Origin of the sequence: Shewanella sediminis HAW-EB3 (assembly GCF_000018025.1) — a bacterium.
Lineage (GTDB): Bacteria > Pseudomonadota > Gammaproteobacteria > Enterobacterales > Shewanellaceae > Shewanella > Shewanella sediminis.
This window is the reverse complement of record NC_009831.1, coordinates 3,056,587-3,171,929: the sequence shown is the minus strand read 5'-3', so window position 1 is coordinate 3,171,929 and position 115,343 is coordinate 3,056,587. Positions and strand designations below refer to the sequence as shown.

The 115,343-nt window shown below is 45.7% G+C and carries 111 protein-coding genes and 1 pseudogene (2 of these 112 only partly in view); 56 read left to right on the top strand and 56 right to left on the bottom strand.

The window, feature by feature from the left end:
- Positions 1-670 carry the 5' portion of a cytidine deaminase gene (gene cdd / locus SSED_RS13740; RefSeq protein WP_012142957.1) on the bottom strand. The gene continues 221 nt to the left of window position 1, outside the view, so only the first 670 of its 891 coding nucleotides appear in the window; it begins with the start codon at positions 668-670; the stop codon falls past the left edge of the window.
- 96 nt (positions 671-766) lie between these two features.
- On the bottom strand, positions 767-2,179 hold the full coding sequence (sbcB, locus tag SSED_RS13735; protein ID WP_012142956.1) for an exodeoxyribonuclease I: 1,413 nt from the start codon (positions 2,177-2,179) through the stop codon (positions 767-769).
- Positions 2,180-2,490: 311 nt separating this feature from the next.
- Here sbcB and SSED_RS13730 point away from each other — a divergent pair, with 311 nt between their 5' ends.
- From SSED_RS13730 to SSED_RS13720, 3 genes are all read left to right on the top strand, one after another.
- Positions 2,491-3,312, top strand: coding sequence for a hypothetical protein (locus SSED_RS13730; protein WP_012142955.1), 822 nt, complete (start codon positions 2,491-2,493; stop codon positions 3,310-3,312).
- Between the two features lie 23 nt (positions 3,313-3,335).
- Positions 3,336-4,148, top strand: a complete 813-nt coding sequence (gene rlmA / locus SSED_RS13725; RefSeq protein WP_041421697.1) for a 23S rRNA (guanine(745)-N(1))-methyltransferase — start codon at positions 3,336-3,338, stop codon at positions 4,146-4,148.
- 300 nt (positions 4,149-4,448) lie between these two features.
- Entirely contained in the window at positions 4,449-4,655 is a 207-nt protein-coding gene (locus tag SSED_RS13720) for a cold-shock protein (protein WP_012142953.1), read from the top strand.
- A 429-nt stretch (positions 4,656-5,084) separates the two neighbouring features.
- On the opposite strand, the gene SSED_RS13715 is transcribed toward SSED_RS13720, so the two are convergent.
- The 4 genes from SSED_RS13715 to SSED_RS13700 all read right to left on the bottom strand — a co-directional run bounded on the left by SSED_RS13715 (position 5,085) and on the right by SSED_RS13700 (position 8,644).
- Positions 5,085-5,984 carry an ABC transporter ATP-binding protein gene (locus SSED_RS13715; protein ID WP_012142952.1) on the bottom strand — a complete coding sequence of 300 codons (900 nt, stop codon included), beginning with the start codon at positions 5,982-5,984 and terminating at the stop codon, positions 5,085-5,087.
- Positions 5,981-6,817, bottom strand: a complete 837-nt coding sequence (locus SSED_RS13710) for an ABC transporter permease (RefSeq protein ID WP_012142951.1) — start codon at positions 6,815-6,817, stop codon at positions 5,981-5,983. The genes SSED_RS13715 and SSED_RS13710 overlap by 4 nt, the downstream gene beginning before the upstream one ends.
- Before the next feature lie 187 nt (positions 6,818-7,004).
- Positions 7,005-7,670 carry a YceH family protein gene (locus SSED_RS13705; protein ID WP_012142950.1) on the bottom strand — a complete coding sequence of 222 codons (666 nt, stop codon included), beginning with the start codon at positions 7,668-7,670 and terminating at the stop codon, positions 7,005-7,007.
- Positions 7,671-7,810: 140 nt separating this feature from the next.
- Positions 7,811-8,644: a CvfB family protein gene (locus SSED_RS13700; protein WP_012142949.1), complete on the bottom strand. Its 834-nt coding sequence runs from the start codon at positions 8,642-8,644 to the stop codon at positions 7,811-7,813.
- A 431-nt stretch (positions 8,645-9,075) separates the two neighbouring features.
- Between SSED_RS13700 and speA the strand changes: the two genes are divergently transcribed.
- From speA to SSED_RS13660, 8 genes are all read left to right on the top strand, one after another.
- Positions 9,076-10,989 (top strand): biosynthetic arginine decarboxylase, encoded by a 1,914-nt coding sequence (gene speA, locus SSED_RS13695; RefSeq protein WP_012142948.1) that lies wholly within the window; start codon positions 9,076-9,078, stop codon positions 10,987-10,989.
- A gap of 50 nt (positions 10,990-11,039) precedes the next feature.
- Positions 11,040-11,969: an adenosylmethionine decarboxylase gene (locus SSED_RS13690; RefSeq protein ID WP_012142947.1), complete on the top strand. Its 930-nt coding sequence runs from the start codon at positions 11,040-11,042 to the stop codon at positions 11,967-11,969.
- A gap of 30 nt (positions 11,970-11,999) precedes the next feature.
- Positions 12,000-12,920, top strand: a complete 921-nt coding sequence (gene speB, locus SSED_RS13685; protein ID WP_012142946.1) for an agmatinase — start codon at positions 12,000-12,002, stop codon at positions 12,918-12,920.
- A 63-nt stretch (positions 12,921-12,983) separates the two neighbouring features.
- Positions 12,984-13,625, top strand: a complete 642-nt coding sequence (gene pdxH, locus SSED_RS13680; protein ID WP_012142945.1) for a pyridoxamine 5'-phosphate oxidase — start codon at positions 12,984-12,986, stop codon at positions 13,623-13,625.
- A 437-nt stretch (positions 13,626-14,062) separates the two neighbouring features.
- Entirely contained in the window at positions 14,063-14,638 is a 576-nt protein-coding gene (locus SSED_RS13675; RefSeq protein WP_012142944.1) for a YceI family protein, read from the top strand.
- Positions 14,639-14,768: 130 nt separating this feature from the next.
- A complete protein-coding gene (locus SSED_RS13670) occupies positions 14,769-15,125 on the top strand; it encodes a DUF3802 family protein (RefSeq protein ID WP_012142943.1) in 357 nt (118 codons plus the stop codon).
- Positions 15,126-15,537: 412 nt separating this feature from the next.
- The gene (locus SSED_RS13665; protein ID WP_012142941.1) at positions 15,538-15,921 is read left to right on the top strand and encodes a SpoIIAA family protein; all 384 of its coding nucleotides are present in this window, start codon (positions 15,538-15,540) and stop codon (positions 15,919-15,921) included.
- 267 nt (positions 15,922-16,188) lie between these two features.
- A complete protein-coding gene (locus SSED_RS13660; protein WP_012142940.1) occupies positions 16,189-17,058 on the top strand; it encodes a putative ATP-dependent zinc protease in 870 nt (289 codons plus the stop codon).
- Between the two features lie 324 nt (positions 17,059-17,382).
- Here the strand turns inward: SSED_RS13660 and SSED_RS13655 are convergent, their stop codons facing one another.
- Together SSED_RS13655 and SSED_RS13650 are read right to left on the bottom strand one after the other, a co-directional pair.
- Positions 17,383-19,995 carry a PAS domain-containing protein gene (locus tag SSED_RS13655; protein ID WP_012142939.1) on the bottom strand — a complete coding sequence of 871 codons (2,613 nt, stop codon included), beginning with the start codon at positions 19,993-19,995 and terminating at the stop codon, positions 17,383-17,385.
- A 171-nt stretch (positions 19,996-20,166) separates the two neighbouring features.
- Positions 20,167-21,672, bottom strand: a complete 1,506-nt coding sequence (locus SSED_RS13650; protein ID WP_012142938.1) for a methyl-accepting chemotaxis protein — start codon at positions 21,670-21,672, stop codon at positions 20,167-20,169.
- 403 nt (positions 21,673-22,075) lie between these two features.
- Here SSED_RS13650 and pheS point away from each other — a divergent pair, with 403 nt between their 5' ends.
- From pheS to lpxM, 4 genes are all read left to right on the top strand, one after another.
- A complete protein-coding gene (gene pheS / locus SSED_RS13645) occupies positions 22,076-23,059 on the top strand; it encodes a phenylalanine--tRNA ligase subunit alpha (protein WP_012142937.1) in 984 nt (327 codons plus the stop codon).
- A gap of 15 nt (positions 23,060-23,074) precedes the next feature.
- Positions 23,075-25,462: a phenylalanine--tRNA ligase subunit beta gene (gene pheT / locus SSED_RS13640; protein WP_012142936.1), complete on the top strand. Its 2,388-nt coding sequence runs from the start codon at positions 23,075-23,077 to the stop codon at positions 25,460-25,462.
- A 5-nt stretch (positions 25,463-25,467) separates the two neighbouring features.
- A complete protein-coding gene (gene ihfA, locus SSED_RS13635) occupies positions 25,468-25,764 on the top strand; it encodes an integration host factor subunit alpha (protein ID WP_012142935.1) in 297 nt (98 codons plus the stop codon).
- A gap of 234 nt (positions 25,765-25,998) precedes the next feature.
- Complete coding sequence (gene lpxM, locus SSED_RS13630) at positions 25,999-26,934, top strand: lauroyl-Kdo(2)-lipid IV(A) myristoyltransferase (protein ID WP_012142934.1); 936 nt, start codon at positions 25,999-26,001, stop codon at positions 26,932-26,934.
- A gap of 119 nt (positions 26,935-27,053) precedes the next feature.
- Here lpxM and SSED_RS13625 read toward each other — a convergent pair whose 3' ends face one another.
- Both SSED_RS13625 and SSED_RS13620 read right to left on the bottom strand, forming a co-directional pair.
- Positions 27,054-27,425 carry a hypothetical protein gene (locus SSED_RS13625; protein WP_012142933.1) on the bottom strand — a complete coding sequence of 124 codons (372 nt, stop codon included), beginning with the start codon at positions 27,423-27,425 and terminating at the stop codon, positions 27,054-27,056.
- Positions 27,426-27,435: 10 nt separating this feature from the next.
- The gene (locus SSED_RS13620; protein WP_012142932.1) at positions 27,436-27,759 is read right to left on the bottom strand and encodes a monooxygenase; all 324 of its coding nucleotides are present in this window, start codon (positions 27,757-27,759) and stop codon (positions 27,436-27,438) included.
- A 157-nt stretch (positions 27,760-27,916) separates the two neighbouring features.
- Between SSED_RS13620 and SSED_RS13615 the strand changes: the two genes are divergently transcribed.
- Both SSED_RS13615 and SSED_RS13610 read left to right on the top strand, forming a co-directional pair.
- On the top strand, positions 27,917-28,855 hold the full coding sequence (locus SSED_RS13615) for a LysR family transcriptional regulator (protein WP_012142931.1): 939 nt from the start codon (positions 27,917-27,919) through the stop codon (positions 28,853-28,855).
- A 181-nt stretch (positions 28,856-29,036) separates the two neighbouring features.
- Positions 29,037-30,005, top strand: a complete 969-nt coding sequence (locus SSED_RS13610) for a hypothetical protein (RefSeq protein ID WP_012142930.1) — start codon at positions 29,037-29,039, stop codon at positions 30,003-30,005.
- 78 nt (positions 30,006-30,083) lie between these two features.
- Here the strand turns inward: SSED_RS13610 and SSED_RS13605 are convergent, their stop codons facing one another.
- The 5 genes from SSED_RS13605 to SSED_RS13585 form a co-directional block, all read right to left on the bottom strand.
- Positions 30,084-30,776, bottom strand: coding sequence for a response regulator (locus SSED_RS13605; protein WP_012142929.1), 693 nt, complete (start codon positions 30,774-30,776; stop codon positions 30,084-30,086).
- 70 nt (positions 30,777-30,846) lie between these two features.
- A complete protein-coding gene (locus SSED_RS23670) occupies positions 30,847-32,346 on the bottom strand; it encodes an ATP-binding protein (RefSeq protein WP_012142928.1) in 1,500 nt (499 codons plus the stop codon).
- Between the two features lie 170 nt (positions 32,347-32,516).
- Positions 32,517-35,585 (bottom strand): Lcl domain-containing protein, encoded by a 3,069-nt coding sequence (locus tag SSED_RS24080; protein WP_012142927.1) that lies wholly within the window; start codon positions 35,583-35,585, stop codon positions 32,517-32,519.
- A 217-nt stretch (positions 35,586-35,802) separates the two neighbouring features.
- Positions 35,803-36,036 (bottom strand): GrpB family protein, encoded by a 234-nt coding sequence (locus SSED_RS13590; protein WP_012142926.1) that lies wholly within the window; start codon positions 36,034-36,036, stop codon positions 35,803-35,805.
- Positions 36,026-36,916 (bottom strand): LysR family transcriptional regulator, encoded by an 891-nt coding sequence (locus tag SSED_RS13585; RefSeq protein ID WP_012142925.1) that lies wholly within the window; start codon positions 36,914-36,916, stop codon positions 36,026-36,028. The genes SSED_RS13590 and SSED_RS13585 overlap by 11 nt, the downstream gene beginning before the upstream one ends.
- Before the next feature lie 152 nt (positions 36,917-37,068).
- Here SSED_RS13585 and SSED_RS13580 point away from each other — a divergent pair, with 152 nt between their 5' ends.
- Entirely contained in the window at positions 37,069-37,638 is a 570-nt protein-coding gene (locus SSED_RS13580) for an NAD(P)H-dependent oxidoreductase (protein ID WP_012142924.1), read from the top strand.
- A gap of 239 nt (positions 37,639-37,877) precedes the next feature.
- A complete protein-coding gene (locus SSED_RS13575) occupies positions 37,878-38,615 on the top strand; it encodes an SDR family NAD(P)-dependent oxidoreductase (protein ID WP_012142923.1) in 738 nt (245 codons plus the stop codon).
- 229 nt (positions 38,616-38,844) lie between these two features.
- On the opposite strand, the gene SSED_RS13570 is transcribed toward SSED_RS13575, so the two are convergent.
- The 14 genes from SSED_RS13570 to SSED_RS13510 all read right to left on the bottom strand — a co-directional run bounded on the left by SSED_RS13570 (position 38,845) and on the right by SSED_RS13510 (position 49,838).
- On the bottom strand, positions 38,845-39,132 hold the full coding sequence (locus tag SSED_RS13570) for a hypothetical protein (RefSeq protein WP_012142922.1): 288 nt from the start codon (positions 39,130-39,132) through the stop codon (positions 38,845-38,847).
- Between the two features lie 121 nt (positions 39,133-39,253).
- Positions 39,254-40,057 (bottom strand): hypothetical protein, encoded by an 804-nt coding sequence (locus tag SSED_RS13565; protein ID WP_012142921.1) that lies wholly within the window; start codon positions 40,055-40,057, stop codon positions 39,254-39,256.
- Positions 40,058-40,525: 468 nt separating this feature from the next.
- Positions 40,526-40,744, bottom strand: a complete 219-nt coding sequence (locus tag SSED_RS24985) for a gamma-glutamylcyclotransferase (protein WP_223296002.1) — start codon at positions 40,742-40,744, stop codon at positions 40,526-40,528.
- 12 nt (positions 40,745-40,756) lie between these two features.
- Positions 40,757-41,017, bottom strand: a complete 261-nt coding sequence (locus SSED_RS24980; protein WP_012142919.1) for a gamma-glutamylcyclotransferase family protein — start codon at positions 41,015-41,017, stop codon at positions 40,757-40,759.
- Positions 41,018-41,068: 51 nt separating this feature from the next.
- Positions 41,069-42,457, bottom strand: a complete 1,389-nt coding sequence (locus SSED_RS13555) for a hypothetical protein (RefSeq protein ID WP_012142918.1) — start codon at positions 42,455-42,457, stop codon at positions 41,069-41,071.
- Between the two features lie 243 nt (positions 42,458-42,700).
- Positions 42,701-42,886 carry a hypothetical protein gene (locus SSED_RS13550; protein WP_041421696.1) on the bottom strand — a complete coding sequence of 62 codons (186 nt, stop codon included), beginning with the start codon at positions 42,884-42,886 and terminating at the stop codon, positions 42,701-42,703.
- Between the two features lie 165 nt (positions 42,887-43,051).
- Positions 43,052-44,107 carry an alcohol dehydrogenase family protein gene (locus SSED_RS13545; protein ID WP_150104426.1) on the bottom strand — a complete coding sequence of 352 codons (1,056 nt, stop codon included), beginning with the start codon at positions 44,105-44,107 and terminating at the stop codon, positions 43,052-43,054.
- Entirely contained in the window at positions 44,107-44,625 is a 519-nt protein-coding gene (locus SSED_RS13540) for a TetR/AcrR family transcriptional regulator (RefSeq protein ID WP_012142916.1), read from the bottom strand. The genes SSED_RS13545 and SSED_RS13540 overlap by 1 nt, the downstream gene beginning before the upstream one ends.
- A gap of 348 nt (positions 44,626-44,973) precedes the next feature.
- Positions 44,974-45,708 (bottom strand): transglutaminase-like domain-containing protein, encoded by a 735-nt coding sequence (locus tag SSED_RS13535; RefSeq protein WP_012142915.1) that lies wholly within the window; start codon positions 45,706-45,708, stop codon positions 44,974-44,976.
- 69 nt (positions 45,709-45,777) lie between these two features.
- On the bottom strand, positions 45,778-46,521 hold the full coding sequence (locus SSED_RS13530; RefSeq protein ID WP_012142914.1) for a helix-turn-helix transcriptional regulator: 744 nt from the start codon (positions 46,519-46,521) through the stop codon (positions 45,778-45,780).
- Between the two features lie 192 nt (positions 46,522-46,713).
- Positions 46,714-47,154, bottom strand: coding sequence for a DUF2784 domain-containing protein (locus SSED_RS13525; RefSeq protein WP_041421695.1), 441 nt, complete (start codon positions 47,152-47,154; stop codon positions 46,714-46,716).
- A 119-nt stretch (positions 47,155-47,273) separates the two neighbouring features.
- Positions 47,274-47,723 (bottom strand): host attachment protein, encoded by a 450-nt coding sequence (locus tag SSED_RS13520; protein ID WP_012142912.1) that lies wholly within the window; start codon positions 47,721-47,723, stop codon positions 47,274-47,276.
- Positions 47,724-47,970: 247 nt separating this feature from the next.
- Positions 47,971-48,288 (bottom strand): HPF/RaiA family ribosome-associated protein, encoded by a 318-nt coding sequence (locus SSED_RS13515; protein ID WP_012142911.1) that lies wholly within the window; start codon positions 48,286-48,288, stop codon positions 47,971-47,973.
- A gap of 584 nt (positions 48,289-48,872) precedes the next feature.
- Positions 48,873-49,838, bottom strand: a complete 966-nt coding sequence (locus tag SSED_RS13510; RefSeq protein ID WP_012142910.1) for a substrate-binding domain-containing protein — start codon at positions 49,836-49,838, stop codon at positions 48,873-48,875.
- A gap of 616 nt (positions 49,839-50,454) precedes the next feature.
- On the opposite strand from SSED_RS13510, the gene SSED_RS13505 reads away from it, so the two are divergent.
- From SSED_RS13505 to SSED_RS13485, 5 genes are all read left to right on the top strand, one after another.
- Complete coding sequence (locus SSED_RS13505) at positions 50,455-51,342, top strand: cytochrome b/b6 domain-containing protein (protein WP_012142909.1); 888 nt, start codon at positions 50,455-50,457, stop codon at positions 51,340-51,342.
- Positions 51,339-52,025, top strand: a complete 687-nt coding sequence (locus SSED_RS13500) for a 4Fe-4S dicluster domain-containing protein (RefSeq protein ID WP_012142908.1) — start codon at positions 51,339-51,341, stop codon at positions 52,023-52,025. Before SSED_RS13505 ends, SSED_RS13500 begins: the two co-directional genes overlap by 4 nt.
- Positions 52,026-52,033: 8 nt before the next feature.
- On the top strand, positions 52,034-54,175 hold the full coding sequence (locus tag SSED_RS13495; RefSeq protein ID WP_012142907.1) for an aldehyde ferredoxin oxidoreductase N-terminal domain-containing protein: 2,142 nt from the start codon (positions 52,034-52,036) through the stop codon (positions 54,173-54,175).
- Between the two features lie 10 nt (positions 54,176-54,185).
- Positions 54,186-54,539, top strand: a complete 354-nt coding sequence (locus tag SSED_RS13490) for a hypothetical protein (protein ID WP_150104340.1) — start codon at positions 54,186-54,188, stop codon at positions 54,537-54,539.
- 404 nt (positions 54,540-54,943) lie between these two features.
- Positions 54,944-55,684, top strand: a complete 741-nt coding sequence (locus SSED_RS13485; protein WP_012142906.1) for a hypothetical protein — start codon at positions 54,944-54,946, stop codon at positions 55,682-55,684.
- 140 nt (positions 55,685-55,824) lie between these two features.
- On the opposite strand, the gene SSED_RS13480 is transcribed toward SSED_RS13485, so the two are convergent.
- Positions 55,825-56,718: a LysR family transcriptional regulator gene (locus SSED_RS13480; protein WP_012142905.1), complete on the bottom strand. Its 894-nt coding sequence runs from the start codon at positions 56,716-56,718 to the stop codon at positions 55,825-55,827.
- A gap of 158 nt (positions 56,719-56,876) precedes the next feature.
- Here SSED_RS13480 and SSED_RS13475 point away from each other — a divergent pair, with 158 nt between their 5' ends.
- The 4 genes from SSED_RS13475 (at position 56,877) to SSED_RS13460 (ending at position 60,950) form a co-directional block, all read left to right on the top strand.
- Positions 56,877-57,320, top strand: a complete 444-nt coding sequence (locus SSED_RS13475) for a DoxX family protein (protein ID WP_012142904.1) — start codon at positions 56,877-56,879, stop codon at positions 57,318-57,320.
- Positions 57,321-57,410: 90 nt separating this feature from the next.
- Positions 57,411-58,154, top strand: coding sequence for a pirin family protein (locus tag SSED_RS13470; RefSeq protein WP_012142903.1), 744 nt, complete (start codon positions 57,411-57,413; stop codon positions 58,152-58,154).
- A 449-nt stretch (positions 58,155-58,603) separates the two neighbouring features.
- The gene (locus tag SSED_RS13465; protein WP_012142902.1) at positions 58,604-60,091 is read left to right on the top strand and encodes a SulP family inorganic anion transporter; all 1,488 of its coding nucleotides are present in this window, start codon (positions 58,604-58,606) and stop codon (positions 60,089-60,091) included.
- A gap of 13 nt (positions 60,092-60,104) precedes the next feature.
- Entirely contained in the window at positions 60,105-60,950 is an 846-nt protein-coding gene (locus SSED_RS13460) for a universal stress protein (RefSeq protein ID WP_012142901.1), read from the top strand.
- Positions 60,951-61,225: 275 nt separating this feature from the next.
- Here SSED_RS13460 and ltrA read toward each other — a convergent pair whose 3' ends face one another.
- The 6 genes from ltrA to SSED_RS13430 all read right to left on the bottom strand — a co-directional run bounded on the left by ltrA (position 61,226) and on the right by SSED_RS13430 (position 65,423).
- Positions 61,226-62,698 carry a group II intron reverse transcriptase/maturase gene (gene ltrA, locus SSED_RS13455; protein WP_012141785.1) on the bottom strand — a complete coding sequence of 491 codons (1,473 nt, stop codon included), beginning with the start codon at positions 62,696-62,698 and terminating at the stop codon, positions 61,226-61,228.
- A 716-nt stretch (positions 62,699-63,414) separates the two neighbouring features.
- A complete protein-coding gene (locus tag SSED_RS13450; RefSeq protein ID WP_012142900.1) occupies positions 63,415-63,690 on the bottom strand; it encodes a hypothetical protein in 276 nt (91 codons plus the stop codon).
- Between the two features lie 120 nt (positions 63,691-63,810).
- A complete protein-coding gene (locus tag SSED_RS13445; RefSeq protein WP_150104339.1) occupies positions 63,811-64,242 on the bottom strand; it encodes a WapI family immunity protein in 432 nt (143 codons plus the stop codon).
- 10 nt (positions 64,243-64,252) lie between these two features.
- Positions 64,253-64,585 (bottom strand): immunity protein Imm33 domain-containing protein, encoded by a 333-nt coding sequence (locus SSED_RS13440; protein WP_012142898.1) that lies wholly within the window; start codon positions 64,583-64,585, stop codon positions 64,253-64,255.
- A gap of 118 nt (positions 64,586-64,703) precedes the next feature.
- A complete protein-coding gene (locus tag SSED_RS13435) occupies positions 64,704-65,078 on the bottom strand; it encodes a hypothetical protein (protein ID WP_041421693.1) in 375 nt (124 codons plus the stop codon).
- A 96-nt stretch (positions 65,079-65,174) separates the two neighbouring features.
- Positions 65,175-65,423, bottom strand: a complete 249-nt coding sequence (locus SSED_RS13430) for a hypothetical protein (protein WP_041421692.1) — start codon at positions 65,421-65,423, stop codon at positions 65,175-65,177.
- A gap of 750 nt (positions 65,424-66,173) precedes the next feature.
- Between SSED_RS13430 and SSED_RS13425 the strand changes: the two genes are divergently transcribed.
- Positions 66,174-67,382 carry a porin gene (locus tag SSED_RS13425; protein WP_012142897.1) on the top strand — a complete coding sequence of 403 codons (1,209 nt, stop codon included), beginning with the start codon at positions 66,174-66,176 and terminating at the stop codon, positions 67,380-67,382.
- Between the two features lie 468 nt (positions 67,383-67,850).
- Here the strand turns inward: SSED_RS13425 and SSED_RS13420 are convergent.
- Positions 67,851-68,102, bottom strand: a pseudogene (locus tag SSED_RS13420) (phosphoribosylaminoimidazolesuccinocarboxamide synthase); the annotation flags it as partial.
- A 134-nt stretch (positions 68,103-68,236) separates the two neighbouring features.
- Between SSED_RS13420 and SSED_RS13415 the strand changes: the two are divergent.
- From SSED_RS13415 to SSED_RS13405, 3 genes are read left to right on the top strand one after another with little or no spacing between them, the layout of a single operon-like run.
- Positions 68,237-69,832, top strand: a complete 1,596-nt coding sequence (locus tag SSED_RS13415; RefSeq protein WP_012142895.1) for a lipase family protein — start codon at positions 68,237-68,239, stop codon at positions 69,830-69,832.
- Positions 69,819-73,910 carry an Ig-like domain-containing protein gene (locus SSED_RS13410; RefSeq protein ID WP_012142894.1) on the top strand — a complete coding sequence of 1,364 codons (4,092 nt, stop codon included), beginning with the start codon at positions 69,819-69,821 and terminating at the stop codon, positions 73,908-73,910. The genes SSED_RS13415 and SSED_RS13410 overlap by 14 nt, the downstream gene beginning before the upstream one ends.
- Positions 73,903-74,472: a hypothetical protein gene (locus SSED_RS13405; protein WP_012142893.1), complete on the top strand. Its 570-nt coding sequence runs from the start codon at positions 73,903-73,905 to the stop codon at positions 74,470-74,472. The genes SSED_RS13410 and SSED_RS13405 overlap by 8 nt, the downstream gene beginning before the upstream one ends.
- Positions 74,473-74,577: 105 nt before the next feature.
- Here the strand turns inward: SSED_RS13405 and SSED_RS13400 are convergent, their stop codons facing one another.
- Complete coding sequence (locus SSED_RS13400) at positions 74,578-75,684, bottom strand: phosphoribosylaminoimidazolesuccinocarboxamide synthase (RefSeq protein ID WP_012142892.1); 1,107 nt, start codon at positions 75,682-75,684, stop codon at positions 74,578-74,580.
- A gap of 396 nt (positions 75,685-76,080) precedes the next feature.
- Here SSED_RS13400 and SSED_RS13395 point away from each other — a divergent pair, with 396 nt between their 5' ends.
- Entirely contained in the window at positions 76,081-76,824 is a 744-nt protein-coding gene (locus SSED_RS13395; RefSeq protein WP_223295917.1) for a substrate-binding periplasmic protein, read from the top strand.
- Between the two features lie 85 nt (positions 76,825-76,909).
- On the opposite strand, the gene SSED_RS13390 is transcribed toward SSED_RS13395, so the two are convergent.
- The 12 genes from SSED_RS13390 to SSED_RS13335 all read right to left on the bottom strand — a co-directional run bounded on the left by SSED_RS13390 (position 76,910) and on the right by SSED_RS13335 (position 87,190).
- Complete coding sequence (locus SSED_RS13390) at positions 76,910-77,122, bottom strand: hypothetical protein (protein ID WP_012142890.1); 213 nt, start codon at positions 77,120-77,122, stop codon at positions 76,910-76,912.
- Between the two features lie 149 nt (positions 77,123-77,271).
- The gene (locus SSED_RS13385) at positions 77,272-78,051 is read right to left on the bottom strand and encodes a substrate-binding periplasmic protein (RefSeq protein WP_012142889.1); all 780 of its coding nucleotides are present in this window, start codon (positions 78,049-78,051) and stop codon (positions 77,272-77,274) included.
- A gap of 274 nt (positions 78,052-78,325) precedes the next feature.
- Positions 78,326-78,955 (bottom strand): bifunctional phosphoribosyl-AMP cyclohydrolase/phosphoribosyl-ATP diphosphatase HisIE, encoded by a 630-nt coding sequence (gene hisIE, locus SSED_RS13380; RefSeq protein WP_012142888.1) that lies wholly within the window; start codon positions 78,953-78,955, stop codon positions 78,326-78,328.
- Between the two features lie 75 nt (positions 78,956-79,030).
- Entirely contained in the window at positions 79,031-79,804 is a 774-nt protein-coding gene (hisF, locus tag SSED_RS13375; protein WP_012142887.1) for an imidazole glycerol phosphate synthase subunit HisF, read from the bottom strand.
- A 67-nt stretch (positions 79,805-79,871) separates the two neighbouring features.
- The gene (hisA, locus tag SSED_RS13370; protein WP_012142886.1) at positions 79,872-80,612 is read right to left on the bottom strand and encodes a 1-(5-phosphoribosyl)-5-[(5-phosphoribosylamino)methylideneamino]imidazole-4-carboxamide isomerase; all 741 of its coding nucleotides are present in this window, start codon (positions 80,610-80,612) and stop codon (positions 79,872-79,874) included.
- Positions 80,609-81,265, bottom strand: a complete 657-nt coding sequence (hisH, locus tag SSED_RS13365; RefSeq protein ID WP_012142885.1) for an imidazole glycerol phosphate synthase subunit HisH — start codon at positions 81,263-81,265, stop codon at positions 80,609-80,611. The genes hisA and hisH overlap by 4 nt, the downstream gene beginning before the upstream one ends.
- Positions 81,262-82,329 (bottom strand): bifunctional histidinol-phosphatase/imidazoleglycerol-phosphate dehydratase HisB, encoded by a 1,068-nt coding sequence (gene hisB / locus SSED_RS13360; protein ID WP_012142884.1) that lies wholly within the window; start codon positions 82,327-82,329, stop codon positions 81,262-81,264. Before hisB ends, hisH begins: the two co-directional genes overlap by 4 nt.
- Positions 82,330-82,406: 77 nt before the next feature.
- On the bottom strand, positions 82,407-83,477 hold the full coding sequence (gene hisC, locus SSED_RS13355) for a histidinol-phosphate transaminase (protein WP_012142883.1): 1,071 nt from the start codon (positions 83,475-83,477) through the stop codon (positions 82,407-82,409).
- Between the two features lies 1 nt (position 83,478).
- Positions 83,479-84,798, bottom strand: coding sequence for a histidinol dehydrogenase (gene hisD, locus SSED_RS13350; RefSeq protein WP_012142882.1), 1,320 nt, complete (start codon positions 84,796-84,798; stop codon positions 83,479-83,481).
- 4 nt (positions 84,799-84,802) lie between these two features.
- Positions 84,803-85,702 carry an ATP phosphoribosyltransferase gene (gene hisG / locus SSED_RS13345; protein WP_012142881.1) on the bottom strand — a complete coding sequence of 300 codons (900 nt, stop codon included), beginning with the start codon at positions 85,700-85,702 and terminating at the stop codon, positions 84,803-84,805.
- A gap of 386 nt (positions 85,703-86,088) precedes the next feature.
- A complete protein-coding gene (locus SSED_RS13340; protein WP_012142880.1) occupies positions 86,089-86,433 on the bottom strand; it encodes an AzlD domain-containing protein in 345 nt (114 codons plus the stop codon).
- 4 nt (positions 86,434-86,437) lie between these two features.
- Positions 86,438-87,190 (bottom strand): AzlC family ABC transporter permease, encoded by a 753-nt coding sequence (locus SSED_RS13335; RefSeq protein WP_012142879.1) that lies wholly within the window; start codon positions 87,188-87,190, stop codon positions 86,438-86,440.
- 294 nt (positions 87,191-87,484) lie between these two features.
- Here SSED_RS13335 and SSED_RS13330 point away from each other — a divergent pair, with 294 nt between their 5' ends.
- The 18 genes from SSED_RS13330 (at position 87,485) to rnd (ending at position 106,201) form a co-directional block, all read left to right on the top strand.
- On the top strand, positions 87,485-87,865 hold the full coding sequence (locus SSED_RS13330; protein WP_012142878.1) for a RidA family protein: 381 nt from the start codon (positions 87,485-87,487) through the stop codon (positions 87,863-87,865).
- A 49-nt stretch (positions 87,866-87,914) separates the two neighbouring features.
- A complete protein-coding gene (locus SSED_RS13325) occupies positions 87,915-89,189 on the top strand; it encodes an L-cysteine desulfidase family protein (protein ID WP_012142877.1) in 1,275 nt (424 codons plus the stop codon).
- Between the two features lie 57 nt (positions 89,190-89,246).
- Positions 89,247-89,894: a helix-turn-helix transcriptional regulator gene (locus SSED_RS13320; protein ID WP_012142876.1), complete on the top strand. Its 648-nt coding sequence runs from the start codon at positions 89,247-89,249 to the stop codon at positions 89,892-89,894.
- A gap of 246 nt (positions 89,895-90,140) precedes the next feature.
- A complete protein-coding gene (gene yoaA / locus SSED_RS13315) occupies positions 90,141-92,078 on the top strand; it encodes a DNA repair helicase YoaA (RefSeq protein ID WP_012142875.1) in 1,938 nt (645 codons plus the stop codon).
- A 19-nt stretch (positions 92,079-92,097) separates the two neighbouring features.
- On the top strand, positions 92,098-92,979 hold the full coding sequence (locus SSED_RS13310) for an NAD-dependent epimerase/dehydratase family protein (protein WP_041421691.1): 882 nt from the start codon (positions 92,098-92,100) through the stop codon (positions 92,977-92,979).
- A 40-nt stretch (positions 92,980-93,019) separates the two neighbouring features.
- Positions 93,020-93,493 carry a nucleotidyltransferase gene (locus SSED_RS13305; RefSeq protein ID WP_012142873.1) on the top strand — a complete coding sequence of 158 codons (474 nt, stop codon included), beginning with the start codon at positions 93,020-93,022 and terminating at the stop codon, positions 93,491-93,493.
- The gene (locus tag SSED_RS25170) at positions 93,493-93,705 is read left to right on the top strand and encodes a DUF3955 domain-containing protein (RefSeq protein WP_041421689.1); all 213 of its coding nucleotides are present in this window, start codon (positions 93,493-93,495) and stop codon (positions 93,703-93,705) included. The genes SSED_RS13305 and SSED_RS25170 overlap by 1 nt, the downstream gene beginning before the upstream one ends.
- A 611-nt stretch (positions 93,706-94,316) precedes the next feature.
- Positions 94,317-95,684: a glutamine synthetase family protein gene (locus SSED_RS13295; protein WP_012142872.1), complete on the top strand. Its 1,368-nt coding sequence runs from the start codon at positions 94,317-94,319 to the stop codon at positions 95,682-95,684.
- 53 nt (positions 95,685-95,737) lie between these two features.
- Complete coding sequence (locus SSED_RS13290) at positions 95,738-97,216, top strand: aldehyde dehydrogenase family protein (RefSeq protein ID WP_012142871.1); 1,479 nt, start codon at positions 95,738-95,740, stop codon at positions 97,214-97,216.
- 45 nt (positions 97,217-97,261) lie between these two features.
- On the top strand, positions 97,262-98,428 hold the full coding sequence (locus SSED_RS13285) for an iron-containing alcohol dehydrogenase (protein WP_012142870.1): 1,167 nt from the start codon (positions 97,262-97,264) through the stop codon (positions 98,426-98,428).
- Positions 98,429-98,459: 31 nt separating this feature from the next.
- Complete coding sequence (locus SSED_RS13280) at positions 98,460-99,158, top strand: GMP synthase (protein ID WP_012142869.1); 699 nt, start codon at positions 98,460-98,462, stop codon at positions 99,156-99,158.
- A gap of 214 nt (positions 99,159-99,372) precedes the next feature.
- Complete coding sequence (gene tsaB, locus SSED_RS13275; protein ID WP_012142868.1) at positions 99,373-100,092, top strand: tRNA (adenosine(37)-N6)-threonylcarbamoyltransferase complex dimerization subunit type 1 TsaB; 720 nt, start codon at positions 99,373-99,375, stop codon at positions 100,090-100,092.
- 138 nt (positions 100,093-100,230) lie between these two features.
- Positions 100,231-100,599 (top strand): hypothetical protein, encoded by a 369-nt coding sequence (locus tag SSED_RS13270; protein ID WP_083758948.1) that lies wholly within the window; start codon positions 100,231-100,233, stop codon positions 100,597-100,599.
- Positions 100,592-101,302, top strand: coding sequence for a M50 family metallopeptidase (locus SSED_RS13265; protein WP_012142866.1), 711 nt, complete (start codon positions 100,592-100,594; stop codon positions 101,300-101,302). Before SSED_RS13270 ends, SSED_RS13265 begins: the two co-directional genes overlap by 8 nt.
- A 90-nt stretch (positions 101,303-101,392) precedes the next feature.
- The gene (locus SSED_RS13260) at positions 101,393-102,223 is read left to right on the top strand and encodes a class I SAM-dependent methyltransferase (protein ID WP_012142865.1); all 831 of its coding nucleotides are present in this window, start codon (positions 101,393-101,395) and stop codon (positions 102,221-102,223) included.
- Positions 102,224-102,244: 21 nt separating this feature from the next.
- Complete coding sequence (locus SSED_RS13255; RefSeq protein ID WP_012142864.1) at positions 102,245-103,141, top strand: alpha/beta fold hydrolase; 897 nt, start codon at positions 102,245-102,247, stop codon at positions 103,139-103,141.
- A 177-nt stretch (positions 103,142-103,318) separates the two neighbouring features.
- Positions 103,319-104,992: a long-chain-fatty-acid--CoA ligase FadD gene (gene fadD, locus SSED_RS13250; RefSeq protein ID WP_012142863.1), complete on the top strand. Its 1,674-nt coding sequence runs from the start codon at positions 103,319-103,321 to the stop codon at positions 104,990-104,992.
- A gap of 99 nt (positions 104,993-105,091) precedes the next feature.
- Positions 105,092-106,201, top strand: a complete 1,110-nt coding sequence (rnd, locus tag SSED_RS13245) for a ribonuclease D (RefSeq protein ID WP_012142862.1) — start codon at positions 105,092-105,094, stop codon at positions 106,199-106,201.
- A gap of 355 nt (positions 106,202-106,556) precedes the next feature.
- On the opposite strand, the gene minE is transcribed toward rnd, so the two are convergent.
- From minE to minC, 3 genes are read right to left on the bottom strand one after another with little or no spacing between them, the layout of a single operon-like run.
- Positions 106,557-106,817, bottom strand: coding sequence for a cell division topological specificity factor MinE (minE, locus tag SSED_RS13240; protein WP_012142861.1), 261 nt, complete (start codon positions 106,815-106,817; stop codon positions 106,557-106,559).
- A 2-nt stretch (positions 106,818-106,819) separates the two neighbouring features.
- Complete coding sequence (gene minD / locus SSED_RS13235; protein WP_012142860.1) at positions 106,820-107,629, bottom strand: septum site-determining protein MinD; 810 nt, start codon at positions 107,627-107,629, stop codon at positions 106,820-106,822.
- Between the two features lie 25 nt (positions 107,630-107,654).
- Entirely contained in the window at positions 107,655-108,320 is a 666-nt protein-coding gene (gene minC, locus SSED_RS13230) for a septum site-determining protein MinC (RefSeq protein ID WP_012142859.1), read from the bottom strand.
- 122 nt (positions 108,321-108,442) lie between these two features.
- Between minC and SSED_RS13225 the strand changes: the two genes are divergently transcribed.
- The 4 genes from SSED_RS13225 (at position 108,443) to SSED_RS23660 (ending at position 111,341) form a co-directional block, all read left to right on the top strand.
- The gene (locus tag SSED_RS13225; RefSeq protein ID WP_012142858.1) at positions 108,443-108,724 is read left to right on the top strand and encodes a YcgL domain-containing protein; all 282 of its coding nucleotides are present in this window, start codon (positions 108,443-108,445) and stop codon (positions 108,722-108,724) included.
- 38 nt (positions 108,725-108,762) lie between these two features.
- The gene (locus SSED_RS13220; RefSeq protein ID WP_012142857.1) at positions 108,763-109,764 is read left to right on the top strand and encodes a lytic murein transglycosylase; all 1,002 of its coding nucleotides are present in this window, start codon (positions 108,763-108,765) and stop codon (positions 109,762-109,764) included.
- Positions 109,765-109,808: 44 nt separating this feature from the next.
- Positions 109,809-110,249, top strand: coding sequence for a YcgN family cysteine cluster protein (locus SSED_RS13215; protein ID WP_012142856.1), 441 nt, complete (start codon positions 109,809-109,811; stop codon positions 110,247-110,249).
- Between the two features lie 213 nt (positions 110,250-110,462).
- Entirely contained in the window at positions 110,463-111,341 is an 879-nt protein-coding gene (locus SSED_RS23660; RefSeq protein ID WP_049772115.1) for a phosphatase PAP2 family protein, read from the top strand.
- Positions 111,342-111,475: 134 nt separating this feature from the next.
- Here SSED_RS23660 and dsbB read toward each other — a convergent pair whose 3' ends face one another.
- Positions 111,476-111,988, bottom strand: coding sequence for a disulfide bond formation protein DsbB (dsbB, locus tag SSED_RS13205; protein ID WP_086022467.1), 513 nt, complete (start codon positions 111,986-111,988; stop codon positions 111,476-111,478).
- Between the two features lie 120 nt (positions 111,989-112,108).
- Positions 112,109-113,692 (bottom strand): sodium/proton antiporter NhaB, encoded by a 1,584-nt coding sequence (gene nhaB / locus SSED_RS13200; protein WP_012142853.1) that lies wholly within the window; start codon positions 113,690-113,692, stop codon positions 112,109-112,111.
- Positions 113,693-114,004: 312 nt separating this feature from the next.
- On the opposite strand from nhaB, the gene fadR reads away from it, so the two are divergent.
- On the top strand, positions 114,005-114,754 hold the full coding sequence (gene fadR, locus SSED_RS13195; RefSeq protein ID WP_012142852.1) for a fatty acid metabolism transcriptional regulator FadR: 750 nt from the start codon (positions 114,005-114,007) through the stop codon (positions 114,752-114,754).
- A gap of 70 nt (positions 114,755-114,824) precedes the next feature.
- Here the strand turns inward: fadR and SSED_RS13190 are convergent, their stop codons facing one another.
- On the bottom strand, positions 114,825-115,343 hold the 3' end of the coding sequence (locus tag SSED_RS13190; protein ID WP_012142851.1) for a translocation/assembly module TamB domain-containing protein. Its footprint extends 3,441 nt past the window's final position; 519 of the gene's 3,960 nt are visible here — the last part of the coding sequence; the start codon falls outside the window, past its right edge; its stop codon occupies positions 114,825-114,827.

Here is a 115,343-nt window from a genome sequence, read left to right as displayed (position 1 = left end):
AATAGGTCGCACCATCTTGTGTCTCCAGGACAACAGCGGCATAGCTATTGGTATAAGGGGCGTAGCTTAAGCTTGCATGATCCAGAGCCTCGATGATCATAGGATCTGAGCTGTCCAGACTAAGCTCATGCTGCTGTTTCGTTAGCAGGGGCTCAGTGATGTTCAGATCGCTCGGGCCAAAGGCATAGGGCAGATAGTGTGACAGAGGTTGAGTTTGCTGCTCAGGAAGGTGGATTTTCACCTTCTGACCTTCGACCAGTTCGTTCATAAATTGGCGACAATGACCACATGGTGAGAAATTAACGATGACATCTTCAATTTGACGTTCACCGCTCAGCCATGCATGACTGATGGCACTCTGCTCTGCATGCACCGAATGGAATAGTGCCTCACCTGAGAGCTCCATATTTGCACCCATGTAGATATCACCACTCTTACCTTTGGCAATGGCACCGACATAAAACTCACTGATAGGCGGTCTGGCCAGTGCCGCGGCAACAGGAAGCAAAGCGATCAGAAGCTCGCTCTCTGCTAATCCACTCTTGGTGATAAGCGTGCTAAGTTGCTGGGCATCGATATGGCCGGCAAACTCGGCATTCAACATGGGTACCAATGCATCTGATAGTGGTTTGGGCAACTCTGCGATGCACTTTATAAATCTATCTTGCATGTTTGTGGTCCTATAATTGTTAAGATAATGAAGATCATTTTAGTAATCGTTTTACAATGATGATGAGATCCAGCTCCCATTTATCTCAGTAAAATCCTACAAATTGCTAAGGTAATGACATAAAGCCGTAAGTAATTTTTGTTTGTCTTCATTTTGTGCGGTTTCATTCATCAGGTTTTCTAACTTCAACATGTAATCGGGATCGTTGAGTCTCGCCTGACAAAATTCTCGCCACCTCATTGATTCCATCTCATCGAATGTCTCAGGGTAATTGCGGCCGCGGTACCTGAATAACATCTCCTTGAGTCTGGAGTCGTCGAACTCGAGCTCAAGTGCTGCAAGGTTCTGCGGTGAGGTATGACGAATAATTTCCATCTTCTCTTTATCTGCAGAACTGAAAAATCCACCGCTATATAGCTGTAGGTCGGGGTCCGTTGAACCAGACTCATATTCAACATCGAAGACGGCGACTAATTTTTCTCGCAGTTCCGGGTGTTGCTTCAATAGCTTAAACTGCTCTCTGGCAAATGCCTTATCGATATTGAGTCTCTCGGCATTTTCATCACTGAGTGTCTTAGCGGAAGCGATAAAGGGACATTTATTGATGTGTATCTGTTTAACGCTGATAGGAAGTTCATCCTCGGCAAGATCGGCTCTTCGCGTATACATACGCTCTCTGATCTGATCGACACTGAGCTCGATAAGAGGCGAGATATCCATGGCTAAATTAACGCAGATAATGGCATTTTTATTGGTGGAGTGATGTGCCACCGGCGCAATGATGGTTGTACAGCCATGGAGTGAACTGATTTTTGAACTGACATGTACCAGAGGTTGCATGTTAAGCACATCGATGAGTTTAGACACCTCCTGTTTACGTCTTAAGGTGAAGTAATAGTCGAATAGTTTAGGTTGCTTCTGTTTAATCAGCTTTGCCATGTCTATGGTGGCATAAACATCTGACATGGCATCGTGTGCCTTTTCATGGCTTAAGTCGTTGGCCTGAGTCAAATGCTCTAACTTAAAGCTGGGTGAACCATCCTCTTTTACCGGCCACTCGATACCATCGGGTCTGAACGCATAACAGGCCCTCACGAGATCGATAATGTCCCAACGTGAGTTGCCTTGCTGCCACTCACGGGCATAAGGGTCATAAAAGTTTCGGTAGAAACCATACCGAGAAACCTCATCATCGAATCGAATGGAGTTATACCCGGCAACGCAGGTATTGGGCTGACTAAACAGATCATGCACTTTAGCCATAAACTCGGCTTCTGGGATCCCTTTCAGGTTCGCCAGCTGAGGCGTAATGCCTGTGATCAGTATCGCTTCGGGCGAGGGGAGGTAATCATTGGCTACCTTGCAATAAAAAGTCACCGGATCGCCAATAATATTAAGATCCATATCTGTACGGATCCCTGCAAATTGGGAAGGGCGGTCTTTAGCCGGGTTGGCACCGAAAGTTTCATAATCGTGCCAGAAGATGCTTGGGTTATTGCTGGGAGACATAGGTAATATTTTTTGGAAGATACTTGCGACTAATCATAGCATTCTACTTATCGCTTTGTCCTTAATGGTGAGGCTAAGGTTTATAAGCAAGCTAAATGGGGCTGTAGCTGAATTATTGTGCCGAAACGATTTTGTTGTGAATGTGTTTTTGGCACATGGATGGTAAGGGGGGAATAGAGGTTTCATCGTGATAATGAAGCTAGATGAAAAATCTAGCATGGTAGATATATGGTTCAATTTTAACCATTTTCATCGCTGGTACAAATAAACTAAGCCATGTACAATCCCTCACCCAATAGAGGTGTTGTACTATGTTTGAACCCCTGCTGACACAGCCTGAAATTTTAAAACTCGATCATCACTCCAGACTGATTGTCACCCTGCACGAAAGCACGAGTGACTTTAGCTTACTACAAGTCATGAATGGCCATATAGGTGAGTTCATTATTGTCTCCATCAGCGATGACTCCTTGTCTGTCATGGTTCGATTGCACCCTTTTCTTTCTATCGCGGTGGAACCATCGAGTGCAGATATAAGCGCAGTACTCGATGATAATAGCGCTGCATTGTCAAGAAGTGCAGGGCAAGGGTGGCGTCTATTTAGTGCGCTGGGCATATCTCCAAAAATGTGTGCCCGGCAACTCAGAGAGGGCTTGTTTATCGATGTAGGTTTTAACTCACAAGCGCAGTTCTCCATTGTGCAGTCTAAAATGTGGCAAATTATCGCGTTAGAGCAAGATAATAGATTATTTCATGGGCCCAGAGAGCTTATGCGGGCGAGGGCGCTTGTTGCCAGAGCGGTTCAACATGAACTCAATACCGAAGAGTTATTGCTTGAAATAAGCGAGTTAGAAAATGTCAGGAGCGATCTTTCTACCTTTAGTTGCAGCGAGCTGGTTAGACGTCATCCAGAGATCAGTGCTGAAGTGACTAAGTTAGATGCGCAACTATTGAGAAAGAAACAGTGGTTGTCCCGCAGTTACAATCAATCTGTGGAGCGGGTGAGTTGGCAGTACTCTGCTAACCATGCTTCAATAAATGAATTACAAACACGAAAGCTGGAATATTATAAGCTGTTATCGACCACAGCGATTAACGACATGGTTCAACAACTGATTGTTGACGAAGAGTAACCAAATAAACCAACGGAAAAATGATGAAATATCGTTGTCCCCTATGTAAACAAGCTTTGTTACTGAAAGAGAGAACCTGGTATTGCCCTGATAATCACAGGTTCGATTGTGCCAAAGAGGGTTATGTCAACTTACTGCCTGTACAGAAGAAACGCTCCAAAGATCCAGGCGATAATAAGGAGATGATGTTTGCTCGCCGAGAGTTTCTCAATAAAGGGCACTACCAACTACTCAGCGACCGAGTGAATGAATTAGCCCTGCAGCATGCTCATGGAGCGAAGGCCGGATTAGATATCGGCTGTGGTGAAGGTTATTACAGTCATCGTTTATATGATGCAATGTCTGAAGAGATGAATTTTTCGCTTCAAGGCCTGGATATTTCTAAGTCTGCACTGAAATACGCATCGAAAAGGTACTCAGATATCAGCTTTTGTGTTGCAAGCGCATTTGAAATGCCATTTGCGGATGAGAGTTTTGATCTGATGCTGCGTATCTATGCCCCCTCCTTAGATGAAGAGTTAAGGCGCGTGGCTAAAAAAGAGAGCATATTGATCACAGCCTCTGCTGGGAAGAACCATCATTTTGCGCTTAAAGAGCTGATATATGAGAAGCCGACTCCCCATATAACCGAGAGCAGCAAGATAGCTGGTTTTGAGTTGCTTCACCGGGAAAATTTGGAGTCGACTCTGGTACTCAGTGAAGGAATTGAGATCACTCATTTTCTTAACATGACACCTTATAGCTGGAAGTTGACCGACGAACAGAAAGCAAAATTGGTAAAAAATGGGCTTAAATGCGAGTTAGATTTCAAAATTGAGGTTTTTAAAGCCATTTAATTAAAAATAAACGGGTGAGCGGTTAAAAAATGACCAACTATCTGTTTTTAGTGTTTTTACACCATATTTACAATCATCTCAATAAAACCAAGCAACAGATAACAAAGCGAAAAGATGGTTTTCTGGTGATTTGATTGTTGACATGAGCAGAGAATGATTTATAGTAGTTGCAGCTCGAAGGTTGCATTTATTTTTATGTTCCAATACGATTTGTTCGTCCTGTTAACATAAGTAATACCGGCATTTTCAAGCTCTACTGCCGTTTAGGCTATATTTTATTTAAGTTACAGGATTTATATCATGTCTCAAGTTACTGGCGTTGTTAAGTGGTTCAACTCTGACAAAGGTTTTGGATTTATCGAGCAAGAGTCTGGTCCAGACGTTTTTGTTCACTTCCGTGCAATCAACTCTGACGGTTTCAAAACTCTTGACGAAGGTCAGAAAGTACAATTCACTGTGACTCAAGGTCAGAAAGGTCCACAAGCTGAAAACGTAACTATCGTTTAGGTTTGAGCCTTTGATTAGCTTTAGCTAATCCAAAAGAATTTTTAAGAGCTGCGATTTATCGCAGCTCTTTTTTATGTCTGTAAAATAATAAAAAATGAACCAAGACACCTCATTATCCGCTCTCAACATCTTTATAACCTTCTCCTGAATGTAGCCCTCGGCAGCAACCTCTTTCCTTAGGTATGAAATCAGCCAGCCAACGTGGATATTTCCGGCAATATTTTCAGTGCTGTATCGATTAATAGAGACAGGAAGCGAGAAACGGGTCAGTACTCTCAGGGACTTTCAAATGAGCGATTTTGAAATAAAGGGCGTTGATAAAGGCGATGTCGCGAGAATAAAAAAAGGCATCACAGATTGTGATGCCTCAAATGATTGCAGTGTCCCGTCCTGAGATAAGTTGGCAATTAGGATTGGTATTAGATTACTCTATGAAAAAAGTTTATCTTCAAGGGTTCTGCCTTTCAGCAATGCCCGGTATTTCCAACCGTTTTTCGATAAAAGAGTAAAGAACTGAACTTCGATATCATGGATCTCTTCGGCAGAATAATGGATTAAATATTCATTTTCTTGCTTCTTAGTGACACTGTTTATACCGGTTAGGCTCTCGAGTACCGAGACGAAGAGCTCATCGTCGCACTCTTGCATCGAAACCGTGAGGTACTCATCTGTCATGTTTTCCTGTATTGAGACAGACTGGCCAAGCTTACCCTGGTCGAGATAGAGTACCTGATCGCACAATTTTTCAAGTTCATCCAGGTTGTGAGAGCTGATCACGAAAGTGATATCGGATGACAAGCCTCTGACTAACTCACGTATCACCTTCGCATTTGCCGGATCCAGACCCGCCGTTGGTTCATCCAATAAGACCAGCTGAGGCGAACCAATCAGAGCCTGGGCAATGGATGCTCGTTTACTCATACCATGACTCAGCGATTGTGGTTTTTGCTCCACAACATGAGCAAGGTCGACTAAGGACAATACGCGCAGGCTCTCAGCTTTTGCTTGTTTAGCCGTTAACCCTTGCAGAGTACCAAACAGAGTGAATTGAGTGATTAGATTCAGGTTAGGGTCCAGAGTCGCATCTTGTGGTAGTGATGCTACTTTACCAAGCAGCTTGCGACTGCCTGGCTTCTCTCCCATGATTGTCACCGAACCACTGCTCGGTATTAAATAGCCACACAGTAAGCTAAATAGGGTGGTTTTACCTGCGCCATTGGGCCCTACAAGCGCTATAGGTGACCCAGCCTTCAGCTCAATTGAGACTCTGTCGAGCGCGAGTTTACTGCCATAGGACTTAGTCAGCATCTCACATTTTATCAGACTCATAATGAACTCCTTTTCATGTAGGTTCTACCAAGGAAAAGTAACACCAGGGTCTGGATAACAGGGATTGGAGCATAAACAAAACTGCCCATTCCTTGAGTGTTGATCATCAAACTCAGCTGCGCACCAGGCAAGGTCCAGTGAAGGAGTCCGGCGATTGATGGAATGTAGTTATTGATTATGGCAAGTACGATGGCACTCACAGCCCAAAGCAGAATGGCGTAGATAGTCGCCTGCCTGGCTGAATTTGCATACAAGGAGAGAATGGCCATCAATGCCGTGAAGGGGGCAAGAATAATGACCATATTGATAAAAACAATTACCCCGGAAGTGAGCGCCGGCAGAAGCAATGTTGCGTCACGTGACATCGCAAGGAGAACGGTGGCTAAAATAGTAAACAGGAGCAATAGCGATTGGATCAGCATATGACCGATGTATCGGCCAAGGAACAAACTGTCGCGCCCCGTCCTCAGCGTGAGGAACCTAAAAGTGCCTCTTTGTCTGTCAGATGCAAATTGGTCGGCTGAAACAAAGATACTGAAAAGTGGGAAAATATAGAGCGCCGATATCCAAAGTATCGCCATCTCGGCCACCTGCCATTGAAACAATTGGCTAATAGACTCTTCACCAAATACGCCGGCAATCAGCTGTCTGAAGTCCGGGTTGAGCAGGAAGCTGGATGCACTACGGATAGGGTATAAAAGCAGTAATAACCACACGAGTGAGAATGCGACAAGAGCGATCATCCCTCTGGGGTTAAACAGTAATTTTCTTAATTCAAATTTGGCCAGTATGAGCGTATTACGCATCAAGCCCGAGTCAGCGTTAGGTTCCAATGTGATCCCTTTTGGTTTGCTATTCCGATTGATAGGTACAATAACACCCTAGAGCACCGATTAGTTTCACCCGGTGGTACTCTGGTGATCTTTATTTTGTAACTGGTCGTTTTGTAACTGATCGTTTCCGTGAAAATCAGTATTTTATACTAATTGATATTCGTTATTGTCGGTCAGTTGTTGCTTGTCAATTAAGTAATTCGTGCAGTGCTTCTTTCAACATGACGACCTCTTTTTCTAATAGTGTCACCCGGGCCGATAACTTTTCCATCTCATCACTCGTATGTGGGCTGTTGTCGCTTTGTTGAGCTGGAGCCGATTGCTTCAGGATAGGAGCAGACACTCCCTTTGACTGTTCCGAAATTAACTCTTCGTAGCAAGAATCCCTTCTGCCGGGTTCTCTGGCGAGTTGATGAACGATGGCCGGATCGGCTTGCGCCAAAGTGAGCAATGTTCTCTCTACTGCAGCGACATCTTCGAAATGGTGCAATCGGTTACTTCTGGTCCTTAATTCACCGGGAGTTTGCGGGCCACGCAGAAGCAGGAGGCAGACGAGGGCATATTGAGCAGGACTCAATTGAAGGTCGCTAAACTCCGTATTGCAGAATCGATGTTTATATTTGACCACTCTGGAGCCAAAACCACTTTGGTCTGTTACCTGTCTTCGTTTCATCAAAGAGTCTACGGCCATTTGCGTTTCGGTTTCAGTCATAGACAGTACCGGCTCACGGCTCGATTTTTGATTACAGGCAAGGGTAAGTGAGTTTAAAGAGAGGGGATATTGCTCTGGAGTGGTGACCTCTTTCTCGAGAAGGCATCCGATAACTCTTGCTTCGTGGAGTGTTAATTTCATTTCAGGAGACTCATAAAAAAAGCATAACTTTGTTATAACAGAGTCATGCTTTTAATCAAAGCTTCGAATTATTATCAAGCATCTCACTGCTTGAAAACTAGTCGAATCGTCCTAAGTAGCCTGAATTCAGGTCAAGTCGCTTAATCGACCAACCTTATTCCATCGACAGAGATGGTGATCTGTTTTGCTTTATATAAGCCACCGATACTCTTCTTGAAGGCTTTCTTACTCATAGACAGCTTGGCATAAATGGTATCGGCATCCGTCTTATCATTTAACGGTAGGAAACCACCGGCTTGTTTAAGCTTAAACATGATAGTCGTCGAATGCTTATCTAACTCTTCTTTGACCCCTTTTTGCAAGATAAGGTCAATTTTGTCATCACTGCGAACCTGTTTAATGAAACCTTTCATTCGCTGACCGAAGCTTAGTGTGCGGAACACTTCATTTTTGAAGATCACGCCCCAATGGCTGTGATTAATAATTGCCTTGTAACCGAGATCGGTAGTACCACCGATAATCAGATTCACCTCTTCGCCTGCATCATAGGGAGGTGGTGTCGTGTCGAGAAATCTGTCGATCTTTGAAGAGGCTACGATGCGATCATCGACATGACTCTGGTAAATGTAGACAAGGTAAGAGCGACCTTCCTCTATTTCACGGTGTTGTTCACCGAAAGGAAGCAGTAGATCTTTGTCTAAACCCCAGTTTAGAAATGCACCGAATGGTCCGGTAGCGACGGCTTCTAAATAGGCGAATTGGCCAACTTCAGCTAAAGGCTTACGCGTGGTAGCAATGAGCTTATCTTCTGAGTCCAGATAGATAAACACCTCTAACATATCGCCTAAGTTACACTCTTTTGGCATGACCTTGGTCGGTAGAAGTATTTGACCGAGTTCCTGTCCATCTAAATAAACGCCAAATTCAACGATTTTGACGACTTCGAGTGTGCTGGTTTTGCCTATCTGTATCATGGAGTTCTCTATTGCTTACGACATATCTATGGCTGCTGATTATAGTGGAAAAAGAGTCATTAATCTGTAAGTGATTTGAATCTAACAGGACTAATTGAGTGAAATTTAGTCGCGCAGAGTGCTCCCGCTAACTTTCATGGTAATCTTCATCGAAATAGTGCAAGTTAAACTTCACAAATTATGTGGTGCAACTACTTGCAAAATAGTCATTTGAGGTGTTTAATCGCGCTCCTTTAATTTGGTTATTTCGTCTATAACGCACAGATTTAAGCTAGTATAATGATGTTTTACTGCATTCATATTGACGGGCTCGACGTAAATTGATGTTTTGCGCCTAAAGACGAATAGCTTTGCTAAATTAGTTTTAAATAACAGTACCGACAATCAAGCACGGTACTACTCTATCTGGCTTATATACAGGTTTAAAGAATATGAGTGATTGGTCTATTAATGATGCCCGCACCGGGTACAACGTTAATTATTGGAGTCAGGGGCTTTATGGGATTAGTGATACCGGGGAAGTAACCGTCTCGCCCGATCCCTCTCACCCTGAATACAGTATAGGGCTAAATGAACTTGCCAAAGATATGGTCAAGTCTGGCGTTGCCTTGCCAGTGCTGATTAGATTCCCTCAGATCTTACATCATAGGGTAAACAGCGTTTGTCAGGCGTTCAATCAGGCAATACAAAAGTATGAATATCAATCTGATTACCTGTTGGTCTATCCGATCAAGGTCAATCAGCAGCAAACGGTTGTCGAAGAGATCTTGGCCAGTCAGGTTTCTAAAGAAGTGCCACAATTGGGGCTCGAAGCGGGTAGTAAGCCAGAGTTGATGGCTGTACTTGCCATGGCTCAGAAAGCCAGTTCAGTGATCATCTGTAATGGTTATAAAGATGTCGAATACATTCGTCTGGCTTTAATCGGTGAAAAACTGGGTCATAAAGTTTATATCGTTTTAGAAAAGTTATCTGAACTTAAGATCATTCTGGAAGAAGCTGAAAAGCTTGGTGTTACGCCTAGATTAGGTTGTCGGGTACGTCTTGCGTTTCAAGGTAAAGGCAAGTGGCAGGCCAGTGGCGGAGAGAAATCGAAGTTTGGTCTTTCGGCTTCTCAGGTACTTACCGTTATCGACTCATTAAAACAATCGCAGATGCTGGATTCATTGCAGTTGTTACATTTTCACCTTGGTTCTCAGATTGCCAATATTCGGGATATTCGCCAGGGAGTGAGTGAAGCAGGGCGCTTCTATTGCGAACTTCAAAAGCTTGGGGCTAACGTTAAGTGCTTCGATGTCGGTGGTGGTCTGGCTGTCGATTATGACGGCACCCGTAGCCAAAGTTCCAGCTCGATGAACTACGGATTGACCGAGTACGCTAATAATATCGTGAGTGTACTTACCGATCTTTGTAATGAATATAAGGAGCCAATGCCAAGAATTATCTCGGAGTCGGGTCGTTTCCTTACGGCACATCATGCTGTGTTGATCACCGATGTCATCGGCACCGAAGCGTATAAGCCAGAAGTTATTGAGGAACCAGAGACCGAGGCGCCACAGCTTCTGCATAACATGTGGCAATCTTGGAGCGAAGTCAGTGGCAGAGCCGATCAACGTGCCTTGATTGAGATCTATCATGATTGTCAAAGCGATCTGAGCGAGGTGCATTCACTGTTTGCCTTAGGTCAGTTGAGTTTATCTGAAAGAGCATGGGCGGAGCAGGTTAACCTTAGAGTTTGCCATGAACTTCGTGATGTGATGAGTCCGAAATATCGTTTCCATCGCCCCATCATCGATGAGTTAAATGAAAAGTTGGCTGATAAGTTTTTCGTCAACTTCTCGCTATTTCAGTCACTGCCTGATGCCTGGGGAATCGATCAAGTGTTTCCTATCATGCCGTTATCTGGTCTCGATAAGGCGCCTGAGCGCCGTGCGGTCATGTTAGATATTACCTGTGACTCAGATGGTACAATCGATCAATATGTCGACGGTCAGGGAATTGAAACCACAATACCGGTGCCGACCTGGAGTGCAGAGAGTCCGTATCTGATAGGCTTCTTCCTTGTTGGGGCATATCAGGAGATCTTGGGTGATATGCATAACCTGTTTGGCGACACTAACTCGGCAGTCGTACGGCTCGATGACGATGGCAGAACCAATATTGAATCGGTTTTGGCTGGAGACACGGTGGCGGACGTACTTAGGTATGTGAACCTCGATGCAGTATCATTTATGCGTACCTATGAAGAGTTGGTCAATAAGCATATTCAAGAAGCTGAGCGAGCGAATATACTCGAAGAGCTACAGCTAGGGTTGAAAGGTTATACTTACCTGGAAGACTTCTCATAGGGTAATTAGAGCAGGCTCATAATGGGCCTGCAACTGGGTAACTCAACTGTATGTTTTTTGAAGGTTCAGAGAAAAAAATTGAAGTGGTCGTATCCTCTACGACCCCCTCTTTACGACAATTGGGCGATGGTTTTTGGGCTGCGATAGTCGCAAGCGCAAATGCAGAAATTCTTTCAAAGATGTCTAATGCTTATTGTGACGCTTACATTTTAAGTGAGTCCAGCCTTTTTGTCTGGGACCATAAGTTTCTGATGTTAACCTGTGGCACGACCACGCTTGCCGATGCGGTACTCCTGTTTGTTGATAAGTTGGGTGAAAATGCGATAGCGTCTGCCAGTTATCAGCGAAAGAGTGAGTCTCTTTCCCACCTTCAAGCGAGCAGTTTCGAATGCGACTTGTCACGGCTCAGAGAAAAACTCTCGGGGCGCGCCTATCGTGTTGGCCATTTAGATACTCATCATCACTATATTTTTTGCGCCGACACGAAAGCGCAATGGTGTCCTCCCCAGAATAGTTGTGAGCTGTTGATGTATCACATCAAGGGCGATGTCGCCAAATACCTGAGAAGCGATAAGCAGTCGAGCAGAGGGATCAGAGATATGCTTAGGCTCGATTGTTTGTTCCCGGATTTCGTATTCGATGATCATATTTTCGAGCCCTTTGGTTACTCAATCAATGGTCTGTGGAATGAGAAGTATATGACGATACATATCACCCCACAGGAAAAGGGGTCCTATGTGAGTATCGAAACAAACTTGCACTTTACTCAAGGCTCGTTCAATATATTCTCCGACCTGTTAAATATATTAAACCCTCGAAGTTGGGATGTTATTGGTTTCAATACCGAAATCACCTCAGAAGGTTTTCCCGCTTGTATATCGGTGGCGAGTTGTTCTCTACCGATCACCCCAAGTGATACTGTTTATTTCAATCAATATCATCAGCAGAGTAATGAAGTGCTGATCCCTGAATCTTTGTAATGATGATTCTTATTAATTTATGGAGCTTTTATGACCACAATTGCAGATAAACCTGATTACTCTCTCTATTCCAATGCATTTGGTTATCTAAGACAACCTTTAGATTTTAACCCTATTCAAAGCGATGCCGATGTTGTGATCTTGGGTCTGCCTTTTGATATGGCCACCACGGGGCGTTCTGGCGGCCGCATGGGACCTGGAGCGATTCGTCAAGCCTCGATCAATCTTGCCTGGGAAGAGACGCGTTGGCCTTGGGACTTTAAGCTTAGTGAGCGTTTGAAAGTTGTCGATGCCGGCGATCTGGTTTATGACTGTGGTGATGCAGCCGACTTTACCCAGCGTGTCGAAGACTTCGCAACGGCAATCCTTGATGCCGATAAAGCCCTGTTAAGTTTTGGTGGCGATCACTTCGTGACACTGCCATTGTTAAGGGCGCACTATAAAAAACATGGTAAAATGGCACTACTTCATTTCGATGCGCATACCGATACCTATAGTCAGGGGAGCAAGTACGACCATGGTACTATGTTCTACCATGCGCCAAAGGAAGGGATTATCGCACCGGAAAATTCACTACAAATCGGTATTCGAACCGAATACAATCATGACGACCACCAGTTCCAGGTTATCGATGCGGCAAATGCAAACGACATGACAGCCCAGGAGATCGTGGCGCAGATCAAGCAGCGGGTAGGGGATATGCCGCTCTACATTACTTTCGATATTGATTGCTTAGATCCTGCTTATGCCCCGGGTACCGGCACGCCCGTGTGTGGTGGCTTGACCAGTGACAAGGCGATGAAAATCATCCGTGGCCTGCGGGGCATGAACGTCGTCGGAATGGATGTCGTTGAAGTTGCCCCAGCTTATGACAGCGCAGAAATAACAGCGTTAGCCGGAGCAACGCTGGGTCTTGAGATGTTGCATGTGTGGTGTGATTCGAACAAGTAAAACAACGAAAGGTGATATGGTTAGTATCACCTTTTATCTGAACAAGAGTAGGGACAAGCAGAAATGTCAAAGCTGAGTGATATCAGACGTGAGTATACGCTTGGAGGGCTTCATAAAGAGGACCTTCCCGGTGATCCTATTGAGCTATTTTCAAAATGGATGGAACAAGCCCGCGACTCGGAGGTACTCAGCGATCCGACGGCCATGTCGGTTGCAACGGTAGACGCTGACGGACAACCCTTCCAGCGGATCGTTTTGCTGAAGCGGTTCGATAAGGGAGGCTTTGTTTTCTTCACTAACTTAGAAAGTCGAAAATCACAGCAGATAGCAATAAACTCGAAGGTGAGTTTATTGTTTCCGTGGCATTCACTGGAACGTCAGGTCGCGATCACCGGCGAAGCCGAGCCTCTGTCGACGGCTGAAGTGATGAAGTACTTTATCACCAGACCTAAAGAGAGCCAGATTGCGGCCTGGGTCTCTAAACAATCCAGCAAAATATCGGCGAGACAGGCGCTTGAATCTAAGTTTGCGGAGATGAAAGCGAAATTTAGTCAGGGTGAGGTTCCACTGCCTAAGTTTTGGGGAGGCTATATTGTTAAACCCACCAGTATTGAATTTTGGCAGGGTGGTGAGCATAGACTACATGATCGTTTTCTCTACTCTAAAGAAAATTCTGGCTGGGATATAAGCCGACTCGCACCATAGATTGTCATTGTTTGTATACCCAAACGACCTGAAAATGCTCGTTTCAGAGGCCTTGCGTGAGTTCAATTCTAGGCGCATTGGCGTAGGAATGGTGACCCCTTTTAAGCTAATGCAACAACGAAGTGGGCTTGCGCAAAGCCTTCTACGATGGGTTTTAATGTGTTTTACTCTGCGTTATTGATTTTGCCAAGGGAACAACCATTACCTACAATCAATGTCTTGACTAAAGCACATTAAATTCCCACTGAATCCTGTATTTCCAAGTGGCTTGGGTATATAAGTGTAGAGGGATATAAGGCTTATCCCTCGACTCTCTCGTTAACTCCCTTCATCACGATACATTTACAAATTCTCATTTTCATTCTTATACTTGTTACTGTGTGAATTTTAATCGCGGAACACCATAATTAATTTCAAACACCGCTTAAGGGGAGAATATGAGAACTTCAATTATTGGGATATTGCTTTTGTCGTTTGGTTTTATGGCGTCGGCTACGCCATGGTCTATCGATAACGACACCTCAAATATCAGTTTCATTTCAACGAAGAAAGTCGATGTTGCCGAGATCAACCATTTTAAGACATTTTCCGGTCAATTAACCGAACAGGGGCATTTTACCTTAACCATTGAGCTTGCCAGTGTTTGGACCAATGTAGATATCCGTGATAGTCGCTTAAAAGATATTCTCTTCGAAGTCGGCGCATTTCCTAAGCTTACACTGAACGCGACTGTCGATATGGATAAGCTCGCAAATATTCTGGTCGGTGAGACTGGAGTGATGGAGATCGCTGCCGATATAAACCTGCATGGTAAAATGCAAACAAAAACACTCTTTGTCACAGTTGCTAAACTTAGCGAGCAGCGCCTGTTGGTTTCCAGTACACAACCGACTATTGTTAATGCAGCGCAATACGGGCTCTCATCAGGGATCGATAAATTGAGAGACATCGCAGGTCTCACATCAATTAGCAAGTCTGTTCCAGTCTCATTTATTTTGAATTTAAGTCGTTAAGCTCAAAGTACAAAGTAAAATCGAGACTCTAGGTAAAAACTGTTTCATAATGCCAAATAAATGTCTTTTAAACTGGATAATGAGCATAGTATCTACCATGCTCTAACTGAGTACATGAATAGGGTCGAAGATGGTTACAGATAAAGATGGGTATATGCATCTCATTCAGTTCCTCTCAGAGCATTTAGGGCTATTTGAGGGGAAAGAAGCTGCGGCTTTGACAGATGATACCGTTATGGAATTATTTGAAGAGCAGCTTTCTGCACAGATTATTATGGTGTGTGGTCAGAATCCATCGCTAACCTTTGCTCAACGTAATCAAGTTATTCGTGAGATTGACGCCATCGTCTATGATCTCGAAGAGATCTTGGCGAGCGTGGCAAACCGAAAAGCTACCCCCAAACAAACGTTATTTATCACCGAATTTTCTGGCCTGATTAAAAATCTGTTCGATCAGGAAATTTCAAAAGTTCTTATCACCGAGTAACTGTATAATTGCTTACAGAATTTTACACCTGGCAACTTGTGCCCTATGAAGAATACGCCTAATGTTGGATTAACATTAGGAGTATTCACCTGAATATGTGGAAAAATTCTTTCGAGCAACAACATTTTGTTGTCTATTTTGCCTTACTGGTATTTTGGGGGCTAGTACACCTCTTTAGCCACTATGCCTTTGGTTTAGGATGGGGCTTCTTTCCATTTGTGATCACTTTGCCCTTTATTCCATTTATACTTGTCTGGTTAGGCGTACAATTTTCACGACATTTCAAACATTATCAAGAGGGGGTATGTAGAAGCCTTCATGTATGTCATTGCTTCTGTACAGCCACTCTTTTTAGTTTGTTTGTATTTCATTTTGTGTATTAATTTCGGTTAGCAGATGCAAGGAGTGCGCGATGCTTAAATTATTAAGTGGCTTTGATCATGATACGGTCGCTATCAGGGCGTCGGGAGTGGTCACGGGTGAAGATTATGACCAAGAGCTGTTGCCTGTCATCGAAGAAAAATTGAAAGATCATGCGTGCATTAAACTTTGGTACGAATTTGATGAAGCCTTTGAGGGTATTTCTGTTGGAACCCTCTGGGATGATGCAAAACTCGGTCTGTTTCATCTGACCGACTTTTATCGTGTGGCGTTTATTACTGATAGTCGGTTGGTCGCCGGGATGGCGAATGCGTTAGCCTATATGATCCCCTGTCCGGTTAAGGTCTTCGAGCGAAGTGAAACAGGACAGGCATTACAATGGATGAAAGAGTCAGAGACGAGCGAAACTGTTTGAGTCTGTGTGTCGCCTTGTTGCTTGAGTTAATTTTTTATCGTAAATTTTGTAGTGAATTGTAATTGTTAGTTAAGTGTCGGCCTGGTGCCGACATTTTTTGTGGATATAGTATTAAACTCAGGTAAAACAAGACTTAGTCTAGTTTTATATCGATGCGAATCGTGTTTATCTATTATATTCATTTCGCATTCAGCGGGAGTTCAAGTCTCTGAAGGCGAGGGTGGTAGTATATTCAATGGAACTGGTATTAATTATTAGGAAAAAAGAATGCTGAAAAAAATTGGCTTTTGTATGTTACTCGTTTCAAGTACCTGTTGGGCCGGAGATAAAGCAATTATAGGTTCATCTGAGCTGATGTCGGTCGAACAGACCGGATTAAGTTATGAGGCCAGAATTGATACGGGCGCGGTGAATACCTCTCTTCATGCCTTCGACCTGGAAATAGAAGGTGGCAGTGAAAAGAAGATGAAAGACAATGTGGGGAAAACCTTGTTTTTCACCACAGAGAATGAAGAGGGCCTTCAGAAACGTCTGAAAGCTAAGATTGTTAAAACCTCTACCGTGAGTAACTCTCAGGGCAGGGAAACACGTTATATGGTTGACCTTAAGGTTGGTTTCCAGGACAAGGAGAGAAAAGTCAGAGTCAACCTGAGAGATAGAAGCCATATGGATTATAAGTTACTCATAGGTCGAAATTGGCTTAAAGGTAAATACATAGTCGATGTGTCAGAAAAGAAAGTCATAGGGCCTGTAGCGCCGATTAGTATTCTGGAGTCGGGTCTGACTTTTGAAACCCGTATCGATACCGGAGCCGTAGAGAACTCACTCCATGCCGTCGATCTCAAGGTGGAGAATGGTGAAAAGGATATGGAGAAGAATATAGGTAAACGCTTGAGCTTCACCACCGAAAATGAAAAAGGGGAGTCTCATCGGGTCAATGCGATGATCGTTGAAACCTCGTTGATCCGTAACGCTCAGGGGAGCGAGATACGGTATATGGTCGAGTTGACCGTGGGTCAGCCTGGCCAAGAGTATAAAGTAAAGGTTAACCTTAAAGATCGTAGTAAGATGAGTTATAAATTTCTTATCGGTCGAAATTGGTTACAGGGCCATTATATGGTCGATGTCTCGCTCTAGTTAATACCGATTGGTATAAGAGCAATGAAAAAGGTGCTTTAAGCACCTTTTTATTATACCAATTGCATTAAATATCTGACCATTCAGCGGGAGTTCAAAGCCCTGTAGGCAAGGCGGGGGATTGAAGCTAATAGTTATTCTATATATAAAGCCCCCAACGCAGTATAAAGGGCTTTGAAATCCCGCACTACGTGAGCTCCTCAGGATTTCCACTTCTGCTTTGCCTTGGCTAAAAAGGGGGGAACCATTTCTTCGTCAATGCGCCTTGAATTGAAAACCCAGAGGGGCTCTGAATTGATTACATACTTGATGCAATTGGTATTACTAACGTTCGAACGGAAGCGTACAGATCACCCGGGTAAACGTGTTCAGTGCCGATTTGACCTCTAATGTACCGTTTAGTTCTGATCTTACCCAGGCATCCAGACTGGGTAGCGTGCCGGAATAGGCATTTGATCCCAGTTGTGAATTCAGAGCCGCCAGTTTGTCGTCAGCGATCCCCTGACCATTATCTTCTACCGTAATAATTAAGTTATCATCCTGCAGCTCGACTTCTATCGACAGTACCTTAATTTTTTGCTGTCTGGTGAATGCATGAGAAAGACAGTTATTGATCAAGGAGTAAAATATGAGTAACAGATCCCATGAAGAGCGGTTGATACTCAGTTTACTATCACAAACGACCCTTACCTGTATCTCTTGTTCGGTGAGCTGAGGCTCTATAACGACTAGAAAATGTGACAGATAGTGGGACAAGTTAATCGATTTAATTGCCATCTCTTTACCCACAATCAGATGTTGGAAATGGCGTAATTTATCGGTATGTTCTGTCAAGAGGCCGACGATCTCATCATAATTTTCCTGACTAATGCCCGTTTTGTAGTTACAGATGATTGACAGTAACTTGTCTTGCTCTTGAGTGTGCTGCTTTATCAAAGTTGCGAACAGTTGTGGAAACAGTTCATGATTTTTGACCTCTACACGCTGTAAGTTATTGAGCTTATTGATTGATAATTCGAGTGTGTTTGCCTTCTCTTGCAGCTGTTGATTCTCCTGTTTGCTCATCAATAGCTGATGTGAATATTTTGCGAGCTCTAAATTGAGTGATTCATTCTTGTCATGTAACTCCTGACTGATGATTTTTTGCGAGCCGATCTCAAATGCCATGCTGCCTATCGAAGTCATGGTGCCATCATCATCCTTAATGGGGAACTTAGTGACTTGATAAACAATTTCGCCTTGCACCGACGGGATAGGCTGTTCGAAGCTCTGTGGGCTTTGTGTCTTTAGGGTGATGTTATCGTGCTTCAGAATTAACTCGGCAATATGAGCCGGAAAAATCTGGCTGTCCTTGGTCCCTATGATACTGTGTCGTTCAATACCGATAACTTCGCAAAATCGGTCATTGACTAAGATATAAGAGCCATCGATATCTTTGATGCTAATGAGGTTCTGTGATGAGTTCAGCAGCGAATTAAGCTGCTTCTTTCTTAGTTTTAACTCTGTTTGAGCAATCCTTTGAACCGTTAGCTGCTCCTCTAAGGCTAAATTACTGGCGTCGAGGCTGGCGAAAGCCACCTCCAATTGATGACTTCGAGAGATAAATGCTTTAGCTAATTGTCCCAACTCATCTTTACTTATCGTGGCTTCTAACTCTAATTTTGCTAACTGGTTCCCCTGAAGTGCGTTAACCATTCTGGAAATGGGTCTGATGAACAGCTTATGTTGCAGCATAAACAGTAAAATCAGCGCTGCCAGTTGCATGAGTAGCAGGTATATCCCCATTCTGGCGGCAATGATATTGGCCTTATCATTCATTGAGGAGAGTGGTGTGACGAGTACAATCTTCCAAAAAGTCTTTGGCATCATGAAGATGGATACCAATGTCGGCTCATCGAGAATAGGATCATGACCCAGCTCGAAGGAGGCCACTAATGAGGTCGATTTTGGCTTACCTTGTGCATTGAGGTTGATGAGTGCGGCAAGTTTTTCTCTTTGTGAAAAATGGGTGGTGTCCATCAAGTCGGCTAGCTGAAATTGATTATAAGCAGGGTTCTCCTGTGACTCTTCAATCAACTTGGCATCCAGTTCAATCAATTTTCCGTTTATGGGTTCAAATACGGGGTTATTGGCAGTAAAGCTGGCAAATGGCTTGAAGAAAGCGCGCTTATCAAAAATGTTATTTCGATTATCTTTTTTGGGGGCCGCCAATACTCTGTTGCTGTGATCGAGAGCATACATATAGCCATGGTTATCATTCATCGCCTGATGAAAAAAGTGACCTAAACCCAGTAGCGTGACATCGACCGTAGAGACACCTACGAATTGATGTTCAACCCACATAGGAACAGATGCCGTAAGCATTGCCTCATTGGTAAACGGATCGATATACGTTTCAGACCAAAATGTGGTGCCACTGGGATAGAAGCGGGTAGGTTTGTACCAGCTCTCAGAATGATATCCGGGCCCATTTAGACGGTTGTAGTCATCGACCCGTTCCAGCTCCAGAGCCTTGTTTCTGGCCCAGAATAGACTATCGAGCTGTTTAGTTTCATCGAAGCTGCCCGGTTCCGGCCAGATCCCACCGCCGGAGATCAGATCATACTTTCCATTTTTGTCCAACAGTGCAGGAATGGACTTCTCCAATACCTGACTGTCATGGCGGTATATCTCACCTAAAGAGGCGATAGAGACGGCCAGACTCTCTATTTTCGACGTTGTTTGTTGCAGCTTTGCAACTATGGCCAAGCCTTGGTTCTGGCTTAATGTGATCTGTGCCTGTAGCTGGTGGCTTTTCTCTATGGTGAAGAGTATCCATACACTGGATATGATGATCAGTGAGGCGATAATAAACTGAATAAAAGAAAACTTGACCGGTAAACTATCGCTCCAATGCAGAGCCTGCATTCTAGGTTTACTGATCTTGGAGTTGCCCATATATCATTTCAATCCTCTTATGGCATCCGATTAGGTCACTTAGCTTTATTCCGGCTATTAAAAGTTACCTTATCGACTATTTTCATTGAATCGAATAACACGAACAGTTTACCGCTGGCGTCTGACTAAACTGTTCGTGATCTACGCGTACCGACTCTCTTGTATTAATGACTAGATCTTCAAGCCAACAAGCAGATCATCTAACTGCTCGGCAGTGGCATGTAGCTCGTCACAACCTGAAACCGATTCGTTTGCCGATTGCTCTACATTGTGTGACTGATTGCGGATCTCCATCAGGTTAGAGGCAATTTCATTGGCAACCGATGACTGCTCCTCTGCAGAGGTTGCAATGAGTACACTCATCTCCATCACTTTAGAGCTATGGTGTGCAATAGCCTTGAGATCCTCACCCGTGTCCAGTACATGCTTTTTGCCATCATCGGCCTTATCTACGGTGCGCTTCATCACCTGAGTCAGGTTCTGAGCACCGGATTGAAGCGCTTCAATCATAGATTTGATCTCGACGGTCGCGGACTGAGTTCGTCCCGCAAGGGTTCTTACCTCATCGGCAACGACGGCAAAGCCTCGTCCTTGCTCACCGGCTCTGGCAGCCTCGATGGCGGCATTGAGTGCAAGCAGGTTAGTTTGCTCGGAAATGGCGTTAATGGTCGTGACCACTTCATCGATCTTGGCCGCATTCTCATTGAGATCGTGGACGGCGCTTGAGGCATTGGCTATCTCATTGGATAAACCGCCGATAGCGACAACGGTCGTTTCGATGTCTTTGGAGCCGGCATCAACCTGAGTATTGGCTTCCTGAGTCTCAGCCGAAGACTGCTCGGCATTTCTGGCAACCTCAATCACGGCAGCTGTCATCTCCTCCATCGCGGTGGCGAGTGAGTCCAGATGCTGACGTTGATTTGCAGCCAATGACTGACCTTCCTGCGCATTTTGTCTGAATGATTGCACGACTTGACGGATCTGTGTGCTGGCCTGTGTGATCTGTTTGACCAGGGTATGTTGTCTTTCGACCAGTGTATCTATGCTGATAGCCAGTAAACTGAACTCGTCCTTAACTTCGAAAAAGTTGAGACGACTGGTGAGATCGCCGTCGGCGGCTCGCTTAAGGGCCATCACACTGGTGTAGAGTGCGCCTCCGACAAATGTCGAGATGTAGTAACCTGCGATTAAGATGATCACAACCATGAACGCGACGGACATCACAATAGATAACCAATGGTTGCTATCGGTGAGGCTATCGAGAGGGGGGACGGTCAAGGTCGTGGCTAATTGGTTGCTACTGACTTTACTGACCGACTGTAGACCGGAACTTATCTCAAGGTTACCGCCTCCCTGTTGCGCGAGGCGCTCACTCTTGCCATCGAGCTTGCTTATGATTTTAGTATTGGCGACCCGGTTAATTTTCTGCAGGTATTCTGCACGTTGTGCCTCAGGAATAAAGTCATAGCTGATATCAACCACTGAATTTATGCTTTGAGCCTGGTTCAGGCTTGCCTTGTTATGCGTATCAAGCAGCTCCGATTCAAATTGGCTGTTAAGCATAAATGCCAGACCAATCAGGGTGAAGATAGGAACGATAGCTAAAATAGCGAATTTGGTTTTCAGGGTCATATGGATAAGGTATTGATCTATCCAGCGGAATTTTACTTCTTTCATAAGGCTCTCTCTCGGTGATCTTAATTATTTTTTATTTATCGATGGCGCAACCATGGATAGCATTTAGGCGTAATAATGGTAAGTTTTGCTTAGAATTTGCGCATTGACGCTTGTTTTTATGTTTAATTATAAGATACAGAGTAGATGTTACCTTGCTCTATTCCCGATCGCGAGCAAAACTGCAACCTTCTGCTAATTAAATGGCAACAAGTTATCGTTCAAAAAATGTCATCTAAAACCTAAAGATCTCACTAAAATAGGGGTTTAACAGATAAAACAGTTAATTTACACTGGCCAAAAGGGCGGATGTCACGTAAAATTCGTGTCTTTTTCTATTTTCATAAAGAAAAATAGCTAGAACTACAAAGTAACGGCCAATGGGTCGCACGCACTGGAAGAGAAGATGTCACAGTTAACAGAGATCGTAGAACAGGCCTTAGCTGCCATTGAAGGGACCGAAGATTTAAAAGCCCTTGATGAGCTTCGTGTCGATTACCTTGGAAAGAAAGGTAAAATTACCGACATGATGAAGATGATGGGGAAGCTAAGTCCGGCCGAAAAACCGGCATTTGGCCAAGCTGTTAATCAGGCGAAACAAGCAGTACAAAAGCAGCTGTCTGAGCGAATAGACAATCTGAAGGCAAAAGAGCTTGAAGCACAACTTGTAGCAGAAAGCATCGATGTCTCACTACCGGGTCGTCGTATCGACAACGGTGGTCTGCATCCTGTGACTCGCACTATCGAAAGAATAGAAACTTTCTTTGGTGAGCTTGGCTTTAGTGTCAAGGAAGGTCCGGAAATCGAAGATGACTTCCACAATTTCGATGCCTTGAATATTTCTGAGCACCATCCAGCTCGTGCCGACCATGATACGTTCTACTTTAATCCAAAGGTAATGTTGCGTACTCAAACTTCCGGTGTACAGATCCGTACCATGGAAAATGAGAAGCCACCTCTGCGTATTATCTCTCCAGGTCGCGTATACCGTAACGATTACGATCAGACTCACACGCCTATGTTCCATCAGGTTGAGGGTTTGTTGGTTGCTGAGAACGTCAACTTTGCCGAGCTTAAAGGCATACTGCACGACTTCTTACGTAACTTCTTTGAGGAAGACTTAGAAGTCCGTTTCCGTCCTTCATACTTCCCCTTTACAGAGCCTTCGGCTGAAGTTGATGTTATGGGTAAAAACGGTAAATGGCTTGAAGTGCTTGGCTGCGGCATGGTGCATCCAAATGTACTGCGTAGTGTTGGCATCGATCCTGAGAAATACTCTGGTTTTGCTTTTGGTATGGGTGTTGAGCGTCTGTCGATGTTGCGTTACGGCGTTAACGATCTACGTTCTTTCTTTGAAAATGACCTACGTTTCCTCAAGCAATTTAAATAACGGAGCTGTATTAGCATGAAATTTAGTGAATCTTGGCTTCGTGAGTGGGTAAACCCAAGCATTAGTCGTGAAGAGTTATCCCATCAAATCACCATGGCTGGTTTGGAAGTGGATGGTATTGAAGGTGTTGCCGGTGAGTTCAGCGGTGTTATCGTGGGTGAAGTTGTCGAATGTGGTCAACACCCGGATGCCGATAAGCTACGAGTAACAAAGATCAATGTCGGTGAAGATGAGTTGATCGACATCGTTTGTGGCGCACCTAACTGTCGTCTGGGTATTAAAGTTGCAGTGGCTATGGTCGGTGCAGTACTACCCGGTGACTTTAAGATTAAGAAAGCCAAACTACGCGGTGAGCCGTCGTTTGGTATGCTTTGCTCATACGGTGAGCTAGGCATAGACGTTGAAAGCGATGGTATTCTCGAGCTACCAGTCGATGCGCCAATTGGTGCAGACCTTCGTGATTACTTGAGTCTTAATGACGCCGTTATCGATGTTGACTTGACAGCTAACCGTGCAGACTGTCTCGGTATGGCAGGCCTTGCCCGTGAAGTGGGTGTATTAAACCGTCAGTCTGTGACTGAGCCAACTTGGGAAGCGGTTAGCCCAACGATTGATGACGCTATCAAGATCGATCTTCAGGCGCCGGCATTTTGTGCACGTTATTTAGGTCGTGTGGTTAAAAACGTCAACGTGAAAGCCGAATCGCCACTTTGGATGCAAGAGAAGTTGCGTCGCAGTGGTATCCGCTCAATCGATCCTATTGTCGATATTACTAACTACGTGTTGATCGAATTCGGTCAGCCTATGCACGCGTTCGATCTTGCTCAACTGGCAGGTGACATACAAGTACGCATGGGAAGTGGTGATGAGAAGCTAACACTGCTTGATGGTAAAGAGATCACTGTTCCTGCTGACACTCTAGTCATTAGCGATCAAGAAAGGCCTCTGGCGCTTGCTGGTGTCTTTGGTGGCGAATACTCAGGTGTGAACACCGATACTCAGGACATCATGCTCGAGTGTGCGTTCTTCGCACCTCTAGCCATCTTAGGTAAGGCTCGTCGTCTTGGCCTGCACACAGACTCTTCACATCGCTTCGAGCGTGGTGTTGACCCTGAGCTGCAGCATAAGGTGATGGATCGCGCTACACGTCTGGTACTCGATATCTGTGGCGGCGAAGCGGGTCCTGTTGTCGAGGCTAAATCAGAAGAGCATCTTCCTAAGCCTGTTGAGATCGTTTTGCGTCGTAGCAAGCTTGACCGAATCCTGGGTCACCATATCTCTGATGCCGAAGTGACTGAGATCCTTGAGCGTCTTGGCTTTGATGTAACAGTGAATAGCGATACCTGGGAAGTGACGACGGCAACGTATCGTTTCGATATGGCTATCGAAGAAGACTTGATTGAAGAAGTTGCCCGTATCTACGGTTACAACAATATCCCTAACACAGCGCCTGTAGCATCCTTAAGCATGCCTGATCATAAAGAATCAGATATCAGCTTAAAGCGTGTTCGCAGCATGCTTGTTGCCCGTGGTTTCCAGGAAGCGGTGACTTATAGTTTCGTCGATCCTAAGTTGCAAAACTTAGTTCATCCGGGTGAAGAGGCGATGATATTGCCGAACCCAATCTCTGTTGAGATGTCAGCGATGAGACTATCGATGTTTACCGGTCTTTTAGGCGCCGTGGGTTATAACCAGAGCCGTCAACAAAATCGTGTTCGTCTTTTCGAGACCGGCTTACGCTTTGTACCTGATACTACTGCAGAATCAAGTGTACGTCAGCAAGCGATGTTGGGTGCGGTTATCTCAGGTAACCAAAAAGATGAACATTGGTCGATGGAGTCTAAAACGGTCGATTTCTTCGATCTTAAGGGCGACCTCGAAGCCATCATCGGCTTGACAGTTTCCGATGTTGAATTTACTTTTAGAAGTGCAACACATCCAGCTCTTCATCCGGGGCAATGTGCTGAAATATTAAGGAATGATCGAGTCATTGGTATCATTGGTGCGGTACATCCAAGCTTAGAAAAGCCTTTTGGACTCAATGGTAAAACAATTGTTTTTGAGCTCGAATTGGACGCTTTATTACATGCCGGCTTACCGCTAGCCCAGACTGTATCTAAGTTTCCTGCTAACCGTCGTGACATCGCCGTCGTAGTAGATGACAATGTTTCTGCCGGAGATGTTGTAAAAATGATAAGAAAAGTTGGCCAAAATCAGTTGGTTGGCTTAAACTTATTCGATGTATACCAAGGTAAAGGTGTTGAGCCAGGTAAAAAGAGCCTAGCCATCGCACTTACATTACAAGACAACACACGTACACTTGAAGAAAAAGAGATAGCTGAGATGGTAGATTCAGTGGTTTCCGCTCTCAAGTCAGAGTTCAACGCACTGTTGAGGGATTAAAGAATATGGCACTTACCAAAGCCGAAATGGCAGAGCATCTTTTTGAAACGCTAGGAATTAACAAGCGTGTAGCTAAGGAGATGGTAGAGACGTTTTTCGAAGAAATTCGTCAAGCACTCGAAAGTGGTGAGCAGGTCAAGTTATCTGGCTTTGGCAACTTTGACCTTAGAGATAAGAATCAAAGACCGGGAAGGAACCCGAAAACAGGCGAAGATATCCCTATCTCAGCTCGCCGAGTCGTAACTTTCCGACCTGGACAAAAGCTTAAGAGCCGAGTCGAAGAGGCAAACGCGAAAAAATAATCGCGTTAAATAGTTACAGTCAAGGCCACTCAAGTAGTGGCTTTTTCTGTATATTTTTCTAGTGAAATTTGTATCAATCTTATTCGCTTTCCTATTTACAGGTGAGAATTAAATAATCTTTCGAACAAATACAGCTATTTGGATCAAAGGTTTAATTATCCGCCTGTACCTGTAGAAGTGTCTAGCATTGAAAATGCCATTACTCAGCTGTTGGTATTAATTGAGGTCATTTTTTTGTCAAGAAAGCCTAAGTATTTTGATCGTAGGTTCAAAGCTGAACTACTTCATCCCAAATATTGGTCAACCTGGTTTGGGATCCTGATATTAGTTATCTTTGGTTTGATGCCGGCCTGGCTTCGCGACCCATTGGCCCGTTTACTCGCTAAACTGGTGATGACGATTGCAAAGAAACCCATATCGATTGCTCGAATCAATGTCACAGCCTGCTTCCCTGATAAAACACCCACTGAGATAGAAGCATTACTCAAAGATAATATTGAAAACTTTGTCATGATCCTGCTGGCTCAATCTGAGCTGCTGGTACGCTCTAACGCTAACCTGCGTCGCAGGGTCAAGTTGGTGGGGTTTGAGCATGTTGAGAGTGCACGAGCGGCCGGTCAACCGGTGATATTTATCATGCCTCATGTATGGGGCATCGAATATGCGGGCCTTAGGCTCAACCTCGACCTGCCTATGGTGAGCATGGCCAAGGCGCATCGTAATGGCCTGTTTGACTGGTTTAACAACCGTATGCGTAGCAGCCTTGGTGGCAACATCTATATGCGCGAGGCGGGGATCCGGGCACTCTTGTCTGAGCTTAAAAACAATAACAGCTTCTTCTATCTTCCCGATGAAGATTTAGGGCCGGATAAAAGCGTCTTTGCCCCTTTCTTGGGCACGGTTAAGGCGACACTGCCCGTTGTCGGGCGTCTGGCCCAGGCCGGTAATGCTCAGGTGATGCCGGTAAAAATCGGCTATAACCAGCAGACTCGTCAATTTGAGTTAACGGTCATGCCAGCCATCGAGCCCGATGAGATGAAGGGTAAAGAGAACGAAGCGATTGCCCTGAACAAGGCCGTTGAGCAGGTGATCTTAGCTTATCCTGAGCAGTATATGTGGTTCCTGAAGGTGTTGAAGACACGCCCCGAGGGTGAAGCGCCACTGTATTGAGCTGATACTTGATGCCGTCGCTGCTGTGGCTGTGATGCTATATCAGTGAAAGTGAAAGGTGAGATTTAAGCCATGGCTTAAACTCACCTTTTTTATTGCTCCTCTCAAGCTGCGTTCAGTTACTGCTTTTTCATCTGCATAAAGCTCATTACCGACAATAGGGTAAAGAATGCCGGGTCGCTCCAGCCAAAACCAACGAAGATGCCAGTCACTCCCGCATACAGAGTAATAATCACCCCCAAGCCATTCGAGATTGTCAGAGCCAGAAACAGATTTTTTGCCAGCTTACCGGCCTCAATCTCACGCAATAACAGGCTTATCGTGGCAATGCCCCCCAGAAATATCGACGTGTGCTGAGAGAGGAAATAGGCATACTTATCGTGAATTTCCAGTCCATACATAGGCCACATCAAGGTGGGCATAAAGAATAGCGCCAAGGCGAATACCGTGTATACACTGCCGTGGGCAGTTAAAAATGTCTTGTTGTTCATCACGCTCTCCTTACTTCTGCGCCTTCTTCTGCGCTAGTGGCGCGTGGTTAACCTTAGATAGCGTCTGGTTTACATCGAAAATTAGCCCTCTGATACCTGATATCCCCATCTTACTTAAACGAGCCGTATGCATCTCCAGATAGGCCTGTGCACTCGCTTCATCTTCAAACAGATACACTCCACCGCCGAGCTGCTTAGCTTCATTTTCGGTCCATATCTTCCAAATCATTCCTGGCTCATGGTTAATTGACTCGGCTAAACCGGCAAGCATGGTCGCCATCTCATCTCCAAAAGGGCCATTAAAACCAAAATCGACCTGTAGTAACTTTTGCATCTCTCTTCTCCAATATAAATTTAGCAAGATTGCTTAACGTGAGAGCGGGTATTCAGAAATATTGTTCTGCATCTCGCTGGCATAGGTGCAATAATACCTACAGAAATTGAACATAAAAGTTCATAAAACTGCGGTTATATGTGGAGAAATTCGACCGATGAGATTGAAAACCACACTGGATCAGTGGCTAACCCTGTATGAAATTGACCGAGCTGGCAGTATTCAGGCCGCTGCGACAGCATTGAACAAGAGCCACACCACGCTAATCTATTCGGTCAAAAAGCTTGAAGCGCAGTTAGGTGTCTCTCTTGTGGAGATAAAGGGTCGCCGTGCGGTACTGAGTGACGATGGAAAGGCGCTCCTTCGCCGGGCAGATTCGATGTTAGAGCAGGCGAGGGAGCTCGAAGAGATAAGTACGCAACTTGCTAAAGGGATCGAGTCGGAGATCACCATCGCCATCGATCACCTCTGCGATCGCAGCTGGTTATATCAACCTATGGCGGATTTCCTGGCACAAAACAGCAGTACCTCCATTCAAGTGGTCGAGACCTCACTGTCTAAAACAACACAGATGGTGACCGATGAACTGGCCGACATCTCTATTGTTACCCTGCCTGTCACTAACTATCCATGTGAGGCCTTCGGTATTGTGACTATGCTCCCCGTGGTGGCCAAAAGCCATCCGCTGGCAGCCAAGCAGCCCCTCTGTTCGGCGGACTTCACCACCACAAGCCAAATCGTTGTCAGAGATTTAGGCGGCACACTTAAGCAAGTTGTAAAGCAAGAGGCAAAACAGGGTGCGCAACAAGAGGCAAAACAAGATGTGGGTTGGCTCAGGTCCCGACAGCGTATTACGGTGGATAATTTCGACCACGCCTGGCAGGCCGTAGAGCAGGGCGCTGGTTTTTGCCGCCTGCCGGAGCACCTCTTAAGCAGCAGAAGCATGGATAATGTCGTTATCTTAAAAGTAGATAATGCCCAGCGCTATCAGGTGCCTATGCACTTAACCTTGCCGAAAGGCGCCAAAACCGGCCCCGCCGCAAAGTGTCTGTACCGGCTGTTGATGGAGAGTAAAAAGCTTAGGTCGAAGGTGTAATCAATTAAAGTTAATGAAGTCACACTTCACCGAGAAGGGGGGGTCGCAATGGGGTAGGCTTGTGTAAGTGGTTAAGACTAGCGTTATTTCTTATGCTGACCGCAAGGCTGTGTTAAAGAGTATTTTTTTTGTACTATGATATCTTTCATGTTTACTCGTGTTTGATAGATAAGGATTGTCTGTGTCGGAAATAGTAAAGGCTGATAAAAGAAAACAGCTTCTGGCTTATGTCTTATTCGCACTAGTGGTCGCGCTGGTAATTTTTGTACAAACAGATTATTTTTCAGAGCTGTTAACTGTCGATACAGAAGGTTTAAGTCAAAATGAATTTTGGGAAGCCAGTCTCAGAGAGTTAATTCATGCTCAGATTCTTAATGTGATTGTGTTACTTTGCTTTATTTTTTTCGCCTATAAATTTGTTCTTCTTGGGGTTGTCACCTTAACAGAACAAAGATTCCCACCTGTTAATCATAAAGTCGCATTCGATACTAAAGTGATTAAAGGTCGTAAAGCTAAAGTTCAGGCATATTTTATGTTTTTCGCTGCATTTGTTCTACTGATTACCCCAATATTTCGCTCTTACTTCATATATTTAACCTATGTAACATTAGATGAGGCGTACGAATCGATTGTTGTACATGAGGAACAATGGAATCGCTATCGACAAGAATATATTGAGCAGTACCCGGACACACCTCAGTCAGCATATTTCGTCTATAAACAAGGAGACTCGAACAAAGCGAGAAGAATGATAAATACACTCATCGAGCAGGGAGATGATGAAGCCCTATTTGCAAAATATCAGTTAAATCTGAAAAGTGAGCTCTTTGAATTATCTCAGGATGAATCAGTCCGCGAGCTGGACAAGTTATGTGAAGTCTATATTCAACCATGTTTGTTTCTTGCCGACTATTATATCGATTTAAGAGATTTTGATAGTGCCTTTAGTAGCCTTTTATGGGTTCAGCATATTGATCACTTTGAGATATATTCTAAGTTTATGTGGCTGTACAGTGTTAATTCGTGGCACAGAAAAGATAAAGCTAAGGCTGCGGTATATGCCGATTTGATATCTGACATACCAATGCCTGATTGTGATGAAAAAACCATGTTTTCATTAACTAAGTATGAGTCTAATAAGGCTGACTAACTAGTAGCCGTACTTTAAAACTGTTCGCTGTCTTTAATTGTGTCAGGCATTTAGTTAGGCATTTAATTAGAGAAGCGCTTACTCATATTTATAGCCCGCGCCATATACAGAGTGAACGGCGCTCTCCTCTATGCCGATAGAGGCGATTTTCTTACGTACCTTCTTAATGTGGCTGTCTATGGTTCTGTCGCTGACGACGTGGCGGTCATCGTAGATGATGTCCATCAACTGATCCCTTGAGAATATTCGTCCCGGTTGTTTAAACATCGCATGAAACAGGTAAAACTCGACCTTAGTCAGTTCACATTGGAAGCCGGACTTAGAGACTTTAAAGCCCTCTTCATCGAGTCGAATACCATCGAGTTGAATATCGTTAGTGTTAGAAGATGTCTGATTGACGACTCTGCGTATCACAGCTTTGACTCTAGCCACCACTTCACGCGGGCTAAAGGGCTTACAGATGTAGTCATCTGCCCCAAGCTCCAGGCCGAGCAAGCGGTCAATCTCCTCTACGCGGGCCGTGATCATTATGATGGGGATGTTTGAATGCTGCCGGATCTGTTTACACACCTCCAAACCATCGAGCCCGGGAAGCATAAGGTCTAACAAGATCAGATCGCAGGGGTGACTGGCCAGCCACCCCAGTACCTCATCGCCGCGATGGAGTTGATGGGGCTCGAAGGATGAGTCACAAAGGTAGTCGGCCAACAGCTGCGCTAGTTTCAATTCGTCTTCAACAATCAAAATTTGTTTCGCTGCTTCTCTGTTCATCCCGGTGCCTGCTATCAGTTATTGCTTTTGGTTACTAGAATTAGTTATTAGAGTCAGTTCTTATCGTCAGTTATTTGAGCGGAAGCGTGATATCGAACCTCACGCCATCTAAGCTTGAAGGCCTGGCGGTAATGGTGCCGTTATGCGCCTCGACGATGTTCTTCGCTATGGATAAGCCTATACCCGAACCGCCCGAATTTCGATTTCGTGATGATTCGGTGCGATAGAGGCGATCAAACAGTTTAGTCAGCTGCTCTTCTGTCACTCCCGGTGCTGTATCGCTCCAGCTGATGATAACGTTCGGCCCCTCTGTTTTAACTGCCACCTTGACCATGCCATTGGGATCGCTATAGGCCAGACTATTATTGAGCAGATTGAGGAACAGTTGATTCAGGCGGTGCTCATCGCCCTTAAGTATCAATTCATCCTGTTCACAGATCTGTTCGATGCTAAACCCGGCACTATCTATGCTCTCTTTTTTACTCTCGATAACCTGGTCTAAAATCTCAATGAGATCGACATTTTCGAAGCGATAACTCAGCGCGCCAATGTCTGACATAGACAACTCATGCAGGTCATTAATCAGAAATGCTAAACGCTTAACCTCTTGGTAGAGGGAGTTGACCGACTCGGCCGAGTAGTCGCGAATACCATCCTGAAGTGCTTCTAACTCCCCCTGCAAGATGGCGACGGGGGTTCTGAGCTCGTGGGAGATATCGGCTATCCACTGCTGACGGGCTTTCAAGTTACGATCCAAAGACGTTGCCAGACGATTAAAGTCCTGACATAGCTCGCCAATCTCATCATCGCTCGACACTGTGATGCGAGTGGTAAACTCGCCTTTACTGATCTTATGGGCGGCATTGCTGAGTTTAATAATAGGTTTAACGAAAAATCGGCTCTGGATCAGGGCGATAAGCGCCGAAATTATTATGACGAAGATAACAATCCAGATTAAATTGGTCGTTAACTTATCGACAAACAATTGGTCAAGCTGCGAGGTGATATGGGTAGTTCTATGGTAGCCCAGGTATCCTACCGTTTGGTTCTCCAGCGTGATGGCTATCCAGTTGACGGTATCAAGTTTATCTTCCCGGCCCAGCAGCAGTCGATGATCTTTGTCGGCGATAAAAATGACCGGTGGTCTGGGGCGGGGGGCATCATGGGCTAAACCGGGTTGTGGGGCTCTTCGGTCAACGGGTCTGTTCTCTTGTCTGATAAGGGGCCTATTATCCGGCCTTGGCCGTGGCGGACGCTCACCATTTGCTGCTTGTGGCCGAAATTGTGCCCGGTCAGGGTTGCTGTTTCTCGGCACATAATAGGTTTCGATAAGCGTTCGCCAGGTAGAACGGCCTCGTTCCCGTAGCCAATGCCAATCCTGCTGATTCTGGTACTCTCTGGCCACAGCGTCGACCATGGGAGCTAACTCTTTCTCCCGGTTTGCATCCAGGTATTCACGAAAACTGCTGCTGAATGAGAGGCTACTGAGAATGTAGATGCCAAGCACGATAAAGATATTAGCCGTGATGATGGCTAAAAATAACTTGTGCTTAATCTTAAACTTCATCATATGACCATGCTTATTCCGGGTTTGTCTTGAACGACCTGTTTGTCATTAACCTAACTTCTTTAAACAAAAGTTTCTTTAAATAAAAGTAACTTGCAACAAAAAGGTACAGATATAACGAGCTGCAACTATTACAAAAGTACCTTGTTTTAGAAACTTATACCAATTCACACCTACTCATTCAGCTCTGCCAATCCAGAATAATCACTCCTGTAATGTGTCGCCTTAAATATCTCTGAGCCATATTGATATTCCCACACGACTTCATGACTGGCATTATATTCAAACAAGCGTCCCTCTGTGCCTTCACAAACCAGGGTATTGCCGTTCTCAAGTCGCTGCGCCCCCGAGATATGGTCGGCATAAAACTCGCCGGAAACGCCTTCGCTATAACTATTCACCAGCTCACCGGGTGTGCAGTCCTCTCCCTGAAAACAAAATTCGTCTACGGAGGAGTAATTGCCCTCGGGTCGGTTGGCGCCATTGTTAAAGACCAAAATATTGCCATCACCGGGTGTACCTGATTCAATAAATTGGGCGTCATGCTGAACAAACAGAGTTTGCTCGCCGTCGCCTCCATGGGCCGAGGGATTGCCGACCCGGCTCACTATACCTTGGCTGGCACCGCTATGGTCGATGACCCAGTACTCACTGAAGTTATGCACGCTTATCAATATTTGGTCGGTAGCGCTGTCGTAGTCGACCGAGTTAACATGGGTCCAGTCGGCGGAGCCTGAGCCGTTAAAGAAGTTCAGATCAACCTTATCGGTATGCTCACCGATATCGGTAACATAAGTCTGGGTAATGCTGCTATCTACATCCTGGACGACATGATCCCAGATACTCCAGCGCCAGACAATCTCACCGTCGGTGCAGCTGCTCTGTTCACCGGCCCGACATATTTCATAGACCGCGTCGGCCCACAGGGTGTCATCGAATACACTGGTTCTGCCCAGCGCCAGCGCCTCTTCGGCGGTTTTAGCCTCCCAGACAATGGCCAGAATATTGCCGTTAGGCAGAACCTCAACATCGTGATGGCTCAGATAGCTGTCGGTGGCCAGACTGGTGCTCCAAATAACATCGCTATTCCAGTCCAAAACCTCGATGACACCGGCGCTGCCGCCGGTTTGCCCCGAAAATGTGGTGGGTTTATTGTTTATCACGCCCGGTCGTAACAGTTCGCCGCTTTCCATAAGGTAGACCGACAGGCCAGGGCGGTAGTCGCTCTGCCAGCTATGCAGCGTGTTAGTTTGCTGGTCTATCAGGTAAGTGTCGGTCGATTGCATCGGCGAAAACAGGGTGTAGCCTTCACTAGCTACTACATCTTCGCTCGGCTCACTATCGCGTACACACCTGACCTTGTTGTTATCCCGCAAGATATCGCCCTGAGGCCCGTGGTAATAGAAGGTGCCGTTGACGCCGGTGCTCGATCCTGCCCCCGGAGTGGAGGAGACCGCCGTTTTATTGTTACTGCGCTGAGCACCCGCGCCGTGTACGTCCATGATATTGCCATTCATATAGCCCAGGGCGCGGCCAAATGAGACATAGGTGGCACTGCTGCCATTATCGTTATAGGTGGCATGGGTACTCGATGCCCAATAAAAACCCCAGTCATCTTCACCGGCTTCATTGTTAAACGAGCTGGCATTAAATATCGGATCTATGGCTGCCTGGTTATGGGTGTCCGGTGAGCGGCTGTAATCTACTATGCTCTGCAGCTCCTTTGCATCAGGCAGTCTCCAGTCTGTGTGTGAGGCGGTGGTCGCCGCTTCACATTGCGCTACCGCATCCTCCCAATTCACTGAGTCGCTATCATCTTGCTGCCACATCAAACCGGTGGCATCGTCATTGACTGTCAGATCGCCATTATCACTGAACGCATTGACGCCATAATCTGTGTTGCCGCTGACACAGCGCACATAGAAGGGTAATCTCTCGCTGGGGTAGCCCTTGATGCGACCATCGACGAAGTTAACCCCAAATGTGGTGGCGTCGGCGTTCATGGTCGTACTGACATACTGAGTGCTGGAGGCAAACTGGCCGTCGATGATCCGCTCGCCACTGGCTAGATCACCGAAAGCCCAATCGAATATTTCATCGATGAAAGGGGTTAACGCTGAGGTATCCGTGCCCTGGTAGCCGCTTGGGTCTTTGCCGCTGAATTGGATCAAGGAGTATGACTCTTTGATGCTGGGCAGACGCCAGTCATTGCGTCCACCATAGGTTAAATTTTCGCAGTAGCTTACTGTGTCACTCTGATAAAGCTTGTCATCGCTGGTCAGTGAACCGTCACCATTGATATCACTGCTCTGCTGCCAGATAAGGCCGGTAATATTGTCGGTAACGATTAACCCGTCATCGCTGAGGGTATAACTGGGCTGGTTACCGCTATAGTCGGCGTCATAGCCGTTGCCTATACAGCTGGTGGCGCCCCCGGATGTTGAGTCGTAGCACTGGTTTTGATTGGTATCGACGATGGCATAGCTTCGACTGACAGGTGTCGTGCCGCTGCTGGTGCTGCTAATGGTCACCGAATCGGCCAGGCTGGTCTCACTGCCATCACTGACAACTAAAGATACCTGATAGTCGCCATCGGTATCGGCGGTAAACTCAGGGCTCACCGTGCCTGCACTGTTCAGGCTGGCACTGCTGCCAACCTGGACTGAATCTAATGTCCAGCTGTAGGTGAGGGCATCACCATCGACGTCCGAGCTGGCGCTGCCATCGAGCGTAATACTGGACCCTGTTGTGACGCCTCTGTCGACTCCGGCATTGGCCACGGGCGTATTGTTAGTGTCCGTCGCCGCTGCGGTAACGGTAACGGTGTCGACACTGCTGTCTGTGCCATCCGATACGGTTAATGCAATAACATAGCTGCCATCTATGTCAGCGCTAAAGCTAGGATTTGCGCTGCTGGCACCATTGAGGGCGGCAACGCTGCCATCGGGCAAAGAGATAAATGTCCATTGGTAGTTTAAGGTGTCACCATCGGCATCACTACTGCCACTGGCGTCCAGGGTGACGACTACAGCTGACATAACCGTTTGGTCGATACCTGCGTTAGCCACTGGCGCACTATTATCTACGGGAGTGACTGCGGGAGGAACGGTGGGGGGAAGCTGAGTGTCATCAGCCTCGCTGGAGTCGCCACCACAGCCACTCAGCGCGATAGCTAATAGCGATGCAATGCTCACAGAGGCAATCCTTACAGATGCAGTAGAGTGTTGTCTGGTGAACGTCATTTTTGGTGCTCCTTATCTACTTCACCAACGAGTGTCGATCTCATAGCCATCGTTCTCTTTGGTCTTTAAGTGTAAGGGTCAATGGCTGCTTTGCAGTGATAACCCTAGCTTAGGGACACCATAACGGCACAATGTGCAGGAAATGTGGAAGGGGGATAAGAGCTTTAAGTTTTTAGTTGTAAGCAAGAAGAGTGGACTGCCCTGATATAAAATCTTGCTAGTTGCCAAACCACTGGAGAACTAGTTTTTCATTTGCAGTATTGAATTCCTTAAGGTTGCTAACCTCAATTAGAATATCAACAACAGGCTTAGCTGTTAATCCAATGACAGCTGTACTGCCAATATGCTCGATCTTAACGGCATTGATACCAAGCGCATTGATATGAGTGCCGTATTCCCTCACTATTTTTGTATCTTGATTCTTATCGGCTTTAGTACCATCAACGCCCATTTTTCAGATGTTCGATGAACAATCGAAGTGGCATCATGGCTCGATACTCCTTTGGGAAATAGATATTCATGCTTGGTAAAGGGGCCTGATGCTCAGTCAGGACCTCCACTAACTTTCCATCTGCCAAGGCATCGGTGCAGTAATCACGAAAGGTAAAGGTCAGCCCAAGCCCCTGAAGTGCCAGATCGATCGTGGCAGGTGATGAATTGGCAATCAGGTTGCCGCGAACTTCGACCGGATAGGCGTTATCTGGCCCGGTGAAGATCCAAGGCGCTAATTGTCCTGAACTTGGAAACCGATAGCGAAGGCAGTTGTGATTCAACAGATCCCTCGGGTTGCATGGAACACCATGTGTCTCAAGGTATTCAGGGCTCGCCACCACAGCTGTTTTCAGTGGATCGCTCAGGTTGACCGCAACCATGTCCTGTGCAATCAATCCACCAAGGCGGAAGCCAGCGTGTAAGCCCTCATCCAGAATATCCGACATAGCATCGGTCATAGACAATTCAACCTCGATCTCTGGGTAATTTTTCTGAAACGTAGCAAGTTTGTTTCGAACCAGCAGAAAGTAAGCAAACTCGGGTATTGCGAGCTTCAGGGAACCACGCTCATCATGCCCTGCGGTTTGCGCACTGTACAAACCTTCGCCTAGCTGCTCGAAGGCGGGTCCGGTGCTGCGGGCCAGTGCCCGTCCAGCCTCGGTTAGGCTAATTGCACGGGTTGTTCGGATAAACAGCGCGGTGCCGAGCTGTTCTTCCAGCTTTTTTAATTGATGGCTCACGGTTGAAGGCTTAACCCCGAGCTCTCGGGCCGCACCGCGCAGGCTCTTTTGGCACGCAATGGCGTTGAATACTTCAAGGGTGGAAAGGGGTAGGCGCATTGGTAGATTTCATTCACTAGAGAGGTTGATAATCGGTGTATTGTTGACTTTAGTGAACCTAACTAAAGTAAGCAACAAGTAAACGACATATTTTAATTATCGTGGCGAACAACAACAGCGCCACGAGGAAACGCAACAGTGAGGCCTGCTTTATGAACATCCTTGTGTTAACCGCTCATCCTGATCTTTCTACCTCCACCGCCAATCGAAAGTGGTTTGAAGCCCTGTCAGATGTTGATGGGATCATCACCCGCGACCTGACGGCCGTAGGGGGGCCTGAAATGCGCTTTAATCCATCTGTTGAGCAAGCGCTTCTTGAGCAGGTCGATCGTGTGGTGTTGCAGTTCCCGTTCTATTGGTACTCTTCACCGCCGGTCCTCAAGGCATGGCTCGATCAGGTGCTACTCTTTGGTTTTGCCTATGGCCCCGATGGTAAAAATCTTCGGGGAAAGGAGTTGGTGCTTGCAATCTCCACCGGAGGTCCGGCCGAAAGCTTTCAACCTGGTGCATTCAACAGCTTTACCATGTCTGAATTTCTGACGCCCTTTCAGCAGACCGCGCTTATGACCGGTATGAGCTACTTGCCGCCATTTGTACTTCATAGCGCGATGAGCAGAGACCAAACCAATCTCAATGCCAGTGTTCCTGCGTTGATTTCCCATGTGACCAGTACCCGACTTAACTACAACGCCAAACTGCCAGATGCTGAATCACGGCAGTGATAAACGTCACTATCACTACTGGAGATAAAGTGGAGCCAATCATTCCACTTACGAGTGAATATTAAATAGAAATTCAAGACCTTATGGGGGCTTTACCCCCCCGCAAGTTGGCGTCTGAAAGTCCACAAGTTGGATTTACGCTCGTGACGTCAACAGGACAAATGTGTGTTAGTCAGGGCACTACCGAGCGCCTGCCTGGCAATTAAATCACCCGGTTACATAACTATCAGGAAAACCAAATGGAAAATTTTGAAAACAAAGTGGTACTAATCACAGGTGGCGGAACAGGAATTGGGAAAGCCACGGCATCGGCCTTTATCGCCAAAGGGGCAACGGTGGTTATCACCGGCCGAAGACAGTCCGTTCTTGAGGAAACAAGCCAGGAGCTAGGGCCGCAGGTCTACCCCATAGTCGGAGATGTCAGCAAGAAAGGGGGCCCCGCTCGAATTGTTGAGGAGACCATCAGCAAATTCGGACGGCTGGATGTTCTGGTGAATAACGCCGGAACCGGTAAGATGGGCCCGCTATCTGAAACGAGTGACGAAGACATTGAGAGCATTTACCGAACCAACGTGTTTGCGCTTCTGGCTCTTGTCCGTGAGGCAACTGTCCATCTTGCCAATAGTAAGGGGGCTGTGGTCAATATTTCATCCGTTGCGGCACAGGGCATGATGCCAGCCGTGGCGGCCTACGCGTCATCCAAGGCGGCCGTGGAGCATGCCACCAGACTACTCGCTGCAGAACTTGGCCCAATGGGGATAAGGGTCAATGCAGTCGCACCGGGTCTTACAAACACAGATATAGCCGCCGATGTAAAATCAAATGAAGAGATGCTGGGGATGATAATCGCTCAAACCCCTATGGGTCGCCTTGGCGAACCCAAAGACATCGCAAATGTGGTTCTGTTAATGTCCGGCAGCGGTGCCGGGTGGATCACCGGGCAATCTGTGCAAGCCGGAGGCGGTTTTTTACTATAGAGCGTACTGAGATGAATCTTGCTCTTAAATGATCCCGGAATTAACTCCGTTGAAAACCCAATCTTAGGGTTTTCAACGGACCCGGCTATGAGCACTATTCAGGCTTCTACCTGATATGCTTCATTAGTATGAACACCTACTCAAGTGATGAGTAATAGTTGGCTAAAAAGGTGTAGCAAAGCGAAACCGAGCAAACTGTTACGTGTCATGTTGAATTTATTGTTATGTTTCAGTTTAATGAAGCAATATACGCTTCTGACTTTTTACGGTAACTTTCTTCAAAAGCTATAATGGCAGCTACAATCCCTGAGCAGAATAATACCGTTAATGCTGATGGAAGGATCGCGACAGCAATAGCAACCCACTGACTTATACCAAATCCCAGCTGCATAAAAAATTGACTAAAGAAGCCGGCAATTGAAAGCATAATTGTTAGTATTGCCAATACAGTGGTAAGCCTTGTAATTAGTAGCAATAAAGGTAGATTTTTTGATGATAAATTTTTATACGGCTTCATAATGGATTCCATCCTTGAAATATAATGCCCCGTTCAGGGGCTTTTAATAGTCGGCTAAAATAACGAACGCAGTGAGGAGAAACCAAATGTTAAAAGTCCCACGCCGCAACGGATTGTTAGATTAAAAACTCCTGATTTCGCCATTTTTTTTGAACCATATTAGTTCACCAGGCATGAAAGTTTGGCCTTGTATAGTCGTCTCTTTTGCAACCGTACCACTTTTAACTTTACCTATTGAATAAAATTGAATCTGTGAGTCTGCTTTATAAGTTATTCCAGCTATTTCACTATTTTCGGCAAGCGTGGCATTTTCAATTTCTCCCTCTTTATTGAAAAAAGGGCCGATTCCATCAACCGAATATTTAATGCCATTAATATATTGATCACTCACAAGTTGACCCACGCTTATACCGAAATCGTGAAATCGTATTTGCCCTTTTTTGAAATTTATACCTTTATATTCGAAATTTTTTGAGGCAATGACACCAAGTACTTTTCCATTCGGGTTGTAAAAAAAGTATGAGCCTTTTGGCATTTCAACACCGTTATAAACTTCAGCGTGTAAAAGTGGGTTACCACCAAATTCGTTACCTAAAGCATTTTCGCAGGACTCTGATACGTATTCCCTATTGTCTTTTATGCACATTAACGTACTTGAAATGTTGCCGCTATCTGAGCAGAGCCTCTCAATATCGTCTCTACAAGGTTTATTCAATGTACTGAAAGAAAAGCGCTCCCGTGTTTTCAATATGGAAAGGACTTGTATTTTAAGTGATTCCAATTGTTCTTTATCTGTTATTCCATACTGCGTAGCCAATTCTTCAAGTTTTTTGTTTAAGTCAGCTTCTTCAACTGCAAATGCGGAAGTCAGCGTATTACAAAATAAAAGTAAGAAAATAATGGCGATGTATAATTTTGCTCTCATATTTCTCTTTTAATCTAACAGCTTATTCAATAGCAGCAGGATAACGTTCTCTACTGCTTGATTATTTTAGTAAGGCTATCACTTGTAACTCATTGTTGTAAATGGTTTATTTCTTGGTTAGTCTAACAAATCGCTCACGAGTGGCCGATAAAAAGATGCGTGGGTGTTTATGAGGTCTGCATAACACTCCTGCAATCCAGCAAGCTATTGATAATATGATTAAATTTTCATGTGCGTGTTATCGGAGCGTCAACTTAGGGATTTATGCATCTTTTTTATAGCAATTATTTCAATATCAGTTATGTCTGTATATGAATACAGTGCTTGAGGCGAGTGACTTCAATGGGGGAACTAAAATTTATTGAGGCTATACGGGCAGAGATTAGAGTACGTCATTACAGTTATCAAACAGAAAAAATTTACCTTTAACAGCACCATAAACGGTTAAGATTCATGTTGAAGACTTTGTTAATTGTATATTGCACGTTGCTCTGAATCTCGATGTTTATTCAGGTCTTCTATGCACTCTATAGACTCAATCACTGCAAGATATTGAGTCGGCAGGTTTGTCTCTTTTGCACCAATAACAACATGATTCAGATACCAGGAAAAAGGCTGCAATGATGAGTCTGTTTTAGTTGCACAGTATGTAAATGCTTCAAAGATATCGCCAGCGTCGTTTTGTATAGTGACGGTTTTTTAACTGTAACCAGAGCCTAAGCCTTCTGCTCTATCTAAAGCTTCTTTTTCATCTTCATTGATTTCAAAAATAGCTCCTATGACCAGATCATCAATTTTGTTCGTGCGAAAAGCGTCGCATTTTCCAGAGCCGTCTTTACCAATTTTATGAAAACATAATTTATGCTCTTTAAGAACAAAAGCACCAAGCCTTGCAGCACTTGGTACTCGTTGTTGTAATCTTAAAAGTGACATATTGGAACCATATGCAAAATACTTCACGCTATCTCCAAAGACTGGCGTCAGCTCAGACAGCCTGTCAGCGAGGAGCTGTTAAACAATACGATCACCAATCGGGCTATTTGGGTCATCTTGTGCTTTTGTTATCGACAGTCCGTTTAAACCTTCGTTATCGAAATGGCTTGTGATCATGAGTATTCCCAACTCACCGGCGCGGGGGCGGAATATGATGCCGTTATTCCAGACCGAGGTGATAATGCCGTTGGACTTCATGATGGGGAAGTGCAGTTTTGGATTTAGTGTCCGGCGATGTTCTCTATCTTCTCGCTCTTCAGCTTTACCCGGCAGGACGAGATCACGGTAAAAGGTCGCCCAGTTAGTGATGAGCGCGCACTTGTTGTGCAGCAGGGTCATGAACTCCGGGATTTCTGTGGCTGGTACTCCCGCCCGTCGCGCGCGGAAGGTACCGTCCGGATTGCGGATGGATTGGCGGATCAGGGCCGAGTTTTCTACATCGCCTCTGAAATAGGGGACGTTGGCTTCGTAATTACCTGCGTGCAGCTCGTTCAGCCCCACAATGGATGGCTGCCGGCTGCGGAAATTGGCCAACATGATGTTAAGGTCTGCTCGCATCTCGCGAAAGAACCATGAGCTGATAATATCGTTACTCGAGACAAAGGGGGCCACATGTTCCTGCTTTGCTTTGGCTTTTTGCCGTGACAGCCATTCAGGCTCTATTTGGTGAATAGCGACATTTTGTGGAGGGCGACGAGTTATCTTTGCGCCCAGATAATCTCCCATGATCCCCAGGGCCACACCGGGTGACCTGAACATGGCACTTTCTTGCTCACCAACGACCTGCGTTTTGGCTTCTTCAAAGCCGTCTACCCGCACCGGATCGAGCGCCTCTACGTCAGTGTCGGCGCTTAACATGCCATACAGTTTGTAATAGGTGTGACCGTCGCCTAAGGTGTGGTTCATAGAGATAACCAGCGCAAAGCCAGCTTCAGTCATAGCTTGTTGCAGAGGCGCAGGAGAGTCGGTATCTGTAGCTTCCGCTTTTACCGGAATCACCGCCACCTTGAACAGGGCCTCATCTTTATCGGTCGCAGGCTTTGAACGTGCGCACTGCACTGGCAGCAATGCTTTTACCATCGCTTCATAGGGCATGCTAAGTGAAATGCTGACATCCTCCGGTGCATATACCATTAGGTGTTGATCTATGCAGGCCTGAGCTTCAAAGCTCTCGGTATAAGCGAGTGCAACCACGCCATTTTCGGTGCTCTTCTTTACAATACGGGATGTGAGCCAGGGATTTTTTTCCAACATCATCGCCAGGCGCTGGCGTAGAAACTCTACCGGGGGAGCGCCTTCAAACAGGGTGAGGGTAGTCACAGGTGGCAGGTGCAGATTTTCAAGCTCCCACTGGGTTAACTTTAGTGTTTCTCTGTCATCGGGCTTAGCACGTTCATCCTTGCTCATTAGATACTCCCACCTGTACTTATTGATTGAGGAACAGTTGATTGAGGAACAGTTTTTTAGAATCAGTCGTTTAACGTCCACTCTTTTAAAGCTCAGTTAGTTAACGTTCGGTCTGTTAAAGGCCTGTCGAATGACGCTCAATCAGATGCAACAGGGCGTTCAACAAACTCGATTTAGACACCTTACAACACAAAAAACGCTATAAACCAAGGTTTGCGCACACTTTTCCTTTTAAAGCGAAGGTTAGTCACTCTGGCGTGCCTTCACTCTTTCCTGATGATAGAGCGCCGCAAATAACATGTTTGAAAAAAGCAGAAATACAGAGATAATTTTCCCTGTGGTGATACCACCGCTCTCGATGAGTAAGCTTAGCAAAGGTGCCGCTAACATGGCTGCAATCAGGTAGTTTTGATAAATTTTAGGCTTCATTACTTAATCCATTAACCCGTTTATTTAGGTCTGCGTATTATCCGGTGTTCCGTCTATGTCCAAGTATAAAATTTGTTGCGAAACGGGATTTTAAGCCGTTTATTTTAGTATAATCATAAGCTTATGGCTTGCTGGGGCCTAAAGCTTGCTTTCGTTAACTCCTCGTTATTGCTCTGATACCTTTAGGACAATTTTACCTACATGATTCTTTTTCAAGAAAATATCTTGAGCCTTATTTATCTCTTTCAGTTGGAAAGTTTGCGCAACGATTGGGGTTATTTTACCTTGTTCGATACAGTTAACTAAGTTTTGGAATACTTCTGGCTCAAGCACAGTGCAGCCGAAAAAGCTTAAATCTTTCAGATATAGTGTTCTGACATCCAACTCAACCAAGGCTCCGCCAATCGCACCTGACACTGCGTATCGGCCGCCAGGTCTTAACAGTCGTAAAAACTGAGGCCACTGCTTTCCTGCGACTAGATCGATAACTACATCAACACTGTTTTCACCTAGCGCTTCGACTGAGTCAGTATCTCGCGATATTACTTGGTCTGCTCCCAGTTCCAGCAGTTGTTGGTTTTTGCTTGGGCTGGTAATGGCGATAACATACGCTCCGCGAGATTTGGCAAGCTGAATCGCTGCCGAGCCAACACCGCCAGAGGCGCCAGATATCAACACTTTGTCCAGTGACGTGACGTTCGCTCGGGTAAGCATATTCTCAGCTGTTGAATATGAGCAAGGAAATGAAGCCAATTCGATGTCAGACAGAGGGCTATTCACCGCGTAGGCATGCTTGTCTGCGACCACTGTGTATTGTGCAAATCCTCCATCACATTCAGAGCCATAGTACCAAGGAGAGTTAAGTGGCTGGCCATTGGCTTCGCTAAGGCAAGGTTCGATCAGAACTCGTTCCCCGATACGTTTTGTACTGACGTTATCACCTACGGCAACGATAGTGCCACAGACATCAGCTCCTTGAATGCGAGGGAAAACGAAGGTGTTACCAGACCAGCTTGCATCGGAGCTACTGCCATCGTTTTTCGAGTACCAGGCTGTCCTGGTATTGATGTCGGTATTGTTAACTCCAGCGGCAGAGACGCGGATCAGCACTTCATTTGGATTTGGCGTTGGGACTGGAATATCATCACGGTATTGGAGCATTTCCGGGCCACCATGACCGATAAGCTGAATGCCCATCATGGTCTTTGGAATAGTTGTCATCATGAATCTTCCTCTAAAAGTTGTAATAGCGCCTTTTGAGCCGATGTTATCGCCTCTTTACCCAGTACGGGCCATGCGCTTGATACGCCTTCATGCAGTAAAAACAGAGCCGTAGAAAGATCTTCTCTCTGGCTTTGCTGGCCTAAGAACTGGCGAACTTCCTCTTTATGTTCTTTAACTGCCTTATTGATAAGTGGATTGTCGGGAAAGGCTGCAATAGCATTCATAGACAGACAACCGTGTGGCGCATATTCCTTCATCCATTGTTCAAGTTTATTAAAAATATACAAAGCAGACTCAACACCATTGGATGGCGACTCGTTAAGCAGAAAAGTGAGGTATCTTTGATGACGATACTCCAGAGCACCGACTATCATCGCTTCCTTGGATGGATAGTATTTGTATAGAGTTCGCAGGCTTACGTTACACGCTGTCTTTAGCTGAGCAACGCTCGGCTCGGCGAAACCATATTTACTGAACGCCTCTTCAAGACTAGCGGCTATTTGTTCTCTGAGCATAATCAACCTATAGGTAGAATGTTTGTTCTACTCATATGGTAGAGCGTTCATTCTACCCTTGTCAATACATTGCGTCAGACAGTAGAGATGTACTGCTGAGTTTGGCTTGCTTTTTTGGGGATCCCCAGAGCAACTGAGCATCATAGTGAACATGAAATCTCATGAGAAAAATCAAGTCAGAATCGGTATGAACAGGATGTGAATGAGCAATGGTTCTAACAGGAATAGGGAGTGATTTGGCTTAGAACGATCACTCTAAGCCAAAGTAACCAATATCATTTCCCATAGCGGTCTAATAGCAAATATCGTGCTTGATATGGATGGGGACAATTAAACATAGAATATTGTTTAAGTTGCTTTTGTATTTGCGATTCCGCTTGTGCGAATTTTATTAACGTTAAAATTCATTAAGTAACGCAGTACATAGCGAAACATCACTTTTTTTATACCAGACAAATTACTGCCATGTCTCGAATAGAACTCATCTGGCTGAGTGAATACACCAAAGTCATCGGCAATACCTTCACTCTGTATATAAGTATCTTGCCCATTCCAATCGATATCGGGATTAGATAAGCATTTGGTCGAAATACCGTACCCTGAAAAGGATTCACTTTGGTTGGCAAAATGAGTTTGAACTTGTTTCAAGTAATCTTTATCCAAGATATAACCCTCTAAGTTAATCCAACGTCCATCTTGATAAACTTCCACCCAGCTATGAATAATACGTGCTGGTGCAACCATGAAAAGGTAGTTCGGGATCGCCCCTCGCTGTAACTCATTATAAATAGTAAAGCCATGGAAACGGGTAGATACACCTACACTGCGAAGCAGTGCCATTAATAATGTCCCCTTGGTATTACACTGCCCGTAACCATCTTTTAATACTTGGCTGGCGGCTAAACGATCATCCTTGTTATAGCCGAAACGGACCTCATCTCGTACATAATTATAAATGGCACCAATAGCATCATATTGAGACAAGTTTTTCCATCTCCTTTGCTCAACCAGGTCTTGTATGTGGGGGTGATTGAAATCCAGCATTGGAGTTTCTTGCAGATAATCTTTTGATAACTCATTCATGGGTAACTCCTTTCATTGAATATATGAAGAGAGTAACCAATGCTCTGATTCAAAACTTGAATAAACTGGCTAACCTTTTCGAAAAATAGCGTTTGCTTGGCGAATGGTCATTCCAAAAGTCTTTCTAAACGTGCGGCTTAAATGTGCGCTGTCAGAGAACCCTGCCAGATGAGCGGCATCTGTCGCTGAGTCTCCATTTAATATCGCCCTTACGGCACATATCATTCGACACCACAACAGATATGGTCGCCATGGGATGCCCAGTTCTTCACTGAATAAGTGAAGAAAACGACTTTCTGATAGAGCGAGTGATTGGGCAACCTCAGATGCCCGCCAACTATTAGGCTTGATACACTGACCGTCCAAGCATCGGTGTAGTTCAAGTAATAGCTTCTTAATTCGACTATCCACTACTTGGGTTTCATTTTTGAGAGGGAATTGATTTGAAAGTTCTAACTCTTCGAATAGAGGGGAAAGTCGTACAGTTAAGTCATCTGTTTGTTCAGAGTGCTTACATGCAAAAAAAGATGATTTGAACGCCCTTGAAGGCTGATCTGCTAATTTTTGAGATAGTGCGACTCCTAACTCACTACTGGGTTCGACCAACAAGATCCAGCCTGCATCAATTTGTAATTGATGCTCTACATTAGAGCCGATTATTATCGGTGCTGATATCTGTTTGTTATCCAGATTGCAACCATAGCCATCACTGGGCCAAATCAGCTGAATAGCATGGTGACGATGAGGGGAGGCATCTATAGATGAGCCATATATGATCACGATACCTGCCTTGACCCAAACATTAGGCTTCATCACTTTTTCGTCCCTTTAACATTTGACACCTTGTGCAGGTATTCTACTGGATTTCTCTTTTTAGATTGTACTCTTAACCACATCATAGCAACGCTTGCCTTGAAAACAGGGTCAAGGCCGTTCCTACAATGAAATCGAACATGCAATTTACTATAAATATGTGGCTTGGGCTTGTTCAACTCTGAATAAAGCCTAGTTAGGTGGTATATGATTTCCGCGCGTAGTAAACGAACGCGGACGCACCCAAAACCAACAAGCCAAAACAAGCAATCCAAATGTGGTGTAGCAAACTATAAACACCCACTCAGGAGCCTGATAATATAAAACTTCTGTTAGCCAATGAGATACAAATGAACCCGCATACACAGCATCGCCAGCCTTAGAACGGAGCGCCATTTCCCAACTTGTGAGCGGGCAAATTACGCCAAACCATGACTGGAGCACGACAACCGCAAGACCAGTGATGTGGGCCAAACGAAACCATGGATTTCGAACCCAAGACCACGAAAATAGCTTACCGGCTAAGATCAGAAACAGACCGAATATAACGAATCCAACAAAAAGAACATGAGTAAAGAGCATAGCTTCCGCTGCAAACAGATAGAACACCTTCGGTTCCCCCCGGCCACCCATGTTTATTTAATCCAATCTTGCCTATGCTCATAAGACAGGCCACTAAATTGGCCTGTCTCACATAAATATGTCTTTCGAACATAACGAGATATGCAGTGATAAAATATGGGTTAGCCGACCTAGCTGGCCAGGTGGGGCAGAATAGTGGGCAGGTGTCCTCTAATCGAGTTAACGTCCTGCTCAACGATATCTTTGTCGATCTCCAACGTAATAACCTTAGCGACGTTACTGCTCATCTCCTTGCGCAAGCTCCCAAGGAACGTAGGTGCGGCAACAACAATCAGTTGACTGAATTTCTGCGCATTATGTGCCGCCTCAAGGTATTTACAGAGCTCTCTGGCAAATTTGACTGCCTCATACTTTTTGGGGGCGGTTTTACCACCAACAGAGTGGTGGCTACCCGTTGCACCACCTGCCTGACTTCCAGGCAGATCGGAGGTTAGCTTCTGTTCGTGCTGCTGTGCCTCGGGATGGATCATGCTCTCAATCTCGCTTAATGCAGATTCTGTTGTTTCTGCGTTAAATAGACGTGCACGCGCGCTATCGGCTACCAAAATCCAACTGCTCATTATATCTCTCCCTGTAAGTTCATAATTAATAACCTATCTTAATTTAAAATTAGATAATTCGAGTCACCTATACAATTCGAGTCACTTATATTGTAGGCAATATCAGTCAGCTCGCCAGAGGCATACTGTCTGAATTATTCTTTATCAGTAAACTCAGCTTTCTGATAGAAAAAGTATGAGAGAGGGGATAACGCTCTTTGCGCCTTTGCTTGTTAGGCCTAAGCATGGGTCATCAAAGGGCTCGCTGTTACCACTTGCCATGCTTAACCAACTCAGTCTCTAGCATATTAACCATTTGTTGGGACGCGTCTGCAACCGCTTCCTCAATCGTTTCCGCCTGTTCGCTGATTGCTATTGGGTGTTCCCCGGCAAGCCTAACCTCCAGCAAACAGCGCTTGTCCGTCATTCCGGACTTGGCCGAGCTGTCCTCGTCACTTAAATGTACTTCAATGCGCGTAATATGATCACTGAAACTGCTTAGATCGGATCTCAAAACATCTTCGACACTTTGAGCAAGTGCTTCTCGTCCGGAGATGTTCTTATCTGTATTGACCTGGATTTGCATGACAATGTTCTCTTGTAATTTGAGTTTACGGTAGGCCTAACGTCTTAGTATCGTGCGCACGCTCACAGTGCTCGTTAGGCCGATAAAAATGCGCATTGGTAGTCTGTTGTATTAGAAGCGAAAACCGATATCAGCCTGAACATTCCTTCGGTGTAAATGCGCATGCACGTTTTCCAAACCTATTATATAAACCAGCTCAGCTATAACTCTCTGAAATACACAATATTATATTAGGTCACAAGTGAAAAAAGCGCATAGTTTAGGGAGTTATTTCTTAAAAATAAGCTTAAAAATGTGACGCTATAAAATTTCAAATAGATAAGGTTTACCGATGCACATTCAAAAGCATGTTGAACAACAGAGGGGGATATCTGTCTGTTTCATCGTCAGCGGTTCTACAGAACTTTACTCATTAGTTATGGTATGACAAATCCATAACAGTGCTTCAGGAATATACAAGAGTGGTAACACGAAAGGAGGCGTGAACGTGTTACATGAGATCCGTAACACGCTCATGGATAAAACCTACTTAGGACAGAAACCTAAGAAGATTATCGAGAATAAGAAAAAGCATCTTGAAGTGTTCAATCAAACTTAATTAGCTCCGACCCCTTTGACCCAGTTGTTGAGCTTTCATTGAGTGAAATTACTTGCTGGAAGCTGGAACGAAGAATCTTTTCCAGCGAATTCATGGCCGGGTGCTGATACCAGGTGCGGTGATATATAAAGCCATATTCGTATTCTATCGGATGACCATCGTTAGTGACTGGCCGCCAGGTTAATCCTCGACGTCGATATTCGGGATAAGCATTAGAAGCAAATACCAGATAATTGAACCGTTCGGCACAGCTCAGGGCTGCATGCATTGAGGGAACGGTAATGGCGGATTTCAGTGTTACTCCATGCCGTTCAATCACAGTATTTTCTTGGTTTTGAACGTTCGCCCCGGGATCGAGCAGGGCTACCTGAACCTTCTCCAGTTGGCCGATATCTATGCTGTCAAATTTGGCCAGAGGGTTGTCTGGGCGCAGGTACACCCCAATAGTTACCGAGCCTAAGCGGCGCTGAATGATGTTACCCGAGCAGTCAAAGGGAAAGCTATTAATACCTATTGCAAAGTCGCCTGAGTCCAGGTTTGGCATATTATCAATAGGCCATACATGACTCTTCAACTCCAGTTGACAGTCCTGCTCTTGTAATCCAGCCATAAGTCCAACTGTCACGGGCTCACTTAAATAAGTGGGGGCAAAGATGCTCAGGGTACCTTTCAATTTTCCCAAGGGACTGTCACTGGTTTTACAAAGACAATCCTCAATGCCGGACAATAAAGGAAAAACTCTACTCATTAAGTCTTTCGCTAATGCAGTCGAGTGATACTGGCCATTGCTTAGAATAAACAGTTCATTATCGAAGTGACTGCGCAGCTGTGCCAGTCCCCGGTTCAGTGTTGAGCGGCTAATTCCCAAATGATTGATGATAGTGCTTGCTGTTTTATACTTGTCAATAATGAGTAAATACCGGAGAAGATTCAGATCTAAAGGTTGAGTCATTTTCTTTCGCCCCGTTGCTTAGGTACCACTGTCATCGGTGAATTGCCGATAATATTGTGAGGTTGGGGTTCCACAATGTTGCGCTCTGGCTAACATTGTATGGTCGGCGCGGCTCGTGTCTTTCATTGCATAATGTCCTTTTTGATTACTACAACTCACCCTTGGTAAGTTCACCTTTGGCATAGTGCTTTATTATTATATTCAGATTCGATTTTGAGTTTTCCGGTTGGTTTTCCGTTAGCTGGTGTACAGCCAGTATCTTGGGTGTAAGTCATTGTTAAATAAGTTGTTAGTTTCCGCGCGATGATTACCTGCATCTGACGATAGCAAGGCCGTGAGCGTTATATCTATGCGTTTATTCAAAGCAAAGAGCTTTACGCTTTCTGTCGTTGCTTCGCAACTCGTCAAACCATGGAAACAAACGTTAGCTGAAAGTAAATTAAAGGCGAGGAAAGTGCAACAACTAAGTTAAAGGCTGTCGTGCCTGAGTCAATTTTGCACTTAGGATATTCCAAATTTGATTAGTTATTTCAGGAATACTTTATATATCAGTCCATTCGGCAGGGTTTGACCGCCGATGAGCCGATATTCCTAACTAGCCAATATTGGAGTCTTTATGAGAAAACAACCGAACAATCTGTTGGGGTGGTTACTCGGCACGGGGGTGGCCCTTTTGCTTTGTGTCATCAGTGTCGCAGTATCGTCCTATCATGGCGAGCAGGGCCGGGAAACCGTGTTGCTCTTTGATAGCTTACCGTATCTGCCCATATTTGTTTTTGCCGTTACCCTGTTGACCGCATCAAAGTTGCGGCGCCCGGGCGATCGCATCGAAGGTGACCGGGTCCTGCGTCATGATGGTATCGCTCGATTAACCCATTGGACTACCGCCTTTGGTTGCCTGTTGTTGCTGGCTACGGGGATTGCTCTGGGCTTCCTGTTTATTCCACGTTTTGTGGTCGATGCAACTGCTACGGCGATCATGTTTAACCTGCATTTTGTCGGGGTTTTGTTTTTCGTCTTTGGTTGCGGCCTGTGGGCCACCAATCAATTGGTTGAGCCCCGGCGCCTTGGCACACACCTACCGGACGAATCGGTTTGGGTGGAGTTGAAGAAGTCTGTGCTGCATTACACCCATATGCTGGGTATGACCAAAATTCATGTAGAAGCCCCGAAATATCACCATTCAGGACGCCTCGCCGGGTTAGTGATTATTGCCTCGTCATCTGTGGTTATCCTATCCGGTTTCGGGAAGTTACTGGCCCGCAGTGCGGACCTCAATCCAGGCATTGCGGAGCTGATCAACCTGAGCCACGGCTGGGCAGCATTGGCACTCTTGCTGCTGATCCCCGTGCATGCGTTTCTGGGCGGAATAGCCCCCTGGGCCTGGAATACATTAACAGCCATGTTTACCGGCTATGTAAGTCGTGATTATGCCCAAAAAGAGCATGCAATTTGGTTCCGGGAATTAGAAGAAAAGCAGCGTCATCAGGAGTCGCAACAATGACCACGAACAAGAACAGCTCCGAAATGGATACCGGCCGGCGTCATTTCCTGGCCGCGATAGGTGGTGCGGGAATGTTGATTGGCTTAAGCGGTACAGCCTATGCCTTGCGCGACGAAAAAATCTATATAAAAACCTCTGGTGGAGCGCTGGTGGTCGATCTAAAAAAATGCATGGGTTGTGGCACCTGTATGACAACTTGTTCATTAGCTCATCATGGCAAAGCCTCTGTGTCCTTATCACGCATTCAGATTACTCAAGACGTGTTCAAGTCGTTTCCACAAGATATAGAGATGAGTACCTGTCTCCAATGTGAAGATGCGCCCTGCGTTGCGGCTTGTCCGGTGAATGCGAATAAGGCGAGTGAAGACTTTGGCTTTGTTCGCGATATTGACCCGGCTAAGTGTATTGGCTGTATGCAGTGCATCGAAGCCTGCCCCCAAACCCCGAAGCGGGTGCAGTGGAACCCGATTACCCGCAGCGCACAGAAATGCGATTTATGCCTCAATACCCCATATATGGAAGAGCAAGGCGGTATCGGAGGTGTCCAGGCGTGTAAAAAAGTATGTCCTGTTGGCGCTATCGGTTTTATTACCGAGCTACCAGAACAAAACCTGCCCCAGAGTTACGTAGTCAATCTGCGAAATGAGAACTGGGCCAAGACCGGTAAGACCATCGAAGACTGAGAAATTCCATGAAAAAATTAAAAGGTTTTGCAGGCAAAATCCTGCACATTGATTTAAATAATCTGACACATCATATTTTGCCGACGGAGGATTATTATGAATGGGGCGGTGGCCACGGATTTGGCGCTAAATTGTTTTGGGATCTGTGTGAAGATATCGAAGCCGTGACCGATGGTCGCGACCCGCGTAACGTCATCACTATCGCGGGTTCACCCTTTTCAGGGACGAATGTTCCCTCTGCCGGTGGCCGTTGTGAAGTGACGAACATGTCGGTGGGTTTGATCCCCCGTAACCGGTTCACCCGTTCCAACTTTGGCGGTCATTTTTCCTCTATGATGAAGCATGCAGGCTGGGATGCGGTAACCGTCACTGGTAAAGCACCCTATCCCGTCTATATTGATGTGCGCAATGACCATGTGATGATCCGGGAAGCCAGCCATTTATGGGGTAAAGATACCCATGAAACCCAGCAAATTATTCAGGAGGATGTTGCCAGTGTCGAGGTGACCTCCGGCTGGAGTGGCCAATTAGACGGCAACAGCTTTGGCCGTACTACTCAAAAGGCCTCGGTGTTAACTGTAGGCCAGGCTGGTGAAAATCAATCGGCACTAGGCTGCCTGATCCATGGCGCGGGTAATGCGGCAGGTCAGGGCGGAAGCGGTGCGGTATTTGGCTCAAAAAACCTGAAGGCAATCAGCTTCATCGGCACGGGGGCTGTAGAAATTGCCGATCCTGAAGCCTTGATAAAAGCTCGTTTTATAACCCGTGACTTTTACGCTGCGGATGTTGACAAATCAGCAGCATTTGCCTACCCCAGTTTGGGAGGGAAACCCGAAGCCGTCACTTTTTCTACCATGCCAACAGGGCACCGGGTGTCTTCATGCCATGGATGCGTTAATGGCTGTAAACAACGTAACGCCATCGGCTATGGCAATGAAGTCACCTGTCAAACCTCTCTTTGGTACCTTGGGGCGGTACGTTCCTATAAATTTGGCGGGGATGCCAAGCTTAGTCTGTCCAACAGGGGGTTAGAATTAACCGAAGATAGCCTTTATGCCGGGGATTTGGCCAACAAACTGGGGATCAACACTTATCCAATTATGGGGCTCATACCATGGCTGCAAAAAATGCATGCCAAAGGGGAGTTAGGTTCAGGCAAAGAGATCCATAGCGAACTACCCTATGAGCTCTTGGGGACCAGAGAATTTGCCGAGCAGTTCTGTCAAGCCATTGCGACGGGGACCGATATTGGCGCTCATTTTATTGATGGTATAGTGCCTGGTATTGAATCGTTAGGGCATGGCGCAGATGTTGATAATGGCACACTTCACTACCCTTACTATGGCATGCCGGAACACGGTTATGATCCTCGCGCAGAACTGGAGTGGGGCTATGCTACGTTAATGACCGATCGGGACATGAACGATCACGGCTTAAATTGGATCTATTGGACCGTTAATCTTGCCAAACTGGAAGGTATTAATTTCCCGATCCCTGCTGAGACATTGGTAACGCGGTTTGTTGAAAAAATGGCGCCGTATGTACAACCAAATGAAGTCAGTGCCATGGATTACGCCAGCCATAACATGTACTCAGAGGTGTTAGCTCGCCAGGTTCAGTGGATAAATCACTATGGCCGCTTCTGGAAAAATTCTGCCCTGATGTGTGACTTCCGCTGGCCGGACTGTGTGAATACACATCGTGAGGATCTCCGCGGTGCAACCGGCAATGATGAGGTGGGTGAGCAAGTCTGGTGGAACGCGGTAACCGGTGAAGGTATCAGCTATGTTGACGGTATCGAGCGTGGTCGCCGGATCTTTAACTTAGATAATGCAATTTGGGTGCTGCAGGGGCGCCACCGTGATGATGCCAAGTTTGCCGATTATATCTATGACCAAAAGATGACCCACAACAAGCTACCCACCTACCTGTGGCCCGCCACAAACGAAGCCGGAGAGTGGGATTACCGTGAGATGCTGGGGCGTCAACATAGCCGCGAGGGCGTGGAGGAGTGGAAGAGCCACTATTACCGTGCCGAAGGCTGGGATATTGCTACAGGCTGGCCAACTCGCTCACTGCTTGAGGGCATGGGCATGAAAGATGTTGCCGACCGATTGGAGCAAGTGGGTAAACTTGGCAGTGAGACGTAATGTAATGACTATGACTACAGAATTTGCCAGGAAAATTACTCGTAAGCTGACGCCGGACGAAGAGTTGACGGCGGCAATTTTGCGCAAACCACGTGGTATCTTTTCGTGCGATATCTATAGCTTGGCGGAATTTCATTATTTCATTCAGGGTAATCGCCAATCATTGCCATCGGTAAACTTTTCACTGCTTGAACAATGGCTTCGCGAGACTATCGGGGACCATTTTTTGGCACAACAAATCGCAGACATTGAAACCCGCGATGTTTGTTTCATCGATAAATGCAAGTTGACGATTCCAGTAGTGGAAGCGAGATTACGGGAGGCTTATTCCGTCTTGCATCCTGAAAATCAAAAATTAATATAATTAAGGTATGCTTCTGGTGTGGCTAAATTTAAATTTGGCCACACCGGCTAATATCAAAAGATAATTTTTCAATTAAAGTCATAAGCTAAACCCTGAAGTCATTCGTGTAGTAAAAATAACCTCACACGGCACCTCCTAACGGATTTAAAGTATTCAGAATACATTTAAACATCATGTTAAATGTCATAAGTGACGGCTACCAGTTTGATAATAAATATTACGCGTGATTCTTATATCAATAGTTTTGATGTAGATATTGGCGTATCTCTCCGTACTGGCGGCTAATTCAAAAATGCATCACTCATTTGTCAGAACTGAACCATGAATTCATCGAATATATAAATACAAGCCGTTTGGTTTGGTTATTGATATTTCCTTATAATGATAATGAATTGGAAAATAAAATGAAGAATGCTTTATTGGTTACTTTGATTGGAACAATATTTATTTCCGGTGGCGCTGTAGCACAGGAACGCCACACAAAAGACCCGAGAAATGCTTCAGGAAAAGTCGGTGTCGAAGTAGACCACCATGGTGAGCTGAAACTGGCCTTTGGTAACGGTGCCAAAAACTGGTATGGGGAAAATGAAAACGAAGTGATTTTTTTGTTAGAGTTCGAGACGTCATCGAATGACGGTCGATTTAGATTTGTAAATTTTGATGACCGTTTTGGGGGGATCTATGCCGATATTATTTCCACCAAGAATGAATCTGTACTGAATACTGTAGGATATATGCTACCGATTACCGCTGACAATGGTAACACATTGTTCTTTCCGAGTATTAATTACAGTTATCTGGCCCTGGATGAAAAAAATTCGCTGCGCACCGATGTCCCCAAGGAGTTTGGTGGTGGAAATAACAGCCATCTTTCCAGTTTAAATTTGTATATCTTACATCCATGGAACGAAACTCACTTTACATTTATCGAAATATTCGGTGGTCGTTCTTTCGATGGCGTGGAAATGGAGATGTATGATCTTTGCTGGACTCAGGGCATGAACAGTACGATATTAAATTCCCCTGCTACGGTATATTTTAAGGGGCAATACACACGAACCGAAGTGTTTGGTGAGTTTGCAGCAAACGGGTCGATTAATGATGAAGAAACTATCTTCAGCTTTGGTTTGGATATTAAATTTTAAGGGGCTGGAAAGGGTAGGTTAACGATACCATTAAGATAATAATAGGTTGATAAGTTAATAAAGGGGTCAGGGAAAGGCTAAAATTTAATTTAACCCGACCCCATTTATTATTGAACAACAGAAGGGGACGTCGAACAGTTTCACAACCCCCAATCCATTTTGGGCAGATGTTCGATAAACCATTCAAACGCCCGGCCTTGCTGATCTTTATGCCAGGCGATATACAAACTTTGGTTTTGTCTGGGGATAGAGCAGGGCTTTTGAATTAACTCACCCCGATCAATGTAGGGTTTGGCCATATGCAGGGGCAGGAAGCCGATCCCCAAACCTTGGAGTTGAGCCGCGAGCTTAGCCTCCATGGTATTGACGCGGATCATCTGTTTACTCTTAAACACACCACTATCGCGAATGGGTAATATCTGTGAGGTGTCGGCCACCACGACGGCGGGATAATGGGTTAACAGATCGGCGTCGAGCACACCATCGACAAAGGCCAAAGGATGATGCGGGGCAACGGCAAACACAAAAGCTACTTCGCCAATCTTATGGGTTTGAAACAATCCCCTTGGCAGTTCACCCGAAGCGCCGATAACAATGTCGGCCCGGCGGCTGTGTAGTGCATCCCATCCGCCGCCTACTGCTTCAACGTCTAAGCTGATATTGACACTATGTTCAAGTTGATTGAACTGGTTAACCAAGTTAAACAGCGGCATTGGTGAAATAACGGTATCTCTGGAGAGGCGAATTTCAGCCTCCCATCCAGATTCCAGTTGCTGTACCGAATCCACTAATCGGTTGGTGGCCAGTAGAATTTCTCGCCCCTGTTCCAGCACTAACTTACCCGCAGGGGTTAAATGTGCCCGCTGTTTGCTTCTATCAAACAGCGCTGTCCCGATATCTTCTTCAAGTTTTTTTATCGTATAGGTCAGTGCCGAGGGCACCTTGTATAACGAAGATGCTGCCGCTGCAAAACTGCCTTTGCGAACTATGGCATCCAGCGCCCGCAGTGCATCGATTGTAATGGCATTATGCACCTTAACTCCTTTGTTCAAATATTTTGAAGTTACATATCAGTTTATTCCGATTTTTTATCCGGTCAAGCCCCAATATACTGTTTATCAACCGGTGAGGAAGCTCACTAACAGATACAGACCTGAAACAGACAAGATGCAAATTTATTGAGGATACAAACATGAAAGCACTACTTAAGCAGTTAACACATTCGACAGCAGGTTTTAGTTCACTCGCACTTCGTGTGCCTGTCGGGATCATCTTTATGGCCCACGGCGCTCAGAAGCTTTTTGGTTGGTTTGGAGGATATGGACTCGAAGGCACCGGGCAGTGGATGGTTTCAATCGGCATTGAACCAGGCATATTAATGGCCTTTCTTGCGGGCGGTGCAGAGTTTTTCGGTGGCCTGTTCATTTTACTGGGCTTATTGACTCGCCCCTCGGCAGTTATCTTAGCCTTTACTATGATTGTTGCCATTGTCAGTGTGCATCTGTCTAACGGCTTATTTATGGCGAACAATGGTTATGAGTTTGGTTTAGCACTGCTGGCTTCCAGCGTGTCGTTAGCATTCTCTGGCTCAGGTAAAGTCGCTTTAGATAACGCGCTAATGACCAAATTGTCTTAATCGTTTTTTTTACGAGCTGTTTTTACTAGCCGTTTTTACGAGTTGTTTTAACCTCGGCAAGGTATATATTGCGCTAATAGGAGCAACATCATGATTTCATTACGTCCTGCACAGCAACGAGGCAAAGCCAATTTCGGTTGGTTAAACAGCCAACATACATTTTCATTCGGTGATTATTACGATCCGCAGCATATGGGGTTTTCAGCACTGAGGGTGATTAATGATGATTTGGTCACTCCGGGAGCGGGATTTTCTACTCACGGTCATCGTGATATGGAGATCATCAGCTATGTGCAATCGGGGTCGATAGCCCATAAAGACAGTGAAGGGAACATTAAGGTATTGTCTGCGGGTGAATTTCAGCTGATGTCTGCCGGAAGCGGCATCACCCACAGCGAGTACAATGCTTCACAGACGGAGCCACTGAAGTTCTTACAAATTTGGATCCAACCTAATACCTTAGGTGGTACACCCGGATACCAACAAAAAAACTTTGGACAGGCCGAAGGGCTAACCACAATTGCATCGCCTTATAGAGAGAAGGGTAGTGAAAACAGGGGGGAGAAGGGTGGTGAAAAGAGAGGTGAGCGGGGGGGCTTCGAACTGAAGCAAGATGCGACACTGTCGCAATTAATTCTGGCGCCTAAATCTGAACAGGTTTATCAAATTGAAGCCGGACGTAATATTTATGTCCACCATGTTGCGGGTCAACTGTCTATTGAAGATAACCTGTTAACGGCAGGTGATGGGGCTAAAATAACCGAAATGCAAGCCATTACCTTTGTGAACGCATCTGACAGTCAAGCGACGGCATTAATATTTAACTTGCCGTAACCTGCGGATTTTAAAGTTGATTTTAATGTGATAGTCAAACATACCCGTTATGCTTATGTCGCCAGGCTACGGGCTATATGACACATAGCCCAGTGGTTACCTATTTCTGTACATACCGCTTGAGTACTAAATCGTCTGAATAAAAAAGCGTAAATACGAAATAGTGAAAAAAAGTGATCGCAGGTATTCAATCTACAAAATATTGGGCGTAGAATGCAGTTTCGTTTCATTCAGAGGATATTGATCACTGTGTTAATTACGCCGCCCTAACGTTCCGCCCTCCCTATAGCTTTCATTGCTACCTAAGCACCATGCTTATTCTTTGCGCTTGTTAATTCTTTGTCGTCTTTTTACGACTATTTTCCGCGCCAAAATTTTATCAAAGAAGCACGAACCACACTCCAGATCTAACTTCTGGTGCCTTGCGCCGTGCAAAAACTGAGAGTTCAATGTTAAAAAACTTTAAAACTGATTGGATGTCCAATATCCGTGGCGACTTGCTCGCGGGTATCGTTGTCGCGTTAGCGTTAATTCCCGAGGCTATCGCATTTTCTATTATTGCGGGTGTTGACCCGAAAGTGGGGTTATATGCCTCATTTAGTATCTCGGTAGTGATCGCCTTTACTGGTGGCCGCAGCGGAATGATCTCTGCGGCAACCGGTGCGATGGCGCTGCTGATGATCACATTGGTTAAAGAGCATGGTTTAGAATACTTGCTGGCTGCAACCGTGTTAACGGGGCTGCTACAGATTTTAGCGGGTTACTTAAAACTGGGTAGCTTGATGCGTTTTGTGTCGCGCTCTGTGGTAACCGGGTTTGTTAATGCGCTGGCAATATTGATTTTTATGGCCCAGCTACCGGAACTCACCAATGTGACCTGGCATGTGTATGCCATGACAGTGGCTGGTCTTGGTATTATTTATCTCTTTCCATACCTGCCGATTATCGGCAAATTAATTCCCTCTCCGTTGATCTGTATTATTGCGTTAACCGCTATTACCATGTTGTTTAATATTGACGTGCGTACTGTCGGCGATATGGGTAATTTACCTGATACCTTGCCGATTTTCTTATGGCCCGATGTGCCGTTAAATCTGGAAACCTTATTGATTGTATTGCCTTATTCCATGGGTCTTGCTGTGGTGGGCTTATTAGAGTCAATGATGACGGCGACGATTGTCGATGACCTGACCGATACCAAGAGTGATAAAAATCGCGAGTGTAAGGGTCAAGGTATTGCCAACATGTTCACTGGCTTTCTTGGTGGTATGGCGGGTTGTGCCATGATTGGTCAATCGATGATCAATATCAAGTCCGGTGGACGTGGACGCTTATCCACTTTAGCGGCGGGTATATATCTGTTAATTATGGTGGTATTTCTTGGGCCTTGGTTAAAACAGATCCCAATGGCAGCATTAGTGGCGGTCATGATTATGGTGGCAATCGGTACCTTCTCATGGCGTTCAATTACCGATCTGAAAAAACATCCACTGTCGACCAACATTGTTATGCTAGCCACGGTAGTCATAGTGGTCGTGACGCATAATTTAGCCATTGGTGTGTTTATTGGTGTGCTGCTTGCCTCACTATTCTTTGCTAATAAGATTAGTCGTATGATGGTGGTCAGAGATGATATTGCAAATAGTGATAGCCGTGAATATCGAGTTGTCGGGCAAGTATTTTTCGCATCATCAGATAAATTTATCGAGTCATTCGATTTCAAAGAGGTGTTAGAGACGGTAACGATTGATCTGTCGGCAGCCCACTTTTGGGATGTGAGTGCGGTGTCTGCATTGGATAAAGTGGTGATTAAATTCCGCCGAGAGGGGACGCAAGTTAACCTCATCGGTATGAATCAAGCTACGAGCACTATCGTCGACAAATTCGGAGTGCACGATAAACCTGAAGAAGTTGAAAAATTACTGGCTGGACACTAATAGGATGAGACAAATGAAGAATATCGTCGCTTGTATAGATGGCTCAAAATTGACTCTGGCAACCTGCGAAGCCAGTGCTTGGGTTGCACAGAAGGTTAACGCCCCCCTTATCTTACTGCATGTACTCGATAAAACCACGAGACCTGTGGTGAGTGAATTGTCAGGGCAGATAGGTTTGGGGACTCAAGAGGAACTCCTCAATGAGCTGGTGGAACTCGATGAAACCCGAAGCCGAGTCGCCCTTAAGCATGGTAAGCAATTGCTTGAAGACGCTAGGAAGTGGGCTCGCGCCAAAGGTGTCGAAGAGATCAGCAAATTGCAACGTCATGGCAGCCTGCAAGAGAGTCTAATCGATTTAGAAAGTGAGTTAAGGGTATTAGTGATTGGTAAGTCGGGTGAAGACCATAGCACCAGTAAAAACATAGGCTCACAGCTCGAAAGTGTTATTCGCTCCATTAAAGCGCATACCTTAGTGGTCAGCGAAACGTTTGTGACGCCTAGCTCCTACATGATTGCCTTTGATGGCAGTGCAACCAGTGAGAAGCTGATTGAAAAGGCAATGAATACGCCTTTACTTGCCGGGCTTGAGTGTCATTTGGTTATGGTGGATGAAGCGGGCAATAAGAGCACGGCTTTCGATCAGGCGGCTATGCGACTTCGAGAAGCCGGGCTTAGCGTGAATGAGAATATTCTGTCCGGGCGCGTCGATGAGGCGCTGCTTAATTACCAGCAAGAGCAGCAACTGGACATGATTGTGATGGGGGCTTTCGGCCACTCAAAACTGAGACAGTTCTTTGTCGGCAGCAATACGACCGAAGTGCTGGTTAAAAGTGCGGTTCCGCTACTGCTGATCCGTTAATAGGCATTCAAAGGAGTTGAGAATGAAGTTGAGAGTGCTGAGACTGGTCAGTTGAAGCTCGAATCAAGCCAACTCAACTCCCAATTAAGCAAAGTAAACAAAGTAAACAAAGTCGCAATTCCCTTCAGGGGGTGCGGCTTTTTTATGTGTTCTAAGGCGTTTGTGTCGGATAGGCGGCACCTGTTACCAAGTGCCGCCCTCCTAAGAACCGGACGTGCAACTTTCACTGCATACGGCTCAAGCCTCCACTAAGGCGTGTTCTGTTACCCAGCACCCTACATCGCAGCTAAAACAGGTTCGAACCAAGAGTTTCTGCCTTGCTTAGCCCATTTCCGCTTACTTAAGTAAGCTTCGTATTCTGGGTCGTAAGGTATGGCTGCGCTTCTGATTTTTACATGTCTTTTTATGAGCGTTTGAGCTATTTGGACAAGGTTAAATCGACAATCCATGTTCGCTATTTTATGCCAACCATGAAATTGCCATTGTCCCTTACCGTCCAAATAATATTTACGCCTCACCCAGTCTTTACTTTTAGTTGGATGACGCCTAACTGCCCAACGCCATAACAACCAGAAAAGTTGATGGCCTACATAACCGAAAACTTGCTTAGCAACACTGTGGCGATAATAGTTCGCCCATCCTCTCAGTTTCGGATTCAATATTTTGATTAAATCGTTAACGGGGATTGTTGGATGTTTTCTGATGAATTCACGTAGATTACTCAAAAATGATAGAACGTTGTTCTTGCTCGGTTTAATGAGCAGTTTGCCTTTGTACTTTCTAAGATTGAATCCCAGAAAGTCAAAACCATCATCGATATGAGTTATGTGCGTTTTCTCATCAGAGAGTGTTAAGCCTCTTTCCTGTAGAAAACCAATTAGCTGCGGCTTGATTTCATTAACGAGCACTTCCTTCGAAGAACCTGTGATAACAAAATCGTCTGCATATCCGATAAAGTTGACTCTATTCCCTGTTTTACAAGCAATAGACTTAACCAACTGCTCTAACCCAGCCAGCGTCAGCAACATCAGCGTTGGGGAGATTATCCCACCTTGCGGTGTTCCTTCTGCTGTTTTGTAGAACAATCCTTTATCAACATAACCACATCCAAGCCATTGTTTCAGCATTCGCTTATCTAATTGAATGTTGTCGATGAGCCATTGATGACCTATCTTATCGAAACAAGCTTTGATGTCACCCTCAAGAACCCATTGGCTAGAGCACTTCATGCATAAACATTTGAAGCACTGTGCAATTGCATCTGCTGCGCTTCGGTTAGGTCGAAAGCCATAGCTATTGAGGTCGGCCACCGTTTCCGAAATAGGCTCCAAGGCGAGAAGATGAAGCGCTTGCTGCGCTCTATCTATCATGCAGGGAATGCCTAAAGGTCTGAGTTTGCCGTTTTTCTTGGGGATGTAGATACGCCTGAGCGGTTTGGCATGATAGCCCTTTCTACTCAGTTGATTGACCGCACCTATACAACGAGCATCACTGTTCCAAATGATCCCGTCGATTCCAGGTGTTTTGCTGCCTTTGTTTTGAGAAACTCTTTTAACAGCAAGCAATTTAGCTGATTTAGAGTGAGTTAATATCCACTGCAATGCTTTCGCCTTGCCGTGTTTACCTTCTCGGGTTGCTTTTGCAATGCGCATTTGAAGCTTTAATACGTGTTGCTTAACCGCTTTCCAGTTAATGGATTGCCATTGAGCGCTGTCAGGAGGTGCACTAACTTCGATTGAAGTCATCATTTGCGTTTCTCCTTGAATAAAGTTCTTCAAATCATCTTGCAACGGGAGACCAGCTAGAAGTCAGCTCGCTTTCGCGCCAGATAACAACCTGTATCCGCATCATTACAATGCGGCCTTCGCTTTTTCTAGCCTCCTTTACCTGCATTACTATCGGCAGCCTTCGCAGACCGCTTTCCCAAAGGGAGCAATACAGGCTTACCCTGTTCCGTATGTCGCGCAACGTCAGGTTAGATGCCCACTATAGTGCGGAGAGTTATTTGATCACGAAAGAATACTGTCCAATTTCTTTCCAACTCTCGTTGCCTTTTGGCCACAGCGTATAAACCACTTCCGCTGTTTCGCATATAACGCACCTTACATGGATTCACTTACGTTCATCATACTGACACCCTAGCACTTACCCGATTGTGGTTATCAGGAGGAACATCCTCTCACGATTCTGTTCCCGTCCAATGGACTTCGTTACATTGTCAGACTCGCTGCTTTATTCAGAGTCTTAGGGTCATCTGGTGATACAGATGGTTCACTCTTATCGCGGTGAACAGCGCTTCATACGACTTCAGGTCGCACGGACAGAAATGCGTTAGAGCATAAGCTCTGAAAATGATTATTGGCATTAAGGAAAGTATGGCAATTCGATGTACCGTAACGCCAAAAGTACCGGACAAATGCGAGAGAATAGCGAGTATTTGTTCCGGTACTTTGATTTTTAGAAATTATACCCAGTTCGCAACAATTTGGATGATAAATCCCGTGGCCAGAATAAAAAGACCAACTTTCATGTAAAACTCTCGCTCTTTTTCCCACTTGGCAAAGTCAGCAGTAGGCTGAACGTCACTTTGGTTTTGTATATAACCATTTTCGTCAATTCCTAGCCCAGCAGCTTGCTGATACTTCTCACCGCTATACTTCTTAAGAACTTCAAAGCCAATCATTATGGCGCCAACTAAATCTAAAAGAAGTCCGATACTACTAAGAATTTCTTGAGTCATGCACAATATCCTTTGGTGCTTTGATTTCTAACGCCCCTCTAATAAGTGAACCATGTGCTGGCGGGCGATTGGCTCAGCAAATGGCATGACAGCCTTGGTGCATCTTGATTTAGAGGCTTGTTATAAAGCTCGTACTGGAAAATTCTCTATCACCTCATCTAGCTCAGAGATAATAGATTGAAGATATGTTTGATCAAGCCCAGCAGAAAAATTAAGTTCATTACCGACACCTACAGTGTCCATACAACTACCGACTAATTCAATTCCACCACTTCCATTACCAGTTAGCTTGATTTCAAGTTGACCTTCAAGAGGTTCAAATGTCGCAGTCCCTTTTAGGCAAGCATAGAGATTTTTTAATTCTTTAGAAAACTTTATGAAGTCGTAGGTTTGGAAACTAGCAGAAAATTGACCACTAAAACTACCGAATGAAACACTTACAGAACAAAGAAGCCAATTATCATCAAAAGGCTCACCAGTTGCCGAGTGCTGATATTGGTTTACAAAGACCTCTACCTGTTCATTGTTAGAACAACCGATGGATAATCTCATACGTTCCTTGTTACATGCTGCCAAGCTCAGGATCATGCCATACGTCCTCGTACTCACCAGCAATTAAAAAGCGGAACCCTGGTGGCAAAGATAAATATGGCTCTATCTCTGGCAAGTAATTCCCGATATGGTTTACATGAAGAGGTTTAAAGAAATCATCATCTTCAGAAAACTCTTCTCCACACCAAATAAACCAGCCACATGTCCCATTCTCAGGTTCAAGTCTCATCCCATTTATTGGAAGTTTACCAATTGTTTCAATTGCGATGCCAAGCTTTTCACCACCATCAATTGGATAAGGAGTGACATCAAACTTTAAGCATACTTCCTTTGAGCTACGCACGATTTCTCCTAAAGCATGTAACGCCCCTCTAATAAGTGAACCATGGCTGGCGGGCGATTTGCTCAGCAAATGGCATGACAGCCTTGGTGAATCTTAATTTAGAGGCTTGTTAGCAGCCTTACATACAAGTACCAAAAATACTTTCTGTGTTTGCTAAACGTCTAACTTGTTCCCACTCCCCGTCTACATTGTAATTTACAATAACAGCGTCAGGATTTACGTTTATTGTGATATTTTCCCCGCGATAAACATACGTTGGGGCAAATGAAACTAATATCGAATTCCACTCTGTGTTATTTGCCTGCAACCACCTGGAAAGTGCAATATATTGTGGGTCTTTTTCAGCTATATTCTTACCGCAAATTTCCAATGTACTAGGCAAATTCCTACTGAAATTTAGATCTTGATCGCGATCCATATAGAAGATAACGCTGGCTCCGATCAAAATAATCGCCGATATAAATACAGATGTTGATAGTAATAGTTTCTTCATTGGACTGCTTACGCCCTAATAATGGCCAAAAAATTGTTGGCTAAAATGTTGAGGAGCGAAAACAGCAACTGTTTTTTATCCTTATTTATTAGATTGTTATGTGGCTGAGCTGCGAGAACCTACAATAGCAAACCAGAACAAGCCAATACCTACAAGTACAACACCTAAAGCTGAAGCCTCTACTTGAATACTACTAACGTAAATAAATGGCAAAGCAGCCATAGCACTTGAGACTAATAGATATAGACCTCTTCGCTCACCATTTGATGAGTAAATACGTTTTCGCCACTTGTTCAAGAAAAATGTGCCAATGGGCAAATACGCCAACATAATGATTTCAAACATGCCCATATCTCCCAGACACATAACGTCTTAGTATTTATGCGTTGCGCGTATATCTGGCAAAACGCGCATGCACATTTAATAAACCTATTATTTAAGCCTCGCTTTAGCAAAGCTATTGATTAATAAGCACTCTACCAGAGTGGTGCTGAAAGAACGAGCACACTCAATCGAAAAGTGCGCATTGATACAAAGGTCTTTCCGAAAGCAATCAGTTAGTGCCATTTATGGATTAGTAAAGGTAGGCCAACTGACTGGTTATTTGCCTGTGCTGCTTACCGCCTGTATCTCACCTTGGGGCATTTCCTTGTTAGCAGCTTAACCAAATGAACCTCAATCGAAGAGATAAATTAACCCAGTGCAGATGCGGCTGCGGACGTTGATGGCATGGATGCCATCGTCGAGCCCACAGGGACTGTGCTTGCGGCGTTTCGCTGAAGTATCTGCACATCCCCCGCCGGGCAGGCGTTAGATAGATATGAAGATGCGGCTGCGAGCTTCGGTAGAGCCCACACGGATTATGCTATCTAAGGGCAAGTTCGGCATATATGTACCCATCCAAATACAAAGTTAAAATTGAACCAAAATAGAAATGCAACCAGCTTCATTCTAAGGTGATGGAGCCTTATTCGGTTGAAGTTGAAGTTAATATTAGAAATAAAGCCTTAAAGGTTAACGCTTTCTGGTGATTTGTTAATACTTTGCTAGTCTCACTAGTAGTAGGGAAACAGGCCATAGAAGGTTTAACACTAGATGAAATACAATTTACTAGCAACGGCTTTAGCTGCCGTAATATTTGCCCCATCAGTTGCGGCAGTCGAAATCTATAAAGATGACAAGAACACAGTGGAGATAGGTGGCTTCATGGACGCACGTGTCATCAATACCCAAGCCGCGACTGAAGTCGTTAACGGCGCGTCACGGATTAACTTAGGTTTCACCCGTGAAATGAGTGATGGGTGGAAAGCGTTCACTAAGCTGGAGTGGGGCGTTAACCCATTCGGTAACAGTGAAATAGTTTATAGCAGTGAGAGTAACTTCGAGTCTAAGAGCGGAGATTTTTTAAATAACCGCCTCGGGTATGTCGGTATTGGCCATGATACGTACGGTACCTTAAGCATAGGTAAGCAGTGGGGCGCTTGGTACGACGTTGTTTATAACACTAACTATGGCTTCGTATGGGACGGCAACGCCGCAGGTGTGTATACCTATAACAAGGCCGATGGTGCGATCAATGGCACAGGTCGCGGTGATAAGGTGGTTCAATACCGTAACAATTTCGGTGATGTGAGCTTCGCACTTCAAGCTCAGCTGAAACACGATATTTTTTATACCTGTGAAGAAGCACAAGATCTCGGCACTGATTGTGAAGAACGTTGGAAGGCTAACGAAGAGTCACAAGAGGTCCATTATGATTACACTTACGGTGGCTCTATTACTTATCTGGCTACAGATAAGCTCACGTTAACCACTGGTGTTAACCGCGGTGAGTTTGAAGTGGCTTTTAATACTGGTGAAATGATAACTGCAACCGATCTTATTTACGGCGTCGGAGCCACCTGGGGAGGCTTCGATAGTGAGGGCTTCTATGCAGCAGCTAACTTCAACAAAAATGAAAATCACGATACCGATAACCTAGGCCGTCTAATTAAAGACTCTTATGGTATCGAATCTCTGTTCTCATATAAGTTTGATAATGGTCTGCGTCCATTTATCTCCTATAACGTCTTAGACGCGGGTAGCGATTACGTTATTCAGCCAAACAGTGCCGATCCAAACGACGTATTTAAGCGTCAGTTCATCGTTGCAGGCCTGCACTATGTTTGGGATGTGAACACAGTGCTGTATGTAGAAGCACGTAAAGATTACAGTGATTTTACCAGTGATGACAAGGATATCGAGGCGAAAATGTCTCTCTCGGAAGATGATGGTGTAGCCGTAGGTATCAGATACACGCTCTAAGTGAATCGACACGTTAACATGCAATTGTAAGCATATAAATAATGCCGAAAATGCCCCCCACATTTTCGGCATTTACACATAAGTTCCAAGACGTATAGGTATCGGAGCAAACTTCGAAACTTTTATTCGAAGAAATAAATAACCAGGTGTAGATGCACATCCCTACGCAGGGAAGCGATAAATAACAATGAAGGTACAACCTTCAACAAACTTGCCTGTACCAACAATCTACATAGAAAATGTAATCAGTCTTCATTCGAAGACTCGCTAACTTTGGGTGACTCTCGATATTAAAAAGGGACTTAAAAGGGAGGAGGTTCACCTACGATCCAGAATCTCTTTGGTAAGAAAAAAGCCGCAGCTTCATTTGCATGACGCTGCGGCTTATTATCATTATTTTGCTTTAGAACACTTCAACTTTACTTGCTCTACTTAACTCCACCAGAGCTGGACTCTGTTCAGGCAAGCTTAGTCGGCAATCAGCTGATATTCATTGCGTAGAATATCGATGATCTCTTGCTTAGGGTTCTCGCTGATAGCCAGCTTCTCACCAATCACTTTCTCGGCAATACCCACATAAGTGGCTGAGGTATCCAGCATGACCGATTGCGGTAGCTTATTATCGGCTGCCAGTGCGAAACGCTCAGGCATACGCTCTTTGTTAAGCAGGATATCCGAGTCCGGGAAATGGTTGAGTAGCCACTGTCTGAAGCCCTCTTTGAGTAGTTTCCTGTAGAGATCGATATCTGAGTGGGGGGGAACTGATATTATGTGTACATTAGGCTTTGTGAATTGACAATGAATCAACTAAGACCTAGGCTGAAATCTAGCCACAATAATACAAGGATGTATTTATGCTTAGAATAACAGCCCTGTTAACTGCCATTTTGTTTCCTGCCTATGTACTTGCAAACGCCGATTTTCCTTCACATGTTGGAAAATCGCCATTTAGTTTTGACAAAAATAATATTCCTTCAAATACTTTTGTCGTCTCGGATAAAGGCCAAGACAATGATGTTTACCTTAAGCGAGATGACTCAAAGATATTTGATTATCAATTTAGTTTGAAAATAGATCGTTATGTTGGGGATATAACCAAGCTAAAAGAGAATAAGTTGATATCAGAGAAGTTCGTAATATCAATGCCAGTGTTCGATGTTGACAACGAATCAGCTTTGGAAGACTGCGATTATGACGGTGAGCCTGATCAGTTAACTCCCGAAGTCGATGAGGTGTATTTTAACGGAGAAAAAATTGGAGTGTTGTCAGGATCTAATGAGTTATGGGTACAAAATAGATTCGAACTGGACATTTCTAAACTAAACCTCCCTACCTCTCAAGGTGAAGTTAGTGAAAACGTAGTACAGATAAGAATTGATGCTGGCAATGAATTTGTGGAGCTCAGCTCTGGAAAAATTGGCTGTCAGAAATGGGCGGTTGAAATTGATTATGTCACTCTGGAGTATGAAGTCGTAGACCCGGTACTATTGATTGTCGGACTTGGCGGTAGTCCTGACGTTATGACAAGTGCTCAAAGTAATTACATAGGGTTAATGGATAAGTTAGGTATTCCATACCAAATAGCCTCTCATGACCTCTCTGCTCAGATTGATAGCTGCATCGATGGGGGAACTCCATCTTTTATTGAGCATGGACGAAACGTTAGGAGTGTAGCGGTTGAATTTTCGGAGACATTGAAAACCAACGAATTTAATTTGATAGCCCACTCTAAAGGCGGGCTTGATTCAAGATGGTTTATCAAGAATATTAATGCCGAGCCTTTATCTGTTTCCGTGGGGTTGATGGATAACAGTGTTGTGAAAAATGCCTTGGCTGTTAATTCACTCGTTACTCATAGCACTCCTCATTATGGCACCGTGGTTGCGGATGCAATCGATTATAACCAAATATTCCATGAATTTATAAATATAGCAACTAAAGCCATTCTTACAGACATTTGTGACTTAAAAACGGATACGGCGACAGAATTTACTAGACGCCATCAAATACCCAAAGGAATAAAATACCTCGCCATCGGCGCAAACATAGATGCTGATAAGGATGGTAAAGTTGACTGGGTGGAAAATCTGCACAATCAACTTCCTTCAAGAATACTGGCGACGAAAACTTTTCTAAAGATTAGGGACGTAAAAGAATACATTGTTGAGGAAGAATATGCCGATCTGTATTGGCCTCAACAAAATCCTCCCCTAACAATACCTGTGTTCACCTCTGTGGTTAATGATGAGCCGCAATTTAATGACTCCCTAGTAAGCTTAAAAAGTGCCATCCCAATGGATGCAACAAAAACCGTTGCAACCATTGGTAATCATAACACTGTGCTTCGTGCAAATCCTTATGGGGACATTTGGACAGGGGCGCAAGACATAGTCAGAGAGGAGGTGTTAACTGGAATGCTGAAATGGAGTGTTGGCAATGAAAATAACTAAATATATATTAGTAGCAATATTACTTTTATTGCCTTTCCTATCTGAGGCCGCGACGCCGTTGCAACAGTTGCGTATAAACAAAGACGCGACGGTGCTAAATGGCGAGTTCAGTACCTCATTTGATGTACCTAAAAGCGAAAGCATTACTGTGATCATTCCCAATGTTGAGGGCTTTCAAACCAGCGCTATTAGCCTTATTAGCCCTGATAATGAAGTGATCACTGAAAATAATGCTGCTTTATATGGTGTCGATATAATAGAGTTCGCACCGGTAACCAGTGAAGAGCATTTTATCGCGTTAACCAACAGTTGGATTGTTGAAATAACAGATGCCAAGGCGGGTCAATATACCATAAAAGGCTTGACCACATCCGCACACCCCAAAATACCGGTAAGCGTTCAGGTTAATGATTCGAATATATTGTTTCATTTAACGATAGGCGAGTCTTCAGTTAATACAATGGTTAACCGCTTTATGCCGATTTCAGTTTTTTTAGCTGAAAGTGGATTGCCCCATACTCAAGGAAGGGTGACTATTGAGATATCGAAGGATGGAGTTATCCTTCAGCAAGTGACAACTCATGATGACGGTACTGCCTCGGACTATTCGGCGAATGATGGTTTGTACTCGACGTTATTTAAACCTTTATCCACGGGTATATATAATTTGTCTGTGCATATTACAGGAATCAATAGAAATGGAGAGAAATTTGAGGCTAGCCTTTCATCTAGGTTCAAAGTGAATATTGAAAATATCTACATCACCGACACATATTCTGAAGATGTGTCAGATAAAGATGGTGATGGATATAGTGATGCGTTGATTTTAAACTTTGAAACAGGGGGAGAGTTTCCAGCTACCGGCCGTTTTACTTATAGCGTTACGTTGGGGCTTGGTGATGAAGGTAATTTAGTTCATTACGGCAGTATTGATGCGTCAGAAAAGAAAATTTATGCCAAAATTGATGGAAAAAAAATTCGGAGCTTTAATTACTCTGGAGAGTTTAAAATTAAAAATTTGGCAATCGAATATGGTGACCAGTATATTCAATGGAGTGGTTCGCTAGCTAATACCGCATTTTATGATAATGACTCTTGGGAACGTGATGATTTACTCTATCTAGGCAATGTGACTTTCGACCACATCGACAGCGCAGATAATCGTTTCATTGATATGATAGACGTGTCCTTCGATGTTGATTCACTGCCGGCTGAAAAATTTGGATACTCTACAATAGTCACTACGGTGAGCGGTGAACATGTCGGTGCCTACGGAGAACCAAGCATTGATTTAAGCCAAGGGATTAACACTGTAACATTTTCTATCCCAGCATCTGATTTTTCAAAACTACAATCAAATACAGCATTAAAGATAAAAAATTTATTGATGTACCCCCTGATAAAGGGGGGCAATGTCATATCGAAAAAGAATGTGGCCACCAGTTTGTCATATTCGTGTTGGGATTTTTCAGGTTGCTCAGCGGCTGACAATGCGATTCCGGTTGCAGTAGACGATGAAGTTACTTCTCTTGGAAAGGCGATGTACATAAATGTTGCTCAAAATGACCTTGATGATGACGGTGATCTGCTCAAGGTCAATTCAGTCACTTCCGCTCAACATGGGGTCGCTGAAGTAGTGGGTAATGCCATTCAATATACACCAACGATAGATTTTGAAGGTGAAGATGTTTTCCAATATGAGCTAATTGACCTTCATCCAAAAAATAATATTTGGAAGGGCGGTTCAGCACTAGGTACGGTACGCGTATTAGTGAAACCCAACCATGAACCCGTCGCGAATGCAGATGCTTATCATGTTCCTGAAGGCATCACGACCTATTTTAAAGTCTTGGACAATGATTTAGACATAGATGGAGACGGATTATATATTTCATCTTACTCTGAGGCGATGCATGGAACCATTACCAATTATGGTAATCAATTGGGGTATACACCAGTTCAGGGCTATGTTGGTGCTGATAGCTTTACATATACAATTATGGACTTTGATGTAGCTACTAATGTGACTAAAGGTGGATCGGCGACTTCGCAGGTATCTATTGAGGTTGGAAATCTTATTAATGATGATCCTATTGCGATGAATGATAGCTATTCATTAACACCAGGCACCCAATCCACACTAGATGTATTGCAGAATGATTCGGATTTGGACAATGATTCTCTGAGAATAAGCGTTTACTCCTTACCCGCTAAAGGGACAATAGATGTTACTGATAAACTCATTACCTATAATGCCAATATTGATGCCAATGGCACTGATTCGTTCGCCTATTCTATTACGGACGGTAAAGGAGGGAGTGCGACTGCTATTGTTACGATTACCTTTGTTCTCGAAAATAATCCTGCTGTAGCCGTTAATGATAATGTTGAGGTACCAAAGAATACTTCACTAGCTATCAATGTTCTTAGTAATGATTACGACGTAGAGGGCGATAGTTACAGCATCGTCCGTTTCACCCAGCCTTTCAACGGTTCAGTCGTCAGAGGTTTAGGAGATGAGCTGATCTACACACCGGAGACTGACTTCATTGGAGATGAGGGTTTTAGCTATACTATCCAAGACGTTCAGGGAAACCTTTCGACTGCCCTAGTGCACTTAACCGTTTTAAATGATGAACCACTCGTCATCGCTAATGACGACACAGTGAAATTGTTTATTAACACATCCGTTGAAATTGATGTGTTGAGTAACGATACTATCGAGTCTACGGGGTCGTTAAGCATTGCTAGCTTTTCACAGCCCGAAAATGGATTAGTAAATCTGTCAAATGGTAAGTTCACCTATATTCCTAACACTGATTTTCATGGTACAGATGAGTTTACTTATTCGATTAGCGACAATTTGGGAAACTCGGATGTAGCTGCTGTATTTATCTCTGTCGACACAGTTAACTCTTCACCAACAGCCGTTAAGGATGTTGCATTTACACAGCTAAATGTTGGTGTGAGCATCGATGTGTTGTCAAATGACTATGATGTGGATAATGAATCTATTGAATTAATTAGTTTTGAGCAGGGGCAATACGGTAGCACAGAGTTGTCTGGGAACAATATAGTCTATCAACCCAAAGATGATTTTGTTGGTGAGGATGCATTTACTTATCTAATTTCCGATCCATCAGGTGCGGAGTCGGAAGGATTTGTGACTGTAAGTGTCCTTGATAATAATGAAGCTCCTTTAGCCCAAGATGATTCTACTGAGGTGTACCAAGGTAGGAGTATTATTGTCGATGTCCTTTTGAATGATGTTGACCCAAATGATGATCTTTTGTTTATCACTTCAATTTCTGAGCCTTCAAATGGTAGTGCCGTAATTGAGAACAATAAAATAAAATATACGGCTCCTTTTGATTTTGTCGAAAATGTTGAGGTTATATATATAGTTTCAGATGGAAAATTGACCTCGTCAGCCAGTCTAATGATTTCGGTGCAGCCTACTGTCAACACTGCACCAAGTGTTGAAATTGTGAATCCGGTAGATGAACAACGTTTTACATTTGGTTCTTTAATTCACCTTACCGGTAAAGCATGGGATGAAGAGGATGGCGAGCTAAGCGATAAAATTTCATGGGGTTCGAATATCGATGGAGAGCTAGGCGTAGGGGGTGAAAAAGATGTGTTACTGTCACCTGGCCAACATACAATAACAGCGACCATCATTGACAACCAGCAGAATACATCTTCCACGTCGGTGACTATTTTTATAGAGGAGTTATCCGGACAAACATATTCCAACAATACTGAATACAACATACCAGATAATAGAGGTTATGGTGTGACGTCGAACATTACAGTACCCGTTGATATATATTCAACAACCATCACTGTCACAGCTAGGATATCACATCCAATGTTAGCTGATATTGCGGTTCAATTAATATCACCAACAGGTAAGCATTATAATTTGGTGAACCCGGGCAAGTATATATCTAATGAGAATTGGCATATAGACTTAAGACAAGTTGAAACAGCTAAAGGCGTTTGGGCGCTCAAGATCAGCGATCAAAAAAGAGAAAATATTGGCACATTAAAACAATGGAGGATTCAGTTTGATTAAGTTCAGGATATTGGAGGTGCTGTTCTCGCTGTTATTTGGGGCCGCACTGTTTTATTGTGCTGCACCCGCAGATAAAGGTAATTCTTTCTTCCCGATTTTATTAGAACTTAAGCCGCTCTTGATATGTTTTGGTATCTGGTTGGTGTTATCCGGTTTAATTGCATCACATTTTGTGTTGGCTAAATGGTCGTGGATGTTGTTTTTTGGGTTCATCGGTATGTTGATTGTAGTGAGTCTTTTCCCTATCAGAACAAGGTTATACTACCCTCCTCAAAAGGTGGTTACTGCGGCGACAGAATATTTGGACGGCAACAATTATCTATATACCGAGATTGAAGCAATCCGAAGGGAAAGAGAATTATTTGATCCTTTTAGGCCTCATTATTGGCGTTTTGTAGTGCGTGGCGAGAGGTTACCCAGTGAAATAAGGCCTGAGATTTTATTGGATCAAAGAAAGGTTGGGGATTTTTATGTGTATGTTAGAGAATCCTTCTGGGGAACTCTGGATATTAAAAGGGGGAGGCGTACGTGGGAGCCAGAATCTCTTTGGCAAGAGGAATAAGCCGCAATTTCACTTGCATGAAGTTGCGGCTTATTTTGCTTTAGAGCATTTCAACTTTATTGGCTTTACTTAACTGCACTCAAGCTGGACTCTGTTCAGGCAAGCTTAGTCGGCAATCAGCTGATATTCATTGCGCAGAATATCGATGATCTCTTGCTTAGGGTTCTCGCTGATAGTCAGCTTCTCACCGATCACTTTCTCGGCAATGCCCACATAGGTGTTAGAGATATCCATCATGACCGATTGGGGTAGCTTATTATCCGCTGCCAGGGCGAAACGCTCAGGCATACGCTCCTTGTTGAGCAGGATATCCGAGTCCGGGAAGTGGTTGAGTAGCCACTGTCTGAAGCCTTCTTTAGACTTCTCGATTATCTGACCGTCGCGGTGAGCCGGGCCATCCCAGATGCGTGAGCTGTCTGGTGTGCCCACTTCATCCATATAGATGAGCTTCTCTTTACCGTCGGCGCCATTGACGTAGCCAAATTCAAACTTGGTATCGATGAAGATCTGATCTTGTGCGGCCAGTGCATCACTGATGACACCGAAGCCCTCTTTGAGTAGCTTTTCGTAGAGATCGATATCTGAAGCATTGTGGAAGTTAAAGCCTTCCAGATGACGTTCGAGATCGCTGCGTGATACGTTGACATCGTCCGCTTCCGGTACGCCTTCGAGACCCGTCAGCACGCCTTTCGTCGATGGTGTGATCAGCAGCTCGGGCAGCTTTTGATCTTTCTCTAACCCCTCAGGCAGAGTGATGCCACAAAACTCACGTTCGCCTTTGGTGTAGGCGCGCCACATTGAGCCAGTGATGTACTGTCTTGCAATGGCTTCTACCATGACAGGTTGCGCTTTTTGGACTATCCAGACGAATGGGTGTGGCACATCTAGGATATGGCTGTCGGCTAAGCCTTTCTCTTTAAACAGCTTAAACCAGTGGTTTGAGATAGCATTTAGCGCCGCACCTTTACCGGGAACACCGTTGAGGCCATCTTCACCTTGCCAGATACAATCGAATGCAGAGATCCGGTCGCTGATCACCATGATAGCAAGAGGCGTATTGGCTGGGACGTCGTAACCTTTGTCTTTAATAAGACGTGCGCTGTCTTGCTCTGTGAGCCAGTAAACGCTGCGAACTTTACCTGAATGAACGGCCTTATCTGTGCGGATAGGAAGATCATCATTAACTGCTAGAACTTTATTTGAGAGATTCATAGGGTACTATTTTTTTATTGGATGATTTCGGCGGGAATTGTAGCAGAACTTATATTTTCCAACACTATGTTAATCGGTGAATTGTCTGTTCTTATATGCGTCTAAATGGTGATTTTTACAGACGTTATCAGTAGCGATCTTCATATTAGGTGCAGAGTCGTAGCACTCACGCTTTTCACAGACTATCTTTACTGTGTAGAACGATATCAGGCGAGTTATAATTTGTTGATAATTGACGGGATTGGGACGTGGGCAAAACCAGTTAAAGGGATCATTTTATTTTATGGATATTTGCGCCAGCACGCTGAGCATTGAGGCATGATGACATCTGTTAAGTACCTTTTATTATTCATAACTTTATATCTGGGAGTTTGCCCAGGCCTAAAGGTGTGGGCTGTGGTTAGTGAGCCTGACAGTTCATCGTCGCTGGTTTTTGTGACCAGCCCTTATGAGCCTTATGTTATCGACGATGAGGGCAGGGCGAGCGGGATATTTCCCGATATTATTCGCGCCGTTTTTAGAGGAAGTAATATACGACCTGAATTTGAGTTTCTACCTTGGTTGAGGGGAGAGCACGAGGTTCAGGCCGGAAAGGCGTTTGCTACGTTCCCCTATCTGAAGACAAAAGCCAGAGTCGAGACTTTCGGGTTTTCGGGACCGATTATCTATTTCTTTCCTAAGTTTTTCTATAACCGATCTCGTTTCCCCGATGGATTCGAGTGGCAGGCACTCACAGATTTCAAGGGATATAAAATCGGTGGCGTGCGGGGGTATTGGTATGAACAAGATTTTAAAGATGCCGAGTTGACGACGCTTTATGTCACCTCTGATAGGCAAAATATTGAGATGTTACGCATTAAACGTATCGATTTTACCCTTATCGATGAACTTGTCGGCTGGAACCTGATTAGAAGAACTGCACCGTCTTACATCGGTACTTATGCGGTTGCGGCCAAGGCTGAAAGTAGCGCCGCCTTTCATATTATGATCTCACCCGATTACCCGGAAGGAGACAAGCTCACACTGCAACTGAATATGGGATTCAAGCGAATACAGCAAAGCGGAGAATACCAAGAGATACTGGAGAGGTATCACGTTCCCGCCGATTACTCGGTAACTCAAACATTAAGCGCTCATTAACTCGCTAAACATGGGCAAGTAATTGGTTGCTAAAATTTTATAAACGAATAAAACAACCTGTTTTTTTATTCTTATTTATAAGCCGTTATGATTCTCTTTCTAGTTTTTTACTCTTTCGTGACCAATACCAACAATACAACCAGCTTGCAGGGAAAAATAGAAAACTGAGCAGGAATGTATAAAATCCTACGAGTGGTAAATTATCTGATTTACCTTTTGCAAACCTCAAAGTTAGATACATCATAACTAAGAAGTTGATGAAAACAACCTGCCCTACAATCGTTGCATTTATGTTCATTTATGAATCCTTATACTTGGCTGTGAATTGAGTTATAACGTCGCTATTTCGGGATGAGTTTCGCAACATTGCTTTGTTAGGTTGTTTTTCAGCCTATCTTTAACAGCCATTTTTTCAATTTTATATTCACCCTATTCACCCTATTCACCCTATTCACCTATGTATGAATGTATGATCTTATCGATTCGATGGCTTTGTTTCAGTTTTAACACCTGCAGATCCACTTCTTCGATAAGTTGTGCGGGTACGGCGTCGCTGAATGAGAGATATATCGGATAGGGGGCGATAACCTTAGCAAAGTCGACTAAGGTAAACTCATTGCGATTTAATCCAGCGCTGTTGATGGTATAGAGGGCTCGGGTTTTCATGGCGACAAAGCCTATGCCGCGGCCGGTTTCTACCGCCTTGAGCGCGTTTTCGTGGCTGTTAACCTCAACCTTGAACACCAGGCCAGCCTTGATGTATCTGTCGAGTCCCGGGTAGGTAAAGCCTTTGAGAGTAATGATGGTTTTACCAAACAGATCATCGACTCGGTTTACAGGGAATGCCGAATCATCTTTCGTGACAAGCACATGAGAGACATCGAACAATTTATTTTTCGACAGGCGTTTGTTTTGTGCCTCTTCGCCGTGAATCGTTTGCCAGGCCGGTGAGCCATAGCTTATCCATCTGGGTGTGTGTTGTGGATCCATCATCAGGATATATCGCTTAAACGGGTAGGCGAGTGTAGTGATCTCTACTTCGCTCTCTTTAAGAGATGCATATACGATGTCACTGATTATCCCCTGATGCATAGGTTCAGTATGATTAACTTTTTGATTAACGATCTGGAAGGGCTCGGCTTGATTCGATATGACAAGGTAGGTGAGTGTCTCGGCTTGGGCTTGATTGCTCGATAGCTGGGATAGTATGAGGAGTGTGAGCAGCAAGGGCCAGATTGTTTTAAGGGAGATGATAAGCCAATTCCTTTTACGGCTGTGTTACTGCTTTTGTTTCAGCTTTTCGTTCCAGCTTTTGACTTAATGCTGTTGCGTAACGCGTTTACAACTTTTTCATAAGTCATTTTATACTCCTTTTTTATTATTTTGCAGGTGGTTTATTAAAACTTTACGGTTTTATTTCAATGAAGGATATAAAAAGAGCACCCGAGGTGCTCTTATTCTGTAACCTTGAAACTGCTCTTCGAACATTCGCCCTTAAGGCTTAGCTCTGGCTCGCCTTGTTATGACGTTTGAGTAGGTTTCTGGTGATGTCTGCCAACTCCAGATCCTGATCTTCGAGCAGTACCAATAGGTGATAGATAAGATCGGACGCTTCATCTATCAATTCAGGTTTATCATTGGTCGCCGCGGCCAAGGCCGTTTCCAGCCCCTCTTCACCGACTTTTTGAGCGATACGCTTAGTACCGCGTTCAAACAGGTAAGCGGTGTAACTAGACTCAGGATCTTCACCTTTACGTGATGCGATTAAGTGTGACAGGTTATCGATAAAGGTATGGGCGTTACCGTCCGGCCAGCAACTTTCGGTCTGCAGGTGGCAGGTAGGGCCATTGGGTATAACCTGTACCAAGAGGCTGTCGTTGTCACAATCTTTATCGATGGCGATAAGCTCGAGGGTGTTGCCGGAGGTTTCCCCTTTAGTCCACAACCGCTCCTTGCTGCGGCTGAAGAAGGTGACGCTTTTCGTCTCTATGGTTTTGGCCAGGGCGGCCCTGTCCATGTAGCCCAGCATAAGGACTTTCCCCGTGAGGTGGTTTTGTACCACGGCTGGAATGAGTCCCGCTTGTTTTTCCCAGTCGAGCTGGCTTGATAATTGTTCTGCGGTCACTGTCATGTCAGGTTTCCTGTTACTTTTCCCTATATCAATATCAACATCAACATCAATAAAGAGAAGAGCCGATAATTTGGGTTAGCGCCTGATGGCGATACTGTTTTCAAAAAGATAGTTTTTAAGCTCGCCGATGTCGATGATACCTTTATGGAACACGCTGGCGGCAAGGGCAGCATCTACTCTGGCAATTTCGAATACATCTTTAAAGTGAGCCATGGTGCCTGCTCCGCCTGAGGCGATAAGGGGGACATCACAGATCTCACGCACAATAGAGAGCTGCTTGAGATCGTAGCCCTGACGCACACCATCTTGGTTCATGACGTTGAGGACTATCTCACCGCAGCCACGCTTTTGCACTTCCTGTACCCAGTCCTGGGTGAACCACTGGGTGTCCTTGGTCGCCGCCTCATCGCCGGTAAATTGCTTTACCTTGTAGCTGTTGCTCTGTGCATCGAAGTAGGAGTCGATACCTATAACGATACACTGGCGGCCGAACTCATCCTGTAGACGTTCAATTAGGCTGGGATCGGTCAACGCTGGTGAGTTAATCGATATCTTATCGGCACCGAAGGCGAGTTTCTCCCGTGCCTGGGCGATGGTTTTTATGCCTCCGGCGACGCAGAAGGGGATATCGATACGCTCTGCCACCCGGCTTACCCAGGATTTGTCGATCACCCTGTCATGGGCACTAGCGGTAATATCATAAAACACCAGCTCATCGGCGCCCTCTTCGGCGTACCTTGCGGCTAATGGCACGATATCACCGACAATTTCATGATTGCGAAATTGCACACCCTTGACCACTTTGCCCTCTTTAACGTCCAGACAGGGAACGATGCGCTTAGCTAGCATTTAGCTTCTCCTGAAGAGGTGTGTTTGTCATTATTATTGTCATTGTTCGAAACATTCGAGCATGGCGTTATTGTGGATTTGGCCAACATTGGATCGCCTCCCGGACGGTAAAGTTTTCGATTAAGAGTGCTTTACCTATGATGATGCCATCGGCGCCGCTATCTCTGACCGCTGCCACGTCATCGAGTGTGGCGATACCGCCCGAGGCTTGCCAGTTGATATCCGGATAGGCCGCCGCTATCTCACGGTACAAGTCAGTATTGGCGCCTTTCAGCGTGCCGTCGCGGCTGATATCGGTCACTAACGCGTGTTTAAGGCCATAGGGCTTAAAGGCGTCGACGAGAGATTCTAAACTCTTGCCGCCACCGGACTGCCAGCCCGATACCGCGACAATCTTCTCGCCCTGCTCGTTGATATTCACATCTAATGCCAGACAGATGGCATCGGCGCCGTACTTTTTAAACCAGCTCTGTACCAGGGCGGTCTCTTTTACGGCCAGAGATCCGATAACCACACGCTTCACACCGATCTCCAGCAGCTCGGCGAGCTGGGCCTCAGTGCGAATACCACCACCCACCTGAATGTTGGCATCCAGGCCGGAAACCAGCCCAGCGATTAAGCGGGTTTGACGGGCATTGGGATCTTTAGCGCCGGTGAGATCGACAATATGAAGCCAGTTGGCGCCTTGTGCCTCATAGGATTTGAGTTGAGACAGGGGAGAGAGGTCGAAGGTAGTCTTCTGAGCGTAATCGCCCTGATACAGACGTACTACCTGACCCTCGATGAGATCGATTGCTGGAATTATCATGACTTCGGCTCCTGAAGTGCAGCGTCAAGACTGGCTTTGTCTAACGCTAAGAAGTTGCTTAATATTTTTGACCCGATAGCCGCGCTTTTTTCCGGGTGAAACTGTACGCCCATAAAGTTATCTTTGGCGATGGCGGCGCTGAAGGTCTCTCCATATTCACAGCTTGCAATGGTGTAGTCGCTCAGTGGTACCCGGTAGCTATGAACGAAGTAGAGATAGCTGCCTGCCGGGATGCCTGCAAATAACGGGTGCATCGATGGAGAGATCTGGTTCCAGCCCATATGGGGCAAGGGTTGCCCCTGACTGTTGAGCTCCTCGACATCGGTTGGGATAAGGCCCAGACATTCACAGTCGATATCCCGGCCGCCGTGCTCTTTCGATACTTGGGTCATCATCTGCATCCCTAAACAGACGCCCAGCACAGGTTGGGTTAAGCCCTGAATTAACCCGACGAGACTCTTGTCTTTCAACGAGGCCATGGCCGCACCAGCGGTGCCCACGCCGGGCAGCACCACACGGGTTGCGGCCTTAATCAGATCATGATTATCGCTGACGATGACATCGCTGCAGATGCGCTCGAAGGCATAGCGCACCGAGCTTAGATTCGCGCAGCCTGTGTCTATGATAACGGTCGAATTGTCTGCTTGGTTCATAAGACACCTTTACTCGAGGGGAGCAGGTCACCCTCAACCTTAACAGCCTGACGCAGGGTGCGGCCTAAGACTTTATAGAGGCTTTCAACCTTGTGGTGATCGTTATCGCCCAAGGTTTTGAGGTGCAAGGTGCAGCGTAGGCCGTCGGCGAAGGAGCGGAAGAAGTGCGGCACCATCTCGGTGGCCATCTCACCTACCAGTTCGCGTTCAAATTCGCCATCAAACTTGATGAAGGGGCGACCCGACAGGTCGAGCAGACACTCGGCGCTCGCTTCATCCATGGGAATGCTGAAACCAAAGCGTGCGATACCGCGTTTATCACCAAGGGCTTCTCTGATTGCTTCGCCAATTGCCAGCGCCGTATCTTCGACGCTGTGATGATCGTCGATCTCGAGATCGCCGTCGACCTTAACGTCCATCTTGAAGTTACCGTGAGTCGAGATTTGATCCAGCATGTGGTCGAAGAAGCCGATGCCGGTGACTATCTTGCCTTTCTCTTGTGAGTCGAGATCGATAGTGACTCGAATGTCGGTCTCTTTGGTGGTTCTTACCACAGTAGCGCTGCGGTTGCGGTTCAATAGAATATCGGTAACGGCATTCCAGTTGAGGGTCTCAGGGTCGTATTGGAGTCCCTGAATGCCCATGGCATCGGCGAGTCCCATGTCCGTTTCGCGATCGCCAATCACGGCCGATTGAGTGAAGTCTACCTTGCCCTGGGTCAGGTAATCTTTGACCAGCCCGAGTTTTGGTTTGCGACAACTGCAGTTTTCATCGTTAAAGTGAGGACAGATAAGCACTTCATCGAAGATAATGCCCTGGCTGCTTAGGATCTGCATCATCATATCCTGAGGGGCATCGAAGTCATCCTTAGGAAAAGAGGGCGTGCCTAAACCATCTTGGTTACTCACCATGACCAGGCGATAACCGGCATTTTGCAATTTCAGCAGTGCGGGGATCACAGTGGGTTCGAAAACCAGCTTAGCCAGGCTATCCACCTGCTTGTCGGTGACAGGCTCTTCGATGATGGTGCCATCACGGTCGATAAATAATATTTTCTGCTTCATGAACTCTCTACCTTCAATTTGGATAAATGCTTTTTTTCTTATTATTGCAATAGATAACGCGATAGTTATTGCAACAGTTAGTTAGACAATTGTTCGATGAGATAGTCGGTCTCTTCATTGTTGCTAAAGCTGAAACGAATGCTGCCTGCCAGTCGTGGATCTGAATAGGTTCTGGCTACGACGCCACCCTGAGTCAGCTTGGCCGTGACGGCTTGCGGTTCATCAAACTGGGCCAGCACAAAGTTGCCGTTTGCCGGTAACACCTTAGCCCCGAAATCACGCAAGGCATCGCTTAAGCGGGCGCCATTGGCCTTCATATTGGCGACCTGTTCACGCATGACCTTGATCCCGTCATCGCTAAGCGCCGCGCACGCCAGTTCAGATACCGGCAGGGGAACCGGGTAAGGAGCGATAACGCGCATGACCATCTCACAGATCTGCGGGTTAGCCAGCATAAAGCCGCAGCGAGCACCGGCGAGAGCAAAAGCCTTAGACAGAGTGCGAAGTACGACTAAGTTATCATATTTTTCAACAAGATCGGCGACGGAAAAATCGGGACAAAACTCGATATAAGCCTCATCGACGATAACCAATCGTTCCGGCAGGCTGGCAATCACAGTTTCGATGCTGGCCCTGTCGATCACTGTGCCTGTGGGGTTATTTGGGTTACAGATAAATACCAACTTGGCATCATTGACCTGAGCCACTATCTCTGTGGGAAGCTGGTAGTTATCGGTCAGGCTCAATGCATTGACGCCGACATTAAAGGTCTTGGCGCTGATGGCATACATGCCATAGGTAGGACCAAAGCAGGCGATGGAATCGATGCCCGGGACACAAAAGGTGCGAATGAGCAGCTCTATTGCCTCATCGGCGCCGCGCCCTGTGATGATGCAGTCTCTAGCGACCCCGGAATATTGGCTGTAGGCCGAGATAAGCTCGGGTGGCTGGCACTCGGGGTAACGGTTGAGTTTATCGAGTTGACTGTTATTAAACGGCGACTCGTTGGCATTGATCCAGATATCGCCGCGCCCACCGATCCGTCTTGCCGACTGGTAGGGCTGAAGTTCGAGCAGCTCAGGTCTGGCTAACCGCTGTGCCAGATTTAATTGAGCTGGATTTAATTGGCTGGAAGTATTTATTGTCATCTCAAACTCCTTTAGCTTGAGCGGCTACATCTGACTGTAGGCTGGCAATGCGAATGGCGACCGCGTTTTTGTGAGCATCGAGCTGCTCGGCCGCGGCGAGCGTCATAACCGTTTGGCTGAGTCCTATTAATCCCTCGGCGCTAAGCTCCTGCACGGTGAAGCGGCGGCTAAAATCGGCCAGAGAGAGGCTGGATACCGCGCGGCTATACCCATAGGTCGGCAGCACGTGGTTAGTGCCACTGGCGTAATCACCCACCGATTCTGGTGTATAAGCCCCTAAGAAGACTGAGCCTGCGGCGCGGATCTGCTTCAGAACTTCACGGGGATTTTGGGTTTGTATAATAAGGTGCTCAGGCCCATAGAGGTTTGATACCTGAGCGGCTTGCTCCATATTTTCGACCAGCAGCGTGCGGCTGGACTCAAGGGCTACCTCGGCAATATCAACTCTGGGCAGGAGTTCAAGTTGACGAGCGAGTGCCAGATTCACCTCATCTGCCAGCGCAGAGCAGTCTGTGACCAGCATCACCTGAGAATCCGGGCCGTGTTCGGCCTGAGACAGGAGATCGGCCGCAATAAACTCGGCATTGGCATCGCTATCGGCAATCAATAGCACTTCAGATGGGCCCGCAGGCATATCTATGCTCACCACGCAGCGACTGTCTTGAGAGACGATACGTTTAGCTTCGGTGACGTAACGGTTGCCGGGACCAAAAATCTTATCGACGGCGGGAACCGACTCGGTGCCGAAGGCGAGGGCTGCGATGGCCTGCGCGCCGCCGACCTGTAATATCTCTGTTATCCCACAGGCGTTAGCGGCATAGACGATGGCATCGTTTATGGGGGGCGGGCTGACCAGCACTCTTTGCTCACAACCGGCAATCTTGGCTGGCAAGGCTAACATGAGTACGGTGGATATCAGCGGTGCACTGCCACCGGGAATGTATAAGCCGACTTTTTCGATAGGCTCTGAGCGCAGTTCACAACGGATCCCTTTTTGAGTCTCGATATTCACAGGTTCAAACTTCTGTGCCTGGTGAAAGGTATCGATATTGGTTATCGCCTGACTCACGGCGAGTTTTATCTCCTCATCGACTCGGGCACAGGCTGCATCGATATCACCCTCAGACAGCTTCAACTGTTCGACCGTGACGCCATCAAACTTGCGGCTGTAATCTTTTAGCGCCGCATCTTTGCCTATCTGTACTTCATTGACGATAGCGAGTACATCTTGCTCCAGACTCGCGTCACCAACCAGGGGGGAGCGAGAGAGTGCCGCCTTACGGTCGGTGTCGGTTAATGATGCCCAATTGAGGATCTGCATTGTACTACCCCATCATCTTTTCGATTGGCATAACGAGGATGGAGCTTGCCCCTAATTTGGTCAGCTCTTCCATGGTGTCCCAAAACAGGTCCTCGGTGCTGACGGCGTGGATAGCGACTCGATTAGTATCGTCGTTGAGAGGCAGAACCGTTGGGTTTTCGGCGCCGGGTAATAGGGCGACAATCTGCTCCAATGTTTCTGTTGGGGCGTGTAGCAAGATGTACTTACTCTCTTTTGCACGCACCACACCATTGATTCGGGAGAGGATTTTATCGATCAGCGCCTGTTTAGCCGGTTCTTGAGGCTGTGATGACTGGATAATGCAGGCTTTGGATTGATAGATGACCTCTGTTTCATATAAGCCATTGGCTTCTAACGTTGCCCCGGTCGACACTAAGTCACAAATTGCATCTGAAAGTCCCGCACGCGGGGCGACCTCAACCGAGCCCTTGAGCATACAGTCGTTGTAAGTGATCCCTTTTCTCTGCATATAACGGCGAAGAAGATTAGGGTAAGAGGTGGCGATTCGCAACCCCTCCAGCGATGCCGCGTCTTCATAATTGAATTCGTTCGGGACGGCGAGAGAGAGGCGGCAGGCACCGAAATCGAGTTCACGTAGCTTGATACAGGTTGAGGGCTTATCGAGTCTTTCGCGCTCAATCTGCTCCTCTTCGAGCACGTTCTCCCCGATGATCCCCATGTCGACCACACCATCCATGACCAGACCCGGAATATCATCGTCACGTACGCGAAGCAGGTCGATAGGCATGTTGTCAGAGTGGGCTATAAGGCGTTGTTCGTTGACGGTAAATTTAACACCACAGCTTTTTAGTAGCTTCATGGATTCGATTGATAGGCGACCCGATTTTTGAATGGCGATGCGTAATCTTTTTGATTCTGGCATTTTTCTATTTCCTGTAAGTTGATTCAATATCTGTTTAATTTTTTAATCTAAAACGTAAAAACCCCCGGAATTCCTTCCAGGGGTTCTTGATATTCTTGAATCAACCGCCGGAAGGAAATAGTCCTTCGGCAGTGAGCTTCCGAAGGCTACCGCATATGGTGATGATGATGGATAGTGTTCGAAAGCTGTATCATATTCGTGTCTCTTATCGTAAAAAATCTAATATCAGAAAAAATCAGCCTGTTGGCTAATATCTAAAAAGTAAGCTTGTTCGCTAAGCTCTGTATTTAAACTAATCATTTTCTGAATCGATTGCAACCTCTTATTTTGCCCTATGAATATTCTTCATTTATAAGATAGAAAGGCGGTATTTGTGTGAATAACAATTAGCTCAACATGTGCTGGAAAAAGAGCAGGGAGGCAATGCCACTCACCACAACCCAGATCAGGTTAAAGCGCAGACTGACTAAAGTGCAGACTATGGCGGCAAGTACCTTAGGGTTATGTAGGTTAAATTCCATGTTTGAGCCAGAGCCCAAGATCTCTACTGCGATAATGGCCGGAAGCACAGTTACAGGTACAAACCTTAAGGTCTTCTTTAACCTTTCCGGCATCTCAAATGAGCCCGCCATACAGATAACCGAGAAACGTATGATAAATGTTGCTACGACCATCGCTATGGTGATGAGCAAGAAGGTGGTCATATCTAATTGAATGTGAACGTGGTCCATTGTCTTATACCTCACAGTTCGTTACGGGAAGGGGTTTTATTGGGTTTGTTTCTTGTGTCTTTACGGCCGTCGCGGCCATTCTTTCACTGGACAGATCCATTCGATAACCGGCATAGACGCCTGTAATTGCGGCGACGACTAAGCCTAACGAGTAGGGAAGTCCTGAGAGCAAGATCCCTGTGACACTGGCTACGATGGCGGCGACGATACACTCACGACTCTTTACCTGAGGAATAACGATGGCAATAAATGCAGCTACCATGGCGAAATCCAGACCATAATGGGCTACCTCAGGAAAAGATGAGCCCACTAAAGCACCAAGAAAGTTAGCAAACACCCAGTTCATCCAAAATCCACCCATGGCAGCAAGATAAAACCAGTGTCTTCCTACTTTTTCCTGTTTGACCTCACCTATGGTGGCGGCATAAACCTCATCGGTTAGGCCATAGGCCATCAGGGCGCGAATATGCAGTGGGTAGTCTTTGATATGTTCAGATAGCGAGGCGCTATAGAGGAGATGACGCAGGTTGATGATAAAGGTTGTGAGCATGATAACTAAGATACTGGCAGAGGATTGAATCAATCCGAGTGCCACCATCTGAGAAGATCCCGCGAACACTGTTAGCGACCAGAATGTACTCTGTCCCAGAGTCATACCCGCACTAATACTGATAGCTCCGACGATAAATGAGAAAGGGAACGCCCCAATGCACAAGGGGAAGATCGCTTTCAAACCAGCTTTGATGAGTTTGTTCATGTTAGACCTTAAATAATTAGGTTGTCTTGATGCAAATATATTTGATAGAAATAACTTTGCAAATTAATATTCAAATAAATTTGACTTGGATCAGGTTAGAGATTACTAAGATTATTAGTGACCCGTAGTGATAGTTGTTGGCTCTGTTCTGCGAGGTTGTGGCGTTTTGCGATTAAGTCTTTGAGTGGTTTGATGGGGAGTTGCTTTAGGTTGGTCATCTTTTTTTGCAAAAATACTTGCGCAAATAAACTTGAGGTATTAAGCTTGAGACAAGTTCAATGACTAGGATTAAACATGAAGAAGATCATCACATCAGATAAAGCCCCCGAAGCCATCGGCCCTTATTCACATGGCAATGCCTACGGGAACTTAATTTTCACTTCTGGTCAGTTACCTGTAAGTAAGGAAGAAGGCGGTGTTGTCGAAGGTGGCATTTCGGCGCAATCTCGCCAATCTCTGGAAAATCTGAAATCTGTGCTCGAGGCCGGAGGAGGGGAGTTGGATACGGTATTAAAGACCACCTGTTATCTTTCAGATATTCAAGACTTCGCCGCGTTCAATCAGGTGTACCAGGAGTTTTTCGCACACGATTGTCCGGCACGCAGTTGTTTTGCGGTTAAAGACTTGCCTCTTGGTGTCAAAGTTGAAATTGAAGCCATTGCATTTAGTAAATAATGGTCAATATATAAGACGTTTAAATTAATTAAGAAGTAGAGAGAGTCCTATGAAACATCAATGGCAGCAATACCAGGCAATTCTTAATGCCGTCGTCAAGCCTGCATTAGGTTGTACCGAGCCTATTTGTGCGGCCTACGCTTCGGCGATCGCGGCGTCTATGTTGACATCAGAGCCAGAGAGCGTCTCTGTTCATGTTTCCGATAACCTGTACAAAAATTCCATGGGCGTTTTTGTTCCGGGCACAGGGAAAATAGGACTCGCCATTGCCGCAGCTGTTGGTGCTATTGGTGGCAATGCCGAAGCGGGGCTGGAAGTACTGGCAACGATAGAGGCGGATCAGGTAGAGCGGGCGCAGGCTATGATAGATGCTGGCAATGTCTCGGTGAGCCGGACTCAAACAGATGAATTTATTTACTGTTATGTTAAGGCTCACAGTGGCGATGATGTCGTTACTGTTGAGATCTCTGGCGGCCATACGCAAGTGGTCGAAAAAACGCTCAATGGTGAGATAGTGTTTGCCAAAGAGGTTAGCGCTACTACATCGACGGCGGGAATTTGTGATGGTGTCGATATCAGCATTGCAGGAATTTATGACTATGCCACCCAAGTTAGCTTTGAAGATATTAGATTTATCCTCGATGCATCAGAGCTTAATACTAAGTTATCTGCCGAAGGGCTAGCCAATGAGTATGGCTTACAAGTGGGAAGAACCATAGATAAAAGCATTAAGGATGGTTTTATGTCTTCGGATTTTGCCAATAATATTCTTATGCATACTGCGGCAGCATCCGATGCCAGAATGGGAGGAGCAAGCCTTCCAGCCATGAGTAATTATGGCAGTGGTAATCAAGGGATCGCGGCTACATTGCCCGTAGTCATGACGGCAACACATTATCAAGCTAATGATGAGCTGCTCGCAAGGGCACTGATCATGAGCCATCTTGGCGCTATCTATATTAAGTCTCATTACCCACCTTTGTCGGCATTTTGCGGTAATACGGTGACAAGTGCTGCGGCGGCAATGGCCATGGTATACCTGGCTGGTGGCAGTTATCAGCAGTCATGCTTTGCAATTCAAAATGTCATGAGTGATTGCTCTGGCATGGTGTGTGACGGGGCTAAGTCAACTTGTGCAATGAAGGTGAAGACCTCAACAGGAAGCGCGGTTAATGCATTTATGTTGGCTATCCAGAGCACCGCTGCTCAAGCTCAGGGAATTGTAGCCGATGATGTGGAGCACACAATTCGCAATATTGGTCAGCTGGTTACCTTAGGTATGGGTAACACAGACACCACAATCATTGATATAATGTCGGCTTGAGTATCGATTGAAACGCCGCGATATTACTGAGCGGCGTTTTTTGAAGGGAGACCGTGAGTGCGACAATTAACGATAAACGATCATGCCATATTGAAAGCTTGTGAAAACATTATCGATGGCATTGCCGCCATGTATGGTGAGCATACCGAGGTCTTGCTACATAGTCTGGATGCAAGCAACCCATCTATCACTAAGATAGCCAATGGTCATATTACGGGGCGCTCTGTAGGAGCGCCTATTACTAACCTTGCGTTGATGAAGCTAAATGAAGGGCAAGATGTCTCGGACTCCTATATGACCCAGAGTCCGGATGGTAAAACATTAAGGTCTATCACCATAGTGATCCGTAATTCAGAGCAAGATGCTATCGGTTTATTGTGTATCAACTCAAATCTCGACGCGCCGTTTCAGTCTGTTATGCGTACTTTGCTACCGGGCCTTGCACCCCAAGTCGATTCTGGCTTTACTCCTGAAACCTTCGCCAGAAGCAATGATGAGATGATGCAGAGTTCAATCGAGGGCGTGCGCACTCAGGTGATGGCTGACGATACCCTCTCACCATCGAAGAAAAACCGAGAGATAGTTATCCGGCTCAATGAGTTGGGCATTTTCGATCTTAAAGACAGTGCTCAGATAGCGGCCAAGGGCTTAGATATCTCAATACACACCATCTATCGCTATCTGCGTGAGTTGAAGACTGCATAGCTAAAGCCTCATATTATTGTTTGGGCCCATTACTATGGGCTCAATTCGATTACCTCTGCCAGTCCACTTGGCTTGTCCGGGTAGACAGGCAGGAAAGACTGCCATGATCTGAGGAGTTTTACTTCACTTTCCCAGGCACACCTTGTCTTTGTATATAAATCTGAAAACGAGACTTGAAGCAGGATGATAATCAAGGATAATGCCCAGCTGATGATTTTCAATTTTCCCGTCTGAGAAGAGAGCGTCTTGACCAGCACAACGACAAGCAGACTGACAAAAGAGATCGCACTGGCGTTCGGAAGCGATGGCATGCTTGCCCGCCATATTCAAGGCTATAGCGCACGTGATGTGCAGGTTCAGATGGCTGAGGCCGTTTGTGATGCTATCAATAACAAGAGCGACCTGGTTGTTGAAGCGGGCACCGGTGTCGGTAAAACCTTTGCGTATCTTATTCCTGCGTTGCTCAGTGGCAAGCAGGTGATTATCAGTACCGGCAGTAAAAACCTGCAAGAGCAGCTGTTTTATAAAGACCTGCCCAGTTTACTCTCCATGTTGGACATTTCCCCTAAGGTCGCACTGTTAAAAGGACGGAATAACTACCTGTGTCAGGATCTGATGGAGAAGCAGCTTAATGGTTGTGATTCATTAGATCCTAAGGTGTTAGACGACCTGTTGCGCATCAATCAGTGGGCGGGGCAGACCAGCGATGGCGATCTTGGCGGGTTAACCTCGGTCTCTGAAAATGCCGATGTGTTACCGCTTATTGCCAGCAGCCGCGAAAAGTGTACCGGGAAAAGGTGCGATCACTATGAGGTGTGCTTTACCCGCAAAGCGAGAAGTCGCGCCATGGATGCCAAGGTTATCGTGGTCAACCATCATCTGTTCTTTGCCGACAGGGTGCTCAAAGAGACGGGGTTTGCCGAGCTGCTACCCGACTCCGATGTGGTGGTATTCGATGAGGCGCACTTGCTCAGTGATATTGCAGTGACCTATTTCGGTCAGCAAACTTCTACACGTGGCCTGACCGAACTGCTTAACTCCATTATCGAAATATATCGCAAGGAGCTGAGAGACTCGCCGCAGATTGAAGCCTTAACGTCTCGTTGCATCAGTCAGTTAAATGATTGGCATCAACAGATGTTCGACCGCGATGGTTCTGATTGGCGTCAATTGATGGGTGACAAGGATCTGGCTGCCTGTTCATGGGGACTATTAAAAGAACTTCAGTCACTCGAGGCCCTGTTGCAATCTCACGTGGGACGGAGTGAAGATCTGGATGATGGCCTGGAGAAACTCAACGGATTTACCAATAAGTTAGCCCTGTTTTTTCAATGTGAAAATAATCAAGCTGCCTATAGTGTCGAGTATGGTCACCGTTATCTTACGTTACGTATCGCGCCAATCAATGTCGCTCGTGAGTGCGAGAAGCTGTTTGATGCCCAAACCAGCTGGGTGTTTACCTCTGCAACCTTGCAGATAAACCGAGATCTGACCCTGTTTACCAAGGGACTCGGGATCGCCAAGGCCAGGCAGTTGATCTTAGACAGTCCCTTCGATTACCCAAATAATGCGCTTTTATGTGTGCCAAGGCATCTGTCGAAGGTGAGCAATCAGGAGGCTGCGGTCAGAGAGTTAGTCGATATTGCAACTCAGGCTATCAATGCCGCTCAGGGACGTACCTTCATCCTGTTTACCAGTCATCGTATGATGAATGCCTGCGCAAGGGTGCTTCAAAGCAGGGTTGCCTATCCCTTGTTAGTGCAGGGACAGGGTAGCAAACAGAGTCTGCTAAAAAAGTTTCGTCAACTGGGTAATGGCGTGTTACTCGGAACCGGTGCATTCTGGGAAGGGGTCGATGTGCGGGGTAAACTCCTGAGCTGCGTGATCATCGATAAACTGCCTTTTGTGTCACCCGATGATACGCTGTATAAGGCCAGAGCCGACAGTATCTCCCGCGAGGGAAAAGATCCTTTCTCGACGATCTCATTGCCCCAGGCGGTGATCTCACTCAATCAAGGGGTAGGTCGATTGATACGTGACGAGAAAGACAAAGGTGTATTGATACTCTGTGATAACCGCATCGTTAACCGTCCATACGGTCAGGCCTTCCTGAACTCACTGCCGCCCATGGCAAGAACCCGGGACATGGGCAAGGTGGTGAATTTCTTGAAACAGATAAAATAGGTACATAAGGAAATCGACCTTGAAGGTTTTAGTGACAGGAAGCGCTGGCAGAGTCGGACGCGCCATCTATATCAAGCTGATGCAGCAACACCATGTGGTCGGCATCGACACTGCGCCGTGTTCAACGGTCGATTATGTAGGCGATATCCGTGATATGGACCTATTAACGAAAGCGTTAGATGGGGTCGATGTCATTGTCCATGTGGCTGCGCTACATGCCCCCCATGTCGGATTGGTGCAGGATAGCGAATTTGAATCTATCAACGTTAACGCGACTGAGTTGCTGGCGTTAGAGGGGCTGAAACACGGGATCAAGCATTTCATCTTTACCAGCACCACCGCGCTCTATGGACATGCTTCAACGCCAACCGGCACTGCCGGATGGGTCAATGAACAGGTAAAACCTCAGCCCAAAACGGTCTACCACAGATCTAAGATAGCGGCGGAGCAGCTACTGGAGAATATCTCGAATCTGTTTAACCTACCGGTGACTGTGCTGCAGATGTCCAGATGTTTCCCCGAACCTGCTGACCTGATGGCCGTTTACCGGTTAAGTCGTGGCATCGACTTTCGTGATGTTGCCAGTGCCCACGCTTGCGCGATAGATAAGCGCCTGCCTGGTTTCAGGCGCTATATTATTTCCGGCCAGACACCATTTAATCCATCATCTTGTGAACGCCTCTATCTCGATGCGCCGAGTATGATAAGAGAGTTTGCTCCAACTCTTGCTCAGGAGTTTGTAGGTCGTGGGTGGCACCTGCCCAAATCACTCGACAGGGTGTACGATTCGACCCTTGCCCAAACTGAGCTTGTCTGGCAGCCTAAATATGGCTTCGAGGCCGTGCTGAATATGCTCGATAGTGAACTGCCTGAAGTGCTTCCTGTACGAGGTGTTCGTTAGCACTATCTGTGCAATTAAATAATATTGGATATAAGAAAAAATGAGCTACGAAAACGCCTTTCATTGGATTATCGATTTTCTTGAGCAGGAGTCTGTTCCCTATATGATCATGGGCGGACTCGCGGCATATGCATACGGTTCAGAAAGAGAGCTTTATGATGTTGATCTCTACATTCCTCAGTTGGCATTAGCGGCCGTTGCTGACTATGGCAAAGGTGCTAAGACCTTTGGCCCTTCCAGATATAAAGATGAATTTTGGGATATTGAGGGAACGCAATTTGTTGTAGATAGTGTAAAAGTTGAAATCACCACCGACCATAACTGCCGATTCTTTTGTGAGAAAGACTCAATGTGGATTGAGCAGAATATAGACTTTGATTCTACTGTCACCAAAACATTGTTCGGTCGTGAAGTCGAAGTAATGAGACTCGACCACTTGCTAAGCTATAAAGCGCAATTGGCCCGGGATGTTGATCTGGATGATGTCTGCAGGCTGGAGGAGGCTATCGGATAATGAATAAATTAATAAGACTAAGATGGCCACTTCTGTTCTTCTCTCTCGGTTTAGTCTGCCAGTTTACCTTTTATTTGATTGGCTCAAGGGTCGATGAGAACGGCTTTCTGATTGAGCCATTTGGCCTGCTGCCAATTTCATGGATGTTTATCTCATTAGGCCTTGTTTTGCTTATCATTCGCTTAGTCAAACTCCGGAGAAGCCGCTCTTAGCAAATAGGTAAAGAGACAGGCCTGAGGCTGGAACCTGTCAGTTTCTTACTCATGGTTTTTCATCTGTGATCTATATAGGTATAAGCCTCACTAGGTTCGCCATTAAGTTCATGGATAAGGTTTTCTCTACACATTCTGCCGCCTTATGCGCTTTGCTTAATTCAAAAAGGTCGATGGCTTTGATGAAGTCTGGGGCTTTCACGCCTGCGGCCCATAACATCAGGCTTGCCGCTATTACGTCGCCACCTTGATCGTTATCTCCTTAAATTAATAGCAATTTACATTGGAGTGGTGCTCAATAAATGCACTAGTCAATAATCCCATTTTTATCTGATGTCCAGTTTATCTCTCTGCCTTGTTGTCGGTGGCATTGTGCTTGTTAGTGCTAAGAGATAGCGTGTTTAGCAGTGGCGGGCGGGGATAAGAGGGCTATCTTTAATGAGGTGTATGGATACACAGGGTTAATCAGGTCAAGCTTTAAACTCTGATAAATGACCTACAGCTCTTTGATAAACGGGCTATTCTTAATCTATGCATCTTCCACCCCAAAAACTCATCATATAGCGACATCGAAACTTGAACTCAGGTATGACAGATAAGGAAGCTCAATTATGGAAGCGAGACAGGTCAAGAGTATTAGTGATGCGATGGCCATTGTTGAAGAGCGTAAATTAACCCATATTAAAGTTGGCCTGTTCGATATTGATGGTGTTATGCGCGGCAAATATATGTCCAAAGCGAAGTTTATCTCTTCGTTGGAGCGGGGTTTTGCCTTTTGTGATGTGGTGCTTGGCTGGGACATGAAAGACCAGCTCTATGATAACGCTAAATATACCGGCTGGCATACAGGCTACCCCGATGCGCCGGTGCGAATATTGCCCCACACCTGCCGGGATGTCGTGGGTGAAGAGGGGATGCTACTCTTTATCGCCGAATTTGCTAAGGAAGCCGAGCCACTGTGCCCGAGGGGGATATTACGCAGAGTCATAGAGAAAGCCGGGAAGATGGGGTTTTCGGCTATGGCGGCGCTGGAGTATGAGTTCTTCCTTTTTAATGAAACCCCGCACTCCATTCGTGAAAAAAACTTTCGCAATTTAGAAACCGTCACCCCGGACTGGTTCGGTTACTCCATGATCCGCAACTCGGTTCATTCAGACCTCTATCAAGAGATATTGTCGATGGCGGAAACCATGGACTTTCCCATCGAAGGGATCCATTCAGAAACGGGTCCGGGAGTGATTGAGGCGGCCATCGCTGTCGATAACGTAGAGGCCGCCGCCGATAAAGGGGCACTGTTTAAAACCTTTATGAAAGTGCTGGCACAAAAGCGAGGGCTGATGGCCACATTTATGGCCAAGTGGTCTGGTGATTATCCGGGGCAGAGCGGTCATATTCACCTGTCGCTACAAAATACAGATGGCTCTTCGGCGTTTTACGATCCCAGTCAGGCTCACAACATGAGTCAACTTCAACGGCACTTTCTGGCGGGTCAACAACATTTAATGCCTGAGTTTCTCTGCATGATAGCGCCTACCATCAATAGTTATTCGCGTATGGTCCCGGGGTTTTGGGCGCCAACCGATGCGACCTGGGGGGTTGAGAATCGCACCACTGCTCTGCGTGTTATCCCGGGTTCCGCCAGTTCTCAACGTGTGGAATATCGTTTAGGCGCCGCAGACGCCAATCCCTATCTGGCCCTGGCTGCCGCTTTAGCTAGCGGTTTGTATGGCATTGAACATAAGTTAGAGCCCGGTGAACAGGTTAAGGGGAACGCTTATGAGCAAAGCCATGATGCATCGATAGCCCTACCTTCCACCTTATGGGACGCCACTCAGAGATTTAAACAATCGAGCGCCGCAGAGCGCTTGTTCGGCAAGTCGTTTGTCGAGCATTACGCCATCAGTCGTGAGTGGGAAGAGCGTGAGTTTAGAAAGCATGTGAGTGATTGGGAGATGGAACGTTACTTTGAAATTATCTAGTTTCGGTTGGCGTTCATCGATAAAAATCAACGACATTCAGAGGTAACCCGGCGATGGTAAAATCTCAGCAAGCCAATTTAAAAGCAAAGTCTCAAGTACAGTCACAAGGGAAGTCTCAACAAGAGTGTAAAGGTGACAAAGCTGCCGCCAATGAGCAGCAGACCGTTTCTCCAATCGATGGCTGTGTTTATGTGAGTCGCCAACTTGCCGGTAAGGAGCGGGTTAATACCTGTGTCGACAGGGCGGTGCAGGCAAAGTTGAGCTGGCAGGCAACGGCGCTCGATACCCGTAAAGTGATATGCCAAAGGGCGATCGATATTTTGTTGAGCCATAAAGAGGAGATTGGCCTCGAGCTTAGCTGGATGATGGGACGACCCATACGTTATACCGGCGGAGAGTTACATGGGGTTGCCGAACGCAGCGAATACATGATCAGCGTGAGTGATGAAGCGCTTACTACCCTGACCCTATTGGAAAAGCCCGGATTGACCCGATACATCAAACGAGAACCACTGGGCGTGGTGTTGGTTATTGCCCCCTGGAACTATCCTTTCCTGACCGCCGTCAACGCCATTATTCCGGCATTATTAGCGGGTAATTGCGTCATCTTAAAGCATTCGGCTCAAACGCCTCTCTGCGCCGAGCGCTTCTACCAAGCTTTTGATGAAGCTGGGTTACCCGAAGGCGTATTTCAATTTTTGCACCTGAGTCACGAGAGCACCACCGAACTGATTGGCTGCAAAGATATCAACTACGTGGCATTTACCGGCTCGGTGGAAGGGGGCATTAGGGTCGAGAAGGCTGCTCTGGGGCGATTCATTGGGGTGGGTCTGGAACTGGGGGGAAAAGATCCCGCCTATGTGCGCCAAGACGCCGATATCGAAAAAGCCGCAGAGACCATTATAGACGGGGCTTTTTTCAATTCGGGCCAGTCTTGCTGCGGCATTGAGCGAGTCTATGTTCATCGAAGTGTCTATGATGAGTTTGTCGCTCAGTCAGTGGCGTTAACACTGCAATATAAATTAGGCCGGGCAGATGATCCTGACGCGACTCTGGGGCCCATGGTTCGGACATCCGCGGCCGACTTTGTTCGCGCCCAAGTGAAGGAGGCCATTGAACAGGGGGCGGTTCCACATATCGATGAATCTCTGTTTGAGATGAGTAAGGAGGGGACGGCCTATCTTGCGCCACAGATATTAACTCAGGTTAACCATCAGATGAGGGTGATGACAGAGGAGTCATTCGGCCCCGTGATGGGGATCATGAAAGTCAGTGACGATCAAGAAGCGCTCGAGCTGATGAATGACAGCCCATTTGGCTTAACTGCCAGTATATTTACGAAAGATATTGAAACCGGGATCGCTTTAGGCGAGCTAATTGAAACCGGCACCTTCTTCCTCAATCGATGTGATTACCTTGACCCGGCTCTGGCCTGGACGGGCGTAAAACAGTCGGGACGAGGGTGCAGTTTGTCTCAACTTGGCTTTGACTATTTGACTCGACCAAAATCATTTTATATCAAACATGACTAAGCCGTTTATTGTTTGAACGGCGCAAACTATATCAGGGAGCGATAGATGGAACTATTTGCAAATTGGCACTACCCGACGGCTATTACCGTTGGCGATACCTGTATCTCACTGATAGGGGAGAAGTGCCTTAACTTATCGATGAGCAGAGTGATGGTGGTGACCGACCCCGGTCTGGCAGAGCTGGCATTGGTGACAGAGGTATTGTCCCATTGCAGAGAGGCGGGGCTAGTCACAGAGCTGTTTTGCGATATACAGGCTAACCCTACAGGCGAAAATATCAGACAAGGGATCGAGGCGTTTAATGCCGGTGAATTCGACGGTATTATTGCTTTGGGAGGTGGTTCAAGTATCGATGCGGGGAAGGCGATAGCCTTGATGGCTAAACAAACAATCTCTCTGTGGCAGGCGGAAGACGTAGATGATAACTGGAAGCGAGTCGATGTGGATAATATGGTGCCAGTGGTTGCCGTGCCGACCACAGCCGGTACCGGGGCCGAAGTCGGCCGGGCGTCGGTGATCACAGATACCGATGGTGAATATCATGTTAAGCGCATCATTTTCCATCCTAAGATGATCCCTGCCACTGTCTTACTCGATCCCGGCCTAACGGTGAAGTTGACGCCGCAGATGACCGCGGCGACCGGGCTGGACGCGCTATCTCACAATCTTGAGGCATTTTGTGCACCTTTTTATCATCCCATGGCCGAAGGGATTGCTATCGAAGCCATGAGATTGATTAAAGCCTACTTGCCTGTTGCGTTCGAAGATGGTGAAAACATCGAGGCGCGAACACAGATGCTGGTGGCGTCCAGCATGGGGGCAACCAGCTTTCAGCGGGGACTCGGCGGCATGCATGCGCTGGCACATTCCCTGGGGGCACTCTATAACACACATCACGGCCTGCTTAACGCGATATTGATGCCCTATGTATTAAAGAGAAATCGAGGTGAGATAGAGGAGAGGATCACCCGTCTGGCCAGATACCTTGAACTCGACTACCCGGGATTTGACAGCTTTCTTGAATGGGTATTACTGTTCCGGGCCAGGCTGGATATCCCCCACTCACTCGATGAGATCGGTATCACGCTCGAAGATGTCCGCTTAGTCGGAGAGATGTCAGTAAAAGATGCGGCCGCGGGGGGGAACCCGGTGTGCTTAACGGCCGATGAATACTCCGAACTCTTTAGTGATGCCGTTCAGGGACGTTTGTGATGCCTGAAAACCGATACATTCGGAGAGCTTGATGATCATTGGGATTTTACAATGTGATGATGTCAGAGAGTCGCTAAGAGATCGACACGGGAACTACCCCGAGATGTTTACTGCTCTGTTTGGGTCTGTCGATGCGAAAATAGGGTTTAAGGTGTATCGGGTGACCGAGGGGGTTTATCCTGAGTCAATCGATGAATGTGATGTCTATATCACGACCGGAAGCCGATACAGCGTCAACGACGATGCACCATGGATAGCAGAGTTTCAAGCCTTTATCACTCAGCTATATCTTACAAAGAAGAAGTTTATCGGGATCTGTTTTGGTCACCAGATGATGGCGAAGGCACTGGGAGGGGAGGTGGTGACCTCCCCGAAAGGGTGGGGGATCGGAGTCATGATCACGACGATTAAACATAGACCCACTTGGATGGAGATGGATGCGCAGCAACTTGCATTAGTGGTGAGTCATAGAGACCAAGTCACAAAAATGCCGACAGGCTCAGTGCTTATCGCGGGTAGTGAATTTTGCCCCTGTTACATGATGCAGCTTAACGACCATTTCTTAGGGATCCAGGGCCATCCGGAATTTAGTAAAAGTTATGCCAAAGATCTTATGATGGCAAGACGCGACATCATTCCCGCTCAGCGGATAAAGAGTGGCATAGAATCATTATCTTTAGTGGTAGATGATGAGTTGGTGAGCCGGATCTTGCTGAGTTTTATAAGATAAAATGAAGTGTGTCGTTGGTTTTTTAATCGAAATCGATTTTTTTGATGAGGTTTTACAAGTTTGACACTTATTGATGCACTGTTTCTTAGGTATAATCATTCTTCTCTATGTGTTTACACTCTGAGAAGATAACTTTAAAACTAGTGGTTTTTATGCCGCTATTTTCGTGACCTTAAGGCTGTGTTAGTACAGGCCTATTTGCTTGTGGTATTAGATGACTGATAAACAGAAAAACATTGAAGAATTGACCGTGTTAGCGTTAGACACCTGCACCGAATCATGCTCTGCAGCCTTGATTTCAGGTGGTAAGATCTATTCTGAGCAGGTCGACGCGCCTCGTGAACATAGCCAGAGAATTTTACCTATGGTCGATTCGGTGCTATCTCAGGCGAATATTCAACTTCAAAATGTTGATGTAATCGCATATGGGCGTGGCCCGGGAAGTTTTACCGGTATCAGAATTTGTACCAGCATGACTCAAGGCCTGGCTTTAGGCCAAGATCTTCCGGTTATCGGGATCTCCTCATTGCAAACGATGGCTCAGGCTGTGTTTGATGACCAGGGCGGAGAACAGTTTATCGCTGCCATCGATGCCAGAATGGGTGAAGTGTACTGGGGACAGTTTACAGTCAAGGATGGTTTGGTTGCGCTCATCGATGCCGAGCTGGTCTGTTCACCCGATGATGTGCCACTGACCTTGGATGTCAGTCAGCCTATTGTGGTTTGTGGTACCGGCTTTGATACTTATCCTAATCTATTGAACCTGTCAGAGAATATTTCACTGGCTGAAAATGTTAAGTTTCCCGATGCCAAAGCGATGTTGGCACTGGCCCAAGCCGGTTTTGAACTTGGGTTAAGTACAGCCGTTGACGACTTGGCTCCCGTGTATGTACGCGATACTGTCACCTGGAAGAAGCTACCCGGGCGAGAGTGATCTCCTCGATAGGGTCATTGGCAGCATGAGCAGGCCAGCCTGAGCTAGGTTGAATGGCCGGGTTTAATGGCATAATTCAATGACCCGTGTTTTCAGTGACCGTTAAACGATTAACTTGATGATAAAGGACGAAGAGTAATGCAGATTCAACCAAATCTTTTTGCACCGTCTACGGCGAACACCGCGGGAGTGTCTTCATCGAATGTGAAGCGCTCACAGGTTGAACCGACTCATCAGGTTGAGCAATCTAAGAAAAGTCAGGGCATTGAGGTCAGTCAGCAAGTTACCCTTGGACAGACGGATGACGAGAGCTCGCAGCAACATGCGCTGTCAGCGCCCCCTCAGAATCCTGCTCCTGAAGAGCTGGAATCGCGTTTAGGGGCAAAACTTGAGTATGAGCAACAAACACAAGGCACAGAAGGCGCCGTTGCTCATTATCTGGCAAATCAGCATGCGGCTCAAAGAGAAGCTATTCAACAGATGGTCGGTATCGATACCTATGCTTGACTCGTCAGCTCAGGGCATCACCACGGGCAGAGAGAGTCAAACCGGAGCACCCGGTCGGGGCCGTTTCTTGATTGAGTTACTGATGGCGCTGGTGATCACACGTCTGCCTTTTATCAATGTACCGTTTAAATGGCTCGAAAGTTATTTTCATGAACTCTCTCATGGTTTAGTGACGCTGTTGACTGGCGGCGCAGTCAGTCATATTCAACTATTTCCTAATGGCGCCGGATTATGTTTCAGTCAGGGTGGCTGGCCTGTCGTCATCGGTTTCAGCGGCTACTTCGGTGCTGCGTTATGGGGGTATCTGATCTTTATTCTGGCCACCTGGCCAAAGGGGATCCGGATGAGCTTCGCCTTGTTGGGGTCTGCCGTTATTGTCACAACCTTGCTTTGGGGCAGGGATCTGCTGACGATCTCTATTCTCGCTTGCCTCGCCGTCTTGTTCCTGTTGCCGCTTAAACTTAGCCGTAGTCGATTTTTAGCTAGTGGCCTGCGGGTGATGGCTTTGATGATCATGCTTAACGCGCTCGCGAGCCCAACGGTCTTGTTAGGGCTGGGTGGCAAAGGTGATGCGGCCATGTTAGCCACGCAGACCTGGATACCAGCCTGGATATGGGTCATGGCTTGGTTGGCAATCAGCTCGGTGATGATTTTTCTATGTTGGCGACGGGTCGATAGTGCGGCACAAAGTGCAGCAGTTTAAATATACATTTTGAATCAATCTGAACTTGGATTTTAAACAAGCAAGCTGTTAGGTTTAGTCTTTACTTTAATACCATACAGGGAAGCAAAAATGGATACAAAGACTCTGGCATTAGGTTTCTTCGTAACGGCTGGTCTAACTTTTAGTGCCGTGGCTCATGAATACAGCGATGATACTCAAAGCCTGACTAATGTGGTTAACAGCGAGTTCAGACAAGCTAAAAATGTTGAACGAGATGGATTTCGTCACCCGTTAGAGACGCTGTCATTTTTTGATATAAAAGCATCAGATACAGTGGTCGAACTATGGCCGGGAGGTGGTTGGTACGCCGAAATCTTGGCTCCTTATCTGGCGCACCGCGGCAACTATATCGCAGGTAATTTCGATACTAATCCCGATGATGAGAAACAGCGCAATGGTTACCGGGCTAAGGCCGGGAAAAAGTTTGAGCGCTGGTTAGCCGATAACAGGGAACATCTGGGGAACGCCACGACGGTGACCTTCGATCCACCCGGTTATTATCAACTCGGTAATGATAACAGCGTCGATGTCGTGCTGACCTTCAGAAACCTGCACAATTGGGCGATGAAAGGTTACCTGGAGCCTGTGTTTGTATCCGCTTATAAAGTACTTAAGTATGGTGGTACCTTTGGGGTGGTTGAGCATAGAGCAAATCCGGGAATGGATGCTAAAACCGGTTATATGGATCAGACACAAGTGATCGCCTTAGCCGAAAAGGTGGGGTTTACCTTGGTTGAACAATCGGAGGTAAATGCCAACCCCAAAGATACCAAGAACTACCCTAAAGGTGTGTGGACACTGCCGCCGCGACTGGCGTTGGACTCTCTTGATAGAGATAAGTATCTCGCTATTGGTGAGAGTGATCGCATGACACTAAAATTTATTAAAAATAGTCAATAAATAACTGACAACAGAGGCTATATGTGGCAATCTTGCGCCCCCGAAAATGAGGTTGAGTTTCAACTACCTCATATCCGACTTTCAGGTCGCCGATGGGGGGCGCCCGATAAGCCATTAATACTGGCCCTCCATGGGTGGCTGGATAATGCCAATAGCTTTGCGCCTTTAGCCGAAGAGTTATCCTCTGATTATCAAATCTTAGCGATAGACTGGCCGGGCCATGGCGGATCGGAGCATAGACCCGGTTCATACCCGCTGCATTGGGTTGATTACCTCTATGATCTTGAGCTCTTGGTTGAAAGATTGTCGCAGCGTCAGGTGCCAGCGGCTATTATTGGCCACTCTCTAGGGGGAATCGTTGCGTCAGCCTATACCGCAGCCTTTCCCGAAAGAGTAGATAAACTGGTGTTGATAGAAGCGATTAGCCCACTATTTGAGGCTGCATCGAAAAACAATCAACGGCTGCGACATAGCTTTATCAGTCATGCCCGTTTTTTGAAGAAACGGGATGATGACCCGGCAGTTTATGACTCTATCGAGGTTGCCGTGAAAGCCAGAATGCGGTTAACTGGGCTCGAAGAGAGATGGTGTCGCTTGCTGGTCGATAGAAATATGCAAAAACATGATATTGGGGTCAGTTGGCGCAGCGATCCAAGGTTAAAATTAGATTCACCCATCAGGCTGACATTCGAACAAGTCGATGCACTGATGAGTGGCCACAGTTCCAGTACCTTACTTATTACTGCGGACCGGGGTTATTCGGAGTTGAATACGCTTTTGCCGAAAGCAAAACTGTGGTTTAAACACCTTACCTGTGTCGAGCTTGAAGGTGACCACCATTTACATATGGGAAATGCCGTTAACACGGCTCATGTTATCAGCGATTACTTAACATCAATTGTCACTAACACAGATTAAAAAAGAGACTAGGCTTTTTACTCTATTTATGTGATGATGATCATAATTAAAACGCCTGTATGAATCAGGTGAGCTTAAAATAAAAATTAAAGACAGTGTTATTGCTTGTTGTTTTACAAGCGTTTTACAGACTAGTGTGGTCTGTATCCACTGCATGTGGGATATTAGGAGAGATTTGTGGAACAGCTTTGGATAGATAACTTACCTGATGATGTACCATCGGAAATTGATGTAAACCAGTATGATTCGCTTGTCGATATGTTTGAGAAATCAGTATCGAAGTATGCCGACCAACCTGCGTTTGTAAATATGGGCGCAACACTGACTTATCGTAAGTTGGAAGAGCGAAGCCGCGCATTTGCCGCCTATCTTCAAAATGAACTTAAGTTAGTCAAAGGCGACAGAGTCGCCATCATGATGCCTAACTTATTACAATATCCTATCGCGCTGTTTGGCATATTACGTGCCGGAATGGTTGTGGTGAATGTAAACCCTCTCTATACCCCAAGAGAATTGAAGCACCAACTGAACGATTCCGGTGCAAAAGCGATTGTTGTCGTCTCTAATTTTGCCCATACACTCGAGAAGGTCGTCGATCAGACTCCAGTCGAGAGCGTGATCCTGACCGGGCTTGGTGATCTTCTTAGCGCGCCGAAACGCACATTAGTAAACTTTGTCGTCAAGTACATCAAGAAGATGGTACCAAAATACGACTTGCCCCATGCCATCTCGATGCGAAAGGCATTATCGAAAGGCAGAGGTCTGCAATACGTTAAACCTAAACTGGTTAGCGATGATATCTCATTCCTGCAGTATACCGGCGGGACTACCGGTGTATCGAAAGGCGCCATGCTCACACACGGCAATGTGGTGAGCAACCTGTTACAGGCGGACGCTGCATATTCGCCACTGTTGATCGACGGTAAAGAGTTCGTAGTGACTGCACTGCCTTTGTACCATATCTTCGCATTAACCGTGAATTGCCTGTTGTTTATGCATAAAGGCTCCAACAACCTACTTATCACTAACCCAAGGGATCTGCCAGCATTCATCAGTGAGCTGAAAAAGCACCCTTATACGGCAATTACCGGAGTAAATACCCTCTTTAATGCCTTGGTTAATACGCCGGAGTTTGCCGAGTTAGACTTTTCTCAGGTCAAGTTATCCATTGGTGGCGGTATGGCTGTACAGCGTGCAGTGGCCGATAAGTGGCAAAGAATCACTAAGAACAAACTACTCGAAGGTTACGGCCTGACAGAGGCCGCTCCTCTGGTGACCTGTTGTCCCTATAACCTTGAAGGTTATAACGGTTCTATCGGCTTTCCGGTTGCCATGACTGATATTCAGGTGCGTGATGACGCCGGTAAAGTCCTGCCTCAGGGGGAGAACGGTGAACTTTTTGCCAAGGGACCTCAGGTGATGAAAGGCTATTGGCAACGCCCGGAAGAGACGGCAAACGTTATCGATAGCCAAGGTTATCTGGCAACGGGCGATATTGGCTATATGGATGAAAATGGTTTCTTTTTCATTGTCGACCGTAAGAAGGATATGATCTTAGTATCAGGTTTCAATGTCTTCCCTAATGAGGTGGAGGAGGTTGTGGCTATGCATCCAAAAGTGGTCGAAGTTGCCGCCGTTGGAGTGCCTAATGAGCTATCCGGTGAAACGGTGAAAGTGTTCGTGGTGCAAAATGATAAATCTTTAACCGAACAAGATGTCATCGCGCATTGTCGTGAGCATTTAACGGGATATAAAGTTCCTAAACTGGTAGAATTCAGAGACGAGCTACCGAAATCGAACGTAGGTAAAATTCTGCGTAGAGAGTTGAGGGATGAAGTTAAACCTAGTTAACGACCTCAAAAGCACATGATATGTGTGTTTATCTCACTTTCTTAGCCGGCTATCAGCCGGCTTTTTATTTTGTAGCATTCCATCTTCCGGGAGAACAACTTGTTAGCGTTTCAATATATAGATGACGATGCGAGCTTAACTGAGCTTGTATCGCAATATCGTCAGAGTACTTTACTGGTCTTGGATACTGAGTTCGTACGAACACGTACCTATTATGCCCGACTTGGTTTGATACAGGCTTACGATGGTAAAACGTTAGCATTGATTGACCCGATTGCCGTTGGCAACCTGTCAGAGTTTTGGAGCCTGCTCACGGAGCCCGAAATTACCACGGTATTGCACTCTTGCAGTGAAGATCTTGAGGTGTTCGCCCGTAATGGACAGTGTCAGCCCATTCGTCTGTTTGATAGTCAGATCGCAGCATCGCTGTGTGGTTTCGGTCATGGACTGGGCTATGCCAAACTGGTCGAACAGACACTGAATATCGCGCTCGATAAGGGGGAGTCCCGCACCGACTGGATGAAGCGTCCATTAAGTAAAGCTCAACTGACTTACGCGGCCAACGATGTCTATTACCTCTATGAGCTCTATCCTCAACTGATTCAAAAGTTAGAAGATACAGATAGACTGGATTGGGTATTCGAGGAAGGCGAACGGATGACGCAAGGGCGGCTAACTCCGCCAGATCTTGAGCTGGCATATCTGAAAGTTAAGAATGCCTTTCAGTTGAGTTCTCAGCAGTTAGCTTACCTTAAGGTTTTGGCTAAATGGCGATTAAAGAAGGCGCTATCACGGGATCTTGCCGTTGGATTTGTGGTGAAAGATCATGCCTTGATTGGCCTTGCTAAAAAACAGCCGAAGAATACGAATGAGCTGAATAAGATGATCGAGCTGACGGATCAGGAGAAACGCATACATGGTAGAGATCTGTTAGCCCTGCTCGATACTGCCGATCTTGATAATCCGCCTAAGTCGATCGACGTGTTGGCGTTGAAGAATGGTTATAAATCATCATTTAAGACTATCAAGAATTGTCTGACAGCACTGTCTGAAAAGCATGATGTTCCGATTGAGTTGCTTGGTTCGAAGCGACATATTCATGAATATCTGCAATGGTTCTGGGACGGTAAAATCGGCGATGCTCCGCTGTTGTTAAGCGGTTGGCGCGGTGAAATTGCCGCATCACCACTGGCCGAATTGGCTTTGTAATACCGATTGGTATAATACCAATCGGTATAAAGATGTGATCGCTCAGCAAGAATTTAGCGCTTCTGAGGCAAGGCAACGAGTGAAGAACATAGTTATTCTACGTTTAAGCTCGTTAACACTGCATCAGGTGCGCTAAAACTCGCCTTTCAGGAGTGTTTTTGGCTGCCTACTTCTGCGTTGAATGACTTCAGAAGGGATCACCATTCTCTCATCCATTCGCCTTGAATTAGTTTGCCAAAAAAACTCTGAGTAGATCACTTTCTTATACCAATTGGTATAGTCTCAGATAAAAATAAACCCGCGCTTATCAATATAAATGCGGGTTTTTTTATTGCTAGCTGAAAGTGAGCTCAGGTTACTTTTCTTCTGGTAAGGTCACATTCAATTCGAGTACAGACAGTTTATCGTCATTTTGATCCAGTTGGACCGTTACCTGGTCCGGATCAATATGCACGTACTTTTTAATGACCTCTATGATCTCTTGCTTCATCTGAGGAAAATAGTCCGGTGCATCTCTCTCGCCACGTTGATGAGCTACGATGATCTGCAGACGTTCTTTGGCTGTGACTGCCGTATTTGGCTTCTTTTTACTTTTGAAATAATCGAGTAGAGACATAGTTAGCTACCAAATATCCTTTTTAAAAAGCCTTTCTTCTCTTCAGTTATAAAACGTAAAGGAAGTTCTTCACCTAACAAGCGATCAACACTGTCGCTATAAGCTTTGCCTGCGTCACTCTCTTGATCCATGATAACGGGTACACCAGAGTTCGATGCCTTCAATACGGCTTGAGACTCCGGGATCACACCGATAAGCGGAATCGCTAAGATCTCTTCGACATCTTCGACACTGAGCATCTCACCGGTCGTGACTCGACTGGGTGAGTAGCGGGTCAAAAGCAGAAACTCTTTAACCGGCTCTAAACTCTCTTCAGCACGCTTAGATTTACTCTGCAACATACCAAGAATACGGTCTGAATCTCTGACTGAGCTGACCTCAGGGTTGGTTGTTACTATGGCAACATCGGCAAAATAGAGTGCCATCATAGCCCCGGTTTCGATGCCGGCAGGTGAGTCACAGATGATGAACTCAAAATCTTTAGCCAGATCATCGAGTACCCGACCCACGCCCTCTTTAGTCAGCGCATCTTTATCACGAGTCTGTGAGGCGGGAAGTACAAATAAATTCGGGCAACGTTTATCTTTGATTAAAGCCTGATTAAGATTTGCCTCGCCGTTAATGACATTAACGAAGTCATAGACGACTCGGCGCTCGCAGCCCATGATCAGATCTAAATTACGAAGTCCGATATCAAAATCTACAACGACAGTCTTGTGTCCCTTTAATGCCAACCCGGTTGCAATTGCGGCACTGGAGGTCGTTTTACCTACGCCGCCTTTACCTGAGGTGACAACAATAATTTGTGTCATGTGTTGTTCTTTCCTTTTCTCTGTCTTAAAGAGGCAGTGACTCTATGGTAAGAGATTCACCATCGAGACGAATACAGCCACTTTTTGTTGTGCTATTGGCCTGAATATTGTCTGTTAGCCAGTATTGACCCGCTATAGAAACGAGTTCGGCTTCCATGGTTTTTGCAATGATGACCGCGTGTTTGTCACCAGATGCGCCCGCCATGGCTTTACCACGTAATGTGCCATAAATATGAATGCTGCCATCGGCAATAACCTCTGCGCCGTTACCCACAGTTCCAATGACAACCAGATCTCCATTTTTAGCATAGATCTGCTGTCCGGAACGAACATTTTGCTTCACTAATTTAGTTGTCTTGGGTAGCTGCGGCTGAGATTGAGCCTGTTTACCCGATTTTATTATCGCCAGCCCTAAGGTTTTAGCCTGTTCAGACAAGGTGTTTATTGCCGCTGTGATCCCAACAATCACTAATTGTCGCGAAGTGAGAAGGTCTTTTAGCGCGGCAAGATTATAACTCGAGTCTGAAATTGAGCTGAGATTGACGACAAGGGGAGCGCCAATAAAAAACTGAGGGGCGATAGCAAGTTTGCTATCAAGCTCTTTCGCCACCTTTTCCAGATCAATGCTATTGATATGGAGTACAGAAAGCGTAAAAGATGAGCCTTTTAACTCTAGGCTAGGTGTCTGCATTGCGACATTGCTCTTTATAAAATAACCAGACTTGGCGCTGATTTGCATTATATTAATGACCGACCATGTTATAGTGTGGTTTCGTTACTGGCAAGTTGAATAGTTTGGAAAATAGATAGTATATGATCTGTGCTGTATATAAGAGTCGACGTAAGGTCGACAGCTACCTTTTCGTTGAAAAACGCAATGTTTTTGAGCGGGTACCCGATGCATTGATGAAGATGTTTGGCGAGCCTGATTTAGTGATGATGTTACCCCTGATGAAGCGTGATCATTTAGGCTTCGCAGATATCAACAAAGTCAAAAGTGAACTTGCTGAAAAAGGTTATTACTTGCAACTTCCCCCACCTAAAGTTAATTTACTCGAACAGCATAAGCTGGAGATTGGCTACAGCCGAGATTAGAACGAGTTAGTGAATGGTTTGCATAGAAGGGAGCAGCTATGGTTTGGAAGAAAATAGGGGCCGCGGTTTTTATCACCCTGTTTAGTGGTTCGGTGCAACTCGCATCTGCACAAGACAGTCAAAAATCGCCTAGTTTCGTTGAATATTTAGATGCATTAAAACTTGAAGCAAAAGAGCAAGGCATTGAAAACGAAATAGTGGCGCGTGTTTTTCCTAAAATTAAGCCGTTTAAGCGAGCTGTATTCACTGGGAAAACTCAAGCTGAACCTAAGACTTCTCTGGAAACCTATCTCCCTACGACTGTGCCTGAATGGAAAGTTGAAAAGGCCAGGTCACTGTTTAAGACTCATAGAGCCGAGCTGGAAGCTATCGGTAAAAAATACGGTGTCCAACCCAGATTTATCATTGCCCTATGGGGCATTATCGCCGATTTCGGAGCTGAGTCAGGCCATCTTCCCCTGCTGTCTGTTTTGGCTTCCTCAGCCTATGAGGGGAGCAAAGAGGCCTTCTTCAGAGATGAGTTTTTTGCTGCTTTAAATATCATCGCTCAAGATAATATCGACTTTGATGACTTGCAAGGCGCTTGGACCGGTCACATGGGACAAACTCATTTTACTCCAAGCCAGTATCTCTTGTTCGCCCGGGATGGTGATGGTGATGGCAAGAAAGATATCTGGAATAACACACAAGATACCTTCGCTTCATTGGCCTATTATCTCCAGCAAGCAGGTTGGAAGAGTGACGGTACCTGGGGGCGCCAGGTTCTTATACCTAAAGGGTTTGATCGCTCGCATTCGTCCCTCGAGATAAAGAAAACCTTCTCACAATGGTCCGCGCTCGGCGTGACGCGTTTCGATGGCTCTAAATTGCCTTCACGGGATGATATGCAAATTTCATTGATCATGCCCGATGGTGTCGGTGGGCGTAAATACCTCGTTTATGACAACTATCGTGCCTTGCTAAAATGGAATGAATCCGACTATTTTGCTCTTTCAGTGACCTATCTTTCGGAGCGGATCAAGTATCCTGCGATAAAATAGTGTAAAATGGCCTGCGAAAGTGGGCTTTTTTATAGAATTTAATCATGTCGTTTTGGAAGAATAAAACCTTAGCAGAGATGGACACCCAAGAGTGGGAGTCACTCTGTGATGGTTGTGGTAAATGTTGTTTAAACAAGTTGATCGATGATGAAACCGAAGAACTTTATTATACGAATGCAGCCTGTAAATTATTAGATCCTAAAGATGGACATTGTGTCCACTATGTTCAGCGTTTCAATTTTGTCCCCTCCTGCACGCAGGTCACCGTCGATAATGTCGCCGAGCTAACCTGGTTACCGGATAGCTGCGCATACCGTCGTCTGCACCTTGGTCGCGAGCTTCCCTCCTGGCACCCGTTAATCACAGGTTCAAAAGAGGCGATGCATATTGCTGGGATGTCGATTAAGAATAAAGTGACTTGTGAAACTAAAGTGAAGTATATGGAAGACCATATCGTGCTCTGGCCCTTAAAAGATATCGAATAGCCTCAGTCCGATACCTGCCTTGCAATCGGCGCCTAGCTTGGCGCCGAGCCTAATCTATCTAAGTTAAAATCGTTCCTCTCCAGCACTTCTTCGTCAAGGTTGGATCTGCTACGCATGCAATTGAGTGACAAACCCATACATACTGCCTCTACTTAAGTTTTCAGTAACTATCAATAATCGTCTCTTTTCATAACATGTCAGATGCAATTATTGATGAAAGCTTGCAGTAATCTAAATAAAATTCAGCCGTTTATTATTAAGATGAAGCGCCCCGTTACCTTACACAAGGCTGCGTTAGTTATACCTCATTACTTTCTTGTTCTTACACTCACTATGTTTCTACTCTGGTTTTTTGTTTATGCATTGGGGTTAAATCAAGAGTGGTTCCATCTCGTTAACAGTAATGCCGCCCATCACATCAATGACCTGTTTTCAGCTCATGTTTCCGATCTGGGTAATGGTGCGATAATCGGTGTCTTTACCATCGCACTGCTCGGTCGTCATCCTAACTTTGCGAAACGTCTGTTGTTGACTATTTTGTTGTGTTTTACTGCCCTCTATTTTTTGAAGAATGTATTTGCAGTCCCCAGACCGGCCGCCATTCTCGCGGTTGAAGAGATAAATATTGTTGGCGAGCTATTAACAAAAAATAGTTTTCCATCCGGGCATACAGCAACAGCTTTTACACTGGCAGGCTTCGTTTTACTCTCTTTCCCTGGCGTGATATTACGCCTGTTAGTTATCATCATGGCATGTGGGGCCGGATGGGCTCGTATTGCGGTGGGGGCTCATTGGCCTGAAGATGTATTTTTCGGTGCAGGAATAGGGCTGGTGTTTGCCTGGGCTGGCGCATATCTGAGTCGAAGGGAATTCAGCCCCGCGGCGAGTTATGCTTGTTGTCTGTTTCTTAGTTTAGTCGCATTCATCACTAACCTGACGCTTTATACTGAGTTTTCTGAATTTGAAAGCATTGTTCAAACTCATACTCTATTCATTGTTTTGTCGGCAATGTTAGTCATCTACTTCTTTACACGTCTGTTAATGTTATCGCGAGTCAGTCAAATGCTAACCAGACCCTTGGTTAAGCTTTGAAATAACATTTAATCGCTGGCTATATTTGAGGGGGGAGGTTGCAAAAGGCAGAGGATGTTACGAATTGAGTGAGTCTATGCAGTAAGAAAATGTCTCCATGGCCACTGGGCCATGGAGACAGCTATTTTTTTGTTTTACTTCCCGGTTTTACTGAGTGCGGGGATCATAAAGATAGCCAGCGCCAACAGATAAGTTGAAAATGCGACAATCATCCATTGTCCCATCGTCACTCCCATCATCTGCCATGGGATATCGCTGCACATGCCCGATGGCATAAATACCGAAGGTAACCATTCATGTAGCGGCATCCAACTCGGGAATTCCGGCAGGAAAGAGCAGGTAGAGAACGGAGAAGGGTTCGTCTGCATATCCACTAACTCTAACGCCAGTTTCAAGCCCCATGCGGCACTAATTCCCCAGCCCAGTACGGCGATAAAGCGCAAAAAACGATTCTTATAACCGACTAAGCCAATAAGTGCTGCGCCCAATATGCCAAAAATGGCCAATCTTTGGTAGATGCACATGACACAGGGATCGAGTTTCATTACATGTTGAAAGAAAAGGGCACAAAGCTCCAGCCCTAGGGCTGTACCTGCAAGAATTAGCCAGGCCAGGCGAGATTGAGCGAATCGTGTCACAGGGTTCAAGAGGTTGATCTCCATAATCATAGATATAATAAAAAACGCCCGAAAGGGCGTTTTTGTTAAGACTTTGATGAACTAAAAAAGTTCAGATTTAAATCTTAATATTACTCACTATTTTATGACTTAATGTCCGCTGACCGCACCGGCAGCATCCTTGACGCTATGATGCAATAGCATCTGCGTGTCATAGAAGTATTGTGTCATCTGTTCCAGTGCGCCCAAATGAATGGCTAAGACGCCGACAATCGACAGAACTATGGTGTACGGCAGTGCCATCCACACCATGCGTCCATAGGAGAGACGAATGAGGGGCGCAATTGCAGACGTTAGCAAGAACAGGAATGCGGCTTGCCCGTTTGGTGTGGCAACCGATGGCAGGTTAGTACCTGTGTTGATTGCTACAGCAAGAAGGTCGAACTGATCACGGGTGATCTGGCCCGATAACAGAGCGGCTTTAACTTCGTTGATGTAAACCGTACCGACAAAGACGTTATCACTGACCATAGACAGCAGGCCATTGGCGATATAGAAGATAACCAGCTGTGTGTTGCCTTCGTAGCTGAGTGCCCATTGAATAACCGGAGCAAACAGCTGTTGGTCGATAATGACTGCGACGATGGCAAAGAATACGGCCAACAGTGCGGTAAAAGGAAGTGCCTCTTCGAAGGCTTTACCTATGGCATGCTCGTTCGTTATTCCGTTAAATGCCGTTGCCATAATGATAACCGACAGTCCAATTAAGCCAACTGAGGCCAGATGGAAAGCGAGTCCAACGACCAGCCAGAGACCAATAAGAGCCTGAATACCCAGCTTTACCTTGTCATGTTTAGTTCGATGAGCGTCTTCATGAGCAGCAAATTCAGACAAGATGGTATGTACCGCTTCCGGTAACTGTTGACCGTAACCAAACACCTTAAACTTTTCGACTAAGAAACAGGTGATAATACCGGCAAAGAAGACTGGAACGGTTACGGGTGACATACGCATCGCAAATTCGACAAACTGCCAGTTAGCCTGAGCCGCAATAATTAAGTTTTGCGGTTCACCCACCATAGTACATACACCGCCGAGGGCTGTACCTATACCGGCGTGCATCAACAGGTTACGAAGGAAACCACGGAATGCGCTTAATTCATCTTGACACAGCTGATGGTGTCCATCGGAAGTATGGTCATGATCATCGGCGAAGCTCTTACCCGAAGCCACCTTGTGGTAGATAGAGTAGAAGCCAACTGCGACGGCAATGATAACGGCAATAACCGTCAGGGCGTCGAGAAAAGCAGAGAGGAAGGCGGAAGCAACACAGAACATTAAAGATACAACAATTTTTGAGCGTACCTTAGTGATCATCTTGGTGAAGACAAACAGCAGTAGTTGCTTCATGAAATAGATGCCGGCAACCATGAAGATCAACAGCAATAAAACTTCAAGGTTGGCTTCTAACTCATGAAAGACCTGGCTTGGGGAGGTCATGCCGATGGCGACGGCTTCGATGGCTAACAGACCACCGGGCTGAAGTGGGTAGCATTTCAGTGCCATGGCCAAGGTGAAAATGAACTCAACAACCAGTAACCAACCCGCAATAAACGGATTAAGGTAAAAAATAATTGGGTTAATAATTAAAAAAGATAAAATCGCGATTTTGAACCACTTAGGAGAATTTCCCAAGAAGTTATCAATAAACGCCTGACTCATAGTCACAGGCATGGCACCCTCTCAAAATTGTTGATAGATATGATTATTAGATTTATGACTTCAATATATTTGAATCGAAACAGTTTAGCTTAAAGAGAGTCCTAATTTAATACCCTAGACTCATCTTCAACTTAAAAAAAGCTTAAAATGTGGATTTGAATAGCAAAACCACCTTAAATTATTGACCGGTGGCCGATTCTGCGGTGTTTTGTGATCTTAATCGTTGATCTTGGCCACTATTATCCCAGAAAGGTTTCCATTTTTTCCGGCTCTGGTATGATCAGTGTCTTGAATACCACTTTTTAAATTGGGAAAAATAACCTGATGACAATTGTCCAAAAAGCTCCTGTCGTGGCAAAAAACAGAGATATTATTGAAGCCAAAGGACCTGCGAGCTTTGCTGAGAAGTATATTGTCCGATCTATCTGGGAGGAGAAATTCCCGCCAGGTTCTATTTTACCAGCAGAGCGTGAATTATCTGAACTTATCGGAGTCACGCGCACAACGCTTAGGGAAGTCCTGCAACGTTTAGCCAGAGATGGTTGGCTGACGATTCAACATGGTAAACCGACCCGTGTTAACGATATCTGGGAAACCTCTGGTCTCAATGTATTAGAAACCATCGCCGATTTGAACCCTGCAGGCGAGCCCGTATTGTTAGAGCAGTTACTTTCTGCAAGAACGAATATCAGTGCTATCTATTTTAAAGGTGCGGTTCGCCATAACCCGGAAAAAGTGATCGAAGTATTAGCAGGCATATCTTCTTTAAACGATGATCCTAAGGCTTATGTAGAATTTGATTATCAGTTGCACCATGCCATGGCTTATAACTGTGGCAATCCTCTTTATGTTCTGATCCTAAACGGCTTTAAAGGCCTATACAGTCGTGTCGGAGAGGATTATTTTGCGATAGATAAGGCCCGTGAGATCGCGCTGGACTTCTATGAGGCGCTACTTCAACTTGCTCATGAGAAAAATCACAATGCGATCCCTGGCTTAATGCGCAGTTATGGTATCAATAGTGGTAAAGTTTGGCAGAAATACAGAAACAGTCTGCTGGAAACTGCTGAATAAGCTGGTTATATTAGAAAGCAGTATCTGTAACAACTAAAAACCGCTTCATCATGAAGCGGTTTTTTTGTGTCTAGTCTATGTTGAAGTTGTAGTAGATATCCAGGGACTGTTCGACCGTGCCAGACACGGTTTCCAGATAGAGTTGAGATAACAGGTAATACCTTACGGTCATCTCATAGCCCGGGTTAAATACACCGACACCGTATTTAACCATAAGGTTTTCACCGATGTAGCCACTGATGGCGACTCGGCCATCATCATTAGCATCGAGTTGTACATTAGAGAAGCCCACTTTTTCGATGAGACCTGTGGCGGATTCGCCGATCAGATTTACCGTGCCACCGCCGAGTTGATTACTGAGTGTTAATGCCGCCCCCATCATCAAGCTACTATTTTGATCGCCGTCGTTACTGTGAAACCCGGTTCCTTTGATGATATAGGAGAGGATCTCGGCTTGCTCTTTCACTGGTGATGAAAAAAGCGTCACTATGGGTTTGAGTGGAGTGCCGGTGATCCTGATCCCGGCAACGACATCTTCATCTTTAATCTCTCTAACCGCCTCAATATTAAGGTTAGGGATCTCGACCGG

Coding starts and splice junctions, on each gene's coding strand:
- hisD (WP_012142882.1), bottom strand. CDS start 84,798: ATGCAGATCCTCAATTGGGCATCATTAACCGACACCGACCGTAAGGCG.
- hisB (WP_012142884.1), bottom strand. CDS start 82,329: ATGAAGCAGAAAATATTATTTATCGACCGTGATGGCACCATCATCGAA.
- SSED_RS13565 (WP_012142921.1), bottom strand. CDS start 40,057: ATGAGAGCAAAATTATACATCGCCATTATTTTCTTACTTTTATTTTGT.
- SSED_RS13515 (WP_012142911.1), bottom strand. CDS start 48,288: ATGCAAATCCAGGTCAATACAGATAAGAACATCTCCGGACGAGAAGCA.
- SSED_RS23660 (WP_049772115.1), top strand. CDS start 110,463: ATGAAAGCTTGCAGTAATCTAAATAAAATTCAGCCGTTTATTATTAAG.
- minC (WP_012142859.1), bottom strand. CDS start 108,320: ATGCAGACACCTAGCCTAGAGTTAAAAGGCTCATCTTTTACGCTTTCT.
- SSED_RS13575 (WP_012142923.1), top strand. CDS start 37,878: ATGGAAAATTTTGAAAACAAAGTGGTACTAATCACAGGTGGCGGAACA.
- SSED_RS13305 (WP_012142873.1), top strand. CDS start 93,020: ATGAGCTACGAAAACGCCTTTCATTGGATTATCGATTTTCTTGAGCAG.
- SSED_RS13255 (WP_012142864.1), top strand. CDS start 102,245: ATGTGGCAATCTTGCGCCCCCGAAAATGAGGTTGAGTTTCAACTACCT.
- SSED_RS13720 (WP_012142953.1), top strand. CDS start 4,449: ATGTCTCAAGTTACTGGCGTTGTTAAGTGGTTCAACTCTGACAAAGGT.
- SSED_RS13535 (WP_012142915.1), bottom strand. CDS start 45,708: ATGAATGAGTTATCAAAAGATTATCTGCAAGAAACTCCAATGCTGGAT.
- minE (WP_012142861.1), bottom strand. CDS start 106,817: ATGTCTCTACTCGATTATTTCAAAAGTAAAAAGAAGCCAAATACGGCA.
- hisF (WP_012142887.1), bottom strand. CDS start 79,804: ATGCTAGCTAAGCGCATCGTTCCCTGTCTGGACGTTAAAGAGGGCAAA.
- SSED_RS13590 (WP_012142926.1), bottom strand. CDS start 36,036: ATGGGCGTTGATGGTACTAAAGCCGATAAGAATCAAGATACAAAAATA.
- SSED_RS25170 (WP_041421689.1), top strand. CDS start 93,493: ATGAATAAATTAATAAGACTAAGATGGCCACTTCTGTTCTTCTCTCTC.
- nhaB (WP_012142853.1), bottom strand. CDS start 113,692: ATGCCTGTGACTATGAGTCAGGCGTTTATTGATAACTTCTTGGGAAAT.
- SSED_RS13470 (WP_012142903.1), top strand. CDS start 57,411: ATGATTTCATTACGTCCTGCACAGCAACGAGGCAAAGCCAATTTCGGT.
- SSED_RS13295 (WP_012142872.1), top strand. CDS start 94,317: ATGGAAGCGAGACAGGTCAAGAGTATTAGTGATGCGATGGCCATTGTT.
- SSED_RS13505 (WP_012142909.1), top strand. CDS start 50,455: ATGAGAAAACAACCGAACAATCTGTTGGGGTGGTTACTCGGCACGGGG.
- SSED_RS13500 (WP_012142908.1), top strand. CDS start 51,339: ATGACCACGAACAAGAACAGCTCCGAAATGGATACCGGCCGGCGTCAT.
- SSED_RS13415 (WP_012142895.1), top strand. CDS start 68,237: ATGCTTAGAATAACAGCCCTGTTAACTGCCATTTTGTTTCCTGCCTAT.
- speA (WP_012142948.1), top strand. CDS start 9,076: ATGAGTGATTGGTCTATTAATGATGCCCGCACCGGGTACAACGTTAAT.
- hisG (WP_012142881.1), bottom strand. CDS start 85,702: ATGCCAGAATCAAAAAGATTACGCATCGCCATTCAAAAATCGGGTCGC.
- SSED_RS13585 (WP_012142925.1), bottom strand. CDS start 36,916: ATGCGCCTACCCCTTTCCACCCTTGAAGTATTCAACGCCATTGCGTGC.
- SSED_RS13570 (WP_012142922.1), bottom strand. CDS start 39,132: ATGAAGCCGTATAAAAATTTATCATCAAAAAATCTACCTTTATTGCTA.
- fadR (WP_012142852.1), top strand. CDS start 114,005: ATGACAATTGTCCAAAAAGCTCCTGTCGTGGCAAAAAACAGAGATATT.
- SSED_RS13265 (WP_012142866.1), top strand. CDS start 100,592: ATGCTTGACTCGTCAGCTCAGGGCATCACCACGGGCAGAGAGAGTCAA.
- SSED_RS13270 (WP_083758948.1), top strand. CDS start 100,231: ATGCAGATTCAACCAAATCTTTTTGCACCGTCTACGGCGAACACCGCG.
- SSED_RS13540 (WP_012142916.1), bottom strand. CDS start 44,625: ATGCTCAGAGAACAAATAGCCGCTAGTCTTGAAGAGGCGTTCAGTAAA.
- SSED_RS13550 (WP_041421696.1), bottom strand. CDS start 42,886: ATGAAGCCTAAAATTTATCAAAACTACCTGATTGCAGCCATGTTAGCG.
- tsaB (WP_012142868.1), top strand. CDS start 99,373: ATGACTGATAAACAGAAAAACATTGAAGAATTGACCGTGTTAGCGTTA.
- SSED_RS13400 (WP_012142892.1), bottom strand. CDS start 75,684: ATGAATCTCTCAAATAAAGTTCTAGCAGTTAATGATGATCTTCCTATC.
- SSED_RS13650 (WP_012142938.1), bottom strand. CDS start 21,672: ATGAAAGAAGTAAAATTCCGCTGGATAGATCAATACCTTATCCATATG.
- SSED_RS13465 (WP_012142902.1), top strand. CDS start 58,604: ATGTTAAAAAACTTTAAAACTGATTGGATGTCCAATATCCGTGGCGAC.
- hisA (WP_012142886.1), bottom strand. CDS start 80,612: ATGATAATTCCAGCAATCGATCTCATCGAGGGTCAGGTAGTACGTCTG.
- pdxH (WP_012142945.1), top strand. CDS start 12,984: ATGTCAAAGCTGAGTGATATCAGACGTGAGTATACGCTTGGAGGGCTT.
- SSED_RS23670 (WP_012142928.1), bottom strand. CDS start 32,346: ATGATGAAGTTTAAGATTAAGCACAAGTTATTTTTAGCCATCATCACG.
- SSED_RS13605 (WP_012142929.1), bottom strand. CDS start 30,776: ATGAACAGAGAAGCAGCGAAACAAATTTTGATTGTTGAAGACGAATTG.
- SSED_RS13435 (WP_041421693.1), bottom strand. CDS start 65,078: ATGAAGAAACTATTACTATCAACATCTGTATTTATATCGGCGATTATT.
- sbcB (WP_012142956.1), bottom strand. CDS start 2,179: ATGTCTCCCAGCAATAACCCAAGCATCTTCTGGCACGATTATGAAACT.
- SSED_RS13530 (WP_012142914.1), bottom strand. CDS start 46,521: ATGAAGCCTAATGTTTGGGTCAAGGCAGGTATCGTGATCATATATGGC.
- SSED_RS13520 (WP_012142912.1), bottom strand. CDS start 47,723: ATGAGCAGTTGGATTTTGGTAGCCGATAGCGCGCGTGCACGTCTATTT.
- SSED_RS13475 (WP_012142904.1), top strand. CDS start 56,877: ATGAAAGCACTACTTAAGCAGTTAACACATTCGACAGCAGGTTTTAGT.
- SSED_RS13580 (WP_012142924.1), top strand. CDS start 37,069: ATGAACATCCTTGTGTTAACCGCTCATCCTGATCTTTCTACCTCCACC.
- SSED_RS13285 (WP_012142870.1), top strand. CDS start 97,262: ATGGAACTATTTGCAAATTGGCACTACCCGACGGCTATTACCGTTGGC.
- SSED_RS13555 (WP_012142918.1), bottom strand. CDS start 42,457: ATGAGCAAGGATGAACGTGCTAAGCCCGATGACAGAGAAACACTAAAG.
- SSED_RS13430 (WP_041421692.1), bottom strand. CDS start 65,423: ATGTTTGAAATCATTATGTTGGCGTATTTGCCCATTGGCACATTTTTC.
- SSED_RS13215 (WP_012142856.1), top strand. CDS start 109,809: ATGTCGTTTTGGAAGAATAAAACCTTAGCAGAGATGGACACCCAAGAG.
- SSED_RS13485 (WP_012142906.1), top strand. CDS start 54,944: ATGAAGAATGCTTTATTGGTTACTTTGATTGGAACAATATTTATTTCC.
- SSED_RS13460 (WP_012142901.1), top strand. CDS start 60,105: ATGAAGAATATCGTCGCTTGTATAGATGGCTCAAAATTGACTCTGGCA.
- SSED_RS13445 (WP_150104339.1), bottom strand. CDS start 64,242: ATGAGATTATCCATCGGTTGTTCTAACAATGAACAGGTAGAGGTCTTT.
- SSED_RS13730 (WP_012142955.1), top strand. CDS start 2,491: ATGTTTGAACCCCTGCTGACACAGCCTGAAATTTTAAAACTCGATCAT.
- SSED_RS13280 (WP_012142869.1), top strand. CDS start 98,460: ATGATCATTGGGATTTTACAATGTGATGATGTCAGAGAGTCGCTAAGA.
- pheT (WP_012142936.1), top strand. CDS start 23,075: ATGAAATTTAGTGAATCTTGGCTTCGTGAGTGGGTAAACCCAAGCATT.
- SSED_RS13690 (WP_012142947.1), top strand. CDS start 11,040: ATGTTTTTTGAAGGTTCAGAGAAAAAAATTGAAGTGGTCGTATCCTCT.
- SSED_RS13425 (WP_012142897.1), top strand. CDS start 66,174: ATGAAATACAATTTACTAGCAACGGCTTTAGCTGCCGTAATATTTGCC.
- SSED_RS13290 (WP_012142871.1), top strand. CDS start 95,738: ATGGTAAAATCTCAGCAAGCCAATTTAAAAGCAAAGTCTCAAGTACAG.
- SSED_RS13225 (WP_012142858.1), top strand. CDS start 108,443: ATGATCTGTGCTGTATATAAGAGTCGACGTAAGGTCGACAGCTACCTT.
- SSED_RS13670 (WP_012142943.1), top strand. CDS start 14,769: ATGGTTACAGATAAAGATGGGTATATGCATCTCATTCAGTTCCTCTCA.
- SSED_RS13655 (WP_012142939.1), bottom strand. CDS start 19,995: ATGGGCAACTCCAAGATCAGTAAACCTAGAATGCAGGCTCTGCATTGG.
- SSED_RS13510 (WP_012142910.1), bottom strand. CDS start 49,838: ATGACTCAACCTTTAGATCTGAATCTTCTCCGGTATTTACTCATTATT.
- SSED_RS13715 (WP_012142952.1), bottom strand. CDS start 5,984: ATGAGTCTGATAAAATGTGAGATGCTGACTAAGTCCTATGGCAGTAAA.
- SSED_RS13220 (WP_012142857.1), top strand. CDS start 108,763: ATGGTTTGGAAGAAAATAGGGGCCGCGGTTTTTATCACCCTGTTTAGT.
- SSED_RS13495 (WP_012142907.1), top strand. CDS start 52,034: ATGAAAAAATTAAAAGGTTTTGCAGGCAAAATCCTGCACATTGATTTA.
- SSED_RS13450 (WP_012142900.1), bottom strand. CDS start 63,690: ATGACTCAAGAAATTCTTAGTAGTATCGGACTTCTTTTAGATTTAGTT.
- hisIE (WP_012142888.1), bottom strand. CDS start 78,955: ATGACAGTGACCGCAGAACAATTATCAAGCCAGCTCGACTGGGAAAAA.
- SSED_RS13490 (WP_150104340.1), top strand. CDS start 54,186: ATGACTACAGAATTTGCCAGGAAAATTACTCGTAAGCTGACGCCGGAC.
- hisC (WP_012142883.1), bottom strand. CDS start 83,477: ATGACAATAAATACTTCCAGCCAATTAAATCCAGCTCAATTAAATCTG.
- SSED_RS13660 (WP_012142940.1), top strand. CDS start 16,189: ATGCTGAAAAAAATTGGCTTTTGTATGTTACTCGTTTCAAGTACCTGT.
- SSED_RS13625 (WP_012142933.1), bottom strand. CDS start 27,425: ATGAACAACAAGACATTTTTAACTGCCCACGGCAGTGTATACACGGTA.
- SSED_RS13335 (WP_012142879.1), bottom strand. CDS start 87,190: ATGAACAAACTCATCAAAGCTGGTTTGAAAGCGATCTTCCCCTTGTGC.
- pheS (WP_012142937.1), top strand. CDS start 22,076: ATGTCACAGTTAACAGAGATCGTAGAACAGGCCTTAGCTGCCATTGAA.
- SSED_RS24080 (WP_012142927.1), bottom strand. CDS start 35,585: ATGACGTTCACCAGACAACACTCTACTGCATCTGTAAGGATTGCCTCT.
- SSED_RS13390 (WP_012142890.1), bottom strand. CDS start 77,122: ATGAACATAAATGCAACGATTGTAGGGCAGGTTGTTTTCATCAACTTC.
- SSED_RS13410 (WP_012142894.1), top strand. CDS start 69,819: ATGAAAATAACTAAATATATATTAGTAGCAATATTACTTTTATTGCCT.
- SSED_RS13340 (WP_012142880.1), bottom strand. CDS start 86,433: ATGGACCACGTTCACATTCAATTAGATATGACCACCTTCTTGCTCATC.
- speB (WP_012142946.1), top strand. CDS start 12,000: ATGACCACAATTGCAGATAAACCTGATTACTCTCTCTATTCCAATGCA.
- ltrA (WP_012141785.1), bottom strand. CDS start 62,698: ATGATGACTTCAATCGAAGTTAGTGCACCTCCTGACAGCGCTCAATGG.
- SSED_RS13620 (WP_012142932.1), bottom strand. CDS start 27,759: ATGCAAAAGTTACTACAGGTCGATTTTGGTTTTAATGGCCCTTTTGGA.
- rlmA (WP_041421697.1), top strand. CDS start 3,336: ATGAAATATCGTTGTCCCCTATGTAAACAAGCTTTGTTACTGAAAGAG.
- SSED_RS13545 (WP_150104426.1), bottom strand. CDS start 44,107: ATGACAACTATTCCAAAGACCATGATGGGCATTCAGCTTATCGGTCAT.
- minD (WP_012142860.1), bottom strand. CDS start 107,629: ATGACACAAATTATTGTTGTCACCTCAGGTAAAGGCGGCGTAGGTAAA.
- SSED_RS13615 (WP_012142931.1), top strand. CDS start 27,917: ATGAGATTGAAAACCACACTGGATCAGTGGCTAACCCTGTATGAAATT.
- SSED_RS13325 (WP_012142877.1), top strand. CDS start 87,915: ATGAAACATCAATGGCAGCAATACCAGGCAATTCTTAATGCCGTCGTC.
- SSED_RS13675 (WP_012142944.1), top strand. CDS start 14,063: ATGAGAACTTCAATTATTGGGATATTGCTTTTGTCGTTTGGTTTTATG.
- SSED_RS13700 (WP_012142949.1), bottom strand. CDS start 8,644: ATGATACAGATAGGCAAAACCAGCACACTCGAAGTCGTCAAAATCGTT.
- SSED_RS13665 (WP_012142941.1), top strand. CDS start 15,538: ATGCTTAAATTATTAAGTGGCTTTGATCATGATACGGTCGCTATCAGG.
- SSED_RS13705 (WP_012142950.1), bottom strand. CDS start 7,670: ATGAAATTAACACTCCACGAAGCAAGAGTTATCGGATGCCTTCTCGAG.
- ihfA (WP_012142935.1), top strand. CDS start 25,468: ATGGCACTTACCAAAGCCGAAATGGCAGAGCATCTTTTTGAAACGCTA.
- SSED_RS13525 (WP_041421695.1), bottom strand. CDS start 47,154: ATGGGTGGCCGGGGGGAACCGAAGGTGTTCTATCTGTTTGCAGCGGAA.
- hisH (WP_012142885.1), bottom strand. CDS start 81,265: ATGAACCAAGCAGACAATTCGACCGTTATCATAGACACAGGCTGCGCG.
- SSED_RS13260 (WP_012142865.1), top strand. CDS start 101,393: ATGGATACAAAGACTCTGGCATTAGGTTTCTTCGTAACGGCTGGTCTA.
- SSED_RS13330 (WP_012142878.1), top strand. CDS start 87,485: ATGAAGAAGATCATCACATCAGATAAAGCCCCCGAAGCCATCGGCCCT.